Origin of the sequence: Streptomyces sp. NPDC015125, assembly GCF_043080045.1 — a bacterium.
Lineage (GTDB): Bacteria > Actinomycetota > Actinomycetes > Streptomycetales > Streptomycetaceae > Streptomyces.
Window position 1 is genome coordinate 1 of record NZ_JBIBVF010000027.1, and the last position, 114299, is coordinate 114299.

The window sequence follows — 114299 nt, forward strand, 5'->3', positions numbered from 1 at the left end:
GCCACGAGCTTGTACTTGGTGCCGCGCTCCAGTTGGGCGCCGGGCTTCCAGGACGAGCCGTCGGACGATATGGCCCCGGCCACGGCCGTGCCGGAGTCGGCAGCGGTGAGCTTCACATCGGTCAACTTGCCACCGGTGACCTTCACCCCGGTGTCGTTGATGCTGGCGTTGGTGCCGCCGTCCTTGGCCGAGACCTTGATCTTGGCGTCCGAGGCGTCCTTCTTGGCCGCGGCGTCCGCACCGGCCTGGCCGTTCTTGCCGTCGTCATTGCCACCGGCCGAGGCGTCCCCGCCACAGGCGGACAGGGCCAGCGCACCCGCCGCGAACAGGGCGGTGACGGCCAGGGTGCGGCGCATCCGGCGGTGCGGGCGCGGTGCACCGGACGCCGGCTGCTCGGCTGACTGGAGCAGCTGGTGCGGAGTGCGGGACCGAGCGGGTGCGGGGTTGTCCGGCGATGTCACGAGCTGCTCCATACAGGGGTGTTGTGATTCCGTGCTGGTAAACAGCACCAACGGGCGGATTTGGTTGCGGGTGGGGCCCGGTTGTGACGAACGTCACATACGCAAAGGGAGGGGTTGGTCGGCCGGTCCCGATAGCCAGGTTCGCAGTGGCGCGCCGTGTTCGTCCAGGCGGGGTGGAGCGGAGGGTTGGGTCACCGGCGTGGCCGAAAGGCGGAGCGGGCTGGTGACTTGGGGGATACGGCCCTCGCCGACCGAGGTTACCGGATCGAGCCCCAGCCGCCCCGCCAACTCCAGGGCCCCGGAGAGGCTGTTGACCGGACCGCAGGGCACCGAGGCCGGGGTCAGTCGCTCGGTCCAGGCCTGCGGGGTGTCGGCGGCCAGGAGGTTTTCCAGTACTTTGATGAGATCTGATCGGTTTTGCACCCGATCCTGATTGCGGGCGAACCGGACGTCTTCGGTGAGCTCCGGTGCGCCCAGCACCTGTGCCAGCGCCCGGAACTGACGGTCGTTCCCCACCGCCACCGCGAGTGGCTGCCCGTCCCGGCAGGCCAGCGTCTCGTACGGAGCGATGCTCGGATGGCGGTTGCCCATCGGGCCCGGGTCGCGGCCGGTGGCCAGGTAACCGGAGGCCTGGTTCACCAACGAGCCCAGCAGGGAAGAGAGCAGATTCACTTCCACCAGCTGCCCTTGGCCGGTGCGGTCGCGGTGGCGGAGTGCGGCGAGGATGCCGGTGGCGGCGTCCTTTGCGGTCAGGACGTCCACCAAGGCGACACCTGCCTTCAGGGGTGTCCCGCCGGGCTCGCCGGTGATGCTCATCAGTCCTCCGACCGCCTGCACCACGAAGTCGTAGCCGGGCAGTGCGGCGCCGGCGCCGGACCCGAAACCGGTGATGGTGCAGTGCACCAGGCCGGGGTTGGCGGCGCGGGTGGCGGTGTGGTCCAGGCCGTATGCGGCGAGCGAGCCGGGGCGGAAGTTCTCGATCAGTACATCGGCCCGGCGTGCCAGCTCACGGGCCGCGGCCGCATCGTCCGGATCGGAGAGATCCAGGGCCAGGCCGTGCTTGGAGCGGTTCGCGGCATCGAAGTACGCGGCCGTCCGGCTCTGCTGCGCTCCGCCTGTGCTCTCCGTCGAGTCCTCGGAAGCAAAGCCCGGGGCGAACGGCGGGCCCCAGGCGCGGGTGTCGTCGCCGGTGCCCGGCCGCTCCACCTTGATCACCTCGGCGCCGAGGTCGGCGAGCGTCGCGGCGGCCAGCGGGCCGGCCAGCACCCGGCTGAAGTCCGCGACGAGGATGCCCTCCAGGGCGCGGGCGGGCGGCTCGCCGGACGGGGCGCCGACGGCGGGCCCGGTGGCGGCGGCCCCCGCGCCGGTGGCGTGGGTGTCGCCGGCTCCCGTGCGGGTGACGTGCGTGTCGTCGGCTTCCGATTGGGTGGCGTTCGTGGCGTTCGTGTCGGCGCCGGTGGACGGCGGGGGCTGCGGCCGGTGCGGCTGCGGCACGTGCGTACTCCTCACGTCGCGGACGAAGTGCCGTCATCGTCTGCGACGACCTTCGCCGGGGGGAAGCCTCCGGGGTGTCCAACCGGGCGGCGCACACCCTGCCGTGGCGGCCTCCTGGGCGGCCGATGTGCCGCGCTGTGACGGGAATGTAGCCAAATGTCATAGGAGATGCGTCACTTCGGGATTTAAGTCCCAAGATCCCCTGTCGGACGGCCCGGCGCGTGGTGTCTACTGGCTCTGCCCCAGCGCCTCATCCGTCCGGGAGGACCGCATGCTTCCCTCCGCTTCGATTCTGCAGCAGATCGGCCTCGGTGTGTTGCTGGCTGTGGCCATCGTCTGGGTCGTCGGGCTGGCCAGACTCCTGCGCCGGGGGCGGTACGAGTCGGCCATGTGGCGTGATCAGCGGGAAATGCGGGCACGGTACGCGCCGCGCGGGCGGTACGCCCCGCCCGCCCCGGAGGGCCTGCCCGCACAGCCGGGCCTGCTCGGTTCCGTGCCGCGGCAGACCGGGCCGGCCGGTCCGCCGTCGGAGTGCGTGGAGCTGAGCGCCGCCGAGCGTGCGGCCTTCGAGGGGCTCGTGCGGCAGCTGATCAGCCGGAGTTGACCGGGTACCGGCCCCGGGCCCGGTCGACGGTCTCGGTGCACCGGTTCGGTGCACCCGTCTCTGCGCACCCGTCTCGGTGCACCGGTCTCAGTGCACTGGCCCCAGCCGCAGCAGGGCCAGTGCGGTCAGCATCTGCACCGATACCGCCGCCGCCGACTTCCACGTCGACAGATGGTGCTGGCCGCGTATCAGCAGTACGGCAAGGACGTAGCCGAACCCCCAGGTCGTCCAGGTCGCGGCCTGCACGAAGGTGGCATCGGTCGGCAGCCAGGCGGCTATCGCCATCCGCGGCAGATCCGTCACCCAGAAGAGCACGATGAACAGGCTTGCCGTGGGCGCGAAGCGGCCTATGCCGCCGAGCGTCCGGGCGATGGCGTGGGCGACCGAGCCCAGCGCGAGGCTGGCGGCCAGTACGCCCGCCTCGCCCAGCCCGAGGAGCTTGAGTGCCGCGGCGTGGTCGACGGCCCACTGGGTGTGGAACGCATCCACCGACAGCACCCCGATGCCACCGCTGATCAACGACAGCAGCACCGCGGCGCTCCAGGCACTGCGGTCCCGTGCCTCGTCCAGCACCTCCACCGGGCGGTACCAGAGCCCGAATATCAGCCGGTGCCACCACAGACGGCGGCGTGGTGCCGGCTTCCGGGGAGCCGGCTGGACGAGCGTGGGCGGTGGCGGCTGGGGAGGCGGGGAGGGGGGCGGTGCGGACATAAGCCGTTTCTACCACCGGCCCATTCGGGGCGGGGCGGTGGCGTCGGGGGAGGCGCAGCCGGTGCGGATGAGACGCTCTGCCGATGACTGTGCAGACACCGGAGCACGACGAGGCGCACGGCGGCGGGCTCGGCAGCCGGCTCAACTGGCTGCGGGCGGCGGTACTCGGCGCCAATGACGGCATCGTCTCCACCGCCGGACTCGTCGTCGGAGTGGCCGGAGCCACCGGGGCCCGTGGTGCGCTGCTGACGGCGGGGCTGGCCGGACTGCTGGCCGGTTCCCTGTCGATGGCGGCCGGGGAGTACGTATCGGTCTCCACCCAGCGGGATTCGGAGAAGGCGGCGCTCGCCCAGGAGAAGCGGGAGCTGGCGACCGAGCCGCAGGCCGAACTCGTCGAACTGACGGAGATGTTGGAAGGGAAGGGGCTGAACGAGCAGCTGGCCCGGGAGGTCGCCGAGCAGCTCACCGCGCATGACGCGCTGCGTGCCCACGCGGAGGTGGAGCTGGGGATCGATCCCGACGAGCTCACCAATCCCTGGCATGCGGCGGGGGCGAGTTTCCTCGCGTTCACGGTGGGGGCGTTGCTGCCGTTGCTCGCGATCGTGCTGCCGCCGGCGGCACACCGGTTGTGGATCACGGTGGTTGCGGTGCTGGCGGCGCTGGCGCTGTGCGGCTGGAGCAGTGCCCGGCTGGGGGCCGCGCCGGTGGGGCGGGCGGTGTTGCGGAATGTGGGCGGTGGCGCCGTGGCGATGGGGGTGACGTATGCCGCGGGGTCGGTGCTCGGGGCGGTGGGAGTGTGAACCGGTGCGGTGGGGTGGGGTGCGGTGGGGTGCGGTGCGGTGCAGTGGGTGCGGCGGGGTCGGTGCTCGGGGTGGTGGGAGTGGTGACCGGTGTCGCGGGTGGCGGCGGCGGCCGTCCGCGGCTCAGGCCGTCCCGTAGAGGTCCCGGTACGACAGGAAGACCCCGCCGGGGCCGTCCACCGTGTCCGCCTCCCGGGCGGCCCGGACCACGGCACGGGTCAGGACGTCCGCGCCGGCGGACAGGATCTGGTTGAGGGCCCCGGCCTCCGCGTGTATGGCGAATGCCGCCTCGGCGTGCGCTTCTTCGGGGGCGAGCGGCCGCGCCGCGGTGGACAGGGCGAAGACCGTGTCGCCGTCGGACAGGAGATGGACGGGGCGGATGGCGCGGGCCAGCCCGTCGTGGGCGGTGCCGGCGAGCTTATGGGCCTGGGCGCGGGTGAGGGCGACGTCCGTGGCGACCACGGCGAGGGTGGTGTTCAGCGGCGGGCGGACGGATGTGGCCGAGCGGGCCCGGGATATCTCCCTGGCCTCGGCCAGCCGGCGCGCGGCGGCGGCGTGCACGTCGGGGGAGGGCAGGGCCGCCGGGCTTTCGTACAGCCGGCCGTAGAGGGCGCCGGTGCGCGGGTCGGTGACGGAGCCCGCGGCGTTGACGGCGGCCAGCGCGGCGACGGTGGCGCCCGAGGGGAGAACCACGCTCGCGGTGCCGATGCCGCCCTTGAGGTCGCCGGCCACCGCGCCCGTGCCGGCGCCCGTATTGCCCTGGGCGACCGGGGCGCCGGGCCCGGTGTCCGCCGCGGCCGCGGCCGCCGCCCGGCCCAGTGCGGCGTCCGGGCGGGCCCGCCAGTCGCCGCCGCGCCCCAGGTCGAAGAGGGCCGCGGCCGGCACGACCGGTACGACCTGCGCGGGGTCGGGGCCGACACGGAAACCGCGGCCCCGCTCCTCCAGCCAGGCGGCGACACCGGACGCCGCGTCAAGACCGAAGGCGCTGCCGCCGGTCAGCACGACCGCCTCGATGCGCTGGACGAGATTGCGCGGGTCGAGCGCATCGGTCTCCCGGGTGCCGGGGCCGCCGCCGCGTACGTCGACGGCCGCGACGGCGCCGCCCTCGGGGGCCAGGACGACGGTGGTGCCGGTGAGGTACCCGCCCCCGGTCCGCTGGGCGTGGCCGACCCGGAGGCCGAGGACATCGGTCAGCGCGTCCTGCGGCCCCGCGGGGTGCGGCGGGTGCTCAGTAACCCGCGGGTGCTCAGTGATCGGCCGGTCCCATCACGATGACCGGGTGCAGGTCGGGGTCGAGGGTGCGCAGCAGTTCCTGCATCACCTTGGGCTTGAGGCTCACACAGCCCTGGGTGGGGCCGTCGTGGTCCACATGCAGCCAGACGCCGCCGCCCTTGGCGTCGCCCCACGGGCGCTGCTGGTCCAGGGGAGAGGTGCCGGGCTCCCGGTTGTAGTTGATGGCGATGACGTAGTCGAAGGCGCCGGCCAGCGGCTCGCCCTCCACTCCGGTGCCGCCGGCGACAAAGCTGGTGTTGTGGTCGTAGGGGAGTTTGGTGTCCCCGGGGGCGGTCAGCAGACCGCCCGCGTCGGTGAGGGAGAAGACACCGATGGGGGAGCGCAGATCGCCGTAGCGGTGGTCGTCCGTCCAGCCGTGGGCGGCGTTGTGCGCGGACCAGGTGGGGCCCGGCTCCCAGTCGTCGGAGCTCTCCTCGCGGGTGTAGAGGACGACACGGGACTCGAAGGAGTCCATGCCCTTTCCGGTGACGACCAGGACCTGCCGGGAGTCGGCCGGTATCCGCTTCCTGGCGGCGTCGCTGAGGCCCGGAATGGGCCGACCGGCGGGGGGATTCGGTGCGGCGTTCGGGGCGGATTTCGCGGCGGACACGGGGACGCGTGGCGTGTCCGGGCCGGAAGCCGTCGAGGACGTGGTGCTCTTGGCGTCGGTCCCGCTGTTGTGGTCGTCGCCCGACGCGGGCCACGCCCACAGGGCGGTGCCGACCAGCGTGGAGAGGGCGAGGCCGCCCACGGCCTTGCTGCGCCGGGACAGTCTCGTCCGCGCGCGGGACTGAGCGTGGCGGGCCATGGCTGGCGTCTCCTCAGGTACGGACGGCGGTCGGTCCCCGGGGCTTTTCTGCGGCTCTTCCCCAGGGGCGCCCCTGTCATAAAAAGGGCAATCTGCACCCTACCGCTTCAGAATCGACGTGCCCCCGCTGGCCCCGGTGAACAGTGGGGAACAAGGGCGCCAAGTGGTGAGAAGTGGGGTCCATTGGTGGGTAATTGACGGGGTATGGGGCGGGGGTGGCACCGAGGGGTCCGCTGGTGAGGGGGTCCCTCCGGCGAGCAAGGCGAAGATGGCCGAATCTGATGCGGGATCAGGGCGGTTGCGGGGGTTTGGACGGCCGTTCGGCACGCTTATGGGGGAGGGGGAGAGGGGCCTGCGGGAGTGCCGGGAGGCCCGTGCGGGCCCGCTGGGGCAGATCCGTGCCGGGGCGCTCGCCGAGATGGGTGACGTGGCGGCCGCTTCTACTCCACCAGTGCGGTTCCCTGACGGGATGTGAACAACACGCCGGCCGCCACCGTGCCGGATGCCACCAGGCCGGCCGCCAGAACCGCCCGGTGCCCGGCGAAGGTGCACACCAGGACCAGGAGCGAGGACACCGGAAGCACCAGCTGCTGCGCCGCGCCGCGCTTGTGGTGCCGGGAGTGGATCAGCCACACCGTCATCATGAACAGGGCGGCCGGCACCGTGACACAGGCGGCCGCCGCGAATGCCGACAGATGCGCCCTGCCGAATGCCTCCTCCACCGCGATCTCGATGCCCGCGCCCACCGCGGCCGCCGAACCGAACACCAGGTAGTGGCCGTAGCCCCACAGGAACGACTGGCGGTTCGAGTGCAGGTGACGGTGGATGGGGACGGCGAAGTAGATCCAGTACGCGGCGAAGACCAGCAGCAGGCCGCCGCCCGCGATCGGCAGCAGGACGCTGAGCTCGTCGTTCTCGTCCAGCGCCGACTGCACGGCGACGGTGGCCGCCGCGACCGTCTCGCCCAGCACGATGAGGGTGAACAGGCCGTAGCGCTCGGCGATGTGATGGGGATGCCAGGTCGTCTGCCGCTCCCGCTCGGCCAGTGCGGGGACGGCCAGCTCCAGCAGTCCCACGACGACGAACACCCAGGGCACGTCCTCCTTGGGCAGCGCGAGCAGGCCCAGCCAGCCGACCTGGCACACCGTCACCCCGAGGGCGTAGCGCAGTGCCACGCGCCGCTCGGCGCCCCGGCAGGCGAGTGCGGCCCGCAGCCACTGGGTGACCATGGCCAGCCGCATCACCAGATACCCGAACCAGATGACCGTGAAGTCGCTGTGGGCGAAGGCGCGCGGCACGCCGGCGGCCAGGACCAGCACGCCCGCCATCTGGACGAGGGTCACCACGCGATAGAGCGGGTCATCGGTGTCGTACGCCGAGGCGAACCAGCTGAAGTTCATCCAGGCCCACCAGATGGCGAAGAAGAGCATCAGGTAACCGGAGATGCCGTGCCCGGGGTGCCCCTCGGCGAGGGCATGGGCCAGCTGCTGCCCGGCCTGGGCGATCGCCACGACGAAGCACAGGTCGAAGAAGAGCTCCAGCGGCGTGGCGGTGCGGTGCTTCTCGTCGCGGGGGCGCGCCCGCATGAGGACCGGCACGTCAGCTCCTCTCCTCGGCCGATGCGGCCGGCATCAGTACAGCGCGGGCGGGCGATGCCGCCCCTGAGGGGAGCGGGGCGCGGCGTGTCGGGCCGCCCGTGGCGGGAGCGCGGTGCGGCGTGTCGGGGCGCCTACGAGGAGTGGGTGCGGCGTGTCGGGCCGCCCACGAGGAGTGGGGCACGGCGTGTCGGGCCGTGCCGCGGGTGCCGTGGCTACTCGGCGACCGCCTCCACGATCGAAGGGAAGGCCGTAGTGGGCAGCACCCGCGTCAGCCGGAACCCGCCGGCCGACAGCAGGTTGGCGAACTCCTCCGCGGTCCGCTCCTGCCCGTCGACCACCGTCATCATCGCGACGTCCAGGGTCTTGCCGAAGTGCGGGGCGTTGCCCGGCGGCAGTACGGCATCGATGACCAGCAGCCGGCGGCCCGGCGCCATCGCCCGGTGGCAGGCGCGCAGGATGCGCAGGCAGGATTCGTCCGGCCATTCGTGCAGGACGTGTTTGAGGACGTAGACATCGCCGCCCTCCGGCACGGATGCGAAGAAATCGCCCTCCTGGGTGCGCCAGCGGCCCTTCAACTCGTCGCCTTCCAGGAGGTGGTGGGCCAGCGGCGGCGCCTGGTCGAAGAGCACACCGGTCAGCTGCGGGTGGCGGCGCAGCGCGGCGCGCAGCAGCCCGCCGCGGCCACCGCCGACGTCCACGACCGTGCCGGCTGCGGGGAACGGGTACACCTCGGCCACCGCCGCGTCGACCGGGGCGGACATGGAGGACATCCCGTCGTCGAAGAGCCGACGGGTGGACGGGGCCTTCGTCAGATACTCGAAGAGGGGCGCCCCGAAGAGCCGCTCGAAGGACGCGCCCTCGTGCCGTACGGCCTCCGGGAGGGCGGCCGAGGTCCGCAGGAACAGCTCGTCGGTCGCCATCATGACGGCGGGGTGCATCGAGTCGGGGACGTCGGTGCGCAAGGGGACGGCGGCCGGCGTCAGGTGGTAGGCGCCCGCGGTGTCCTCCCGGAAGAAGCCGCGGGTGGCGAGATAGCGCAGTACGCGGCGCAGGTGCGGGGCGTGGGTGCCGGTGGCGTCGGCCAGCTGCTCGGCGGTGCGCGGGCCCTCGGCGAGGTGGTCGGCGAGGCGGTGGTGCGCCGCGGTGCGCAGTGCGGCGGAGAAGAAGTGGCCTATGACCTGTTCCATCAGATGAGCCGCCAGGTCGCGGGGCTCGCCGGTCGGTGGGGTGGGGGAACTGGCCAACGTCGGCCTCCAGTCGTCGGCTTGGGCGTGCTGGTCCCGGCCACAGGCAGGGTGATCCACCGTTGCAGTCACGGGCTTCGGTGTCACGAGCGGGCGCAGCGGCACCCGCGAAGTCCGGCCAGGGCAGGGCGGCGTGCCCTTACGGGACGGCTCCGGGGCGGGTGGGGGTCCGACGCTCGGTGCGGGGCGGCGATCCATGGTCGAATGCGTGTATGAGCGACAGCGACAGCGACACGACAGGCACGACCGGCACGACCGGCCCGACCGATGACGCCGAGCACAGTGACGACTCCGCCGCCGTCCTGGCCCCGCTCGACGGCCGCCTCGCGGACCTCGTGGCCCTCTACGAAGACCTGCACCGCCACCCCGAACTCGGCTTCCAGGAGACCCGTACGGCCGCCGAGGCCGCCCGCCGGCTGACCGGCTGCGGCTATGACGTCACCACCGGCATCGCCAAAACCGGCGTCGTCGGCGTGTTGCGCAACGGCCCGGGGCCCGTGGTCCTGCTGCGCGCCGACATGGACGCGCTGCCCGTCACCGAGGAGTCCGGCCTGGACTACGCCTCCACCGTCCCCGGCCGGATGCACGCCTGTGGGCACGACGTCCATGTGACCTGTCTGCTGGGCGCCGCCGACCTGCTCGCGGCGGCCCGCGACCGCTGGTCCGGCACGCTGGTCGTGCTCTTCCAGCCCGCCGAGGAGGTCGGCAGCGGTGCCCGCGCCATGCTCGACGCCGGCCTCTACAGCAAGGGCCTGGTCCCCACGCCCGATGTGGTGCTGGCCCAGCATGTCGCTCCCTTCGGCGCCGGGCTGATCGCGTACTGCCCCGGACCCTGTATGGCCGCCGCCGACAGCCTGGAGATCACCTTCCACGGCACCGGTGGCCACGGCTCACGGCCCGAGACCACCGTCGACCCGATCCTGATGGCGGCGGCCTTTGTGCAGCGGGTGCAGTCCGTGGTGGCCCGTGAGGTCGCGCCGAAGGACCGGGCGGTGGTCAGCGCCGGTTCCTTCCATGCCGGGGACACCGCCAATGTCATCCCCGACCGGGCCGTCGTACGCCTCAGCGTGCGCACCTTCGACGAGACGGTGCGCACGGCCGTGCTGGCCGCGATCGACCGCATCGCGCGCGCCGAGGCCGCCGCCTCCGGCGCGGACCGCGCGCCCGAGACCGAGATCCTGGACTCCTTCCCGGTCACCGTCAACGACTCCGCGACCCTGCATCAGGTCAATGAGCAGTTCACCGGACTCTTCGGCGAGCAGCGGCTGTTCGCCTACGAACCGGCGACCGGCAGCGAGGACGCCGGACTGCTGGCGACCGCCGCCGGGGCACCGCTCTACTACTGGTGGCTGGGCGGCTGGGACCCGGAGGAGTTCCGGACGGCCCTGGCCGCCGGGCGGCTGGCGCAGGACATCCCCTCCAACCATTCGCCGCACTTCGTCCCGGTGGTCCGGCCGACCCTCACCATGGGCGTCCAGGCGCTGACCGCCGCGGCACTCAACCAGCTGGCGCCGGCGGACACGAACCCGAAGACGGACACGGACACGAACCCGAAGACGGACACGGACGCGAAGACGAAGACGGACACGGACGCGAAGACGAAGACGGACACGGACGCGAAGACGAAGACGGACACGGACACGGCCCCGGTGGAGGCGACGGGGCGCGCCGGTCGGGGCGGGGCGGCGGCAAGCGTTTGACCTTGTCCTTGGGGGAAGCCCCAGCATCGGCCCCACCGGGCGAAGCGCCCGGTACGAGGAGGGCGGACGGGTGGACCGGCGAATGGACTGGCAGGTGGACGTACGGGCGGACGGACGGGCGGACGGACGGGTGGACCGGCGGGTGACCGGAGGCGTGGGCGACGCGCCCTGCGGCGACGGTGAGCTGCTGTCCATCGGGGCGTTCGCCCGGGCCTGCCGGCTCTCGCCGAAGGCCCTGCGGCTCTACGACGAGCTCGGCCTGCTGACCCCGGCCCGTGTCGACCCGCACAGCGGCTACCGCCACTACGCCCCCGCCCAGCTGGAGCGGGCCCGGCTGGTGGCCTGGCTGCGCCGGCTCGGTATGCCGCTGGCCCGCATCCGCGAGGTGTGCGAGCTGGCGCCGGTCGCGGCAGCCGCTGCGGTCGCCGCGTACTGGGCGCAGGCCGAGGCCGACACCGCCGCCCGCCGGGACCTGGCCGCCTTCCTCGTCGATCAGCTGTCCAGGAAGGACACGGCCATGACCGAACCGGCTACCCCTTTGACGATGCGCTTCGCTGCCCTGACCGATCAGGGGCTGGTGCGCCCCTCCCACCAGGACGCCGCCTGTGCGGGACCGCGGCTGCTGGCCGTGGCCGACGGTTACGGTCCCCGTGGCGGCCCCGCCGCGGCGGCCGCGATCGAGGCGCTCCAGGACCTGGAGCACCGGGATCTGACCTCGGCGGATCTGCCGGCCGTCCTGGAGGACGCTGCCCAGCGCGCACACCGCGCCGCCCCGCCGGCACACGAGGCCTCTGGCAGCACCCTCACCGCGCTGCTGCGCTCCGGCTCGCAGCTGGCGGTGCTGCACATCGGGGACTCGCGCGCCTACGTCCTGCGCGACTCCGGCCTCTTCCGCATCACCCACGACCACAGCCTGGTCCAGTCGCTGGTCGACGAGGGCCGGCTCACTCCCGAGGAGGCGTCGTCGCACCCCCAGCGCGCGCTGCTGCTGCGGTCGCTGGAGGGCGGCACCGCGTTCGCCCCTGACCTGCAACTGCTGGAGGCTCGGCCCGGGGAGCGCTATCTGCTGTGCACCGACGGCCTGACATCGGTGGTGCCGGCCGAGACGATCCAGGACGTGCTGACCACGGCCGAAGGTCCCGACCAGGCCGTACGGGAGCTGATCCGACTCGCCCGCGAGGCGGGGGCGCCGGACAACGTGGCATGTGTGGTGGGGGAGTTGGCGGCGGCGTAGGGCGAGCGTGAGCGTGGCGGCCGGTCTTTCCGGGACAGCCGCCGCGCTCTCCCCCCGCGGACGGGCGGGGAGGCGGCTGACCGGCGACAGCGACGCCCCGGCGGACGGGCGGGGAGGCGGCTGACCGGCGACAGCGACGCCCCGGCGGACGGGCGGGGAGGCGGCCGACCAACGACACCGACGCCCCCGCGGCCGTGTGCAAACCGGCCCGGGGCACGAACCGCAGTGCCTTGACCTCAACCGCGCTTGAGTTTCTACGCTCGGCCGCATGATCTTCACTGAGAGGGAGCACGAGTACCTCACCGCCCGGCCGCTGGCCCGCCTGGCCACCACCGGTCCCGACGGCGGTCCGCAGGTCCGGCCGGTGGGCTTCCGGCTCAACGGCGACGGCACCGTCGACATCGGCGGACCGGCCATGGCCCGCAGCCGGAAATACCGCAATGTGCAGGCCCGCCCCGAAGTCTCCGTGCTGGTGGACGACCTGGCCCCGGCCGACGACCCGGTCGCGGGCGGATGGGGGCGCGGTATGCGGATGGGGGCGCGGTATCGAGATCAGGGGACGGGCCGAGGTGCTGACCGTCGATGTGCCGCCCGTGGCCCCCGACCACTTCGGCAGGGACATCATCCGCGTCCACCCCCGGCGGGTCATCAGCCGGAACCTGGAGGCAGGAGGAACCGCCGCCCGCGACATCGGGTGATCGAACTTCCTGGGCAGACGGGCGGCCCCTGGCTCAGCTGGCGAGGGGCCGCGCGCTTGGTCAACTGAGGCTCCTGGAGCGGCCGGTGCGGCCCTCGGCAGGTGGAGCGCCGACGGGGACGGGGCGGCCGGACCCGCTCGCCCCGGAGCTCCGGTCGTGCGCGGGCGAGGAACACAGCGCCCGCGCACTACCTACCTATGCCAGCCCCTTGAGCATCCCCTTGAAGTAGAGCTGCGGCAGCCCGTAGCGCTTGAGGAACCACATGTCGGTGCGTTCCCGGGTGGTGTCGATGAAGGGGATCGAGGGGGTGGGCTGCAGGTCGTAGTCGAACTCGGCGAGCAGCATCTTGTGCCGGGCGGTGACCAGGGGGCAGGAGGTGTAGCCGTCGTAGCGGGCGGTGGCGGGGCGTCCGCGCAGCCCGGCGAGGAGGTTGGCGACGACGACCGGTGCCTGCTTGCGGATCGCGGCACCCGTCTTGGACGTCGGGAGGTTGGCGACGTCACCGAGTACGAATACGTCGGAGAAGTCGGGGTGTTGGAGGGTTTCCCGGTCGGCCTTGACGTACCCGAACGGGGAGTCGGGGTCGGCCAGTGGGCCGTCGGCCAGCCACTCGGGGGCGCGCTGTGGCGGTACGGCGTGCAGCAGGTCGTAGCGGACGGTCTCGTCCTTGCCGGTGGTGTGGTCGGTGATCACCGCCTCGCGTGCCGCGCCGTCGAGCCGGGTCATCTCGGAGCTCAGCCGCACCTCGATGCCGTACCGCCGGGCCGTCTCCGTCAGCGCGCGGGAGAACACCGGCACCTTGAACATCGCAGGCTCCGGGAGCACCAGGATGGTGCGGATCGCGCCCAGCACGCCGCGCTTGCGCCAGTGGTCGGCCGCCAGATAGGCGATCTTCTGCGGGGCGCCGCCGCACTTCACCGGCCCGGACGGCATGGTGAACACGGCCGTCCCACTCCTCATCCGGCGGATCAGATCCCAGGTGAGCGGGGCGAGATCGGGCCGGTAGTTGCTGCTCACCCCGCCGTGGCCGAGGGCCGCGGCCAGGCCGGGCACGCCGTCCCAGTCGAGCTGCAGGCCGGGGGCGAGCACCAGCCGCCCGTAGGAGAGGACCCGGCCGGAGGCGGTGGTGACCGTACGGGCGGCCGGGTCGACGGCGGTGGCGCGCTCCCGCAGCCAGCGCACGCCGGGCGGTATGACCTCCGCCTCGGTGCGCAGCGCGGCGCGCAGCGGGGCCTGGCCGCCGCCGACCAGCGTCCACAGCGGCTGGTACCAGTGCGTTTCGGAGGGCTCCAGCAGCGCGATGTCCCGGACACCGGCGCGGCGCAGCCGGGCGGCGACGGTGATGCCTGCGGTGCCGCCGCCGACGATGAGGACCTGGTGGTGGGACGGGGCGGCGGGTGCGGGGGCCATGTGCTTCCTCCTGAGGGGTGGGTGGCGAAGGTCGATGTTGGGGGTGTTGGGGGAGGCGGGCAGTGATCGGGTGAGGGGCGGGCAAGGGGTCGGGGCCCTGGGGGCCGAGGCGTCAGGGGGACCAGAGGCGGGGCAGGGCGGTGGCCGCCATGGAGACGGCGAGGACGGTGACGAGGCCGGCGAAGGCCGTGGTCAGGGTCTGCGGGCGCAGACGGGTGGTGAGGCGGTTGCCGAGGTGACTGCCGACCGCTGCGCAGGCCGCGAAGCCCGCCAGCAGCGGCCAGTCCAGAGCCCCCGTGCCGGCTCTGGTGCCCAGCGCGGTAAGGGAGTTGAGGAGTATGACGAGGAGGGAGGTGCCGATGGCGACCGGCATTTCCAGGCCCAGGACCAGGGTGAGCGCCGGTACGACGACAAAGCCGCCGCCGACCCCGAAGAAACCGGTGAGCAGCCCGACGGCGGAGGCGGTCACGGCGAACCGGAGGGGGCGGGCGGGTCGAGGGCCGGCGGGATGAGCGCCGGCGGGGTGGGCGCCCGTGGGGTGGGTGCCCGTGGGGCTGGAGGGGGTGGCCCGGCCGGGGGAGGGGGCCGGGTTCGGGGCGGCCTGGGAGGGCGCGGGCTGCGGGGTGGCCTGGAGGGGCGCGGGCGGTTCCGGTACCTCCTGGGCGGGCGCGGGCTCCGGTATGTCCTGGGAGGGCGCGGGCTGCGGGGTGGCCTGGAGGGGCGCGGGCGGCTCCGGTACCTCCTGGGCGGGCGCGGGCTCCGGTATGTCCTGGAAGGGCGCGGGCTGCGGGGTGCCCTGGAGGAACGCGGGCGGCTCCGGGGTGTCACGTAAGGGCACTGGCTCCGTCGGATCTCCTGAGGAGGCCGCCCCCGGGGACTCCCGTAAGGGGCGGATGCCGTTCGCCGCTCGCCACTCGCGCAGCCCCCGTGACACCAGCATCGCCGCCACCACGAGCAGCAGCCCCGCGAACGCCGCCATCAGCACCGCAGGGTCCAGTGCCGCGCTCCACCGCGAGCCGAGGTAGCTGCCGGCCGTACCCAGCGCCCCGAACGCCGTACCGGCCGCCCACCGGACCCGCCCGGCACGGGCATGGCAGACGAGCCCGGTCACCGCGCCGACCGTGACGACGATCAGCGCGCCCGCGGTCGCCTCGTGTGGCGACTGCCCCAGCAGATAGACCAGCGCGGGCACCGCCAGCACCGAACCGCCGCCGCCGAGCGCGCCCAGCAGCAGACCGATCAGCAGTCCGCACGGCAGCGCCGCGGCGGCTATGAGGACGGACACGAGGCACGCGGCGCAAGGGCGACGGCCGGGCTCCGGTCGGACCACTCCGCGACGAAGGAGAACCGGTCGCCGCGGACCACCGTCTCGCGCCATTCCATCGGCCGCTCCCCGGCTCGCCCCAGCCGCTCGATGGTGAACGCCGCCTCCCGGTCGGCCAGCCCCAGCAGCCACGCCTGCCGGACGTCGGGCAGGAACGGCTGGATCCGCTCCCGGCCGCCGGTGACCTTCACCCCGCAGCGCCGGGTCAGCTCTCCGTAGAGCGAGGTGTGCCCGAAGTCGGCGTCCAGCAGCGGCTCGGCGACCTCGGCGGGCAGATATGCGGTGTCGTGGGCGAGCGGTTCGCCGTCCGCGAGCCGCAGCCGTTCCAGTACGACCAGCGGCGCATCCGGAACCAGCCCCAGGTGCCCGGCGATCGTCCCCTCCGCGGTCCGCTCCAGCCGCAGCACCTCGCTGCGCTGCTCCACACCCTGACCCTCCAGCTCGCGGAAGAGGCTGTAGAGGGAGCCCAGCGGCTGCTGTATGCGACGGGTGTCCAGCCGGCTGGTGCGGCCGCGCTCGGCGATCACCAGACCGTCGGCGCGCAGCTTGCGCAGCGCCTCCCGGACGGTGTGCCGGCTGACCTCGTACTCGCCGGTCAGCCGGTGCTCTGGCGGGAACTCCGCACTGAATTCGCCGGCTTCCATCCGACGGCGCAGATCGGCGAAGAGCTGTGCCCACAGGGGCAGCGGCGAGCGCCGGTCCAGGGGACGCGGGCCGTGCGCGCCGTCCGGCGGCTCGGTCGTCATGGTGGGTTCCTCCGCGGGCGTACGGGGTGGTGTGGGCGGTGCAGGTGGTGTGGGCGGTGCGGGTGGTGCGGTTGCCGATGCCGAGCGAGTCGATACAGCCGATCCGATCCGAGCGAGTCCAGACAGCCGATCCCAGCCGGGCGAGTCCAGACCGCCGATCCGACGGACAGGGCGTCGTGCGTCGCACCCGGAAGCTGATCTGGCGTCACACGCGGTCGCGTGAGGCGACGTCGCGCGTGATGCCTGCCACGTCGTTACGCAAGTTCGCCTGGTGCACCGCCATATGGAACGCCGGGGCGGCGGCCTCGGCTTGTCGCCCGCCGCCCGGCTCCCTAATGTACGTACATCCGTGCATCCGCACAACGCACCCTGCCCGGGCGGGCACCAGCCGCCGCGCACGGGCCCCGCGCACCCTGGAGGCCGACCGTGCACTTCGCGCAGTACTACCTCGACTGCCTCTCCCAGGCGTCGTATCTGATCGGCGACGAGAGCACCGGCCGCGCCGTCCTCGTCGACCCGCGCCGCGATATCGACGAGTACCTGCACGACGCGGAAGCCGCCGGCCTGCGCATCGAACTCGTCATCGAGACGCACATTCACGCCGACTTCCTCTCCGGGCACCTCGAACTCGCGCGGGCCACCGACGCCGCCATCGCCTTCGGGGAAGCCGCCGAAACCGGCTTCCCCATACGGCGGTTACGGGACGGCGAGCGCCTCTCGCTCGGGACGGACGACGGCGAGGGGGTCACCCTCACCGTCCTCGCCACCCCCGGCCACACCCTTGAATCCATCTGCCTGGTCATCCGCGAACACCCGGACGACGAGGTGCCGTTCGGCGTGCTCACCGGCGACACCCTCTTCGTCGGCGATGTCGGCCGCCCCGACCTGCTCTCCGCCGCAGGCCACTCCCCGCACGACATGGCCGCCCGTCTGCACCGCTCCCTGCACACCAAACTCCTGACCCTCCCGGACGCGACCCGGGTCTTTCCCGCACACGGCGCGGGTTCCGCCTGCGGCCGCAGCCTCTCCACCGAGACCAGCTCGACGATCGGCGACCAGCGACGCCTCAACTACGCCCTGCAGCCCATGCCGGAGGCCGACTTCGTCCGGCTGGTCACCGCGGGACAGCCCACCACCCCCGGGTACTTCGCGCACGACGCGGCCCTCAACCGCGACGGCCACGCCCTCCTGGAGCCCGGCCCGCCGCCCGCCCTCACCCTCGACGAGGCGCTCGCGGCCCGCGACCGGCAGGGCGCCGCCCTCCTCGACTGCCGCCCGCTGGCCGCCTACACCCGCGCGCACCTGGCCGGTTCGCTCCATACGAGTCTGGACACCCGGTTCGCGGAGTACGCCGGCAGTGTGGTCGCCCCGGGCACCCCCATCGTGCTGCTCGCCGACCCCGGTACGGAGCAGGAGGCCCGCCTCCGGCTCGCCCGTATCGGCTACGACCACGTCCTCGGCCATCTGCCCGATCCGGCCGCCGTACTGGAGAACACGCCCGCCCTCGCCCGCCGCAGCCATCGCGTCGGGTACGACGAGCTGCCCCTGCTGGAGAACGAGTTGCCCGAAGGCCGGCCGACGGACTCCCAGCCGGCCGGCGCGCCGCCGGAGGGCCACCGGCCGGCCGGTGACTCTTCATTCGTTGCCTCTTCGCCCGCTGTCCCTTCGGCCGGCGGTCCTGTGCCGGGTGTCCCTTCGGCTGGCGACTCTTCGGGGGGTGCCCGCCCGGCCGCCACGGCTGCTCAGCCGCCCGGCATCCAGTTGATCGACGTCCGTAATCCGGCCGAGTACGAGGCGGGCGCCCTCCCCGGTGCCCGCAACATCCCGCTGGCCGGCCTTCCTGCCCGCATCACCGAACTGGACCCGGCCCGCCCGGTGGTCCTGTACTGCCGCAGCGGCAATCGGTCGGTGATCGCGGCGGCACTGCTGGAGGCGCACGGGTTTGGAGACGTATGCGATGTGGTGGGGGGATACGACGCGGTGGCCGCGGGCATGGGGTGAGTGCACGGCCGATGGGCCAGGGGAGGGATGACGTGCACCGGAAAGGGGCAGGGAGGCTGGGGTGACGGGCGCGCACGGCCCAAGGGGCCGGTGCGCCCGCGGGTGCAAGGGCCGGTGTGCGGCGGAAGCCGGAGCGCCCGCGAGTGTGGTGGAGGGGCCGGTGAGGCCGGGCCGGGCGCCCGCGAAACGGCGGGGGAGCCCGCCGCGGTGAGCCGGAAAGGTCCGGCGCGAGTACGCCCCGGCTGCGGGAGAGGGCGAGCGCCGGCCCGTACGACGACCCCGGCATCGGCCCGTACGACGCCCCAACACCAGCCCGTACAACGGACGTTCAGTGAACGTTGATCGATGATCGACATCCTGGTCCGCATGTTGCGCCGTATGACCTCAGAGCATGCAGATGACGCCCGGGACGTGCAGGAACCGGAGGCGTCGCGAATCGCCCTCACCTGGAGCGGGGAGCCGGGACGCCAGGAGGAGTTGACGCACGGCATGCTCCTCGACCAGGCCGAGCGGGCCGCGGCCGCGCTCACCCGGCTCGGGGTGCGGGCCGGCGACCGGGTCGCAGTGCATCTGCCGCTGGTGCCGGAGTCGGTGATCGCCACGCTCGCCTGCGGCCGACTGGATGCGATACGCACCACGCTGCCGGTCTCGTTGACGGTGCCCGAACTGGTCGCACGGACTCGTGAGTCCTCGGCCCGGGTGCTGATCACGGCCGATGCGGCGTTCTGGGACGGGGCCGTACGGCCGGTGAAGGCGCTGCTCGACCATGCGCTGGCCCGGGGTGCGGCCGCGGGCGGTGTGCCGGACCGCACCGTGCTGGTGGTGAACCGGTGCTCACGGCCGGTCTCCTGGAAGCCGGGCCGCGACCTGTGGTGGCACGAGGCGCTGGGCGCCGGAGCCGTCACCCGCTGACGGGACAGCCGCCCCGGGGACAGCCGCTCCGGGAAAGGCGGCCCCGGGAAAGGCGGCCCGCGCCGGTTCAGGGAGAGGTGTGGCCCACGCCGGCGGGGTGGTGCAGCTTCACCCACTGAGCCCATAGAACGGGCCATTTGCCTCACGTGTGCCTAGCGTGGTGCCCGTGTGGGGCCCGTGGGCCAGCCCTCAGATGCCCCACATGCCCTACCTGCCCCGGCTGCGGACCCGGAGGCGTCACTCTTCCGACCGGGCCGTCGTACTCTCCCCCGACCGGAAGGCCCCTCCCCCATGGCCCGCCACGAGTACGCTCACCCCCGCCATCCCCTGCCCGGCACCACCCGGAACCGGCTCCTCAGGCGCAGCCACGCCTCGCAGGGCCCGCCGACCCGCCCCCGCGACGGCCACCGCCCGCATCCCCTACCGACCCACGACAAGGGCCGGTAGCACGCGAGGCGTTCACTGCCCCGCCTGACCGCCTGACCGCCTGACCGCCTGACCGCCTGACCGCCTGACCGCCTGACCGCCTGACCGCCTGACCGCCTGACCGCCTGGCGCCTACTGGCGCCGCCCGGCCGCGCCCCTGTACGCAGGCCGGCGCTGCTGCAGTACCGCGCCTGCCGCCGCGCCTCCCGCCCTACCGCGCCTGCCGTCGCGCCGCGCCGCGTCTCCCGCCGTACCTCCCGCCCTACCGCGCCGCGGCTCCCGCCCTACCGCGCCGCGGCTCCCGCCGGGACGCCCCCCGACCGGGGACGCCCCCCGACCGGGGAGCCGCACCGGCCCGTGGCGCCCCGGCTATCCCGCCGACCTGCGCGACGGCCGGCAATGGCACGATGGCGCAATGGCGACAAATTCCGCGGAATCCTCTGCGCACTGCTCCGCGAGCCCCGAGCCTTGGGCGGGTGGGGAGTCGCTGCACGAGGAGCTTCTCGCGGCGAAGGCGACGGTGTACGACCCGTGCGGGTTCGTCTGCTCGCGGCCGGTGCCCGAAGCGGAGAGTGCCGAGTACGCGGCCCATGAGTTCGCCCTCGACGGCTTGGCCGTCAGGTTCCGGGTGGCCAAGACGACCCCGACGAAGGCCGGCCAGTTCGTCACCGTGTGGAAGCGGAGCCCCGGCGGGCCGATTCAGCCGTTCGACTCCGCGGACGCGGTCGATCTCTTCGTCGTCAGCAGCCGTCAGGACCGGCACTTCGGGCAGTTCGTCTTTCCGCGGGATGTGCTCGCTGAACGGGGCATCGTTTCCCGCAACGGCTCGGGCGGAAAGCGTGCGTTCCGCATCTACCCGCCGTGGGTGGAGACGACCAGTCGCCAGGCCCGCAGCGCACAGGCGTGGCAGGTGGACCACTTCCTGCCGATCGGTGCTGACGGTGCCCTTGACCAGGCCCGCGCCCGGACGCTCTACCACCCCGGCCACCGCCCCTGAGCGACAGGGCTCCCGGTAACCGGTGGGCCCTCGGTGCCCGGGCGGCCGCCGGCACCAGGCCGTGATGATCACGGCGGGCCCGTCGGCGCCGTCCTCCGGTGACAGGTGCGCCGGGCCTCGCCCTGCGCGGCGGTGGCCTGCGGCGCGCCGGGCCTCGCCCTGCGCGGCGGTGGCCTGCGGCAGAAGGGGCGCCGTCGGCCCGTGCTGATCGGTGCCCCCTACCGGCGCGCCCGTACCCTGGAGGGGTGAGCACCAGCCCCGAACCCGAGTCGGCCCCCACACACCAGGATGCGCCCCGAGAGGCGCCCTCGGACGCGTCCCCAGAGGCGTCCGAGGCCGCACAGGCCGCTGTGCCCTCGCCTGCTGTGCGCCCGGCCCCTAAGCCTGCCGCGAGGCTGATCTTCGACGACCCGCTGAACCAGCAGTCCTCGGACGACACCGACCGTGGCTGGGGCGAGCGCCAGGACCGCAGTGACAGCGCCGCCGACCTGGCCCGCTTCCTCGACGAAAAGCCGCCCCACCACCTCTGAGCGAGGCGAGGGGGCGGCGTGGGCCGGCCGCCGTTGGCGCCTGCTACTGCTGCGTCTTCTGTGTGCCGATGATCCCCGCGCCGGAGGAGGACAGGGACGGTGCGCCGGTGCGCTGCGCGATCAGCGCATCGCGGATCTCGGTGAGCAGCTCGATCTCGGTCGGGTCCGCGGGGACGCCGTCGACCGGCTTCCTGGCCATCTGGCGCTCCTTCCACTTGTTGATCGGAAGGATCATGAGGAAGTAGACGACCGCGGCGGTGATCAGGAACGTCAGGGCGGCGCTGAGCACCGAGCCCCAAAGGATGTAAATGCCGTCGGCGAACGCGCCCGTCTTTGGATCCTTGGCGCAGGTATCGGTCAGGCAGGACTGGTAGTGATCGAGGTTCTGCGAACCGAGCGCGCCCACGATGGGGTTGATGATGCCCTTGACCACGGCGTTCACGATGTTCGTGAAGGCAGCACCGACGACCACCGCGACCGCGAGTTCGATGACGTTGCCGCGCATCAGGAATTCCTTGAATCCCTGCAGGACGCCCTTGCTCTCGCTCACCTGACAGCCTCTTTCCACGCTCACTACGGATGGTGCACCAACAATCAGCACCGCAACTTACGACAGGGCAGGGCGGAGGTGTCCAGTCCTGCTCCGTGCACCGGCGATCGATCGGAGCCCTGGAGCGGGTCCGGCGGAGGGTGCCGACGCTGCAGGCGCCGTGGACGGATACCGCGGTGGTGGTGCGGTGAGCGCGACCCCGTTGGCGCGCGGCGGATGCCCCGCCATGCGCAGAAGTGTTGCGTGACGGGAGTGCGGATGCCACTTGATCTTGGGGCATGGTCACTGTCCTCCCGCGGCCGTTGCCGACGGACAGCCGGAGGCGGGCGCGGCTCGTACGGCGCCGTACGAGGCTCCGCAGGCCAGTGCTGCGGCGGTCAACGCCAGGCCGGCGGCCAGCATCCGCTGCCGCGCGCTCCGGCTCCATGAGCGCCGGCCGCCGCCCGCCCGTACGGGAGCGAAGTGCGGCACGTCACACGGCGGAGGAGCGGGGAGGGGCGGGGAGGGAAGGGCGGGGCCGGTGCGGGGAGGAAGAGCAGGGGGTGGCGGGGGAGCAGGGCGTAGCGGGGGAGGAGCGGAAGGGGTGTGGGGCATGGTGGGCACCGCCTGCGGTGAGAGCGTCGGATGGACCGGGCTCACCACCGTGCCGGAATCCGCTCCCGCCCGCTCCGGGCTGTGGACGACCCCGCACCTGTGGACAACCCGGCCACCCGCAGGGGGGAAGCCGAGCAGTCCGCCGAGGGCGTCACGGCAGGTGCGAGGGCGTCACGGCCTCAGGTGCGAGGGCGTTACGGCAGGTCGATGCCCAGGTCCCAGCCGGTGTGGACCTCGGTGCACAGGCAGGCGCGGGCAGCGGTGTCCGGGAGGGCGGCGACCGCGTCGAACAGGACCTCCCGCAGTCGGCCCACGTTCTCGGCGAACACCCGGAAGACTTCCTCGTGGGAGACGCCGTCGCCGGTCTCCGTGCCCGCGTCCAGATCGGTGACCAGCGCCAATGAGGTGTAGCAGAGGCTGAGTTCGCGGGCCAGGACGGCTTCGGGGTGGCCGGTCATGCCGACCACCGACCAGCCCTGGGCGGCGTGCCAGCGCGATTCGGCGCGGGTCGAGAAGCGGGGGCCTTCGATCACGACCAGGGTGCCGCCGTCGACCGGCTCCCAGTCCCGGCCGCGGGCCGCCTTGAGGGCGGTCTGCCGCCCGGTGGGGCAGTACGGGTCGGCGAAGGTCAGGTGGACGACGTTGGGGATCTGCCCGTCGGGGAGCGGCTCGCCGTCGAAGTAGGTCTGGGGGCGGGCCTTGGTGCGGTCGACGAGCTGGTCGGCGACCAGGAGCGTGCCGGGGCCGTATTCGGGGCGCAGACCGCCGACCGCGCACGGGGCGAGCACCTGGCGTACACCGACCGAACGCAGGGCCCAGAGGTTGGCGCGGTAGTTGATGCGGTGCGGTGGAAGGTGGTGGCCGCGGCCGTGCCGGGGCAGGAACGCGACCCGACGGCCGGCGATCTCTCCCAGGAACAGCGAGTCGCTGGGGGGTCCGTAGGGGGTGTCCACCGTGACCTCGGTCACGTCGTCCAGGAAGGAGTAGAACCCCGATCCGCCGATTACACCAATCTCCGCGTCAGCCATGCCGGTCACACTATCGGGGCACGGCGGCCGGGGAAGGGCGGGTGGCGGAGAGGAAAGGGAGGCGTAAGACGGGCGAGGCGTACGCCGAGGACGCCGCAAGACGACGGACCCCGCCGTCGGTGACGGCGGGGTCCGAAGAGCTGTGGGTCAGGCTGCGGAGCTGGCGCCCGAGGTGCTGCCGGACGACGACGCGGCGGCCGGGGTCGAGGACTTGCTGTCCGAGCTGCCGGACGAGGAGCTCGACGAGGAGTCCGAGGAGCCCGAGGAGTCCGACGAGGACGTGCTGCCCGACGCGGAGGCGTTCTTCGCGGGGCTGCTGCTGGACGACGAGCCGCGGCTGTCGTTGCGGTAGAAGCCGGAGCCCTTGAAGACGATGCCGACCGCGGAGAACACCTTCTTGAGGCGTCCCTGGCAACCGGGGCACTCGGTGAGCGAGTCGTCGGTGAACTTCTGCACCGCCTCGAGGCCCTCGCCGCACTCGGTGCACTGGTACTGGTACGTCGGCACTTGTCTTCCTCCTGGCACTCTCACTCGATGAGTGCTAACGACGCTCCATATTGCAGTATTCCCGCCCGCCAGTCCACCGTGACCGCCGTACGGTGACCGACTCCACGTTCCGTCAGGCTTCCGTCAGGGGCCGTCAGGCGCGCGCCAGCTCCCGTTCCCGGTCGTCGGAAACGGCTGTGACCTGCGCGTTCACGCCGGGTGCGGGGGCGTCGGCAGCCTCGGACGGCGAGCGGGGCAGCAGATGGGCACGCAGCGCCAGCAGCACCGTCAGGGCCAGCGCCGTACCGGCCAGCGGCACCAGGAATCCGGTGCTCGGCCCGAAGCCGTCCGCGAGCTGCCCCGCGGAGGTGGCCGCGGCCGCCTGGCCCAGCGCGACCGCGCCGGTCAGCCAGGTGAAGGCCTCGGTCCGGGCGGCGGCCGGCACCAGCGACTCGACCAGTGTGTAGCCGGTGATCAGGGCCGGTGCGATGCACAGGCCGACGACCAGGCCGACCGCGCCGAGCAGCGGCACCGCGGTCACCGCCCACAACGGGGTGGTGGCCAGTGCCAGTAGCCCGTAGGCGACCAGCAGCCGGCGTCGCGGGCCGACCTTCCAGGCGATGGCCCCACAGGCGATACCGGCGAGCATGTTGCCGCCCGCGAAGATCCCGTAGAGCACGCCGTTGATGCCGGGCTGCCCGATGTGCTGGGTGAACGCGGTCAGCGAGACCTGCATCCCGCCGAAGACGGCGCCGATGCCGAGGAACGCCACGATCAGGACGCGCACGCCCGGCACCGACAGCGCCGAGACACGCGGCAGGTCGCCGGCCTGCGGGCGGTGTACCGGAGGCTGGCTGCGCCGCTGGGAGGCGAACAGCAGCCCGCCGGCCAGCGTCAGCGCGGCTTCGGCGACCAGACCGGCCGCCGGGTGGATACCGGTGCACAGCGCGGTCGCCAGCACCGGGCCGACGACGAAGGTGAACTCGTCGGTCACCGACTCGAAGGCGGCGGCGGTCGGCATCAGCGGGCTGCCGCCGAGCCGGGAGGCCCAGCGGGCCCGCACCATCGGGCCGACCTGCGGTGTCGAGGCGCCCGTGGGGACGGCCACCGCGAACAGCGCCCACAGGGGGGCGTGGGCGAGAGCGAGGATGATCAGTGCGGCGACGCCGGCGACGTGCACCAGTACGCCGGGGATCAGCACCGCGCGCTGGCCGAAGCGGTCGGCGAGTTTGCCGCTCTGCGGGGCGAACAGGGCCATGGACACACCGGTCGCGGCGGACACCGCGCCTGCGGTGCCGTACGAGCCGGTGGTCGATTCGACGAGCAGCACGATGCCGATCGTCAGCATGGCGAAGGGCTGCCGGGCCAGAAAGCCGGGCAGCAGGAATGTCCATGCACCAGGGGTGCGGAGCAGTGGTCCGTATCCGGAACGGGAATCCTTGACCGCGGATGCCACGGCCGGGCCTTTCTGCCGCCTGGTAGCGCGCCACCCGCGAGGTCGTCACGGGTACGCGCCGAGAGCTGTCCTCTCGCGCAGGACCGAGTGATACCGCGTGGTCCGCACCGGGAGGGTGGCTGCGTGTGGCAGGGGGACCGCGGCCGCCGAGCGGTCGCGCCAGCTCTGCATCAGGCAGAGTTGGTTCGTCGATGTTGCCTTTTCATACTACAGGCCGTCACGTGTGAGGCCCTGGGATCGGCCAGGGCTTCAGGTAAATTTCCTTGGGATCCGTGGAGATCTGCAGCACATTTCCCGCACTCCGGGAGCCCGCCTCCGGGAGCCTGCACCTCGGCGGCCCGCCCCGGGGCCCGCCCCGGGGGCCCGCACCTCGGCCGCCCGCCCCGGAGCCTGCACACCTCAGCCGCCCGCCCCCGGGGCCCGCACCCCGGGAGCCCGGCCGGACGTCAGCGGTGGTGGTGTCCCCGCTGCCCCGTGGGCCCGCCCGTCCCCAGCCAGCCGGCCAGTTTGCCGCCCTGGGAGACCGCCTGCAGCCGCCGCTCGGCCGCGTCGCGTACCGGGTCGGTGGCGACCACCAGCAGCTCGTCGCCGCGCCGCAGCACCGTCGAGGGCGACGGCACGAAGCTGGAGCCGTCCCGGACGACGAGGGTGACCGCGGCACCCGCGGGCATCCGCAGCTCACCGACCTCGACGCCGTGCATACGGGAGGCCGGGCCGATGGAGGTGGACAGCAGATGGCCGCGCAGCCGTTCCAGGGGAGCGGACTCGATGCCCAGGTCGGCGGCCTCCTCGTCCTCGCCCAGCCGCAGCCGCTTGGCGAGCCAGGGCAGCGTCGGCCCCTGGATCAGGGTGTAGACGACGACCAGGACGAAGACGATGTTGAAGACCCGGTCGCTGCCGGGAACGTCGCTCACCATCGGGATCGTGGCCAGCACAATCGGCACCGCGCCGCGCAGTCCGGCCCACGACAGCAGGGTCTTCTCCGGCCAGGGCACCCGGAACGGCAGCAGCGCCACAAAGACGGACATCGGTCTGGCCACGAGCGTGAGGATCATGCCGATCAGCAGCGCGGGCACGAAGTCGTCCAGCAGGTTGTGCGGGGTGACCAGCAGGCCGAGCAGCACGAACATCCCGATCTGGCCGATCCAGCCGAGGCCTTCGGCGAAGCCGCGGGTGGCCGGGGCATGCGGCAGCTTGGCGTTGCCGAGGACCACCGCGGCCAGGTAGACGGCGAGGAAGCCCGAGCCGTGCGCCAGCGCACCGGCCGCGTAGGCGGAGACCGCGATGGCCATGACCGCGATCGGGTACAGGCCGGACGCGGGCAGTGCCACGTGCCGCAGGCCGTAGGCGCCGAGCCAGCCGATGGCCAGTCCGAGCGCGGCGCCGATCGCCAGTTCCAGGGCGATCTCGCCGAGCAGGAGGTACCAGTGTTCGACCGGTCCCGCGGTGGAGAAGGCGACGACGAGGATGACCACGGGGGCGTCGTTGAGGCCGGATTCGGCTTCGAGCACACCGGTCAGGCGGGCCGGCAGCGGCACGCTGCGCAGTACCGAGAAGACGGCCGCGGCGTCCGTGGACGAGACCACGGCGCCGATCAGCAGAGCCTGCCGCCAGTCGAGCCCGGCCAGATAGTGCGCTCCGGCCGCGGTGACCCCCACGCTCACCGCGACGCCGACCGTCGACAGCGACACCGCCCGGGGCAGCGCCGGCTTGATCTCTTTCCACTTGGTGCCCAGACCGCCCTCGGCGAGGATCACGACCAGCGCGGTATAGCCGAGGAGTTGGGTCAGCTCGGCATTGTCGAAGACGACACCGCCCAGGCCGTCCTGGCCTATGGCGATGCCTATCCCCAGGTAGATGAGCAGGCTGGGGAGCCCGCTGCGCGAGGAGAGCCGTACCGCGGCAACCGCGATGAGCAGTACGAGCGAGCAGAACAGCAGGAGTTCGTTGAGGTGGTCGACAGACAGGAGCTGGTCCTTCCTCGCACGGGTTACCGGAGGGGTCTTTCCTTACCGTATCTAGTTACTGAGACTAACAATTTACCATTACTTGAAGATTGGAAGTGCTGGCGGTGACTCCGCGTAGGGGTCGCCGGACCCGTGCGCCTATGGTTGCTCCAGCACTCCCACCCTGCCCCTCGAAGGACAGAGATGCCCGCCAACAAGTCCGGCCCAGTCCCCAGGAAAAAGAAGGGGCGGCGCGGCCGCCTCGTCGCGATCACGGTCGTGCTGCTGCTCGTGGCGGGCATCGGCTTCGGCGCGTTCTGGGGGGTCAGTACCGTCCGCTCCTCGTTCCCGCAGACCACCGGCTCACTCAAACTCCCGGGCCTGACCAACCCGGTGGATGTCGTCCGCGACGGCAACGGCATTCCGCAGATCTACGCCGACACCGACGAAGACCTCTTCCGCGCCCAGGGGTACGTCCAGGCCCAGGACCGCTTCTGGGAGATGGACGTACGGCGCCACATGACCTCCGGCCGGCTCTCGGAGATGTTCGGCAAGAGCGAGGTCAAGACCGACTCGTTCCTGCGCACCCTCGGCTGGCACGACGTGGCGCAGAAGGAGTACGACACCAAGCTGTCGCCCAGCACCAAGAAGTACCTCCAGTCCTACTCCGCGGGTGTCAACGCCTACCTCAAGGACCACGAGGGTTCGGCGGTGTCCCTGGAGTACGCGGCGCTGGACTTCCAGAACGACTACAAGCCCCAGAAGTGGACCCCGGTCGACTCGGTGGCCTGGCTCAAGGCGATGGCCTGGGACCTCCGCGGCAATATGCAGGAGGAGATCGACCGCTCCCTGATGACCAGCCGCTTCACCCCGGCGCAGATCGCCCAGCTCTACCCGGCATACCCGTACAAGCGGAACAAGCCGATCGTCGAGGGCGGTGCGGTCGACCCCGCCACCAAGAAGTTCTCGCCCAAGGCTTCGGCGAACGCCACTCCCGCCACCCCCGGCGGCGCGACCGCGGGCCTGCAGTCGCAGCTGTCCTCGCTCTCCAAGACCCTCGACAAGGTCCCGGCGCTGCTCGGCCCCAACGGCAACGGCATCGGCTCCAACTCCTGGGTGGTCTCCGGTGCGCACACCACCACCGGCAAACCGCTGCTCGCCAACGACCCGCACCTGGCACCGCAGATGCCCTCACTCTGGTACCAGATGGGCCTGCACTGCCGTAATACCGGGCCCAAGTGCAACTACGACGTCTCGGGCTTCACCTTCTCCGGTATGCCCGGCGTCGTCATCGGTCACAACCAGGACGTCTCCTGGGGCATGACCAACCTGGGCGCCGACGTCACCGACCTCTACCTGGAGAAGGTCAACGCCGACGGCTACCTCTACGACAACAAGCAGCAGCCCTTCATAACCCGCAAGGAGACCATCAAGGTCGCCGACGGGGAGAGCCGCGAGATCACCGTCCGGTCCACCAGAAACGGGCCGATCGTCTCCGACCGCGACGGCGAACTGGCCAATGTCGGCAAGGACGCCCCGGTCGGCAATGCCGCACCGGACCGCGGCGACGGCTACGCCGTATCGCTGCGCTGGACCGCGCTGAACCCCGGCAAGTCCATGGACGCCGTCTTCGAACTCGACCGCGCCAAGGACTGGAACGGCTTCCGCAAGGCGGCCGGGAACTTCGAGGTCCCCTCGCAGAACCTGATCTACGCCGACACCAAGGGCAACATCGGCTATCAGGCCCCGGGCCGGATCCCGGTCCGCGGCAAGGGCGACGGCCGCTTCGACGGCACCCTCCCGGCCCCCGGCTGGGACCCGAAGTACCAGTGGAACGGCTACATCCCGCAGAAGGCCCTGCCGTACGAGTACAACCCCCAGCGCGGCTACATCGTCACCGCCAACCAGGCCGTCACGGACGAGAAGTACCCCTACCTCCTCACCAAGGACTGGGGTTACGGTTCCCGCAGCCAGCGGATCAACGACCTGATCGAGTCGAAGACCAAGGACGGCGGCAAGGTCTCCACCGACGATATGCAGGCCTTCCAGCAGGACAACAGCAGCGAGATCGCCCGGCTGCTGACGCCGTACCTCACGAAGATCGACATCAAGGACAAGTACGTCCGCGACGCCCAGCAGCTGCTGGACGGCTGGGACTTCACCCAGGAGCCCGATTCCGCCGCGGCCGCCTACTTCAACGCCGTCTGGCGCAACACCCTCAAGCTCGCCTTCGGCAACAAGATGCCCAAGGAGCTGCGCCCCGACGGCCAGTGCCTGACCGTCCGCCCGGCGGACGAGTCCGGCCCCGCCGACGAGAACGACAAGTACATCCGCGAATGCGGCGAGCGGGCCGGCGACACCGCCCAGCCCGACGGCGGCGACCGCTGGTACGAGGTCGTCCGCGGCATCCTGGACGACCCGAACAACGCCTGGTGGAAGACCGAGGACCGGCCGGGCCGTCCCGGCGACAAGAACCGCGACCAGCTCCTGGCGCACGCCATGGCGGACGCGCGCTACGAACTGACCTCCAAGCTGGGCAAGAACATCGACAACTGGAGCTGGGGACGGCTGCACCAGATGTTCCTGAAGAACCAGACCCTGGGCACCGACGGCCCCGGCATGCTGCAGGGCCTGTTCAACCGCGGCCCCTGGAACGTCGGCGGCGGTGAGGCCGCGGTCGACGCCACCGGCTGGAACGCCGCCGGCGGCTACAAGGTCACCTGGGTCCCGTCGATGCGGATGGTGGTCAACCTCGCCGACCTCGACAAGTCCCGCTGGATCAACCTCACCGGTGCCTCGGGGCACGCGTACGACGCCCACTACTACGACCAGACCGACAAGTGGGCCAAGGGCGACCTGCTGCCCTGGGCGTACAGCCAGGACGCCGTCAAGAAGGCGGGCAAGGACACGCTGACCCTGTCGCCGTAGGGGCCCTGCCCCTGGGGGCGGGCGGCGCTCCCGCCGCCACCTGGTGATCGCTGCGCCGTCGGGCGGGCCGGAGACTTCCGGCCCGCCCGACGCGTTGCGGGCCCCGCACCGGCGGCGGCTTCCGGCCCGCCCGTATACCGCCCGCCTCAGCCCTCCGTACGGGCCGCCGGCGCCGTGAACCGGTGCACCGCCGACGGGGTCACCGCGGCATGCACATGCCGGTCGTGCGGCTCGGCGGGCACCTCGGCCAGCACCTCCGCGTCATAGAGCAGCACCACCAGCGACGCCCGCGCACCGGCTCGCTCCAGCCGGGCCAGCACCCGGTCGTAGGAGCCGCCGCCGCGCCCCAGCCGCAGCCCGCCGTGGTCCACCGCGAGCCCCGGCAGCAGCACCACATCCGCCTGTGTGACGGCCTCCGGGCCCAGCCGGGGCCCATCCGGTTCCAGCAGCCCCCGGCCGGCCCGTACGAGCCGTTCGGTGCCCTCGTAGAGCGCCCAGTCCAGATCGTTGTCCGGCAGCAGGACGGGCAGCAGCACCCGCACCCCGGCCGCCCGCAGCCGGTCCAGCAGGGCGCGGGTGGAGGGTTCGCCGCCTATCGACACATAGGCGGCAACGGTGGGCGGGCCGCCGGGGCCGCCGGGGCTGCCGAGACCGCCGGGGCTCCCGGGGTCGCCGGGGTGCGGGCGGAGGGGCGCGGCCAACTCGTCCAGCTCCAATGTCCGTCGGGCCAGCGCCTCGCCCGTCACGGCGACGACATCCGGCGGCAATGCTCTCCTCACCTCCAGGAGATGCCGCCGCAACCTGCGCTTTCTATCGTCGTCAATGCTCACTGTGTGCCCTTGCTCCCGCTCTCATGCTCTATTCACCGGACCCTCATCATCGTTCCGATAGGGCCGGTTATGGTGTCGCGCATGACCCCATCGCACACACGGATCAGCAAGGCTGTCATCCCCGCAGCCGGCCTCGGCACCCGGTTTCTCCCCGCCACCAAGGCCACACCCAAGGAGATGCTCCCGGTCGTCGACAAGCCCGCCATCCAGTACGTGGTGGAGGAGGCGGCCGCCGCCGGACTCTCCGACGTGCTGATGGTGACGGGCCGCAACAAGCGTCCCCTCGAGGACCACTTCGACCGCAATTACGAGCTCGAAGAGGCCCTGCACCGCAAGGGCGACGAGTCCCGGCTCGCCAAGGTGCAGGAGTCCAGCGACCTGGCGACCATGCACTACGTACGCCAGGGCGACCCCAGGGGCCTGGGCCACGCGGTGCTGTGTGCCGCACCGCACGTGGGCGACCAGCCCTTCGCGGTCCTCCTCGGCGACGACCTGATCGACCCCCGTGACCCGCTGCTGCAGCGCATGGTCGAGATACAGGAGCAGCACGGCGGGTCCGTGATCGCCCTCATGGAGGTCGATCCGGCGCAGATCCACCTCTACGGCTGTGCGGCCGCCGCGCCCACCGGTGACGACGATGTCGTGGTCGTCTCCGACCTGGTCGAGAAGCCCGACCCGGCCGAGGCACCCAGCAACCTCGCCATCATCGGCCGTTACGTCCTCGATCCGGCCGTCTTCGAGGTGCTGCGCAAGACCGCCCCGGGCCGCGGTGGTGAGATCCAGCTCACCGACGCCCTCCAGGCGCTGGCCGCCGACCCCGCCCTGGGCGGTCCGGTGCACGGCGTGGTCTTCAAGGGCCGCCGCTATGACACCGGCGACCGCGGCGACTATCTGCGTGCCATTGTCCGACTGGCATGCGAACGTGAAGACCTGGGCCCGGACTTCCGGTCCTGGCTTCGCAGTTACGTCACCGAGGAGATGTAAGACGTTGAACCACGCCACCGGCCAGACCCGCCACCAGGACCGCGTCTGGTCGGTGGCCGAGCATCTCGACGACGTCCTGGCGAAGATCGCCCCGCTGGACCCGATCGAGCTGCAGCTCCTCGAAGCCCAGGGCTGCGTCCTGGTCGAGGACATCACGGTCCCCGTCGCCCTGCCGCCCTTCGACAACAGCTCCATGGACGGCTACGCGGTCCGTGCCGCCGATGTCGCGGGCGCCACGGAAGAGGCCCCGGTCACCCTCACGGTCCTCGGTGATGTCGCAGCGGGCAGCGGCGAACTGCCGGAGATCGGCCCCGGCCAGGCCGCCCGCATCATGACCGGCGCCCCGCTGCCGCCCGGCGCCGAGGCCGTCGTCCCCGTCGAATGGACCGACGGCGGCACGGGCGAGGGGCCGGCCGCCACGATGCGCGCCCACAGCGCCGCCCCCCAGGACGCCGCCGGCGAGGTCCGCGTCCACCGCCCGGCCGCCGCAGGCGCCCATATCCGCGCCCGCGGCAGTGATGCCACCGAAGGCGAGCCGGCCCTGCGGGCGGGCACGGTCCTCGGCCCCTCCCAGATCGGCCTGCTCGCCGCCGTTGGCCGCGGCACGGTCAAGGTCTGCCCCCGCCCCCGCGTCGTGGTGGTGTCGACCGGCAGCGAACTGGTCCAGCCCGGCGAGGCGTTGGGCCCCGGACAGATCCACGACTCCAACAGCTTCCAGCTCACCGCCGCCGCCCGCGCAGCCGGCGCGATCCCCTACCGCGTCGGCGCCGTCGCCGACGACGCCGAGACCCTCCGCTCCACCCTGGAGGACCAGCTCATCCGGGCCGACCTCCTCGTCACCAGCGGTGGCGTCAGCGTCGGCGCGTACGACGTGGTCAAGGAGACCCTGACCGCCCTGTCCGCGACCGAGCCCGACGGCTCGCCCCTCACGGGGGGCACGGTCGAGTTCCGCACCCTCGCCATGCAGCCGGGCAAGCCCCAGGGCTTCGGCCTCATCGGCCCCGACCGCACCCCGCTCCTCGCGCTGCCCGGCAACCCCGTCAGCTCGTACGTCTCCTTCGAGCTGTTCGCCCGCCCCGCCATCCGGGCCCTGATGGGGCTGCCCGAGGTGCACCGCCCCGTCACCCCCGCCCGGTGCACCGACGCCCTCGCCTCCTCACCCAAGGGGAAGCGCCAGTTCCTGCGCGGTGCGTACGACGCCGACGCCGGCACGGTCACCCCCGTCGGCGGCGCCGGCTCCCACCTGATCAAGGCCATGGCGCACGCCAACGCGCTGATCATCGTCCCCGAGGACACCACCGAGGTCGCCGCGGGCGCGGACGTGGACATCGTCCTGCTCGGATAGCCCGGTGCCGCCGGGGGTACGGTGTCGTCCCACAGGCGGCAGTTTGGTACCGGGAGAACGATGAGCAGCGGCCAGCAACACCTCACCCATCTCGACGCGGCGGGCGCGGCGCGGATGGTCGACGTCTCCGCGAAGGACGTCACCGCCCGCACGGCCGCCGCCCGCGGCCGCGTCCTGGTCTCCTCGCAGGTCATCGAGCTGCTGCGGGGCGAGGGCATGCCCAAGGGCGACGCCCTGGCCACCGCCCGGATCGCCGGCATCATGGGCGCCAAGCGCACCCCCGAGCTGATCCCGCTGTGCCACCCGCTGGCCGTCTCCGGCGTCACGGTGGACCTCTCCCTCACCGACGACGCCGTCGAGATCACCGCCACCGTCAAGACCACCGACCGCACGGGCGTCGAGATGGAGGCCCTGACCGCCGTCTCGGTCGCCGCGCTCACCGTCGTCGACATGGTCAAGGCCGTCGACAAGGCAGCGGTGATCTCCGACATCCGTGTGGAGGAGAAGACCGGCGGCAAGTCCGGCGACTGGAGCCGGTCATGAGCCCCGCCCGTGCCCTGGTCGTCACCGCGTCGAACCGCGCCGCGGCCGGCATCTACCCCGACAAGGGCGGCCCGCTGCTCGCCGAGGGCCTGACCGCCATGGGCTTCGAGGTCGACGGCCCGCAGGTGGTGCCCGACGGCGAACCGGTGGAAGCCGCCCTGCGCGGCGCCGTCGCCTCCGCCCGCTATGCCGTCGTCCTCACCACCGGCGGTACGGGCCTGTCGCCCACCGACCGCACCCCCGAGGCCACCCGCCGGGTCCTGGACTACGAGATCCCCGGCATCCCCGAGGCGATCCGCGCCGCCGGCCGTACGAAGGTCCCGACCGCCGCACTCTCCCGTGGGCTGGCGGGCGTCGCCGGTACGACCCTGATCGTCAACCTCCCCGGCTCGTCCGGCGGGGTCCGCGACGGCCTCGCCGTCCTCACCGGCCTCCTGCCGCACGCCGTCGACCAGATCCGCGGCGGCGACCACCCGAGACCTTCCGGGAGCCCGAGCTGAACGCGCCCTGGCCGGTGGTCCTCACGGACGGCGAGGTGACCCTCCGCCCGATAAAGCTGCGCGACCAACGGGCCTGGCGCGAGGTCAACCGCCGTAACCGCGACTGGCTGCGCCCCTGGGAAGCGACCGTCCCGCCGCCCCCGCCCGGCCTCGTCCCGCCGCACCGCCCCACGTACCGTCAGATGGTCCGCCACCTCCGCGCCGAGGCGCACGCCGGCCGGATGCTGCCGTTCGTCGTCGAGTACCGCGGCCGGCTCGTCGGCCAGTTGACGGTCGCGGGCATCACCTGGGGCTCCATGTGCTCCGGCCATATCGGCTACTGGGTCGACCAGGAAGTCGCCGGCCGCGGTGTCATCCCGACCGCCGTGGCGCTCGCCGCCGACCACTGTTTCCGGTCCGTGGGACTGCACCGCATCGAGATCTGTATTCGCCCGGAGAACGTCCCGAGCCGCCGGGTGGTCGAAAAGCTCGGCTTTCGTGAAGAGGGCGCACGCCCGCGCTACCTCCACATCGACGGCGCCTGGCGCGACCACCTGGTCTTCGCCCTCACCGCGGAAGAAGTGCCCGAAGGCCTGCTCAGCCGCTGGCGCAGGGAGAAGCCCAGCACTCCCGGCACACCCCACAAATAAAATAAATGTTCGAATACATTCCCTGATTGACCGGATCGGTGGAGACGCTGATCTCTACCATCACAAAAAAGTTCGAGATATCAGCCAGATCGTGCGACACACCGGCCCAATTGGCGGATGGCCCCCTGCAAACCCCTCTACCGTGTGAGTTGTGAGAAGCAGCGGCCTCATCTACGCAGTCATCGTCGGGGCCTGGGCCGCCTACTTGGTGCCGATGTGGCTCCGTAGGCAGGACGAGCTCAACGAGGCCCGTCCGACCGAGCGCTTCAGCACCGCCATCCGGCTGCTGTCCGGACGGGCGGCGATGCAGCGCCGTTACGACAAGGCACGCGGGGAGCACCCCGCCGACGATGCGGGCGACGACGTGGACCCGGACGCCCCGGCCGACGAGGCCGCCGCCCGGGCCTTCGGCGACCCCGCCGTGGCTCCCCACACCCGGGTGCAGGCCGGCCCGCCGCGCCCCTCCGACGCCGAGCGGACCAAGCGCGCCAAGGTCCTCGCCCGCCGCCGGCGCACCACGACCGTCCTCTTCCTCACCTTCACCGCAGGCGCCATCGTCGCCGCGGTCGGCGGCCTCCCCTTCCTCTGGGCCCCGGCCCTGCCCGCCCTCCTCCTGACCGCGTACATCATTTACCTGCGCGCCCAGGAGCGGCGGCGCTTCACCTTCACCATGGACCGGCGCAAGGCGGAGGCGGCGGCACAGCGCCTGCGGGAAGGCCGACGGGCCCGCCCTCAGCAGGCGGCCGACCAGCCGCCCGCCGCCGACCACCCGGCCGACGTCCGCGCTGACACCCCGCCCGCCGCCGCCCCGGAACCGCCCCGCCCCGCGCCCCCCGCCCACACCGCGGGCCGCCGCGCCCTGGTCGAGGAGACCGACCACGCCGAGTGGGTCGACCAGCAGCGCGAACGCGAGCGCCCGCGCCCCGCCGCCGGCAGCTGGGACCCGGTCCCGGTCCCCCTCCCCACGTACGTCACCGCGCCGGTCGCCCCCCGCGCCACCAGCCACGTCGACCTGGACGCCGAGGACGCCTGGAGCTCCGCCCGCTCCAGCGCCGCCCCCGACCACCCTCAGGCCGACATCCCCTCCCACGACCGCCCCACCCACCCCGGCCGCCGCACCCGCGGCCGCACCCCCCTCTTCGACCAGTACGAGAACGAGGACCGCCCGCGCGCGGCGAACGAGTGACGGCCCTCCGCTGACCAGCACCGGAAGCGATTTCCGAGCACCGCGACCGAGATGCTAGAGTTTCACTCGTCGCAAGGGCCTGTGGCGCAGCTGGTAGCGCACCTCGTTCGCAACGAGGGGGTCAGGGGTTCGAATCCCCTCAGGTCCACAGACAGAGCAGGAAGAGCTGTTCTTGAGTTAGCTCAGGAGGAGTTCACGAGATCCCGTCCGATCCGTTGATCGGGCGGGATTTCTGCATTGGTCCGGGCGACTCTGCCGTGCGCGAGGCGTTTCTCGGGTGGGAGCGGTGGCTCTCGGCGCGGCCGTTGAGTCCTTCGTTGTTGGCGCGGATGGCCTTGAAGGAAGCCGTCGGGCAACGCCTTGAGCCGGATCAGGCGGTGATCGAGTGCCGGTGCCCAGCAGCGTTCACCGATTAGCGGCCAGCACTGCCGCGAGGCCTTCTTGCAGGTCCTTGACGAAATACTCGGGAACCTCCAGCGACGGGAAATGTCCCCCGATTTCGGGCGACCTCCATCGGACGATCTGTCGGTACCGCTCCTGTGCCCAGGGGCGCGGATACTTCTCGATGTCGCGGGGATACATAGTGATTGCTGACGGGACGTCGACCCGAAGTTCGGGGTCCAGCGAGTTGTGGCTTTCGTAGTAAATGCGGGCCGACGATGCGCCGGTCCGCGTCAGCCAATACAGGGTGACGTCGTCAAGAACCCGGTCTCTGGAAATCGTCTCGAACGGGCTGTCTTCGGTATCTGTCCACTCGGCGAACTTGTCAAGGATCCAGGCAAGAAGCCCGACCGGTGAGTCGACGAGCGAGTAGCCGATGGTCTGCGGTCGGGTCGCCTGCTGCTTCGCGTACGCCGCGTGGTGGCGCCAGAAATCGCGGGTTTCCTCGGTCCATGTGCGCTCGGCCGCTGTCAGCCCGTCCGTCGTCAACCCGGGCGGTGCCTGCGCGGTCGTCGTGTGGATGCCGAGAACGTGCTCCGGGAACCTGCCGCCGAGGACCGTGGTGATCACACCTCCCCAGTCGCCGCCGTGGGCTACGAACTTGCTGTAGCCGAGCCTCCCCATCAGTTCCACCCAGGCGGCCGCGATCTTTTCGATTCCCCACCCGGTGGTGGCCGGCTTGTCGCTGTAACCAAATCCTGGCAGCGACGGGACCACGACGTGGAACGCCGGCGCGTCCGCATCTTTCGGATCTGCCAGCTCGTCCACTACATCGATGAACTCGGCAATGCTGCCTGGCCAGCCGTGCGTCAAGATCAGAGGAGTGGCCTCTGCGCGCGCGGATCGGCGGTGCAGGAAGTGGATTCCCAGACCATCAATGGTCGTGCGGAACTGGCCGATGCGGTGAAGGCGCTCTTCGAACGACCGCCAGTTGTAACCGGTGCGCCAGTAGTTCACGACATCGACGAGGTCGGCGAGAGGAACGCCCTGTTCCCATCGGCGAGGGTCGGGCGCGGCGCGATGGACCGTCTCGGCCTCCGGCAGCCGCGCCGCGGCCAATCGCGCGCGCAGATCGTCGAGGTCGGCGTCAGTTGCGTGGGCTTCGAATGCTTGCACGTCGCTGGTTGGGCGGGGCATGAGACCTCCTGGCCATCGTGGAACCGGCTAAGGTGGTTCTAGCAGTTCCCCGAGCCACGCTGCAACCCTCTAAGGTGGTTCCATGCGTGCTGGATTTCCTGACTTCCGCCTCGGTAACGTGCTGGCGACCAGCTTCACGGGGACTCTGTCGGAGCGTCATGGCGACGCTGTGGAGCGCATTCCCACGCCGCACCGACTCGTCGACTGGCTGGCAGTGAGCGGCCTCGCCGTGGACTCCTGCACCACTGCCCAGCTCGACCTCGCCCGGGAACTGAGGGAGTCGATTCACGCCGCCGCGACAGCGGCCGCGATCCAGGACGCTCTCCCCGCATCTGCTGTCCAAGTCATCAATGACTGCAGCGCTCGGGGTCGGGCCGCGGCCATCCTGACGCCCGAGGGTAAGCGGCGATGGCGGCTCAGCTCGGCTTCCTGCGTGGAAGATGCCCTCAGCGTGATCGCCGCCGACGCGATCAGCATCATCGCAGGCGAACGAGACGGAAAATTGGCCTTGTGTGCATCACCAACCTGCCGAGCCGCCTTCTTCGACACCAGCCAGAGTCGCACCCGCAAATGGTGTGACATGAATACGTGCGGGAATCGTCAGAAGAAAGCGCGCTTCCATGCCAACCAGCGCAAAAATCCCGGATCAGTGGAGTGATCGGTCTCTCGGGCAGGCCTGAGGGAAACGATCACTCAGCAACCGGGAAACGATCTCCCCATCCGCCAGAAGCCCCTGGCCAGGGTCTCTTGTGAACACCCCACAGATCAGACACAGCAGCACGTCAAAGCCCTCACCGGGATGATCCGGTGGGGGCTGTTTCGCGCCGTACTGCAGCGAAGTACGGCAACCGGCACCGCAGTTCGGGCGCGCTCGTGAACGGCCCGTGTCCGGCGGCGGTCGCAGGACGCGCCGTTTCCGGCGGGCAGGGGAGGGCCCTTCGGTTCGGGGTGCGCCAGGCGTAGGACGGTCGGGTACGGGTGCGGCCCGGCTGGTGCGCCCGCGTGGTGCAGTGGTGCGGGCGCAGGGCGGCGGGGTTACTTCTGGCCGGGGATCAGTGCGGACTCCGGGTTGTCGCCGCCCCAGCTGTCGGGGGTGTGCCACCGGACGTGGACGTGGAAGACATCGCGGACGGTGTCGGCCGACCAGTCCTCCGCGGGCGGTTCGGAGAGGACCAGGTAGAGGCTGTCGGCCGGGGTGGGCAGGGTGTGGTTGATCTCCAGGAGACGGGTGGCTCCCGAGCGGAGGTCCTCGTAGGTGGAGCGGCCGGCGCCCAGGACCTCGTAGAGGAACAGGCCGCTGTCCGTGCGGCAGCTGACGTCGACGAGCGCGGAGTCGGCCGGCTGGAGGTCTGCCCAGAGCAGGGCCGACTTCAGTGCGTGGCGCACCGCCTCGTGCTTCTTGCACGTGCGGTCGGCGGCGGCCGAGGTCTCCAGTGCGCGCAGGAATCCCTCCTTCGTGGTCACGGCCGGTGGGGTGGGGACTTCTGCGACGGTGGGCACGGGGGCGGATTCCTTCTGGTCGGGCTGATGCGCGGGGGTGGCGGGGCTGACGGGGGTGGCGAGGGTGGTGGGGACGGGTTCGACGTCCGTTCCGGCGTCGGCGGTGGCGAGGCGCGCCCGGAGCGTTTCCCGGGCTTCGGTCAGGGCCTGGGCCCAGCCGGAGCACGTGAGTTCGTGCTGCAGCCGGTTGATGTCCAGGGTGTCGTCCTTGAGCGCGCGGTGGGCGCCTGCGACGAGGTCGCGCAGCACGCCCAGGCGGTGCCTGTCCGGGGACCCGAGCACGCGCCGTACGTCCACCCAGTCCGCCTGGTCGCGGCGGAGGACGCGGTGTGCCATGCCTTGCAGATCGGACAGTCGGCTGCGGGCGTCCGGGGGAACGCTTCCGTCGCCGCCGGTCACCAGCTCGTCGAGCACGTCGAGGGCCGCCACATAGCGTTCCGCCATCGTGGGCGAGATGGGCCTGCGGCCGCGCTGGTCGGTGGTGAGCACGCTCTGGTTGGTCTCGTTGGCGAAGACCCAGCAGGCCAGTTCCTCGCCCGGACGCGGGGGAGCGGAGCCGTGCCGGACGGTCAGGACCAGCGGGCGGCCGACATCGGGGGCCAGTGCCTTGACCTTGTAGCGGCCGCCCGGCCCGGGGCCGATGACCCGTACGCGGATGTCGGTCCCGATCTGGGGGATGTCGCCTTGCGACGTGCCGGATCCGGACTCGGTGGCGGGTGGTTCGAGGGTGCTGGGTGGTTCGAGGGTGCTGTCGGTGTCCGCGACGGGGGTGTCCGTGAGGAGGGTGCCGTCGGTGTTCGTGAGGATCTCCGGGAGGGCGGAGGTGTGCAGCACCGTCAGGGTCTGGGTGCTGCGGGTGAGGGCGATGTAGAGCCGGCGGGGGCCGGCCGGGCCGCGGTCGGCGATGGTGGCGGGCTCGACGACCAGGACGTGGTCGTACTCCATGCCCTTGGCCTGCGCGGCGGCCAGGACGGAGACCGTCTCGCGGCTTTGTGCGGTGAGGCCGGCACGCTCGTCGAGATGGCGGCTGATCTCGTCGAGCCGGCCCGAGTCGTCGGGGACGATGACGGCCACGGAACGCGGGGTGTTCCCGTCGCTGGTGCCCACCAGGCGGGTGACCTGGGCGGCGGTGTCGTCGAGGAGTTTCCACGGCTCGGTCGCCAGGGTCCGTACGGCGCCGTCGCCCGCCTCGCGCACGGCCTGCGGGTAGGGCAGGGCCGGGGCGACCGCACGGGCGAGGGGCGCCACGAACTCCATGATCTCCGCCGGCACGCGGTAGCTGGTGTTCAGCTCGGCGACGTGCCAGTCCCCGTGGTCGGACAGCAGTGTGCCCAGGCGGTCCCAACTGGTGTGGGTGTGGGGGCCGGTGGCCTGGGCGAGGTCACCGAGGACCGTCATGGAGCCGTTGACCGCGCAACGGCGGCGCAGTGCGCGCGCCTGCATGGGGGTGAGGTCCTGCGCCTCGTCGACGACGATGTGTCCGTAGCGCCTCGGGATCTCCCCGGAGATGAGGAACCGGAGTTCTTCGAGGCAGACATGGTCGTCGAGGGTCCATGGATCGGCATCGGCGGTGGCGGCCCGGGGACGGTGCAGGGCCGCCTGCTCGTCGTCGTCGAGGATGCCCGCGGCGCAGGTGCGGAGGAGGTCGGGCGCATCGTAGAGGCTGCGCAGGGCCTCCCTGGCGCCCGGCGAGGGCCAGATGCGGTCCACGAGCCGCTCGACCCGGCGATTGCGTTCCAGGTCGCGGCGGATCGTGCCGCCTTGTCCGCGGCGCGGGGCGATGGCGGCGAGTTCCTGCAGCAGGCGGTCGACGAACAGGCTGCGGAAGCGATCGCGGCGCTCCCGGTAGGCGCCGTCGCCGCCCCGCGCCTCGTCGAGGAGGGCGAGGACCTCGGTCCGCGGGACGCGCAGGGTCGTGCTGCCGGCGGTGACGACGACCGCGGGCTCGTCGCCCTCGAAGGAGGGGGCGGTGGTGAGGTCGTCGAGGATCTCGGGCCGGCAGTCGTTCTCCACCCGGCGCCGCAGGACGGCCGCCATGCGCTCGTCCGACTTCATCAGCCGCGCCGGCGGGGTGTCGGTGCCGAGGATCTCGCCGTCCCACAGGCGGTTCAGCTGGACGGCGTTGACGTCCCGCGTCCCGAGGGTGGGCAGGACCTGTCCGACGTAATCGAGGAACCGCTGGTGGGGGCCGATGACGAGGATGTCCTGGGCCTTGAAGTGCTCGTTGTTGACGAGCCAGGTCACTCGGTGCAGACCGACTGCGGACTTGCCGGTGCCCGGGCCGCCCTGCACCACGAGGATGTCGGAGGGGGAGCCCGTGACCAGGTCCATCTGGTCACGGCGGATGGTTTCGACGATGTCCCGCATACGGCCACTGCGCGACCGCTGGAGCTCCCGCAGCAGGAAGTCGTCCGGCTGGAGCGTCTTACGGCGCCGGCGGCGGGCGGCGTCGCCGGGTGTACGGGCCGGCGGGCGCTCTTCGCGCGGCGCCGCGACGGGGGTCTCGGGCGTGGTCGCCGGCCCGGAGCCGTCCGCGGCCGGCGCCCCGGAGCCGTCCGTGGCCGCCGCCCGGGAGTCGTCCGCGGCCGGTCGCGGCGCCGGGACGGGCGTGGGTAATACGGGGGGCGCGGGAGCTGCCCGGGCGATCTCGTCGAAGTAGCCCTGGACCACACGCTGCACACAGCGCAACTGCCGTCGCAGGCTCACCTCTCCGGGCGCCTCGGGCCGCGCTTCCAGCCACTTCTTCGCCAGCGGGCTGGTCCACAGCAGGACCACCGGTTCGTTCACCGCGTCGCGCACGCCTCGTCGCCCGATGTACCAGGGGCGGTGCTCGCCGTCCGGCTCCTCCGGTGCGTCGACGCGGGAGAAGACCAGTGACTCGTCGCCGAGCCCGCCGTACTCCTCGGCCCGCGCCTCCGCCTCGATCCGGTTGGCGATGCTGTCCTTGCCGCTCGCCGATGCCGTGGCGGCCGACGCCCCGCTCATCTGGGCCAGCCGCGCGCGGTAGCAGTCGTAGGCGTGGTCCACCGCCTTCTGCTCGACGGCGATGACCTCGTCGCGTGTGGTGGCGCTCATGTGCATCCTCCCTGCGGCGTCCACGGATGCCGCTACGGGCCTGCGCCCGTACCCCGTTCACATAACTATCAGACAAGGGATGGTGACGAATGGTCATCGCGTCAGTTCCTCCGGCCGACCCTGCCGGAGGGCCGGCCGGAGGGTCAGCCGCGGAGGAAGGCCAGGACGGAGGCGGTCTGGCCGAGGAGTGCGTGTCCGGCCTCGGGCAGGAGGTTCACGGTCGCGTGCGGGATGCAACGGTGCATGCGCCGGGCGGTCTCCGCGGAGTCGAACATGGCGTCGCGGGCGCCGGCCGTCACCAGCACCGGCATGGTCAGGCGGCGCAACGTGCTGTCGGGGAACACGGGAAGCCGCTCCGTGCGCGGCTTGAAGTGCCGGAAGGTCAGCATCACGTGGTCGAGGAGGTGCCGGGTCTGCGGCGTGTCCAGGCCCGTTGCGGTGCGCGCCGACCGGAGCGCTCCCCGGCGTCCGAAGGGGCGCAGGAGCAGGAACGTGAACACCAGGCCCATCTTCTGCTTCCCCACGCCGCCGGGGCACAGCAGGCCCAGGCGGGTCACCCGTTGCGGGCGGCGGGCGGCGTAGTCCAGCGCCAGCCAGCCGCCGAGTGACATCCCGACGATCGAGGCGTTCGTGATCCCGAGACCCGTCAGTACATCGTCCAGCCACAGGGCAGGGGCATCGGAGGCGAGGGGCGGGCGGGACGGCGCGCTCCTGCCGGGCTCGCCGATGACGTCGACGGCGTAGGTACGGAAATGCCGGGACCAGGAGGCGATGTCGTCCTGCCACACCGTCGTGTTCGCCCCGCTGCCGTGCAGCAGCAGGAGGGGCGGGGCGTCCTCGGGGCCGGAGGCGATGACGAAGGTCTCGCCCTCGCGGGTCGGTAACCGGATGTGTTCGGCGGCGACCGGCCAGGCGCGCAGTGCCTCCTGGTAGCGCCGCTGGAGCTCGTTCGCACCGGCCTCGGACTGGTAAATCGTGCTCATGACGAGAGCACCCCCTCCACGTAGTCGAGCAGCCGGGCGGTGGCTCCCAGGCCGCCCAGCACAATGATCTTCATCCGGGCCCGCTCCTGGTCGTAGGCCGTTTCGATCCGCAGCGGCTCGTCCCCCGGCCGGCCGTTGGTCGCCGAGCTCACCAGGAGGATGGTCAGGCGGTCGGCCGTCTCGGCACTGACCCCGTCGATCTCCACGATGCTCGACACCTCGGAGTGCCGCTGCCGCCCGTCCGTCTCGCTCGGAGGCGTCGGCACCGGACGGCCGGTGAACGCTTCCAGGTCCTCGTGTGCGATCCGGTACTGCTTGCCGATGCGGACCGCGGGGAGCCGTCCGTCCCGCACGTAGTTGCGGATGGTGCGTACGTGCAGGCCGAGGCGTTCGGCGACTTGCTCCACTGAGTAGAGGCGATCACGATCCTTCATGAAAGTACTCTAAATTCCCCTGAGGGAGAACTCAATAGGGGAGTTTGAGGAAGGTTGGGGAGTGGGGGTGGGGGTGGGGGTGGCGCTTCCTGTGGGGGGGCATGCGGCGCTGCCTACCGGGACCGGGGCCGGGGCCGAGGCCGGGGGCCGGGGGCCGGGTGCCTGTTGCCTGGGGCCTGGTTTCGGGCGTGAGTCGAGTGGCCTGGGGATCAGCGGGTGAAGGACCGTGAGGTGAGGCGGACGCCGTGTCTGGCCAGGTAGGTGAGGGGGTTGATGTCCGAGCCGTAGCGGCGGCTCTTGCGCACCTCCAGGTGGAGGTGGGGGCCGGTGACGCGGCCGGTGGCGCCGCTGTAGCCGAGGCGGGTGCGGGCGCGGACCTTCTGGCCGGGGCGGACGGTGATGCGCGAGAGGTGGCCGAAGAGGATGTAGCGGCCGTCGTGCATCCGGATCGTCACGGCCTTGCCGTAGGCGCCCGACCTGCGGGCGAGGACGACGGTGCCGGAGCCCACGGACCTGACCCTGGTCCCGGAGCGCACGGCGAGGTCGATGCCGGTGTGGTGGCCGGCGCGCCAGTGGCCGCGGGCGCCGTAGGGAGAGCTGATGCGGTAGTGCGCGGTCGTGGGGTGGGTCCACTTGCGGGAGTGGGTGCCGGGGGCGGTGGGCGCGGCGGCGTGGGCCACCTGGGAGGCCGTCAGCGTGAGGACGGAACCCATGGCCGCCGTGGCTATGGCGTGGAGCAGCATTCTGCGGAGCGGGGGGTGTGTGCGGAATGGGGTCATGTGGCGAGCCCACGCCTTGTGGCGGGTGGTCGCATCCCGGGGCGGGCCGCCGGACCGCCGAACGGGTGGAGGTTGGCCCGGTGGGTGAGCCCCGTTGGGCCGGGCGGCCGGATGGGGGCGCGCGGGAGCGGGGGGACGGACGGGGGCGAGGGGTGGGCGGGAGCGAGGAGACGGGCGAGGCCCCTCAGGCCGCCAGGTGTTCCACCGCCTTGAGGACCGCGCCCGCGCCGTCCTCGGCGGCGAGGCGGTGGGCGGCCTCGGTGGCGCGGCTGCGGCGGTCGGAGGCGGCAGTGGCCTGGACGAGGGCATGGGTCAGGCGGGCGACGGCGTGGTCGGCGGACAGCTCGGCGAAGGGGATCGGGGTGGTGGCCACGCCCAGGGAGGCCAGGCGGGCGGCCCAGAAGGGCTGGTCGGCGGTGACCGGGACCGGGACGGTGGGGACGCCTGCGCGCAGTCCCGCGGCGGTGGTTCCGGCGCCGCAGTGGTGGACCACGGCGGCCATCCGGGGGAAGAGGAGGGCGTGCGGGGCGTCGCCGATGGTGAGGAGGTCGGCGTGCTCGGGGCCGTGCGGGGTGGTCAGCCCGGCCCACCCGGACTGGAGGATGCCGCGGACCTTGGCGCGGCGCAGGGCGGCTGCCACGAGGGCGCTCAGACGCTCGCCGTCGCCGCCCGCCATGCTGCCGAAGCCGATGAAGACCGGGGGCGGGCCCGCGGCGAGGAAGTCCTGGACGACGGGCGGGAGTTGGGCGTCCGGTGCGTGCCAGGGCCACCAGTTGCCGACCGCGTCCAGGCCGGTACGCCAGTCCGCGGGGCGGGGCACCAGCACCTCGCTGAAGCCGTGCAGGACCGGCCGGCCGGCGGTTTCGGCGCGGCGGCGGGCCGCGCGGGCGGTGGCGGGCGGCAGGCCGAGGCGGGCCCGGAGGTCGCGGGTCGCGTCCGCATAGAGGCGGTCGATGATGCGGAGCGAAAGACGGCCGGTGGCGCGGTTGCCCCAGCGGCCCAGCGAGCGGCCGCCGCTGACGACCGGGGCGAAGTCGCCGGTGGGCGCGCCCGGTACGAGGGGCAGGTCGAGGTACGGGATGTCCAGCGCCTCGGCGAGGTGGTGGCCGAGTGGCGCGGTGGTGGTGGAGAGCAGGAGGAGGCCGGTGTCCGCGTGGGCGGCCTCGGCGATTCCGCCGCCCAGTTCCTTGATGAAGGCGGCGGCCTGGCGCATGAGGGTGCGTTTGCCGACGGGGCCGGCGGGCTGCGCCTGTCCGGCGGCACCGGGGCGGCCGGCGCGGGGGTCGGCCGGCAAGGGACGGAACTCCAGGCCGGCGGCTCGTACGAGGCCGGCGTAGGCGTCGTGCGTGGCGAGGGCGACCTCGTGGCCGGCTTCGCGGAGCCGGGCGCCCACGCCGGTGTACGGGGCGACGTCGCCGTACGATCCGGCGGCGGTGATCAGGATGTTCGTCATGGGCGTCGGCCTTCGAGGTCAAGGAGAGTGGTCAAGGAGGGTGGTCAGGGAGGAGGGGCAGGGGGACAGGGAAGGTGGGGCTGCGGCCCCGTGTGGGCAGGGTGGGCGGCCCCGTGTCGGCAGGGTGGTGCGGCCTGGTGGGCCTGGTGCGGGCACGGCGGTGCAGCCCCGGGCGGGGCAGGGTGGCGCGGCCCGGGGCAGGCAGGGTGGCGCGGCCCGGGGCGGGCAGGGTGGTGCGGTGTGCAGACGGGAGAGTGACGACCGGTCCCGGGGGTCCCCAGAGGGGAGCCCCAGGGGAGCTTCAGGGGACCCCTAGGGAGCAGGGGACTGGCGTACGGCGTTGGCGTGCACGGCGGTGCGCACATACGCGGCGAGGCCGGGCCGCTGTTCGCTGGGCGGGACGACCAGGGCGAACGCACGGGGGTCGGCGGCGAAGTCGTCGGCGATCCGGCCGTGCATACCGGTGGGACACGGGGTGAACCAGCGGGAGATGTGCCGGCGCTGTTCCTCCGCGAGGTCCATGGCGCGCTCGCCGTCCGCGGGCTCCCCGGCGTCGAAGGCGGCGGTGAGCCGCCGGCGCCAGTCGGCATGCTCGGCCATGAGCGTTGCCCAGTCCTCCTTGGAGTGCGCGGCGGCCCGTGCCATCGAGCGCTGGTGGCCTTCGAGGTGCTGCCACTTCAGACGGGCATCGGTGGCGTAGGTGAGGTCGAAGGTCAGCTCGCCGAAGACCTCGAAGCGCTCCTCGGGGGTCAGTTGCACGCCGGTCTCCTGGACCTTCATGGCGTTCTCGGCGACCTCGACCAGCCGTTGCAGCTTGGCGATCTGGTCGTTGAGGTGGCGGTGCCGGGCGCGGAGCCGGTCGAGGGCGTTGGCCTGCGGGTCTTCCAGGATGGTGGCGATCTCGTCGAGCGGGAAGCCCAGTTCCCGGTAGAAGAGGATCTGCTGCAGCCGGGCGAGGTCGGCATCGCTGTAGAGGCGGTAGCCGGCGGGGCTGCGGTCGCTGGGGGAGAGCAGGCCGGACTTGTCGTAGTGGTGCAGGGTCCGCACCGTGATGCCCGCGAATCCGGAGACCTGCCCGACCGAGTAGCTCATCGCAGCGCCTTTCATCCCGTTTGTCCGGCCGGCCCGTCCTTCCCGGTGGGGTGCCACCGGTGGCGGTCCGTCGTCCTTCAGGGTGGAACCTGACGTGGGGTGAGGGTCAAGCGGGGGCGGGCGAAGGACGGGCGGGGTTGCGGTCAGGGCGCGGTGCCGGCCTGCCCGGTTCGCCGCCCGCCCGGTCCGTCCGGCTCAGCCGTCCGGATACCGGTCCTGCAGCACCGAGTTCATCAGCGCCTGGACGTCCTCCCGGTCCAGCCCCTCCGTGCGGGCCCGGTCCACCCAGGAGCGGAGCTCCTCGCGCAGCAGGGCGTCCGCTGCGGACTCCGGGCGGGCGAGCGTACGGCTGACGAAGGTACCGAGGCCGGGACGGGGTTCGACCAGGCCCTCGCGTTCCAGTTCGCGATACGCCTTGAGGGTCGTGTTGGGGTTGACCTTGGTCGTGGCGGCGACCTGCGCGGCGGTCGGCAGCCGGTCGCCCTCCACCAGGATGCCCAACCGCAGTGCCTGCTGGACCTGTTGGACGATCTGGAGGTAGGTGGCGACGCCGCTGCGGCGGTCGATGCGGAACTCGACGACGCTCACCACCTCTCTGCTACTTCCGTCGGTGCCGACCTGCGGGCCGCGGTTGCCACCCCGCGGGCCGCAGGTGCCGCCCTGTGGGCCGTCGGGACCGTGCTGCGGGCCGTCGGGACCGTGCTGCCCGACCGCTTGATGATCGGGCCGGTCGTGCCGGGTGTCAAAGCGCCGCCCGGGGTGTTCCCCGTACGCGCGGAACCGGCGGGCCGCCGCCCGCACCGTCCGTCGCGCCCCGCGCCGTTCAGAGCGGCCGCCGGTGTGCCCGCCACACGGCGCCCGCGAGGACCACGGCTGCCAGCGCCAGCAGAATCCCCGCGCCCAGCCACTGCATCCCCGCCAGCTGCCCGTAGTCGAAGTACTGGGTCACCCGGTTGACGATCCCCAGCTTGGCCCGGCAGGCCTCGGCGTCGCTGTGGATGCAGGTGCCAATGCCGTAGAGCTTGCCGTCCGCGGTGGATACCCAGTCGTCGATCCGTACGGAGGCGGCCGGCAGCCGGGGGCCGTCGCCGCCGTACGGGTAGCTGACGCTGCGCAGTGTGCCGAGGGCGGGGCGCACCTTTTCGCCCCAGACCACGGCGGTGACGGCGGCGAGGACGGCGGTGGCCGCCATCGCCGCCGTCACCCGCCTGACCAGCATGCCGAGGGCGATGCCGCAGGCGGCCAGGAACAGGGTCTTGGCGACCAGGACCGGTCCGGTGGTGTCGAAGGCGCCGCTCTCCATCCAGTCGCCGTCGGAGACCAGTGCGTGGGCCGGTGACCACAGCCAGGTGAAGGCGGCCGACAGCAGGGCGGTGCACACCACGACGAGGGCCAGCGGCAGGCCGAGCGTGGCGGCGATCCAGCGGCCGCGGCTCGCGGACTGGGTGGTGACCAGCTTGATGGTGCCGCGCTCCTGCTCGCCCGCGATCAGCGGCGCGCCGAGGAAGACCCCGGCGAGCACCGGCAGCAGCTCCAGGAACTGGATGTCGTTCTTGAACATCGAGCCGAAGCTGTTCTGGAAATCCGTGGCCACCCGCCCTCCGGCCGGTGCCGAGGCGCCGTTGGCGTGCAGGAAGTCCATCAGGCCGATGCGCTGGTAGGCGAAGGTGGCACAGCCCGCGACGGTGATCAGCAGGGCGGCGCGCAGCAGTGCGCGGTGCCGGTGCCAGACCAGCCAGGGCAGGCCGTGCAGCAGGCCGCGGCGGACGGCGGCCGCCGGGGCGGGGCCGCCGTCCGCCGCCGTCTTGGCCGGTGCGCCGGCGGTGCGGGTCCGCGTCATGCGGCGGCCGCCCGGGGGCCGTCGACCCGGGCTTCGTCCGCGATCAGGGTGGGGGCCTCGGGCGAGCGCAGGTAGGCCAGCAGGACCTCCTCCAGGCTCGGTGTCAGCGAATCCCAGCTGTCGGAGAGCGGGCCGTGCGGCCGCACCAGGGCGCTGAACTGCCGCCCGGTGACCCGGGATTCGACCACGGTGTGCTGCCGTCGCAGCTCCTCGGGCACCCCGCCGTCGTCACCGGCCACGCCCGTCACCAGCTGGTGCGCGGGCACCAGCTCCTCGGTCTGGCCGGCCATCCGCAGCCGGCCCTCGGCGAGCACCAGGAGGTAGTCACACATGACCTCCATCTCGGCGAGCATGTGGGACGACATCAGGACCGTGGTGCCGTGCTCGGCGGCCTCGGCCATCAGCAGCCCCGACAGCTCGTGCCGGGCGAGCGGGTCGAGGTCGGACATCGGCTCGTCGAGCAGCAGCAGCTCGGGCCGCTTGCCGAAGGCGAGGGCGAAGGCGACGCGGGTGCGCTGGCCGCCGGAGAGGGTGCCGATACGGGCGCTGAGCGGCACCTTCCCGGAGCGTACGATCCGCTCGGCCAGTGCCTGGTCCCAGCACGGGTTCAGCTCACGGCCCAGGCGCAGGGTCTCGGCCACGGTGAAGCGCGGGTAGAGGGGCTTGTCCTGTGCGAGGAAGGCGACCCGCTGCAGGACGGCGGGGTCGGAGACCGGGACGCCGAACAGCTTCAGGGTCCCGGTGGTCGGCTGCAGCAGCCGGGTCGCGGTGCCCAGGAACGTGCTCTTGCCCGCGCCGTTGGGTCCGACGAGTGCGCAGATGTGGCCGGCGGGGAGCCGGAAGGAGCAGTCCCGCAGCGCCCAGCCGCGACGGTACTTCTTCCCCAGTCCTTCGGCCTCGATGGCCCATGGGCTCGGGTCGCTCACCCGGATCCCCCCTTTAGCTAGTTGATTAGTGGAATGAGTATGGGGAGCGGCCGGGAGGCGTGTCAAGAAAGGGTGGCCGGAGCGGTGGGGGAGGCGGCGGCCGCGGCGGGGGCCCAGTGGCGCCGAAGGCCCCCTCAGTCGGCCGCGACCAGCGACTTCGCCATGCAGCGGCTGTCGTCGTAGGTGCGGTACAGCCCGAACTTCTCGACCGGCGCATATCCGCTGGAGGCGTACAGCTCCAGCGCCTCGGGCTGCTTGATGCCGGTCTCCAGCACCATGCGGGAGCACCCCGCGGCCCGGGCATCCGCTTCCAGGGCGGCCAGGATCCGCCGGGCCAGCCCCCGCCCGCGTGCCTCGGCCACCACGAACATCCGCTTGATCTCGGCGTCGCCGGCCGCGTACCCCTCCGCCGCGTCCTCCTGTCGCCGCCAGCCGCCGCTGGCCAGCGGACGGGCACCGTCGTAGGCGATCAGATACGTACCGTGAGGAGGGGTGAACATCCCCGGGTCCAGCGGCGTCATATCGCCGTCGCCATAGCGCTGGACGTACTCCTGCTGCACCAGTGCGTCGAGGGTGACCGCGTCGGGGTGGTCATAGCGGACGGGGCGTATCTCCATTCCAGAAATCGTACGGGTGAGCGGGCGCCCGGCGCGATGAGGTCCGGGGATGGGTATCGTGCCGGGATGCTCACCGTGACCCCCGTCAGCGTGTGGGGCAGCCTCCGCCCGCTTGCGAAACCAAGGAGCATGTTGTGCTCACCGTGACCACCGTGAATGTGAACGGGCTGCGCGCCGCGGCCAAGAAGGGCTTCGTGCCGTGGCTGGCGGAGACCGAGGCCGATGTGCTCTGCCTGCAGGAGGTGCGGGCCGAGACCGCTCAGCTCCCGGAGGAGGTGCGGGACCCCGCGGGGTGGCACACCGTGCACGCCCCCGCGGCGGCCAAGGGCCGGGCCGGGGTCTCGCTCTACACCCGGCGGGAGCCGGAGCGGGTCCGGGTGGGCTTCGGATCGGCGGAATTCGACGACAGCGGGCGGTATGTCGAGGCGGACCTGCCCGGCGTGACCGTCGCCAGCCTCTACCTGCCCTCCGGCGAGGTCGGCACGGAGCGGCAGGACGAGAAGGAACGCTTCCTGGCGGAGTTCCTGCCCTACCTCGTCGACCTGCGCAAGCGGGCCGCGGCGGACGGCCGGGAGGTGGTGGTGTGCGGTGACTGGAACATCGCCCACCAGGAGGCCGACCTGAAGAACTGGAAGGCCAACCAGAAGAAGTCCGGCTTCCTCCCGGAGGAGCGCGCCTGGCTGACCGATGTCCTCGACGCGGCACGCGGCGGCTATGTGGACGTCGTCCGCGGCCTGCACCCGGACACCGAGGGCCCGTACTCGTGGTGGTCCTACCGGGGCCGCGCCTTCGACAACGACGCGGGGTGGCGCATCGACTACGCCATGGCCACCCCCGGTCTGGCGCAGCGCGCGGTGAAGGCGTACGTGGAGCGGGCGGCCGCCTATGACCAGCGGTGGTCCGATCATGCGCCGGTGACGGTCGTGTTCGAGCGGTAGGCGGGCGGTCCGGACCGTTCGCCCCCGATGTCCGGCCCGGACATCACGACGGCCCGCCGGATGCACCGGCCGGCCGTCGTGGAGGGTGAGGCCCGGCCGATTACCCGGCCGGGTTTTCCGCGCCGGGGGGAAGGGTCGGGGAGCTCTGGCCGATCGGGTTGAACGCCAGGTCGCCGCCCCACTTGCCGTCGTTGCTGCTGCGCCCGGCAAGGTTGCCCCGGAACGCCCAGGTGTCGTTGCTGAGGTCGCCCAGGTTCTTGAACACGCCCTTCTCGAAGACCCAGATCCCGTACCGGCCGCCGTCGTAGTCAGCCGACGCGTACGCCTTTACTCCCTCAAGGGCATTGGGGTTGTGCGGCACGTTGAGGTTGTGGACGACCACGTTGTACTTCTGGCCGGCCGCGAAGAACGTCTTCTCCTTGAGGTCGTTGACGAAGCCGGGGCGGTTCTGCGCGGTCTTGATCCACTCCCCGATCTGCTTCATGATGCCGAGAACGTCGAAGTTGACGTTCAGGTTCGCGTTCACGGAACCGCCACCGCCGGCAGCGGCAGCGGGCGCCGCGGGCGCGGGCGCAGGCGCGGGCGTAGCCGCCGAGGCCGTCGCCGGGAAGGCGACGGCCGTGCTGCCCAGAGCTGCGCACAGCGCTGCCGCCGCAAGGCCCTTCTTCACAACGTTCTTGGTGAACATGGTTCTCCTCGATAGGTACGGATGCGCAGTCCTCTCCGGTCCCCGATGTGGTGATCGGGGACCGGAGGGCAGGCACGGGCAGCGGTTAGGGGGGCGCCGCTGCGACCGGCGCAGGAAGGATGCTTCAGGGCCCCGCTCATGAACCGCTCACGTCGTGATCACGGCGTCCGCAGGCACTGCTGACATTCCGTCAATTCACGGGCGGTGTCCACATAGTGAGAGCGGGTGAGGGAACCGGAACCCGGTGTTCCCCCCGGGGGTCTTTGCTGGCAAAAGGGCGATTTGCTGTGCGCGCATCGGTGAAATGAGCTTGAGGGCACAATGGTTCAGTTCCGGCTACTAGGGCCAGTGGAAATCGAAGTGAACAATGGGCGGCTGCTGGGCTTGGGGGCGGGCCGACTGCGCACCGTGGCCGCGATTCTGATCAGCGAGGTCAATCGCGCGATCCCGGTGGGCAGGCTGATCGACCTGGCGTGGGACGCGGATCCGCCGGCCAGGGCGAGAGGTGTGGTCCACAACCACGTGCACCGCCTACGGCAGTTGCTGGCCGGTCAGGCCGAAGTCGCCACCCGCGGCCAGGGGTATGTACTGATCGCCGATCCGTGCGCGGTGGATGCCCACCGGTTCCAGGAGCTGGTGTCCGTTGCCCGTGAGGTCGAGCCGTGGACCGCGGTCGCGAAGCTGCGCCAGGCGCTCGGTCTGTGGCGGGGCGAGGCGCTGGCGGATGTGCCGGGCGACCGGGTACGGCGGACGCTGGGTGTCGGCCTGACCCAGGCGAGGGTGGCGGCGCTGCAGGAGCTCGGATCGAAGCTGCTGCTGCTCGGCCGTTACGGGGAAGTGGTCACGGAGTTGACGGCCTGGCTCGCGGAGCATCCCTCTCACGAGGAGCTGACCGCGCTGCTGATGCGCGCGCTGCAGGCGAGCGGCAGACAGGCCGAAGCCCTCGATCACTACCACCGGACCCGGCGGTATCTGAAGGGGCAGCTGGGCATCGACCCCGGCCCGGCCCTCAGCGAGGCATATCTGGCGGTGCTCGGCGGGAGGCCGGCGGCCGTCTCGCACCTCTCCGGTCCCCCGCCGGCCGGTCCCGGTCCCGACCGGCCGTACGCCTCCGACCGCCCGCCGACCCCACCGCCCGCCATAGCCCAACTCCCGCCCCGCGTGCTGGACTTCTGTGGCCGCGTGCGGGAGATCGTCGCGCTGGAACGGCACCTGGACCGGGTGCCGCGAGCGGGCTGTGTGGTGCTCGCGGGCGGGTGTGGGGCCGGCAAGACCACGCTGGCGGTGCACTGGGCGCACCGGCTCAAACCCGAGTTCCCCGACGGGCAGCTCTTCGTCAACCTCCGGGGGTTCGAGCGTCCCCCGATGCGGCCTGGCACCGTTCTGGGGATGTTCCTGCGGGCGTTGGGGGTGCCGGACGCGAAGATCCCCGACGCCGTGCCGGAGCGCTCGGCGCTCTATCGTTCGCTGCTCGCCGGGCGGCGGATGCTGGTCGTGCTGGACAACGCCGGGACGGCCGAGCAGGTGCGTCCCCTCCTGCCCGCGACGCCGGGCACTCTGGTGGTGGTGACCAGCCGGAGGCGGCTGAGCGGACTGATGATCTGCGACGGGGCGGCGCTGGTCACGGTGGGGCCGTTGCCCGCGGACGACGCCCTGGAAATGCTGGGCACCGCGCTGGGGCGACAGCGCATCGCGGCGGAGGGAGCCGCCGCCCGGGAACTCGTCGAGCGGTGCGACCGGCTGCCGCTGGCGCTGCGGATCGCCGCCGCACGGCTGATGGCGCACGTCGGCTGGTCCCTGGCGGACTGGACGAAGAAGCTGGCCGACGAGCGGCACCGGCTGTGCGAGCTGTCCGCAGCCGATCCCGGCCTGTCCATGGAGGCCGGTCTCTCCCTCAGCTACCGCGCGCTGTCGAGCGGTGCCGCCCGGCTGTTCCGGCTCCTCGGGCTCGTACCGGGACCGGACGTGGAGGTCCATGCCGCCGCCGCGCTGGCCGGACACGATCTGGAGCGCACCCGTCGTCAGCTCGCCGAGCTGTGTGAGGCGCACCTTCTCGAAGAGCAGGCCGGGGGCCACTTCGCGCGGACCGAGCTGGTGCGCATCTACGCCGGGAAGCTCGTCGCGTCCGAGGAGGCACCGGCCGACCGGGACCTCGCCCTGCGGCGCCTGTCCGACCACTCGGCCGGGGCCCGGTGGCGGTCCGGATGAGCCGCGGTGGCCGGGGTCCGGTGGTGGCCGGGATGAGCCGCGGCGCCGGGTCCCGGCTGCGGTCCGGATGAGCCGCGACCGCCCGGCGGAGCGTGCTCATTCCCCGTCCTGGCTCTGCCTGTTCCCTTGTTCCCCGTCCTGCCCCTGTTCCCGCAGCCACGTCGCCAGCTCCGCCCGGACGCGGCGGTCCACGGCCATGGAGAGTTCGGCCTCGACCACGCCCTTGGTGAGCGGGCGGAGCTTTTCGACGGTCTCGGCGATGCGGTCGACCTCGTGGGGGCCGGGGGGCTCGCCCGCCGAGGTGCGGGAGAGGACGTCGGAGAGGACATGGGTGCGGATGAGGGCGGCGAAGATGCCGGCGAGGGCGTCGGCGTGGGCGCGCACCTGGCGGCCGGCTTCGAGCACGGCGGTCAACGGGATGCCCCGGCCCACGAGTTCGGTGGAGGCGTCCAGCAGGCGGCGGCTGATGTGGACGAACTCGTCGCCGTCGACGGCGAGGTAGCCGATGTCCAGGGACGTGGTGAGGTTCTCGGCGGTGATGTCCTCGCTGAAGTGGTCGGCGAGTTCCTCGGGGGTGAGGCGGACGGGCGTCTCCTCCGACCAGGGCGCCACCAGGGGGTTCTCCAGGCCCAGCAGTTCGCCCACGTCGCGGCCGGTGTCGAAGGCCGAGAGGAGTTCGGCGATGCCGCCGAGGGTGTGGCCGCGCTCCAGGAGGGCGCCGATGGTGCGCAGGCGGGCGAGGTGGTGCTCGTTGTACCAGGCGATCCGGCCCTCGCGGCGCGGCGGCGGGATGAGCTTGCGCTCGCGGTAGAAGCGCAGCGTACGGACCGTGATGCCGGCTTCCCCGGCCAGGTCGGCCATGCGCAATTCGCGCGCCGGGGGGTGTGCTGCCGCCTCCGTGCGCGCGTCCTGGGGGTTCTCGTTCGCTGCCACGGGCTCAGCCTATGCCCGGGGGTACGGCGCGGGACCGGGGCGCAACCGGCGGTAACTTCCTGCCGCCCGCCCCCTACCGCTCGGTACGCAGCTGCCCTACTCTCCAACTGTGCCAGTGATTGCTGGCGCGATGGGGTGGGCGGCTGTGGCGTCGGACCTCACGGCACCGAAGATGGCAGTGAAGTACGTCGAACTCGGGAGGCGGCGCAATGGCCGAGCGCGAGCGCAGGCATGTGCGGGTTGCGGTGATCGGATCGGGGTTCGGTGGTCTCGGCGCGGCGGTCCGGCTGCGGCGCCAGGGGATCACCGACTTCGTGGTCCTGGAGCGGGCCGGTGCGGTGGGCGGCACCTGGCGGGACAACAGCTATCCCGGATGCGCCTGCGATGTGCCCTCGCATCTGTACTCCTTCTCCTTCGCGCCCCATCCGGAGTGGCCGCGGAACTTCTCCGGGCAGCCGCACATCCGCGCGTACCTGGAGCGGGTCACCGACACCTTCGGACTGCGTCCCCACCTCCGCCTCAACTCGGAGGTGCACAGCCTGCGTTGGGACACCGAGGCGCTGCGCTGGGAGCTGGAGACGGCCGGTGGACCGCTGACCGCGGACGTGGTGGTCTCGGCGACCGGCCCGCTGTCGGACCCCAAGGTCCCCGACATACCGGGGCTGGACACCTTCCCCGGCAAGGTCTCGCACTCCGCCCGCTGGGACCACGACTACGACCTGCGGGGCAAGCGCGTCGCCATGGTCGGTACGGGGGCCTCGGCGATCCAGATCGTGCCGGCGATCCAGCCGGACGTGGAGCGCCTCACGCTCTTCCAGCGCACTCCGCCCTGGGTGCTGCCGCGCGCCGACCGCAAGATCAGCGCGGCCGAGAAGTGGCTGCACACCAAGGTGCCGGCGACCCGGGCCGCACGCCGCGGGCTGCTCTGGGGCATCAGGGAGCTGCAGGTCAGCGCCTTCACCAAGCGCCCCAACGAGCTGGGGTTGATCGAGTTCCTGGCCAGGAACCATATGAAGAAGGCCGTCAAGGATCCGGTGCTGCGGGCCGCGCTGACCCCGGACTACCGCATCGGCTGCAAGCGGATCCTGCTCTCCAACACGTATTACCCGGCCCTGACGCAGCCCAATGTGGACGTGGTCGCCGCGGGGCTGAAGGAGGTGCGCGGCAGCACCCTGGTGGGGGCCGACGGGAGCGAGGTGGAGGCCGACGCGATCGTCTTCGGCACCGGGTTCCATGTGACGGACATGCCGATCGCCCAGCGGGTGACCGGCGCCCGCGGGACGACGCTGGCCGAGGAGTGGAAGGGCGGCATGGAGGCGCTGCGCGGCGCCAGCGCGGCCGGCTTCCCCAACTTCCTCACCCTCATCGGGCCCAACACCGGCCTCGGGAACAGCTCGATGATCCTGATGATCGAGGCGCAGCTGAACTACCTGGCCGACTTCATGCGCCAGCTGGACGTCCTCGGCGGAAAGATCGCACTCGACGCCCGGCCGTCCGCCGTGAGCGAGTGGAACCACACGATCCAGCAGCGGATGGCGCGCACGGTGTGGAACACCGGCGGGTGCGACAGCTGGTATCTGGACGCGAACGGCCGCAACACCACCGCCTGGCCGGGGACGACCGCGGAGTTCAAGAAGGTCACCCGGCAGGTCGACCTCGCGGAGTACGAGGTGCTGCGGCCACCGGCCGGCCGGCCCGGGGGCCGCACCGCCTCCGGGGACCGGACCGCCGCCGGCCCGCGCACGGAGGTGGCCGCATGAGCCGCCGGCCCGGATACGTCACCACCGGCCCGTACGCGCCGCCGGTGCCCCGTACGACGCTGACCGTCACCTCGGCCGACGGCGCCCGGCTCCACGCCGAGGTGCACGGCCCAAAGGACGCGCCGGCCGTCGTCCTGGCGCACGGCTGGACCTGCTCGACCGCCTTCTGGGCGCCGGTCGTCCGCGACCTGGCCGCCGAGTGCAAGGTCGTCGTCTACGACCAGCGCGGTCACGGCCGCAGCCCCGCCGCCGGTCCGGCCGGCCACAGCACCCATGCGCTCGCCGACGACCTGGTGGCCGTACTGGAAGCCACCCTGCGGCCGGACGAACGCGCCGTGGTGGGCGGCCACTCCATGGGCGGCATGTCGATCATGGCCGCCGCCGGCCGGCCGCAACTTCGCGAGCGGGCCGCCGCCGCACTGCTGTGCAGCACCGGAATGGCCGATCTGCCCGCCGAATCGCGGGTGTTCCCGCTGCGCAGCCCACAGGGCCGGCGCCGTGCCCACCGGCTGATGCTGCACTCCCGGGCGCCGCTCGGCCCCGTATCGCCGCTCGCCAAACGCGCCCTGAAATACGCCACCATGGGCCCAGGCGCCACCGCCGAGCAGATCGAGGCCTGTGCGCGCATCGTGCACGCCTGCCCGCCCGGGGTGCGGGCCCGCTGGGGCAAGGTGCTGGCCGGACTCGAACTGACCGGTGGCGTCAGCAGGCTGGAGCTGCCGACCGCGGTCATCGCGGGCACCGCCGACCGGCTCACCCCGCTCGTACACGCCCGTCGGCTGGCGTCCGTGCTCCCCGACTGCCTCGGTCTGACCGAGCTGCCGGGCCTGGGACATATGACGCCGATCGAGGACCCCGGCGCGGTCGCCGGCCGGCTGCGCGCACTCGTCAAGGACCAGCTGCGGCCGACGGGGACCGGCGCCGGGGCCGGGCACGGTCCCGGGATCGGACACGGTACGGACCCCGGGCACGGTACCGACCCCGGGCACGGTACCGACCCCGACACCGAGGCCGGGGAGGCCGCGGCCGCCGAAGTCCCCCGCCCCACGCGGCAGAAGAAGGAGAAGACGGCATGAGTGCGAGCGGGAGCAGGAGCGGGAACGGGAGCGCGAGCGGGAGCAGGAGCAGGAGCAGGGCCACGAGCCTGGAGGGCCAGGTCGTCGTCGTGACCGGCGCGGCCCGTGGGGTCGGTGCGCTGCTGGCCCGCAAGCTGTCGGCGCGCGGGGCGACGCTGGCGCTGGTCGGTCTGGAGCCGGACGAACTGCGGGGCGTCGCGGCCTCGCTGCACGGTCCGGCGCACCACTGGCACGCCGATGTCACCGACCACGAGGCGATGGTCCGGGTGGCGGGCGAGGTCAAGGACCGCTTCGGGAAGGTCGATGTGGTCGTGGCCAACGCCGGGGTGGCGACCGGCGGCCCGTTCGCCGACTCCGACCCGGTCGCCTGGCGGCGGGTCATCGAGGTGAACCTCATCGGCGGCGCGGTCACCGGCCGCGCCTTCCTCCCCGCCCTCATGGCATCCCGCGGCTACTTCCTGCAGATCGCCTCGCTGGCCGCGATCACCCCGGCGCCGATGATGACCGCCTACTGCGCCTCCAAGTCGGGCGTCGAGGCGTTCGCGCACAGCCTGCGTGCCGAGGTCGGCCACAAGGGCGTACGGGTCGGGGTCGGCTATCTGAGCTGGACCGACACCGATATGGTGCGCGGCGCCGACCAGGACGACGTGATGCGCGAACTGCGCTCCCGGCTGCCGTGGCCGTCGAACAAGACCTATCCGCTGGGCCCCGCCGTCGACCGGATCGTCGCGGGCATCGAGCGCCGTTCCGCGCACGTCTACGGGCAGTGGTGGCTGCGCGGGATGCAGTCGCTCCGCGGATACCTGCCCGCGCTCATCGGGTCGGTGGGCCAGCGGGAGGTACGGCGGTTCGGCGACCGGCTGGACGGTATGCGGGTCGGCCTGGTGGGTGCCGGCGGTGAGGCGGACGAGAAGGCGCGGGCGGACCGGTGAACCGGGACGGCGAGCGGCCCGTGACCTGCCCCTGAACGGCTGGTGAGGGCCTGACGAGGGCCTGACGAGTGCCCGGGGAGTGCCTGGTGAGCGGCTGTGGAGCGGCCTTGCGCATCACGGAGAGTAGTCATCCGTGATCGAAATGCGAGCAATGTCCGGGCGTGTCACGCTGAACGGGGCCCAACCCCCCTACACCCCACTAGGAGTGAACAGCATGGGCATCAAGGACCAGTTCCAGGACAAGGCCAACGAGCTCAAGAACCAGGCGCAGAACGCCAGGAGCGACGCTCGCGAGCAGGGTAACGAGCGCGGCGGTCAGCGCCAGGACCGTGAGCACGGCGGTCAGCGCCAGGACCAGGAGCGTGGCGGCCAGCGTCAGGGTGGCCAGGAGCGTGGCCAGCAGCCGCGTGAGCGTGGCCAGCAGGGCGGCCGCCCCGCCCAGGACGCGATGGACGCCGCCGAGGGTCGCTTCCAGAGCTGACACGGCTCGTCCTGAACCTCACGCGCGGCGGCGTACGCGTCATGCGTGAAGGGGCGCACCCGGTCGACCGGGTGCGCCCCACCGCATTGTCAGCCGGCGATCAGCTGACGACCTTGAGCTCCGTCGGCCAGCCGTACCGCCCGGCCTTGTCGAAGAGGTTCCCGATGTCGGCCGGCTTCAGCTTGATGCAGCCCAGCGAGCGGTAGTCATCGGGGCCGTCCCAGCGGTAGGGGTTGTCCTGGCCGGGCCGGGCGGCCGCCTGGCTGCCCTCGGGCCACATCTCGCTGTGCACGAACAGCTCGGCGCGCGTGGTCCGGCCGTTCTCGCACGCCTTGTCCTGGACGTGTATCACCTTCCCGTTGATCCCCTGGTCCCCGCCGTTGTAGTGCGCGTCGTGGGCCAGTACCCGGTAGGTGCCGTTCGGCAGCCAGCCCTGCGAGCTGGCGCACTCGTTCTTGCCGTTGGGGCCGCCGTCGCCGGAGCCCGCACGGTACTTGGCGAGCACCGTGTCGCGGGCGCCGGGGACGCTCTTCATCAAGGAGAGCGCCGACTTGCCCGGGGTGCGCTGGTTCTTGTTGAAGTAGAGGTACGTACCGCCGGCCGCGGCCGTTGCGGTGGTCTTCCCGGACGCCGCCTGGGCGGCCAGTGCGGGTGCGGCTTCGGCGGCGACCAGGCCGCCGGTCAGGGTCAGCGCGGCGGCCAGTGAAACGATCCGTCGACGGATTCCCATGGGTGTATCTCCGTTGAGTGGGGGGTGCGTTGGCGGGGTGGGTGCAGCTGCTGCAGGTGCCCCGGCCGGGAAGAATACGACCCTCATGTAATGGGAGCGTGACAGAGACGCGATCCGCTGCCGCGGACCGGGATCCGGATGTCCGGGCAGGTCGGAGGGGGTGCCGGCCTGGTCAGGGCAGGCGACGGTGAGCCCGCCGGGGAGAGGGGAGGGGAGGCGGGGCGGGCGTTGTGGGCACGCCGGTCTGACCTACCGTCAGGTGGCGCAGTGGCCCGTGGAGTGCGCGGAGTTGCGCAGTTTCCGGCGGTCTGGCTGTCCCCCCCCGTCTGGCCGTCCCCCCCCGTCTGGCCGTCCCCCCCCGTCAGGCCGTCCCCCCGTCAGGCCGTCCCCCCGCCCCCCCGTCTGGCCGTCCGGCCGTCCCGCCGTGCCCCGGCCCCGCCGGTGGTCCGGGCCTCAAACGGCCGGTCCGGCAGCCGGTTCAGGCCCCGGCCGCCTCCGCCGCGCCCCCGCTCCGAGGCGGCAACGCCGGCCGCCGCCGGTCCGGCGCATCCGACAGGTCCGGAGGAGTCGACGCCGGATGCCGCTCCAGCAGCTCCAGCACCGTGCGCACCGCGACTCCCAGCTGTGGGTGCCGGCCCTCGGCCCAGTGCAGCGGGGAGCGCAGCGCCTCGATGTCGACCTCCACGCCGTGGTTCTCCACGCCCCAGCCGTAGAGCCGGAACCACGCGGCATTCATCGGGACGGTGATCGCGGTGCCGTCGGCGAGCCGGTGCCGGCCGGTCATCCCGACCACCCCGCCCCAGGTCCGCATGCCGACCACCGGGCCGATGCCCAGCAGCTTGAAGGCCGCGGTGATCATGTCGCCGTCGGACGAGGTCATCTCGTCGGCGACCGCCACCACCGGGCCGCGCGGCGCATTGCTGGTGTACGAGACGGGTTCGGCGTCGCGGGTCAGGTCCCAGCCCATGATGGTGCGGGTCAGCTTCTCGATCACCAGCTCGGAGATATTGCCGCCCGCGTTGCCCCGTACGTCCACGATCAGCGCGGGCCGGGAGACCTCCATCCGCAGATCGCGGTTGAATTGCGCCCAGCCGGAGCCGCCCATGTCGGGGATGTGCAGATAGCCGCACCGGCCGTCGCTCAACTCCCGCACCACCGCCCGGCGTTTGGCCACCCAGTCCTGGTAGCGCAGCGGCCGTTCGTCGACCAGCGGGACCACCGCGACCCGGCGGGGCGGGCCCTCGCCCTCCGGCGGGGAGAAGGTGAGCTCCACGGTGGTGCCGCCGGCCGCGGCCAGCAGCGGATACGGGCCGGTCACCGGGTCCACCCCGCGGCCGTCGACATGGGTGAGCGCCGCGCCCTCGCGGATGCCCGTACCGGCCAGCGGAGAGCGGGCCTTGGAGTCCGAGGACTCGCCGGGCAGGATCCGGGTGACCACCCAATGGCCGTCGCGGCACACGAGGTTGGCGCCGAGCAGGCCCATCGCGCGCTGGTAGTGCGGCGGCCCCTCGTTGCGCCGGGCGCCCACGACATAGGCGTGCGACGTCCCCAGTTCGCCCATCACCTCGCGCAGCAGATCGGCGAACTCGTCGGGGGAGGCGACCCGTTCGAGCAGCGGCCGGTACTGCGCGAGCGCCGCCTCCCAGTCGAGGCCGCACATCTGCGGGTCCCAGAAGTAGGTCCGGGTGATCCGGCCCGCCTCGTCGAACGCCTGGTGCCACTCCGCCACCGGATCGACGTCGTGCAGGATGCGCCGCAGGTCCAGGAAGACCGTCGAATCGCTGTCCGGCGGCTCGGTCGCGGGCACCGCGCGCAGGTCGCCCTCGTCGTTGACGACCAGCCGCGTACCGTCGCCGCTGAGCGCGAACCCGTCCAGCGAGCTGGTGAGTTCGGTGCGCCGCGCCTTGGTCAGATCGAAGTGTTCGAGGGTGGGCCGGCCCGAGGTGTCGGCCGGGTTGGCGAAGGTCTCGCCCAGCGCACCGGAGATCGGCCAGCGCAGCCAGACCAGCCCGCCGCCGCTGACCGGCTCCAGGGAGGAGTACTTGGACGCGGCCACCGGGAACGGGGTGACGCGGTTCTCCAGCCCCTCCACCTCCACCAGCACCGGCCCCTCGCCGGACGGCGGCGGAATCTCGTCCGGGTCCAGACCGCCCGCCGCCGGCCGGCCCTCCGGGGACAGCGCGAAGGGGGAGGGGGTCGCCGACGACAGCGGTACGAGATACGGGCGGCAGCCCAGCGGGAACGACAGATCGCCGGTGTGCACGTCGTAGACCGGGTCGAAGCCGCGCCAGGACAGGAACGCCAGATAGCGGCCGTCGCGGGTGAACACCGGCTGCTCGTCCTCGAACCGGCCGTTGGTGACGTCCACGATGTGCCGGTCGGAGAGCCGGGCCATCTTGATCTGCCGCAGCGTCCGGCCGATGCCGGGGTGCGACCAGGTCAGCCAGCGCGAGTCGGGGGAGAACGCCAGATCGCGGACCGGGCCGTTGGGGGAGCGGATCAGCTCGGTGACGCCGGCGGGCCCCGCGGCCTCCTCCTCGGCGGACCGGTCCTCCTCGCTCGCCCCCTCGCCTTCGGCCGCCCCCTCCTCTTCGGTCGCCCCCTCCTCGGGCCGGGATACGTCCACCAGCAGCAGCCTGCCGTCGTGGGAGGCCACCGCCAGCCGCTCCCCGTCCGGTGCGGAACTCATCTCGTGGACCCGGCCCAGCTCACCGGCGGCCAGCCGGCGCGGTTCGCCCGGCGCGCCGGCCCGCGGCAGGTTGGTGATCTCGATCGCGTCCTCGCCCTCGGCGTCGGTGAGGTAGGCGATCCGGCCGGTGGAGCCCAGCATTTCGGGGAGCCGGACCCGTACCCCCGGGGTGTCGTGAATCGTGCGGGCCGGGCCGTCGCGGTGGGTGAGCCAGTACAGGCTGCCGCGTACGCCGACCGCACTGGCCCGCCCGGTGGTGTCCACCGCGAGCCCGGTGACGTGCGAGGCGGCCGGGACCTGGTAGGTCCGCCGCCCGGCCCGCGGACCGCCCAGCCGCACGGCCAGCTTGCGCGGTACGGCGTCCGGTCCCAGGTCGTCGATCAGCCAGAGGTCACCGGCGCACTGGTAGACGATCCGTGAACCGTCGCTGGAGGCGTGCCGGGCGTAGAAGTCGGCGTGGTCGGTGTGCCGGCGCAGATCGGTGCTGTCGGGAAGGCAGGAGTAGACGTTGCCGACGCCCTCGTGGTCGGAGAGGAAGGCGACCCGGCCGCCGACGAACATCACCGAGTCGAGATGCCCGCACAGATCCGGCAGCAGCCGGGTGCCGTGCAGCCACATCCGCCCCATCGCGCCGCCCCGGTAGCGCTTCCAGGAGGCGGGCTCGTGCGGCGGTTTGCCGCTCAGCAGCAGGGTGCGGCGTTCCCCTTCGAAGTCGGCGACCGCGATATCGGAGACCGGGCCCCAGGGCAGTTGGCCGCCGGGGCTGCCGTCGGTGGGCACGCTGTAGGCCCACGAGTAGTACGAGAACGGCTGACCGTGCGAGGAGACCGCGAGGACGTGCGCCTGGCCCTCGTGGTCGGGCGGTGTCCACCCGCAGACCCGGGCATCGGTGCTGCCCCAGAAGGTCAGCCGCCGGGCCGGGCCGCCGTCGACCGCCGCGAGATGGACCTCCGGGTCGAGGCTGCGCCAGGTGGTGAAGGCGATGTGCGCTCCGTCGGGGGAGAAACGGGGGTGGCCGACGCGGGTACGGTCCACGGTCAGCCGCCAGGCGCGGCCGGGCTCCTCGCCCTCCGGGGCGATCGGGGCGATCCACAGATCGTCCTCGGCGGCGCAGCAGAGCAGGTCGTCGTGCAGATGCGGATACCGCAGATACGCGCCGCCGGACGCCCCCGGCGGCCCCGTGGTGGGCGGCTCCCGGCGCAGCCGCCCGCGGGCCTTGGCGGGTTCCGACTCCGGGCGCGGCCCGACGTCCTCGGGTGCATCGCTCACCCACCCATCGTTCCGGGACGGAGGTGCGGCGGCAAGTCGGCCTGGTGGGTGGGCGGCGGGGGAGGGGCGGCGGGGGCCGGGGGCGACCGGCGCCACCGGCCGGGGCTGTGAGGCCGTGAACGCGCTGCGAGCGATTCCCCGCCACTCACCGTTCTCCGCCGATCACGAAGCCGGCCGGAGAACGCACCGCCGGTGCGACCGCCTGCCCGGCTCACAGGGGCATGGTCAGCCGCTGCGCCGCACCCCGTCGACGAACGCCGCGAACGCCGCCGCCGGAAACGCCAGCGCGGGCCCGCCCGGGTCCTTGGAGTCGCGAACGGCTACCCGCGTCCCGGCCCATGCGACTTCCACGCACTCGTTGTTGGCGGCGCTGTAGCTGCTCTTGAACCAGCCCGCGGTCGTGAGCTGGGCGATCACTGACGGCGTGTTCATGGGTGAGCTCCGGTTCGTCTTGCGGCCGGCAGGTCGAGGAGTTCGAGGTGGATCACGGTCATGCTGTTGAGCGGTTTGTGCTCATCGTCGCACCCGAGGAAGGTGAAATGCCCTCCGGATCCGGCCGCATACGCTCCCGCGCCGAACGCGAGTATGCGGTTGGCCACTTGAGGGCGCTGCGCACGAAGGCGAGCGCCCTCACGGTCGGCGGTCCGAGTGTGGCGTGAGCCTGCCCCGCGATGCTCATCAAACACCGACACCCGCCGCGGTGACGCAGGCCACTAGCGAAACGCTTCCGTTTCGATGGGCGTGGCCCTATCTTCGAGGTGTACGAAACCGTTTCGTTCGCTGCCGTCGGTAAGGTGGTCGCGTGCGTGGACGGTCCGACCAGAGGTAGGTGTCATGGGACGCAGCCGGCTGACTCCCGAGCGGGAGGCCGAGCTCTTCAACTCGGTGCTCGATCTGCTGCGTGAGGTCGGCTATGACGCGTTGACCATGGACGCCGTCGCCGCCCGTACGCGCTCCAGCAAGGCCACCCTCTACCGCCAGTGGCAGGGCAAGCCGGAGCTCGTCGCCAGGGCGCTGCGGCACTGCAAGCCGATCAGCACCGCGGACGTCGACACCGGCAGCCTGCGCGGCGACTTCGCCGAGCTGGTGCGCCGGGCCGACGACGAGGGGCAGGTCGAGAAGGACGCGGCCCTGATGCGGGGGCTGGGGATGGCCATCCACGGCAACCCCGAGCTGCACCAGGCCCTGCGGGAAGTCCTCCTCGACCCCGAGGTGACCGGACTGAACGCGATGCTGCAGCGCGCCATCGACCGCGGTGAGATCGCGGCCGACTGTCCCGCGCTCCAGTTCGCGCCGCACATGATCGTCGGCGCCCTCATCGCCCAGCAGCTCATCGAGGACCGCGCCGCTGATGCCGCGTTCCTCTCCGCCTACCTCGACGCCGTGGTCTTCCCCGCCCTCGGCGTCTGATCCCACCCGCCCAACTCCCCTTCACTCCAGCCCTCGTACCCGGCACGCCGCTCTCGTCGCCGGGGTGATGGCGCACGCCCCTGTACGTCCATGTACGCCCTTCATCCGACGGGAGCACCCGGTCTCATGGCCACTTTCCTCTATAAGCTCGGCCGCTTCGCCTTCCGGCGACGCCGCTTCGTCGCCCTGATATGGGTGGCCCTGCTGGCAGTTGCCGGCGTCGGGGCCGCCACCGCCGCCGCACCCGCCGCCGACTCCTTCTCGATCCCCGGCACCGAGGCCCAGCGCGCCTTCGACCTTCTCGACCAGCGCTTCCCCGGCACCAATGCCGACGGCGCCACCGCCCGGGTGGTCTTCAAAGCCCCCGAGGGCGAGTCGATGAAGGACCCGGCGAACAAGGCGGCCGTCGAACGGACCGTCCACGCCCTGCAGTCGGGCTCCTCGCAGGTCGACCGGGTCGCCGACCCGTACGCCGCCAAGGCCCTCAGCAAGGACGGCCGCACCGCCTACGCCCAGGTCTCCTACAAGGTCACCGGTTTTGAACTGACCGACGCCTCCAAGGACGCCCTGGAGGACGCGGCCAAGGACGGCCGGGATGCCGGACTGACCGTCGAGACCGGCGGCAACGCCCTGCAGGCCATCCCCGAGACCGGCGCCACCGAGGTCATCGGCATCGCGATCTCCGCGGTGGTCCTCGTCATCACCTTCGGTGCGCTGATCGCGGCCGGACTGCCGCTGCTGACCGCGCTGATCGGCGTCGGCATCGGCGTCTCCACCATCACCGCGCTGAGCAGCTCGCTCGACCTCTCCAGCACCACCTCGACGCTGGCCACGATGATCGGCCTCGCCGTCGGCATCGACTACGCCCTGTTCATCGTCTCCCGCTACCGCGCCGAGATCACCGAGGGCCGCGAGCGCGAGGAGGCCGCCGGACGCGCGGTGGGCACCGCGGGCTCCGCGGTCGTCTTCGCGGGGCTGACCGTGGTGATCGCGCTGGTCGGCCTCACCGTCGTCAACATCCCGATGCTGACGAAGATGGGCCTCGCAGCGGCCGGCACCGTCGTCATCGCCGTACTGATCGCGCTCACCCTCATCCCGGCGCTGCTGGGCTTCGCGGGGGCGCGGGTGCTGCCCCGCAAGGCCCGTAAGGCGGATAAGGCATCGACGTCTGAGGCGTCTGATACGTCTGAGATGTCTGAGGCGAATAGGTCGGATGACGCGGATCGGGGAAAGGCGGCCGGCGAGGAGCTCGGCCGGTCCGCCGCTGCCACCGAGCGGCCCAACATGGGTACCCGCTGGGCGCGCTTCGTGCTGCGCCGCCCGGTCTCCGTACTTCTCGCGGGCGTGATCGGCCTCGGTGTCGTCGCGATCCCCGCGACCTCGCTGGAGCTGGGTCTGCCGGACGACGGCTCGCAGCCCACCCACACCACCCAGCGCAAGGCGTACGACCTGCTGTCGGACGGCTTCGGCCCGGGTTTCAACGGCCCGCTGATGCTGGTCGTCGACGGGCGGGACGCGCACGCCGGGCAGACCACCAAGTCCGCCGCCATGCGGGTCGCGAAGGAGGTCGGCAAGCTGGACGACGTCGCCGTCGTCACCCCGCCCACCTTCAACAAGGCCGGCGACACCGCGATGTTGAACGTCGTCCCCGAGTCGAAGCCCAGCAGCGTCGGGACCGAGGACCTGGTGCATGACATCCGGTCCACGGCAAGCGGTATCGCCGAGGACACCGGGGCGAAGACCCTGGTCACCGGCACCACCGCGATGAATGTCGATGTCTCGCAGAAGCTGAACGACGCGCTGGTGCCCTATCTGGCGCTGGTCGTCGGCCTGGCCTTCCTCCTGCTGATGGTGGTCTTCCGCTCGGTGCTCGTCCCGCTCAAGGCGGCGCTCGGCTTCCTGCTCTCGGTGGTGGCGGCGCTCGGTGCGGTCGTCGCGGTCTTCCAATGGGGCTGGCTGGCCGACGTGTTCGGAGTCGAGCAGACCGGACCGATCATGAGCATGATGCCGATCTTCATGGTGGGCGTGGTCTTCGGCCTGGCGATGGACTACGAGGTCTTCCTCGTCACGCGGATGCGCGAGGCCTTCGTTCACGGTGAGCGGCCGGGCGAGGCCGTGGTCACCGGCTTCCGGCACGGCGCGCGGGTGGTCACCGCCGCCGCGGTCATCATGATCAGCGTCTTCGCCGGCTTCATCGGCTCCTCCGACTCGATGATCAAGATGATCGGCTTCGGCCTCGCCATCGCCGTCTTCTTCGACGCCTTCGTCGTCCGCATGGCCCTCGTCCCCGCGGTCCTTGCGCTGCTGGGCCGCTCCGCCTGGTGGCTCCCGCGGTGGTTGCAGAAGCTCCTGCCGAACGTGGATGTCGAAGGGGAGGGGCTGCGTACGCAGCTCGGCGGCAGTGGCAGCGGCAGCGGCACCGGCACCGGCACCGCCGACGGGCCGGACCCGAGCGCCGCACGCGAACCGGCGCGCGTCTGACGGAGACCGGAGACCCCCGCTGGTACGGGGCGCCCCCGCTGGTACGCGGCCCTCCCGCGTGTACGGGGCGCCCCCACTTATTCGTACGTACGCACCCCTGGGAGAGGGTGGGCGGAGGGTGTGCAGGTGGGACCCGGCTTTGCGGTCGCCGCGGCCGTTTCGCATCATGGGCGCTCTTGCAAGTTATTTGCAGGAGGCACCACCATGGGTGGACTGCAGAGCCTGAAGCGGAGAAGCCTGAGATGCACGTACCCGATGGATTCATCAATGCGCCGGTGTCGGCCGCGACCGGTGTGGTCGCCGCCGCCGCGGTCGCGGTCAGCCTGCGCGGCGCCCGGCGCGAGCTGGCGGGTGCGGGCGCGGGCGGTGTCGCGGGCGCGGAGCGCACGGCGCCGCTGGCCGGACTGGTCGCGGCGTTCATCTTTGCCGTGCAGATGCTGAACTTCCCGGTCGCGGCGGGCACCAGCGGGCATCTGCTGGGCGGTGCGCTGGCGGCGATACTCGTCGGCCCGTACACCGGTGTGCTGTGTGTCTCCGTGGTGCTGCTGATGCAGGGCGTGCTGTTCGCCGACGGCGGGCTGACCGCGCTGGGCGTGAACATCACCGATATGGCGATCGTGACGACCGTGGTCGCCTACGCCCTGTTCCGCGGGCTGGTGAAGGTGCTGCCGCGGCGGCGCCGCTCGGTCACCGTGGCCTCGTTCGTCGCCGCGCTGCTGTCGGTGCCGGCCGCCGCGGTGGCCTTCACCGCCATCTATGCGCTCGGCGGGACCGCGGACGTGCCGATCGGCAAGGTCTTCACCGCCATGGTGGGCGTCCACGTCCTGATCGGGATCGGCGAGGCGGCGATCACCGCCCTGACGGTCGGCGCGGTGATCGCCGTACGCCCCGACCTGGTCTACGGCGCACGGGGCCTGGCCAAGCCGCTGGAGCTGCGGACCTCGCCGCTCGCCGCCCCGGCCGACGAGTCCGCGCCGGCCGACGAGCCCGCCCCGGCCACCGCTCCCGCCCCGGCCACCGCTCCCGTACCGGCCGCCGCACCCGCCGCCGCGGCCTCCGCGGCCCCGCGCCGCTCCGCCCGCCGGGTCTGGCTGGCCGGGCTCGCCGCCGCCCTGGTGTGCGCGGGCGGCATCAGCTACTACGCCTCCGCCAGCCCGGACGGCCTGGAGAAGGTCGCCCACGACCAGGGCATCGACGCGAAGGCCAAGGACCACGCCGCCAAGGACTCCCCGCTCGCCGACTACAGCGTCAAGGACATCACCAACCCGCGCCTGGCCGGCGGCCTCGCCGGTGTCATCGGGGTCGGCGCGACGCTGGCCGTGGGCACGGGCGTGTTCGTCGTGCTGCGGCGCCGCAGGAACGCCGGCGGCGGCGAGCAGCCGGGCGCGGGCAACGGCGCCGACAACGGGCGCCCGTCGGAGAGCGCCTGAGATGGGCGCCGGACATGCGCACAAGCTGTACCGGCACGGGCATTCACCGGTCCACGCCCTGCCGGCGCACTGCAAGATCGCCGCGGTCTTCTGCTTCGTCCTCGTCGTCGTCTCCACCCCGCGGGAGGCCACCTGGGCGTTCGGGCTCTATGCGCTGCTGATCGCGGCCGCCGCCGGGGCCGCCCGGATTCCGGCGGGATTCCTGCTCAAGCGGCTGCTGATCGAGGTGCCGTTCGTCGCCTTCGCCCTGCTGATGCCGTTCGTCGCCGAGGGGCCGCGCGTCGCCGTCCTCGGGATGAGCCTGAGCGAGTCGGGGCTGTGGGGCGCCTGGAACATCCTCGCCAAGGGGACGCTCGGCGTCGCCGCGTCCGTGCTGCTCGCCTCCACCACCGAACTGCGCGAACTCCTCCTGGGCCTGCAACGGCTGAGGATGCCGCCGCTGCTCGTCCAGATCGCCTCCTTCATGATCCGCTACGGCGATGTGATCACCGACGAGATGCGGCGGATGCGGATCGCCCGGCTCTCCCGCGGCTTCGAGGCGCGCGGCGTACGCCACTGGGGCGTGCTCGCCAAGTCCGCCGGCGCGTTGTTCATCCGCTCCTACGAGCGCGGTGAGCGGGTCCACCTCGCCATGGTCAGCCGCGGCTACACCGGCACCATGCCCCAGGTCGGCGAGGCCACCGCCACCCGCGCACAATGGACCAGCGCGGCCGCCCTCCCCCTCGCCGCGCTCGCCGTCTGCCTCCTGGGATGGACCCTTTGAGCACCACCGCACCCGCCCCCTCCCTCGCCGTGACCCGGCTCGCCTACGCCTACCCCGACGGCCACCAGGCGCTCTTCGGCGTCGACCTGACCGTCGGCCGTGGCGAGCGGGTCGCGCTGCTCGGGCCCAACGGCGCCGGCAAGACCACCCTCGTCCTGCACCTCAACGGCATCCTCGAAGCGGGCGCCGGCACCGTCGAGGTCGCCGGCCTCCCGGTCGCCAAGGAGAACCTCGCGGAGATCCGCCGCCGGGTCGGCATCGTCTTCCAGGACCCCGACGACCAGCTGTTCATGCCCACCGTCCGCGAGGACGTCGCCTTCGGTCCGGCCTCCTCGGGACTGCGCGGCGCCGAACTGGAGGAGCGGGTCACCGAGGCGCTCACCCGGGTCGGCATGGCGGACTTCGCCGACCGCCCGCCGCACCACCTCTCCTTCGGGCAGCGCCGCCGGGTCGCCGTCGCGACCGTGCTGGCGATGCGGCCGGAGATCCTGGTCCTCGACGAGCCGTCCTCCAACCTCGACCCGGCCTCCCGCCGTGAACTCGCCGACATCCTGCGGTCGTTGGACGTCACCGTCCTGATGGTCACGCACGACCTGCCCTACGCCCTGGAGCTGTGCCCGCGGTCCGTCGTGCTCTCCGGCGGGGTGCTCGTGGCCGACGGGACCACCCAGGAGCTGCTGTGCGACGAGGAACTGATGCGCACCCACCGGCTGGAGCTGCCCTTCGGGTTCGATCCGCGGTCGGTCGACGTCCCGCGGTGACCCGCCGCCGAGCCGACGGTGACCCGCTCCGAGCCGACGGTGACCCGCCGTTGACCCGCCGCTGAGCCGACCCCGGTGCGATACGGGCCCCGACGCACCCGTGTGACGAACGCCACGGGGTGCGGTCCTGGTCATCAGCACTGATCCGCGCGTTGCACCATGGATGGGTCACGAATGCGACGGATGAGTGGGAAGCAGGAATCAGTGGTGGACGTCCAGGGCACGGTCGAGGACGGCTTCGAGCCGGTCCGGGACGCCTTCATGGCCAACTTCGACCGGCGCGGCGAGCGGGGCGCGGCGGTCGCCGTGTACCGGCACGGCCGCAAGGTCGTCGACCTGTGGGGCGGCACCAAGGACGGGGACGCGGACGCCGGCGCGGCGGACGCGGCGCCCTGGGAGGCCGGCACGGCCCAGGTGATCCGGTCCGCGACCAAGGGCATCGCCGCACTCGTTCCGCTGCTGCTGCACCAGCGCGGACAGCTCGACCTCGATGCCCCGGTCGGCACGTACTGGCCCGAGTTCAAGGCCGCCGGCAAGGAACGCGTCCTCGTCCGCCATCTGCTCTCGCACCGCGCCGGGCTGCCGGCCCTGGACACTCCGCTCACCCCCGGTCAGGCCATCGACGGCGTCAGCGGCCCTGCCGCACTCGCCGCCCAGGCACCCCTCTGGGAGCCCGGCACCGGCCACGGTTACCACGCACAGACCTACAGCTGGCTGATCGGAGAGCTGGTGCTGCGGGTCACCGGCCGCAGCGTCGGCAGCTGGATCGCCGACGAGATAGCCGGGCCGCTCGGCCTCGATCTGTGGATCGGCCTGCCCGAGGCGGCGCAGTCCCGCGTCGGACGGCTGGCCGCCGTCGGGGCACCGGCCCCGCCCGCCGCGACCGGCCTGCGGGTACGCCCGAAGCCGTCCATCGCCGACGCCTACGCCGATCCGGACTCGCTCACCAGCCGCGCCTTCGCCGCGATCACTCCGGCGCCCGACGAGAACGACCCGGCATACCGCGCCGCCGAACTGCCCGCCTCCGCCGGCATCGCCACCGCCCGTTCGCTGGCCCGCTGTTACGCCGCGCTCATCGGGGCCGTCGACGGCCGGCCCCGGCTCTTCGCCCCCGCGACCCTCACCCTCGCCCGGACCGAGGAGTCCGCGGGCCTCGACCGCACCCTCCTCGTCGGCACCCGGTTCGGACTGGGCTTCATGCTCCACGGACCGGCCTCGCCGCTCCTGGCGCCCGGCTCCTTCGGACACCCCGGCCGCGGGGGCGCGCTCGCCTGCGCCGACCCGGAGACCGGTCTCGCGTTCGGCTACGTGACGAACGGGATGCAGAAGAACGTGACGGCGGATCCTCGGGCGCAGGCGCTGCTGCGGGCGGTTGCCGCCGTTTCCCACGCTGCCGGGTGACCTCGCCGTACCTCTTCCGCGGGCCGTGACCCGTTCTGCGGGCCGAGACCTGCGCACGGGGGAGCGGGGAGGCGGTGGGGCGGTCCCTGCCGGTGGCCGGTGCCGCCGGGCCTCTGTTACGTCGCCATCACCCGGCCATGGAAGGGCCATCATGCGGGGGCGTGAGGGTGTGCCGCATGAACACTTCAGCTTCCTTCTCCCGGCCCGGAGACGGGCCGGTCGAGAGTTCGGACGTCTGGTCGCCCCGGCGACGTAGGGGTGTGGCCCTCACGGCTTCGGCGGGGGTGGTGGCGCTTGCCGGGTCGCTGCTCGTGCCGTCGACTGCGGGGGCGAGTCCGGGGGCGGGTGACGGTGCGGCCCCGGTGCGGACGATCCAGTGGTCCGACTGCCCCAAGGCCGATCCGCCCTACCCCGACCCGAGCAAGCGGACCCAGTGCGGGACCGTGGCGGTCCCGGTCGACTGGGCGAAGCCCGACGGGCCGACGATGAAGATCGCGGTGGCCCGCCAGAAGGCCACCGACCCCAAGAAGCGCCTCGGTGTCCTGCTCTCGAACCCGGGCGGCCCCGGCACCCCCGGCCTGGACGATGCCTACTACGCCGACAGCCCGACCGAGGGCTATGACAAGAACATCCGGAGCCGCTTCGACATCATCGGCTTCGACCCGCGCGGCATCGGCCGTAGCGGAGCGCTCCGGTGCGACGACAAGCTCGCCGGGAAGATCCCCACCCGCCCGAAGAACGCCGCCGAGTTCCAGCGGATGCGCACCCTCAACAAACAGCTCGCCGACAGCTGCCGCACGCGCAGCGGCCCGGTCGCCGACCACATGGACAGCGTCAGCGTCGCCCGCGACATGGACGCGATCCGCGCCGCCCTCGGCGAGAAGAAGATCAGCTTCCTCGGCCACTCCTACGGCACCCTCATCGGCCGGCAGTACGCCCGGCTGTTCCCGCAGAAGCTCCGGGCGCTGGCCCTCGACAGCGCGATGGACCCGTCCCGGCCGGACGCCGGGCGCTACCTCGGGGACGGTTCCGCCGCCGTCGAGGACGCCGTGCAGCAGCTCGCGGACTGGTGCGCGAAGAACCCGTCATGTGCGCTGAAGGGCAAGGACGTGAAGGCCGTCGTCCATGGGCTCTTCGCGCGCGCCGACGCGGGCAGGCTGTTCGAACCGGGACAGCACGGCCCCACGCGGAAGAAGGTCACCGCCGACCAGCTGTCCGGCTTTCTCAGCGGCAACCTGGGGAAGTGGAACCCCGAGCCCGCCGCCGAGCAGCTGGGTGCCCTGAACAGCGGCAGGGGCAAGGTCTACTGGACCGACAGCACTCCGAACCTCAGCTGGCGCACCGTGATGTGCCGCGACTACGACTTCCGCCTCCGTGACTGGGACCACTACCGCGAGCTGCTGCAGAGCGCCCGGTCCGCCGCTCCGCACGCCCGCTACAACGCCCAGGCCCTGGACATGATCCTCGGCTGCCAGGGATGGCCGGCCGCGCCCGAGCCGGAGCCGGCGCGGGCCAAGGGCACCCTCCCGCCGGTCCTGGTGGTGAACGCCCGACACGACCTGGCGACCCCGCTGCCGGGTGCGCGGCGCATGGCGCAGGAATTCCCGAAGGGGCGGCTCGCCGTCCTCGACTCGGTGGACCACTGGCTCTACCGCAAGTGCCAGTCGCCGCTCCCGGCCCGCGCGATCGACAGCTATCTCCGTACGCTCACGACCCCGCCCCGCGGCACGGTCCATCCCCACCGCTGACGGGGCCGCGGCCGGCGTCGTCTGCTGGTGCCGGGTGTGGCGCCCCCACACCCGGCAACAACGGAAGGGGCCGGTGGACGCGGTCCGGTGCAGCATGGGGGAGCCCGATGAAGACAGTGCTCCCCGCGGAGCTCCCCGCGGACCGCTCAGGTGGGCAGCATCCTGAGCCGTCCGCGGGGCGCCGCTCGCTCAGCCGGTGTGGAGCATCAGGCCGATGCCGATGACCATCAGGCCGGCCGCGGCGATCCGGGGGGCGCCGAAGCGCTCCTTGAAGAAGACGGCGCCGATGGCGGCGCCCACGATGATGGACGACTCGCGCAGGGCGGCAATGGGGGCGAGGGGCGCGCGGGTCTGCGCCCACAGCACCAGGCCGTAGGCGAAGACGGAGAGCACACCGCCGGCCAGGCCGCGCAGGGCGATGGGGCGCAGCTCGGTGAGGAGTTGACGGCGGCGGGTGGCGAGCGCGTAGACGGGGATGACGATGCCTTCGAGGATCATCAGCCAGGCGATATAGCCCAGAGGGGTGCCGGAGGCGCGGACGCCCAGGCCGTCGACGGTGGTGTAGGAGGCGATGGCCAGGCCGGTGGCGAGGGCGGCGAGGAGAGCCGGCCAGTGCGGCTTGGTGCCCGAACCGCGGATGCCCCAGAGGGCGACGCCCACCAGCCCGGCGGAGGCCAGGGCGACACCGGCAAGTCCCCAGCCGTTGGGGACCTCGTGGACGAAGACGGCGGCCAGGACCGTGACGACCAGGGGCGCGGTGCCCCGGGCGATCGGGTACATCTGGCCGAAGTCGCCCAGGCGGAACGACTGCATGAGCAGGGCCTGGTAGACGATGTGCACCAGGCTGGAGGCCAGGAGGTAGGGCCAGGCGCCGGCCGCCGGCAGCGGGGTGAAGGCGGCCATGGCCAGGCCGCAGAGCGCCCCGCCGCCGCCGACCAGGGTGAAGGCCACGAGCTGGTCGCGTATGCCGTGGGCGATGGCGTTCCAGCTGGCGTGGGTGACGGCGGCCAGCAGGACCGCCGCGACGACGAGCGGGGTCATGCGGTGCGCTCGCGGACGGCGGCGACCCGGTCCCCGGCGTACTCGATCAGGGCCGCGGGGGCGAGCGGGGAGACGGCCGTGGAGTGCGTGGTTTCCGGGGTGGTGCCGGACCGGGAATCGCTCATGGCCCGCACGCTAGCGAAGGCGGTGCGGGCCATGCGAACGGAATCCGGTCGATGAGATGAGAGGCGCCCGGGCGGGCGCCCCGCCTCGTCAGCCGGCGGTGAGGATGGCGCGGACCAGCGGGCCCGCGTTGGAGCCGCCGTGGCCGCTCGCCGGGACGACGGCCGCCGCGGCGACATCGTCGCGGTAGGCGGAGAACCAGGCGTTGGGCTTCTTCTGGCTGTCGACCTCGGCGGAGCCGGTCTTGGCGCCGATGTCACCGCTGACCCCGGCCATCGCCTCGGCGGCCGTACCGGAGGTCGCGGTCAGCTTCATCAGCGACTTCAGGCCGCTGAGGGTGTCCGGCTTCATGGTGCGGGCGGCCTTGGCGAGCGTCCGGTGGTCCAGGGACGGCGAGACGATGTACGGCTGGTGGAAGGACCCGGCCCGGACCGTCGCGGAGAGCGAGGCGACATTGAGCGGGTTCATCCGTACCCCGCCCTGGCCGATCAGCGAGGCCGCCATCTGCGCGTCGTGCTGCACGGGCACCGCACCGTCGAAGGTGGGGATGCCGGTCTGCCAGTTCAGGCCGATGCCGAAGACGTCCCGGGCCTCGTTGGTCAGGTCGTCGTCGCCGAGGTCCTTGGCGTGCGAGATGAAGGCGTTGTTGCAGGACGCGGCGAAGCTCTGCGCGAAGGTGCCGTCCTTGATCTCGGACTTGTTGAGGTTCTGGAACTTCCAGCCGCCGACGGTCACGTACTTGGGGCACGGGTTCTTCTTGCCGGGCGAGGTCAGGCCCTTGTCCATCAGCATCGCCGAGGTCACGATCTTCATGGTCGAGCCGGGGGCGAGCGACCCCTGGGTGGCCATGTTGAAACCCCTTTCGGGGGAGTTGGCGAGCGCCAGGATCTCGCCGGTGCTGGGCTTGACCGCGGCGGCGGAGGCGGACTTCTTGCCCTTGACCGCCCGCTCGGCCGCCGACTGCAGCGTGGCGTCCAGCGTGGTCTTGAGCGTGCCCGGGGTCCCCTTGGAGAGCACCTTCAGCGTCTTGTCGGGCAACTGGTCCGCGGGCTTGGCGCTCTTGGCGCGCTGGATGAACAGCTCCACCCCGGGCTTGCCGTCGGTCTTGGCGCCGTACTTGTCCCGCAGGCTGTCCAGCACCCCGGCCAGCGCCGGATGCGCCTTTGGGGTCAGCTCGGCGCCGTTGCGGTCCACGGCCTTGATCGGCGGCGCCTCGGCCTCGCCGGTCCGCAGTTGGTCGCCCTTGTCCAGGCCCGGGTGCAGCATCGCCGGCTGCCAGGCGATCTGCGGCTTTCCGGTGGTCTTGTCGCGCTGCACGGTCGTGGCGGTGCGGTACGAGTAGGCCGCCTTGGTGCCCTTGTAGTCGATCTGCGCGGCGACGGAGTACGGCACCTTGTCGCCCGACGGCGTGCCCGGCGTCAGGGCCACCTTCGAGAACCGCGCCTGCTTGGCGAGGGCCTCCAGGGCGGCCTTGCACTTCTCCGGGTCGTCCGTCATCCCGGCGGCCTTGGCCGCGTCGCCGGACTGCCAGGCGGTCAGGAAGCCCTGTGCCGTCGTGTGGACCTCCTTGGCCGACAGGGGGCCGGTCGCCACCTTGGGCCCCTTGTCACCGCCCTTGGCGTCCGCCGACCTGACCTCCTGCGGAGACCCGTCCGAGCCGCCGAACAGCGCGAAGCCGCCCACGACTCCCGCCACCAGGGCCACCGATCCGCCGATCAGCCCGTACTTCACCTCTCGGCGCATGCCACCGAATCCCTCCCAGAGCCTCGTCCTCGAATACGCACACAGGAACGTGCACCGCACTCTATGGGACACGGGGAGGTGGTGAGTCTCGATCAGGGCACGGTCCGGTGACGCGCTGTTGTACAGCTGTTACAGAGTTGTCGAACTCCCGCCGGTCCGCCTCCGGTAGGCCGGGCGGCGCGGTCGGCTACACCCAGGTGTCGAACCACATCCGGTGGTGCCAGGCCGACTTGGGAATGGCCATACCCGTATACAAGGGATAGAAGTAGATGAAATTCCACACGATCAGCAGCACCAGGACACCGGCACCTACCGCACCGATCGTGCGGCGTCGCTCGGTTGACCCCGGCGGTCCGATGAACGCGCCGGTCATCATCGCCAGCGCCAGACACAGGAACGGGACGAACACCACCGCGTAGAAGAGGAAGATGGTCCGCTCCTGGTAGAGGAACCACGGCAGATAGCCGGCCGCGACCCCGCAGGCGATCGCGCCGGCCCGCCAGTCCCGCTTGAACAGCCAGCGGTAGAGGACGTAGAGCAGCGCGAAACAGGCCGCCCACCACAGCAGCGGGGTGCCCAGCGCCAGCACCTCGCGGGCGCAGCCCTCGGCCGCCGTGCAGCCGTCCTGGCCGGCCTTGGGGTCCTGGTAGAAGTACGAGACCGGGCGGCCCAGGACCAGCCAGCTCCACGGGTTGGACTGATAGGTGTGCGGGGTGGTCAGTCCGGTGTGGAAGGCGTAGACCTCGGTCTGGTAGTGCCACAGGCTGCGCAGCCAGTCCGGCAGCCAGGTCCAGTTGCCCGCCCGGCCGTCCGGCGTGGTCGCCCAGTCGCGGTAGTAGCCGCCCTTGGTGGCGATCCAGCCCGACCACGACGCGAGATAGGCGGCGAGGGCGACGACGACGGTGGACCCGAAAGCGGGCAGGACGTCGCGCCGGACCGTCGAGCGGAACGGCCGCCGGGCGCCCGCCGTACGGCGCGCCGCGACATCCCACAGCACCGACATCAGGGCGAAGGCCGCGAGGTAGTAGAGGCCGTTCCACTTCGTCGCGGCGGACAGGCCCAGACACAGTCCGGCCGCGATCCGCCACGGCCGCCACCCCAGCCGCAGCCGGTCGCCGACCCCGCCGTCCGGGTGCGCCACCCCTTCGGAGTCGAGCGGCAGCGCCGCCGCCAGCCGGGCCCGGGTACGGTCCCGGTCCACCAGCAGGCAGCCGAACGCGGCCACCACCCAGAACATCACGATCAGATCGAGCAGCGCGGTCCGGCTCATCACGAAGTGCAGACCGTCCACCGCCAGCAGACCGCCCGCCAGACAGCCCAGCGCCGTCGACCGCATCAGCCGGCGGCCGATCCGGCACAGCAGCAGCACCGAGAGGGTGCCGAGCAGCGCCACCGTGAACCGCCAGCCGAAGGGGTCCATCCCGAACGCCCACTCACCGAGCGCGATCAGCCACTTGCCCATCGGCGGATGGACCACATACGAGTGCTCGGGCGAGAGCAGGATCTGCGGCGCATGCCCGACGAGCGCGTCATTGGCGTTCTTGGCCCAGGTGCCCTCGTAGCCGTACTGCAGCAGCGACCAGGCGTCCTTGGGGTAGTACGTCTCGTCGAATATCACCTTCCGCGGGCTGCCCAGGTTCCAGAACCGCAGCACCCCCGCGAACAGCGTCACCAGCAGCGGACCGGCCCAGCCCGACCACCGTGCCGCCCGGGCCGCGGCGCCCGGGCCCACACCGAACACCGCCCACAGGCGACCGCTCGGCTCGGGGAAGGCGGGCACCAGCCGCGCGCGGACATCGCCCTGTGCGCGGACGGGATACCCGAAGCGGCGCAGCCGCCGCTGCCACACGGGGGGCTCCTTGGCCGGCTCCGGGGCATGCTGCGCGGCGGCGTCGGTCGCGGTGGTGTCACTCGTCACCCGGCCCATCGTAGGGAAGCGGCCTGTGGACCGGCGGGGACGCCACCGGGGGACACCGACGGATCGGGGCACGGCGGCGCCCTGGGAGGATGGGAAGGTGACTGGAACGCTGGTACTTGCAGGGACGCCCATCGGGGAGATCGCGGACGCGCCGCCGCGGCTCGCCACCGAGCTGGCCGCCGCCGATGTGATCGCCGCCGAGGACACCCGGCGGCTGCGCCGGCTGACCCAGGCACTTCAGGTCCAGCCCACCGGGCGGATCGTGTCGTACTTCGAGGGCAACGAGGCGGCCAGGACGCCCGAGCTGGCCGATGCGCTGGCCGGCGGGGCACGGGTGCTGCTGGTCACCGACGCGGGCATGCCCTCCGTCTCCGACCCCGGCTACCGGCTGGTCGCCGCGGCGGTCGAGCGGGACATCAAGGTCACCGCCGTACCGGGCCCCAGCGCGGTACTCACCGCACTCGCCGTCTCCGGACTGCCGGTGGACCGCTTCTGCTTCGAGGGCTTCCTGCCCCGCAAGGGCGGAGAGCGGCGCTCCCGGCTGCGCGAGGTCGAAGGCGAGCGGCGCACCCTCGTCTACTTCGAGGCGCCGCACCGCCTGGACGACACCCTCGCCGCGATGGCCGAGATCTTCGGCGTGGACCGGCGCGCCGCGGTGTGCCGTGAGCTGACCAAGACGTACGAGGAGGTCAAGCGCGGGCCGCTGGGCGACCTCGTGCCCTGGGCGGCCGAGGGGGTACGCGGCGAGATCACCATCGTCGTCGAGGGCGCACCGGAGAGCGGACCGCAGGATCTGGACGCCGGTGAGCTGGTGCGCCGGGTGCGGGTCCGCGAGGAGGCCGGGGAGCGCCGCAAGGAGGCCATTGCCGCGGTCGCCGCGGACGCCGGGCTGCCCAAGCGGGAGGTCTTCGACGCCGTGGTCGCGGCGAAGAACGCGGAGAAGGGCTCCGCCGGGAACGCCGGGAAGGGCTCCGCCGGGAACGCCGGGAAGGGCCCCGCGAAGAATTGATGCGCGGCGCCGGGCGAAAAGCGACTCATCAGAAGGTAAACGGCTGACCGGAAAGGTAAAGCGCAGGTCGGCGCGTTGAGGTGATTGTCCTACCGTCGGCCAAATCTGGGCCAATAGCGTCGGCCATGGGCTGCATTGTGCGCGCCGAAGGCGTCCACTGGACGAGGGACGAACGGTTCCCGAAGACCTTGTCCAGCGGACAAGAGGAGCGCGCACATGAGCGAGATCGCGAAGACCACCGGCGTTTCGACCACCGGCGGAGACCACCCCGCCGCCCGTCCCGACGCCGCCGCGCACGAGGCCTATGCCTTCGCCTGTATGAGGTGCGGCCACGGCTGGGAGCAGGCGTACGAGATAGTCCACCAGGTCGACGGCAAGGGCGAGACGCATGTCGTCTACTACGCGGACGGCGAGCGGGTCCCGTCCCCGTTGACCTGCCCCACCTGCCTGAACTGCGGCAGCAACGTCGTACGGATCATGCGCTCCGGCCAGGTCTCGCTGGTCTCCGACGCGATCGCGAGCATGCATCAGCGTCAGAACGGCAGCGAGCGGAAGCACGGCGGCGAGCGGCGGAAGGAACCGGTCCCCGCTGCCGCCCCGGACCGGAACGGCAGCACCGGCAGCACCGCCGAGGACCCCGGACGCCACCACTGGCACCTCTCCGACCTGCTGCACCCGTTCCAGCACCACCGCAAGTGAGGTCCGCGCCGCGGCCCTCGTAGGATCGCGGCCATGGCACCGCAGGACAAGAACACCCCGCCGCCGCTGCCCGAACCGCTTCGGGTGGCGGTCGCGGATTCGCACACCCACCTGGACATGCAGGACTGCACCGTCGAGGAGGCGCTCGCCAAGGCCGCCTCCGTCGGTGTGACCACCGTCGTCCAGGTGGGCTGCGACCTGGCCGGTTCGCGCTGGGCCGCCGAGACCGCGGCCGCGCACGACAGGGTGCACGCCACCGTCGCGCTGCACCCCAACGAAGCGCCGCGGATCGTCTTGGGCGATCCGGACGGCTGGTCGCGGCAGGGAGCGCGGGAGGCCGGTGGCGACAGCGCCCTGGACACCGCGCTCGCCGGGATCGACGACATGGCCGCGCTGCCCCAGGTCCGCGGCGTCGGCGAAACCGGCCTGGACTACTTCCGTACGGGGCCCGAGGGCATGGCCGCCCAGGAGCGGTCCTTCCGCGCGCACATCGAGATCGCCAAGCGGCACGACAAGGCCCTGGTCATCCACGACCGCGAGGCGCACGACGACGTGCTGCGGATCCTGCGCGAGGAGGGTGCCCCCGAACGGGTCGTCTTCCACTGCTACTCCGGTGACGCCGAGATGGCCGAGATCTGCGCCGCGGCCGGCTACTTCATGTCCTTCGCCGGCAACGTCACCTTCAAGAACGCCCAGCCGCTGCGCGACGCCCTCGCCGTCGCCCCGCCCGAGCTGGTCCTCGTCGAGACCGACGCCCCCTTCCTGACCCCCGCCCCGTACCGAGGACGGGCCAACGCCCCGTACCTCATTCCGGTCACGCTGCGGGCGATGGCAGAGGTCAAGGCCGTGACCGAGGACGCACTGGCCACCGCCGTCGCGGCGAACACGGCCCGTGCCTTCGGGTACTGACACGGGCCTTCGGGCACTGACCGTGCGCCTCCGACGGCACCCCCGCGTGCCGTCGGATGCGGAACGGACACCGCCGCATTCCGCCGCCCGCCGACGGGCTTCCGCCCGGCCGCCGACTGCCTTCCGCCCGCCCGCCGACGGCCCTCCGGCGCCGGCCAGGGACCTCCGCCACTCTCCAAAAATGCCACTTTCCGTAAGGGGCCGACTTTGGAGAGTCACCGACACTCCGCTACATTCCGGCCGTCAACCGCATCCCGTGGCATGTGGAGCGCGCCGTGAGTCATTCGCAGAGCAGCCACCGCGCCGCGCGCGGCCGTCGTAGACGCCGCGCCGAACGCCCCGAGGCGCTGCGCCGGCTGCTGCCGCAGGCCCTGGTCGTCGCCTTCCTCGCCGGTGGCACCACCGCCTTCGTCGCCCACGACAAGGCGGTCCGGCTCACCGTCGACGGCACCCCGCGCACCCTGCACACCTTCGCCGACGACGTCGACGATCTGCTCGCCGCCGAACATCTCGACATCGGCGCACACGACCTCGTCGCGCCCGCCCCCGGCACCGGGCTCAGCAGCGGTGACGAGATCGTCGTCCGGCACGGCCGCCCGGTCGTCCTGACCATCGACGGACAGCGCCGCCAGGTGTGGACCACCGCGGACACCGTCGCCGACGCGCTCCACCAGCTCGGCGTACGGGCCGAGGGCGCCTATCTTTCCGCCTCCCGCTCCCGGCGCATCGAGCAGCACGGCATGGAACTGGCGGTACGCACCGAACGCTCGGTGGTCATCGTCGCCGACGGCCGGGAACACCGGTTGCGCACCAACGCCGCGACCGTCCGCGAGGCGCTGGCCGAGGCCGGCCTCGCGCTGCGCGACCAGGACACCACCTCGGTGCCGCCGGACGGCTTCCCGCGCGAGGGCCAGATCATCTCCGTGCTGCGGATCACCGGTTCCAGGGAGGTCCGCGAGGAGCGCCTGCCCTTCCGTACGATCCTGCGCGCCGACCCGCGGCTGGCCCGCGGCGTCCAGTCGGTCGTCCAGCAGGGGCGGCCCGGGGTGCGGCGGGTCACCTACCGGGTGCGCACCGTCAACGGCGTCCGGCAGAAGCCGAAGCGGCTGCACAGCAAGGTCGTGCACGCGCCCCGACCGCAGATCGTGCACCTCGGCACCATGGTGCTGCCGACCTCCGTGCGCGGCGCCGACCATCTCGCCTGGCATGCGCTGGCGCAGTGCGAGACGGGCGGGCGGCCGCATGCGGTCGATGCGTCGGGCACCTACGGCGGGCTCTACCAGTTCGACGTCTCCACCTGGCGGGCCCTCGGGGGCCGCGGCCGCCCGCAGGACGCCTCCCCCGGGGAACAGACCTTCCGGGCCAAGAAGCTCTACATCAGAAGGGGGGCGAGCCCGTGGCCGGTCTGCGGCCGTAAGCTTCACGGGTGAACGAGCGCAGCGAGGCTTTGGCATGAGCAAGAGCACCACCGACGATTCCGGCCCCCTGCTGGGCGCCGCCGACATCCGCGAGCTGGCCGCCGCGCTGGGCGTCCGGCCCACCAAGCAGCGCGGCCAGAACTTCGTCATCGACGCCAACACCGTCCGGCGGATCGTGCGGACCGCCGAGGTCAGGACCGACGATGTCGTCGTCGAGATCGGCCCGGGCCTGGGCTCGCTGACCCTCGGGCTGCTGGAGGCCGCCGACCGGGTCGTTGCCGTCGAGATCGACGAGGTGCTGGCGGCCGCGCTGCCGTCCACCGTCGCGGCCCGGATGCCCGAGCGCGCCGACCGCTTCGCACTGGTGCACAGCGACGCCATGCAGGTCGCCGAGCTGCCCGGCCCCGCGCCGACCGCGCTGGTCGCCAACCTCCCCTACAATGTCGCCGTGCCGGTGCTGCTGCACATGCTCGCGGCCTTCCCCACCATCGACCGCACGCTGGTCATGGTGCAGTCCGAGGTCGCCGACCGGCTGGCCGCCCGCCCCGGCAACAAGGTCTACGGCGTGCCGTCCGTGAAGGCCAACTGGTACGCCGAGGTCAAGCGGGCCGGCGCCATCGGCCGCAATGTCTTCTGGCCCGCGCCCAACGTCGACTCCGGCCTGGTCTCCCTCGTACGGCGCGACAAGCCGATCGAGACCTCGGCGAGCCGCGACGAGGTCTTCGCCGTCGTCGACGCCGCCTTCGCCCAGCGCCGCAAGACGCTGCGGGCCGCACTGTCGGGGTGGGCCGGCTCGGCCGCCGCGGCCGAGACCGCGCTGGTCGCCGCGGGCGTCTCCCCGCAGGCCCGCGGGGAAGCGCTGACCGTCGAGGAGTTCGCGCGGATCGCCGAGCACAAGGGACCGGGCGGGGCGCCGGGCATCCGGCAGTCACGGGGAGAGCACGCCTCAGGGGGAGAGCAGGCGCCAGGGGGAGAGCAGGCATGACGACCACCACCTCGATCACCGTCCGCGTACCGGCGAAGGTCAACGTCCAGCTGGCGGTGGGCGCCGCCCGCCCGGACGGCTTCCACGACCTGGCGAACGTCTTCCTCGCCGTCGGCCTCTACGACGAGGTCACCGCCACCCCCGCCGACACCCTCCGGATCACCGCCGAGGGCCACGACGTCGACCGGATCCCGCTGGACCGCACCAACCTGGCGGCCCGCGCCGCCGAACTCCTCGCCGCCCGCCACGGCATCGAGCCGAACGTCCACCTCCACATCACCAAGGACATCCCCGTCGCGGGTGGCATGGCAGGCGGCAGCGCGGACGCCGCCGGCGCCCTGCTGGCCTGCGACGCCCTGTGGTCGACGGGTGCCTCGCGCGATGAACTCCTCTCCCTCTGCGCCGAGTTGGGCAGCGATGTGCCGTTCAGCCTGGTGGGTGGCGCGGCACTGGGCCGCGGCCGCGGCGAACTGCTGACCCCGCTCCCCGTCGGCGGCACCTTCCACTGGGTCTTCGCGGTCGCCGACGGCGGCCTGTCCACCCCGGCCGTCTACGGCGAGTTCGACCGGCTGACGGCGGGGACGGACGTACCGGAGCCGGAGGCCGCCCCTGAACTGCTGACCGCCCTGGAGACGGGTGACGCCACCGCCCTCGCCGCGTCCCTCGCCAACGACCTCCAGCCCGCGGCCCTGTCCCTGCGACCGTCGCTGACCGCGACCCTGGAGGCGGGCACCGCGGCCGGCGCCCTGGCCGCGCTGGTCTCCGGCTCGGGGCCGACCACGGCATTCCTGGTGAAGGACGCGGAGGCGGCCGGGCGGGTGGCCCAGGATCTGCTGGCGTCGGGGACCTGCCGCCAGGTACGGGTGGCGGAGGCCCCGGCAGCGGGGGCGACGGTGCTCTGATTCGGGGCCCGGGAGGCTCAAGCGTCCGCGAAGCTCAAGAGCCCTGCAGGGCAGTGTCCTTGACAGCGCTGACGAAGGTCGACCAGGCGGCGGCCGGGAAGATGATGGCCGGGCCGTGTGGGTCCTTGGAGTCGCGGACGGGGACGATGCCGGGGAGGTCGTCGACCACCTCGACACAGTCCCCACCGTCGCCGTTGGTGTAGCTGCTCTTGCGCCAGACGGCAGCGCTCAAGTCAACGTGGCTGTTTGTCATGCCGGCCTCCTCTGCCGCGCCCTCGATGATCGCCTGAGCACACCGGGCCAGGAACCGAACGGTGCGCCTCGTTCCGGCGGGCGATCGTTCGCTGATACGGCACTAGCTGACGAAGTGGTCGAACTCGCCGTTCTTCACACCAAGGATGAAGGCGGCGAGTTTTTCCGGTGTGGTCCTGACGACTATGTCGGGGTCGTCGCTTTCGCGCAGGAGGATCTCACCGGCAACGCTGGCTGTTTCGAGGCACTGCTCCCCGCCGCCTCCGGAGAAGCTTGACTTCTGCCACTTGATTTCGCTGGTCATAGCCTGACTCTCACAGTTCTTTTGCGACGTGGTGAAGGAAACTTCGCGACTCTTCGGCTGTGAGCGCCGCCCGCTCGGCGAGGTCGAGGAGCGTGCGATAGCGGTCGAGGTCGGCGGCTGCATCCAGGAAGCGCCCGCCGATCGGTGTGTCAATGTGGGCGGTATCGAGCTGCGGAACGATGCCGCTTGCGTACATCACCGTCTGCGTCACCTCGATGAACTCCTCGTTCGTGAACGGGATCACCCGGATATCCAAGCCGGGGCGCTCGGACAAGGACAAGACGTATTCGAGCTGCCCGCGCGCGACCCGTCGTCCGCCTACCCGCATGCGCAGCGCCGCCTCATGCACGATCGCCTGGAATTTCGGTGGAGCGTCACGCTCCAAGATGTCCCGCCGCTTCATCCGATGTTCGACGCGAGCCTTCAACTCGTCACCGGGAAGGCGCGGAATGACGCTGGCGAACAGGGCGTGTGCATAGTCCTCGGTCTGGAGGATGCCGGGGAACGTGACGGGTTGCAGGCATCGCAGTTCAGTCGCATGGTGTTCAAGCTCCGCGATGTCGAGGAATCCGGGAGCGAGGATGCCCCGGTAGTCATCCCACCAGTGTTGTCCGCGATGCTCGCGCGCTATGGCGCACAGCGCCTCGACCAGGGCCTCGTCGTCGCAGCGGTAAAAGACGGCAAGCCGGCGGATGCGGTCCTCGCTGACTCCGATGCGACCCGCCTCGATGTGACTGATCTTGGCTTGGTCGGACGAAACCATCCCCGCCGCCCCTCGGGCGGTCTTGCCCGCGCGCTCGCGCAACTTGCGCAGCTCGCCTCCGAGCCGGACTTGGCGGGCCGTTGGGTTGTCCCTCGGCGGCATGTCACCTTCCCCTGTTTTGCGCACAGTCTCGCGTGCAACGGCGCCACGGTCCACCCAACTTGATGAATGCTAGCGGGGCTACCTTGCCCCGGGGCATATATGCCCCTAGCGTCCTAGGGGTGCTGCACAGGGCAACCCAAGAGCACGCGAAGTGCCTTCATCTGCACACCAGTTGGGCCACGCAGGGTGGCCCGTACGTCAGTGCGTCGAACGCGGCGCGCAGGAAGGTGTAGTCGTATGTCCCTTCACCACTCTGCCCACGACGAGGTGCACGCCGGCGCCGAAGAGCTGCGTACCGCGCTGAAAGATCACGGCATCACGCTGCCCTCGCTAGGCGTCGATCTGCCCGGCTTCGCGGCCGTCTACGGCGCCTCGCTGGTCGCCCTCGGTAACTGCAACGCGGCCACCGCACGCGCACTCGCCGAAGTTCTCCGCAAGGCGGCCGCCCGTTGAACGGGGCGCCGGGGCTCGTCCGAACAATCCTCGGAACGCTGCTGAGTTGGTTACTTCCGGGGCGGGGCGGCCATCGGGCGAGGGTCGGTAGCGGTGTGGTCGCCGCCCCGACCTGGTCACCGGCGGCTCCGGCGCGTCGGCGCCTCGTCCATGTCCGCCGGGTGCCGCCTGGTCTGCTGCCGCCGTGCGATGAGGACGATGGCCCCGTCCGGCCGTCTGCCGCCGCCCCTGAGGTGCGGCAGAGTGCGGCGGATCAGAACGCCAGGCGCCGGGAGCTGGAGGAATCCGTGCGGCGGCTCAACGCATGGTCGTCCAGTGGGGGCGGGCGCCGCTGACCGATGTCCTCCGACGCCGAACCCAGACCGTTGCCAGTGAAGCTGGACACTGCCCGCCGGTCGAAAGTTGGCGGGCCCGTGGCCGGTCCCGAAACGGCTTTGATGGGCGCGGATGCACAGACGGCCCACTTGCACAAGAACGGTCCCAAAGCCCTTTCATCTGGGCGAATAGGCCATTCCGTACAGCGCTCCTTGCCGGCACCAGGCATGGCTGAGTTGGCTGACAGCCTTCGTTGCCATCCGGAAGGAGCCTTGTCAGTGACTCGCATACGCACCCGACTAGCGGCCGTGGCCGCCACCCTTGTGCTCAGCGGTGGAGCAGTTGTCGCTGCTGCCCCGGCGGCGAGCGCGACGAGCGCCAAGTCCCCGTGCTGGAGGGCGGTCGTCACCGCCGAGGACTACGCCGGGCAAGCAGCCAACCACGCAAGCGCAGGACACCTCGACGCTGCCCGGGACCTGGCGTACACAGCCATGAACTACACCTCCGGCGGCGGCTGCGAGAGCAACCCCGCCATCACCTACATCGAGGATGCCAGGCGACAGCTGAACAACGGGCTGAACGAACTGGACGGGGGAGACGGGGAAGGGGCCAGCGCCCGCTTCCACAACGCAGTGTACGAATTGGAGCAGGCCAGCTACGTGGCATAACAGTCGGGTGCCCGGCGCATGGCCTGGTGCCCGACTGTGCTCCCCCTCCAGGGGAGCACAGAGCGCAAGAGCCCGGCCGACCGTCTATGGACAGGTCCCGCCCGACTGGCCTGCGCCCCCGGCAGCCTCGGCCAGCACCCCGGCCACCACCCGCCCCGCCCGTACCGCGTGCTCGGCGGTCGTCGGGACGCAGCGGTCCGTCGCCGGGTCGTACGCGGTCATGATCACGCCCGCGTGGTCGGTCTCCGGCTCCTGGAGGGTCACCGTCCGGCCCGCGACCCGCAGCGCCTCGGCCAGGTCGCGGGAGTAGCCGGTGTCCACGACGGTGTCGCGACTGCCGTGGACGAGGTGGACCGGTGCGCCCGGGTCCCGCCCCGCGGCGAGATCGTCCAGCGGCGCGGCCCCGGTGGTCCGCGCCGGCAGGTCGTAACGGCCCGCCACCCCCACCACCGCCCTCGGCCGCCACCCCTCCACGACCTCGGGCCGCAGCGCGACCCCCAGCGCGGCCCCGGCCCCCGCCGACCACCCGGCCAGCACGAACGCCTCCCCGTCGCCGCCCAGCCCATCCGCTTCACTGCGCACGAAGGCCAGCGACTCCAGCAGGTGCGCCCGGCCGCCGTCCGCGGCGTCCGAGCGCCAGTCCGGTACGAGCACCAGCGCACCGAGGGCCGCCGTCGTCCGCGCCAGCGGTTCGAGCACGTCCCGCTCATCGGGACCGATGCCGTGCCAGAGCAGCACGGTGGGCGCCGTCCCGGACAGCCCTGCCGTCCCGGCCCCCTCTGCCGGACGGTAGACGTCCAGCCGCTTGCCGCTCGGGCCGTAGACCAGCCCGCGTACGGTCTCCACCGCCGTGCCTGCCGTACCCGCCATCCCCGTCGTACCCGCCATCCCTGCCGCGCCCGCCATCCCTGCCGCGCCCGCCATCCCTGCCGCGCCCGCCATCCCTGCCGCGCCCGCCATCCCCGCCGTACCCCCCATGCCCATGTCCGGTGCCATGACGGCACGTTACAACGGAGGCCGCGGTGCCTCAGGTGCTCGCGAGGGCCAGCGACACCACCCAGGCCGCGACCAGCAGACCCGGGGCCGCCAGGAGGCAGCGTCGGCCGGCGCTACCCCCGCTGCCCATGCCCACCACAGCCAGGACCGCGGCCACGAAGGCGGCGATGACCGGCAGATTGCCGACGACCTGCTGGGCACCCACGGAGCAGATCGTGCGGGCGTCATCCCCGGAGCAGCCGTCGCTCGCCATCACCAGAAACGGCGCGAACAGCCCGGTCACCCCGGCGAACGCCAGCACCAGCAGGCCGGCGACGATGCGGCCCGCGGAGGAGCCGGTCACCGGCGGTGCAGCGTCGGGCACGGGAGGGGCGGCCGGAGCCTGGTCGTTGATCATGCGGCTGACGCTAGGGCCGCCCGCAGCCCCTGCCATCGGTACGGATACTCATCTCCCGGCGGTCCTCCTCCCCACGCCGACTAGGCTGGGAAGGTCGATCGATCTGAAGTGCAGGAGCGGAATGGCCACGAACCTCGTCAATCTGGAAGCCGTCGGCAAGGTGTACGGAACCCGTGCCCTGCTCGACGGTGTCTCGCTCGGCGTCAACGAGGGGGACCGGATCGGCGTCGTCGGGCGCAATGGGGACGGCAAGACCACCCTGATCCGGATCCTCGCCAAGCTGGAGAGCGCGGACGACGGCCGGGTCACCCACAACGGCGGTCTGCGCCTCGGCGTCCTCACCCAGCACGACTCGCTCGACCCGGCCGCCACCATCCGGCACGAGGTCATCGGGGACCTCGCCGACCACGAGTGGGCCGGTAACGCCAAGATCCGCGACGTGCTGACCGGTCTCTTCGGCGATCTCCACATGCCGGGCTTCACCCACGGCCTGGACACCGTCATCGGTCCCCTCTCCGGCGGTGAGCGCCGCCGCATCGCGCTCGCCAAGCTGCTGATCGCCGAACAGGACCTGATCGTCCTCGACGAGCCCACCAACCACCTCGACGTCGAGGGCATCTCCTGGCTGGCCGGGCACCTCCGCGCCCGCCGCTCCGCCCTCGTGGTCGTCACCCACGACCGGTGGTTCCTCGACCAGGTCTGTACGCGCATGTGGGACGTCCAGCGCGGCGACGTCCACGAGTACGAGGGCGGCTACAGCGACTACGTCTTCGCCCGCGCCGAGCGCGAGCGGATCGCCGCCACCGAAGAGGTCAAGCGGCAGAACCTGATGCGCAAGGAGCTGGCCTGGCTGCGGCGCGGCGCCCCGGCCCGTACCAGCAAGCCCCGCTTCCGCATCGAGGCCGCCAACGAACTGATCGCGGACGTCCCGCCGCCCCGCGACAACGCCGAGCTGATGAAGTTCGCCAGTTCCCGCCTCGGCAAGACCGTCTTCGAACTGGAGGACGTCAGCATCCAGGCGGGTCCGAAGGTGCTGCTCAAGCATCTGACCTGGCAGCTGGGCCCCGGCGACCGGATCGGCCTGGTCGGCGTCAACGGCGCCGGCAAGACCTCACTGCTGCGGGCGCTGGAACAGGCGGCCCGTACCCAGGGCGAGACGCAGCCCGTCGCCGGCCGCGTCCTCGTCGGCAAGACCGTCAAGCTGGCCTATCTCTCCCAGGAGGTCGGCGAACTCCCCCCGACGCTGCGGGTGCTGGAGGCCGTCCAGCAGGTGCGCGAGCGGGTCGATCTGGGCAAGGGCCGGGAGATGACCGCCGGCCAGCTCTGCGAGAAGTTCGGCTTCACCAAGGAGAAGCAGTGGACCCCGGTCGGCGACCTCTCCGGCGGTGAGCGCCGCCGCCTGCAGATCCTGCGCCTCCTGATGGACGAGCCCAACGTCCTCTTCCTCGACGAGCCCACCAACGACCTCGACATCGAGACCCTGACCCAGCTGGAGGACCTCCTCGACGGCTGGCCCGGCTCCCTCATCGTCATCAGCCACGACCGCTACTTCATCGAGCGCACCACCGACCGCGTCCACGCCCTGCTCGGCGACGCCACCCTGCGGATGCTGCCGCGCGGCCTGGACGAGTACCTCGACCGCCGCCGCCAGGTCATCGAGGCCGCGACCCCGGCGCCCGCGCAGCAGACCACGGCCCCCAAGAAGGCCGCCGCCGTCAACCGCGCCGCCCAGAAGGAACTCCAGAAGATCGAGCGCCAGTTGGACAAGCTCGTCGACAAGGAAACCAAGCTCCACGCCCAGATCGCCGAAAACGCCACCGACTTCGAAAAGGTCGCCGGCCTCGACGCCCAACTCCGCGAACTGACCACGGAAAAGGACGAGCTGGAGATGCGGTGGCTGGAACTGGCGGAGGAGGCGTAGGGGACCGGGCGGCGCGATCCTTCATGCACACGCGACCGGGGCCGTCCGCGCGACGGCGCCTCGGTCGGGCGCAGCGTATTGCCCTGTGAGGTTGGGAACGTGCCCGGGGCACCCTGACGAGGGCTCCGCCGGGTTGCCCATATTACGGAGCCCCTGAGGGCGCGCCGCCAAAACCGCTATTCAGGCTGATGCCGCGTGGCCACATTCAATCCCTTCTCTCATCCATGCCAGTGGGCCGCAAGGAAAAATGACACCACTGGCACTCGGATCATTTTGAGGCGCAGGCACGCGAGCGACCTCGCCCGCAGAGGTGGGCGAGGGTGGCACGAGTCATGCCACGCGACTCCCGAAGAACCCTTACCCGCTCGCCAGTACTGAGCTCGTCCGACAGATCCATGCGTGCCCCCTAGGTGGCGTGGCCGTCCCAGCCAGCGTACGGCTGAAACGGGGGCATGGGCAGTGCCTCCTAGTTGAATGTGGTGCATGGCGTCTGGAGTGGGGCGTCCTTAGTAGTAGTCCACGCCTGCTACGAGTACTGATGTGAAGTACATGGGAAGTCCGTCCAATTCACGGGGTGTCTCTTGACCCGTTTCGCGGGTAAAGGCCAGCGTGACTTCCGGAATCACGGGGTTCTCCGGGTCGCTCTCGTCAACCCTGCGTCCTCGATCGGCCTGTTGCCGCAACACCGCACGAGCCGGAGTACGGAAAACATCAGTACCTTCGAGTAGGACCCGCACATCCCGTGAATCCTCTTCAAAGCGCCACAGCTCGACAGCGGTAACGGTGTCTCCACCTTCGAGGTGAGCAACAATATCCATGCTGCGGTAATCCACCCGAATTTTCACAGTGGATGTATGAGCATAGGGCCCTGACACGCTCGGAGTCCCCCAATCAGAGATTGCTGCCAGGGCCTGCTCGTAGCTCATTCCGATCCGTAGTGCAGAAACACCATTCGGCGGATCGAGGATGAAGTCCATGGAGTGCCTCACTTCAATAGGTCGTAGTTGATGGTCCAGCCATTTTGGTTGAGGAAGTTCTGAAACCCTTTATTGTCCGGCAGGCTTTGGATCATATCTTGGATGTGCTGATCGTACTTGCTGTCGAACCGGGACCGGATGTCGTCGATGTCCATCTTGATGGCCTCGTCGATCCTGCCTTGGTCGATGAGGGACCGCTGCTGGGCCTGCCAGGCTTTGGCCTCCCGGCTGCTCCCTGTACTCGACACGTCGCGGTGATCTGGGCGTTCCATCCGGATGGCTGGCCCCATGTGTTCGGTGAGCCGGGGGTCCGTGAGGTGCTTGTACGCCGACTTGGCGGGGATGTGGTTGATTTCGTTCCCGGTACGTGCCGGCTGGAGTGCTCCGTACCAGCCTCCCCTATCTGTACACGGGGAAAGCCCCAGTAGGTCGAAATCAGCAGTCGGATTGTCGACGTAAGTGTGGTGGTTTGGATCGGGGAGAAGGCCGAGGGGATCTGGGCTGAGGTAGCGCGCTGTAGTTGGGTCGTAGTAACGGTGAGCGTTGTAGTGGAGTTGGGTCTCGGCGTCAAAATATTGGCCCGGGAAACGGATGGGGGTATAGGCGGTGGCGTCTCGGTTCCAGGTGGTAGTGCCCCAGAGAGTGGTGCGGGCGTGCCAGGCAATGAAGCCGGAAGTGTCGACGAGTTCGGTGGGGAAGCCGACCAGGTCGGTGGCGATGGCGAAGAAGCGCTGGTCTATTACCTGTTGAGGGGCATTGGCCAGGGCGGTGGTTTTGCGTTCGGTTTGGGCGAGAGGGAAGATTCCCTGCTGATCCCAGGTGATGGCTAGGGCTTCCTGGCGGTGTGGTACATGGGTGCTTTGTTCGGTGAGGGTGGGGCCATCCCAGGTGAAGTCTGTTTGCTCGACGACTGCTTCGCCCTTGGAAGCGAGGCGTTGTTTGGCCATTCGACGGCCGAAGGGGTCGTAGAGGTAGCGCCAAGTAGTGCCGTCGGGGGTGATGACCGAGGTGAGGCGGTCTTCGGCGTTCCAGGTGTAGCGCCAAGTGTCGGGTTTATGAGAAGGGCGGGACTTTTGACGGAGGGTTACTCGGCCGAGTTCGTCGTGTTCGTAGCGGATGCGGCCGGCGCGGGTGATGTTGGTGCCGGTGTAGGTGCGGTCGCCTCGGGCTGAGGGGCTGGCATGGCAGTCGGGCCAGGTGGCGTGGGTTTGGTTGCCGGCTTCGTCGTAGGCGTAGGTTTCGGTCCAGTCAGTGGCGTGGACGGCGGTGACGCGGCCGGCGCGGTCGAGGTCGAAGGTGCGGCGGCCGGTGTGGGAGTCGTCGATCGAGGTGAGGTTGCCGTCGGGGCGGTAGGTGTAGCCGCGGTGGAGGACCCGTTGGGCTTCGGCGGCCGCAGGGTTCTCCGGACGGGTCGCCTCGGTGGGGGACTGGAGTGCGCCCGTGCCTGCTGTGGTGAGGGATTGGCCGGTGAGGCGGCCGGTGGGATCCCAGGTGTGGGCGAGCTGGAGATGGTCGCCGATGGTGCGGGTGAGTTCCTGGCCTGCGGCGTCGTGGTCGAAGGTGAGGACGTGGCCGGCGATGTCCATGGCGGTGCGGTTGCCCGCCGCGTCGTAGGCGTAGGTGGTGGTGTGGCCGGTGGGGGTGGTGCGGGAGGTGCGGCGGCCCAGGGCGTCGTAGGTGAACGTCATGGTGCGGCCGTTGACGGACTCGGCGGTGACGCGGCCGAGGATGTCGCGGGTGTAGGTGACCGTCGCGTCGGGGTTGGCGGCTTGCTGGAGGTTGCCGGAGGCGTCGTGGGCGAACGTGGTGACCAGGCCGGCGGCGTTCTTCTCGGTGATGCGGCCGAGGGTGTCGCGGGTGTAGCTGGTGACCTCGCCGAGGGTGTTGGTGCGGGTCAGCAGTTGGCCCGCCGGATCGTGGGTGTAGGCCAGGACGCGGTCGTCGAAGTCCGTCTCGGATATGAGGCGGCCGGCGCCGTCGTAGGCGTAGTTCCAGGTCAGGCCCTGGGGGTTGGTGACCTGGGTGAGGCGGAGTTCGGTGTCGTGGGTGAACTCGTGGCGGACGCCGTCTGGGTCCGTGCGGGCCGTGAGCAGGTCGAAGTGGCTGTACTCGAAGCGGGTGGTCTGGCCGATGGCGTCGGTGCGGGAGAGGCGGTTGCCCTCGCCGTCATACGTCCACTCTTCTGTGGCCCCGGACGCATCGATGCGGGCGGCGAGCTTTCCCTCCACCGTCCACACCATGTGCGTTGTCTCACCCAGGGGGTCGGTGACGGAAGTGGAGCGCCCGAAGGCGTCGCGACGGTAGCGGGTGGTGGCGCCCAGCGGGTCGGTGACGGTCAGGGGCAGCCCGGCCTCGTTGCAGTAGAGGCGGGTGGTGTTGCCGAGGGCGTCGGTGATCGAGGAGATGTGGCCGCGGGCGTCGTGGGTGTAGGCGGTGGTGGCGCCGGTGGGGTCGGTGGTAAAGGTCCGGTTGCCGTCGGCGTCGTAGGTGTGGGTCCAGGTGGTGCCGTCCGGACCGGTGGTGGTCAGGGGCAGGCCGAGGTCGTTGTAGCTGGTGGCGGCGGTGGAGCCGTCAGGGAGGGCGACGACGGTAGGGCGGCCCTCGTCGTCGTAGGTGAAGCGGGTGGTGCGGCCGAGGGCATCGGTGGTGGCCAGGACACGGTGTTTGGCGTCGCGGACCGTGCGGGTGGTGGCGCCGGTGGGGTCGGTCTCCGCGACGATCTGGTGGCGTTCGTTGACCTCGTAGCGGGTGACGCCGCCCTGGGAGTTGTGGAGCAGATTGGTGCGCAGGCCCGTTACGGGATCCGGCTCGCCCCAGGTGAACTGGGCGCGCAGGTGGCCCGCTATGCCGCCCTGTGACGTGCAGCGGTCATCGTCGTCGTAGACGTAGGTGTAACTGCTGTTGTTGGTGTCCGTCCAGGACGTGATGCGGCCGTGGTCGTCGTAGGTGAAGCGGAGCGGGAGGCCGGACGAGTTGGTGGTGGTGATGAGGTTGCCGGCGGCGTCGTAGCCGTACGTCATCAGCAGCTGGTCGGAGCCGTCGGGGGCCGCGCCTGCCAGGTGGAGGGCGGTGATGCGGCCCTCGTCCGTGGTGAGCAGGAGGCGGTAGCCGGCGCTGTGGGTGATGGCGGTGGGGGTGCCGTCTTCGGTGTAGTCGAAGGTGTGGTGGTTGCCGCGGCGGTCGGATATCTCGTCGAGGACGGCGAGGTCTTCGGTGTAGGTGGTGAAGTAGCGGCGGGTGCCGGTGACCGGGTCGGTGAGGAGGTAGTCGCCGTCCGGGGTGCGCTCCAGGGGGTGGCCGTCGCCCTCGGTGGGGAGGGTGGGCACGCCTACGGCTGGGTGCGGGTAGAGGAGGAAGTTGCCCTCCTCGCCGATGAGGATGACGCCCTCGGCGTCGATCTCCAGCCGCTGGTCGACGGTGCTCATCCACGTCGGACCGAACCAGCGGCCGGTGCGGTAGGACGACTCGAAGGTACGGGTGAAGGTGAGGGGGAGGCTGCCGGGGAGGGTGATGTCGGTCTGCGGCAGGATCATCCGGCCGGTGGCCATGTCGATGGGGTCGTTGCCGAAGGTCTTGCACCAGGCGATACGGGCCCGGTCCATGATGGTGCGCTTGCCGCCGTCCTTGACGGCTGACCGCGCAGCCCCTTTGGCGACGTCCTTGGCCGCCGCCTTTGCCGCCCCCTTGGCCAGCCCGCCGGCGCCCTTGCCTCCGACGAGGTTCAGCAGGAAGGCACCGTACGCGTCAGCCGGGTCGCTGCCCCAGCCCGAGCCGAGCAAGCCCTTGGCGGTGTTGATCGGGTGGAGGGGAGCCTGAGCCAGGCCCAGGAGCGTGGTGCCGGCGTTGGCCAGGAACTTCCAGGGGTGGGTGATGTTGTAGGGGTCCATGGGGTTGACCATGCGGGCGAGCTTCAACGTCTCGGCGCCGGCCTTCAGCGCGCCGCCGGCCAGGTGCATGTGCTCCAGGACGAACGCCTTGCCGCCGTCCTTCAGGGCAGCCCCCGCCAAGTCGGTGAACGCGGGCTTGTCCGGTGCGTGGGCCAAAGCCCCCTTGATGGCATGGCGGGCCTTTTCGGCGGCCTCGTTGCGTTGGCTTCGGGCCTCCTTGAGTATCCCCTGAGCCGCCTCTCGGCCCCCGTCGCCCGGATCGACGAACTCATCGGGCTTCTGCGGCGCCGGCCCCGGATCCGCGCCACTCTTTGCAATGTCGTTCCAGGCCTCGACGTCCCCGAGGTAGAACTTCACCTTGGCCCCGTAGAGCTCGTTGGCCTTCCGCGTCGCCTCCTCTGCCTTCTGGTACTTCTCGATCGCGTCGGCGGCTTTGCCCTGCGCCCAGGAGACCGTCTCCGCATACGACTTCAGCGCCTTCGAGGCGTCACCGCAGGCATCGGCCGCATGCATCCACTCCTTGGGATGCATCTCGAACTTCTCACGGAAGGCGTCGGCGGCCTTGCCGCCCCAGCCTCTGTGCGAGCCCAGCTTGCGCATGCTGTCGGCCACCCGGTCGAAGGCCGCCGAAAAGTCCTTCAGATGCGACGCGCTCTCGTTGATCTTCTCGACGTCGCCGTGGATGAGTTCCTTGGGGTCCTCGGTCTCCCCGAGCTGGCGCTCGTCGACATGGGCGCCCAGCGCTCCGGCGAGCTTGTCGCCGCCCGAGCGGACGGCATCGGCCGCGCCGTCCGCCCCCACCATGTCCAGGGCGTCCCCCGCCTTGTCGGCGCCGAACTCCACGACCTCACCGGCACCGCGTTCCACGGCGTCGGTGAACTCGCTCGCACCCTCGCCGACCTTGTTGGTGAAATCCCCCAGCCAGTTCACTTGTTACTGCCCCCGTGGTCTTCGGACTTCTTGGCCTCGTGGAACTTCGTAGTGACCTCGGCAGGGTCGTCAAAGGGGTGCGTCATCCGGTCGGGGACGGAGTGGAAGTCCTGACCGGTCTTCTGGGCCGCGCCCATCATCTTGTCCCGTGCCTCCTGCGACTCCGCGGAGTTCGGATCGAAGTCCGGGTGCAGACTCTGCTCAAAGGGATTGTCAGCGCCGATCTGGCTCCAGGACCGCTTGTGCAGCTGCTCGGCCGTCAGGCTCGGATCCCCCATCGCCGCGTTCGTCGTCTGCTTCAGCGCGTCCGAGACGTACTGCTCCTGCTCGTAATAGATGCCGGCGGTCAGCCCCAGCTTCTTCGAGAATTCGTTGGCATCCTGCATCAAGCTGCGCACGCCCCAGCCCCAGCGGTCGCAGAACGATTCCATAACCGACGCCAGACCGTCGTCGCCGCATTCCACGCTGTCCAGGGACAATCTGTCGAAACCACGGCCGAGTTGGGCTTCGATGTCGAAACCCAACTCCTTCAGTTCGGCCGTCGCCTCCCTGATGCCCTTGGTGAGTTCCCCGAAAGCCTCCGGGTCGAGCTCATATCCGGCGCCATGTATCAGGCCCATTCCTGCGCCTTCCCCCTGAGTGATGCGGTTTCGGACATGTCGCCTGCCGATGCGTCGACGGCGACGCTGTCGGGCACGATTCCGGGCACCGGAGGGAAGAGCGCCCCCTGCTCGCTCCCCGCGTCCAGCGCCACCCCCGTCGGACCCTCGATCGCAGGAATCAGCACGTCAAGGACCCGAGCACCGGACACCGATACGTACTGCCACTCCGTCCCGGGCTCGCTCCCCCGGGACAGCGCGAAGCGGCTCAGCGCGTCCTCGTCGGTGAAGGCGTACAGCCAGCGGATGCCGTCCAACTCGGCCGACAGGAAGGTGTCGTCGACCGCCGGGAGCAGGACGTGGGTGCGGCGGAACTCTCCTACCAGCGCGCCTGGATCGGGCTGTCCGGCGTGGACTGCCGCTATCTCGTCGGTCAAAGGCATGCGGAACGGATCCCCCTATTCGCCCGGGAAACGTTGGGACTGTAGAACTGGTGAACTGGTGAACTGGTGAACCTACTTTGGCACATGACGCTGACAGTGAGGCGCAGGGCATCATCTGCGGATACCGGCTGGCAGTTTCTCTTTTGTTCAATCACATCGCTCGCCGCGGGTTGCGAGCGCGGCGGCGAGGACCGTTTGTTCCGTCCGTAACCAATTGCCTGTAGTGAACCGGAAGTTCACTTTTCGAGTCACGGACTTCGCCAGTTCCCGCCTCGGCAAGACGGTCTTCGAGCTGGAGGACGTCAGCATCCAGGCGGGTCCGAAGGTGCTGCTCAAGCATCTGACCTGGCAGCTGGGCCCCGGCGACCGGATCGGCCTGGTCGGCGTCAACGGCGCCGGCAAGACCTCACTGCTGCGGGCGCTGGAACAGGCGGCCCGTACCCAGGGCGAGACGCAGCCCGTCGCCGGCCGCGTCCTCGTCGGCAAGACCGTCAAGCTGGCCTATCTCTCCCAGGAGGTCGGCGAACTCCCGCCGACGCTGCGGGTGCTGGAGGCCGTCCAGCAGGTGCGCGAGCGGGTCGATCTGGGCAAGGGCCGGGAGATGACCGCCGGCCAGCTCTGCGAGAAGTTCGGCTTCACCAAGGAGAAGCAGTGGACCCCGGTCGGCGACCTCTCCGGCGGTGAGCGCCGCCGCCTGCAGATCCTGCGCCTCCTGATGGACGAGCCCAACGTCCTCTTCCTCGACGAGCCCACCAACGACCTCGACATCGAGACCCTGACCCAGCTGGAGGACCTCCTCGACGGCTGGCCCGGCTCCCTCATCGTCATCAGCCACGACCGCTACTTCATCGAGCGCACCACCGACCGCGTCCACGCCCTGCTCGGCGACGCCACCCTGCGGATGCTGCCGCGCGGCCTGGACGAGTACCTGGACCGCCGCCGCCAGGTCATCGAGGCCGCGACCCCGGCGCCCGCGCAGCAGACCACGGCCCCCAAGAAGGCCGCCGCCGTCAACCGCGCCGCCCAGAAGGAACTCCAGAAGATCGAGCGCCAGTTGGACAAGCTCGTCGACAAGGAAACCAAGCTCCACGCCCAGATCGCCGACAACGCCACCGACTTCGAAAAGGTCGCCGGCCTCTTCATGTCACGGCCGTAACGCCTTTGCGGTTTCCTGGGCAGTACTTCGATGCGGAAACCGGCCTGCACTACAACTTCCATCGTTATTATGATCCCGAGACCGCCCACTACATCACACCAGACCCGCTTGGCCTTGCCCCGACTCCAAATCCTTCTGCATACGTCCACAACCCTCATGGCTGGACGGACCCGCTAGGACTTACCCCTTGCGAAGTGGGAAACGATGGGCAGCGGCCGCCGAGGTATCCGAGTATCGTCCTGGGCGTCAATCCGCCATCGGATATGTTGGCCGAGCATCTCAGAAATAACGGCCATCCGGACGCTCAGACATTCAATGGTCCACGCTATGCGAACGTGGAGGCTGGGACGCCTGTCTGGATGTCGAATGTGATGGGTGGGGTGAGTGATCCACGTGTGGATTTGCATATCACTCTCGATGGAATGCCGGGAGCTGGGAGCACTCCGGAGTCCATATCGGAAGCTTTCGAAGTGGCAGCGAAACGGGGAAGGCCCTGGGGTACTGGGACCGGGCAGGAGCATCCGCCATCAAAATATGGCACGGCTTGGGAAATGAGTGTCATAGCGAGAAACGTTCGGGCGTTCAACACGGGGCAGGCGGAAGGCGAAGACTACGGGGGCAGGTCGTGGGATTCGATACATTGGTACTCCGGCAATCAACGGGTGCATAATGTACCCGAACCGGAGTCGGTTCGATATCAGGGGGGCTAGTGTATCCACGCGCAGGAGGTATTGAATGAATTTCAGGGAGCCAGATCGCCTTTTTAAGATCTGGGAGTATACAGTTTCGCATCAAACACTGCTGATGCGAAGTGACACGGACGTAAGGATGAATCCTTGCCCGCGTATCGAAATCTACGTCGGCGGCGTGCAGACTATCTTTATGAATTCCCTGATGTACGGGCTCACCTTGCGGCGAGCGGATGAACGCGAGGCTGCTGATATCTCTGCGCGGCACGGTGTCGCTGCCGACGCGACGGTGACGTATGTGCTCAGTTCCAGCAACGGAGACGGCTTCCTCATCTCGGGTCGGCCTTCCTGGCGGGAGGCGGAGCGTGGCATTGAGGAACCGACGCTGTTCGACTTCTCTCAGCCGTGGCCTCCCGGCCCCGACGTTAAGTGGGGCGACGTCGAATGATGCGCTCGGCGCGGATGACGGCCCGGGCTGAGAAGGCTGGAGGTCCGCTGCGGGCGGAGGGAGACGCTGGGTACCTCGGGCTGCCGAGGTACCCAGCGGGTGGTGGGGTGGGCAATACCCCGCCGGAACAGCCCGGTTCCGCTGCCGCTTCGCCCTGGGGGCTGCCCAACGGCAGGGAACAGTTCGCGCATTGACGGCCGACGCCGTCCGGAGACCTGCGCGCCCCCTCATTGAGGCCCGGCCGCCCCCCCAACAGCAGCAACCAGCCCAGATTGGCCGGGATTCCAGCATTCCGGGGGCTTCTTCCCGGTAGGGGGCGCGGTATCGCAGCCGAGCGTGTAGCTTCCCGGGGACGAGCGGCCCGGCAGGGGGTCGCGCCGGGGCCCGCCGGGGTGGAGGGGGTTGCTCGATGGGCGTGCGGCTCATGGTGGTGGACGATCATCGTCTGCTCGCGGAGGCGCTCGCCTCGGCGTTGAAGCTGCGCGGGCACCGCGTCCTGGCGGCGGCCGCGCCGAGCGCGGGGGCCGCGGAGCTGGTGGTGAGCCGGGCTCCCGAGGTCTGCCTGTTGGGGACCGCCGCACCGGCCCGTCCTGGCGCCTTCGACCCGGTCGTACGGATCAAGAAGGAGCGGCCGCAGGTCGCGGTGGTGGTGCTGGGGCCGGTTCCCAGTCCGCGCGGGATCGCCGCCGCTTTTGCCGCCGGTGCCTCCGGTTACGTCCGTAACGACGAGCGGATCGAAGGCGTGGAGCGCGCCATGATGAAGGCGCGGGCGGGGGAGGCGGCGGTGGCGCCGCAGTTGTTGCAGCAGGCTTTCGAGGAGTTGCTGCATCCCGCCGCGCAGCCGGACGACGAGGGGGCGCGGCTGCTGGAGCTGCTCACCCCGCGCGAGGTCGAGGTCTTGATGCGGGTCGCGGACGGCGAGGACACCCGGCTGATTGCGGCGGGGATGGACATCGCGCCGAGTACGGCGCGGACGCATGTGCAGCGGGTGCTGATGAAGCTGGAGGTGGGGTCACGGCTGGAGGCCGCGGCCCTGGCGGCGCGCACCGGGCTGCTGGACCGGGCGGCGGGCGGGCGTGCCGCGCGCACCGCGGAGGGGACGGAGAGGGGGGCGGGGGCAGGTGCGGTGACGGCGGCGGGTCCGGCCGATCCGCCCCCGTCCCCGCCGCAGTAGTCGCGCTTCGGCCTGCGGCGGCCGGTAAGCGCCCGCCCTCCCGGCCGCCGCAGTAACCCGCCTCCGCTCACCCCTCGGCCGCCCCGTCCTCCATCCCGGCCTGCAGTTCCTCGGCCGTCGGCGGCACGGCAGGCCGCAGCTTCAGCCATATGAGGAAGAAGAGGCCGAGCGCGAGCATGCCCAGGCCCGTCCACAGGTTGATGTTGATGTCCTGGGCCTTCTTGAGGTCCGCGTCCGAGGCCGTCAGGCCGGCGATGGTGACGATCACCCCGTAGACGACGAACAGGCCGCCGATGATGCGCCGTACGTCGAAGAGCCGCGCGGCGGTCGCCGATTCGCGCTCCAGCTCCTCGACCTCGTGCTGGTAGTCACTCATGGTGCGTCAACTCCGCTGGTTCAGGCAGGTTCAGGCAGGTAGGCAGGCTCAGAGGGAGAACGGGATGTAGCAGATCGCGGCGAGGACGATCGCGCCCCAGCCCAGCAGGGCCGGCTTGCGGTACCACGCGTCGTCGCCCTCGGCCGGCAGTTCCTCCATGCCGGGGGACCGGGACCCGTAGACCAGGCCCGCCAGCGACTCGACCGGCTTGGGCTTGGTGACCAGGGTGACGAGCACCATCACCAGCGCGCCGACGACGAACGCCACGATCGAGGAGACGAAGTTGGCGCCCTGCTCGGAGGGGATCGCGATGATGCCCTGCTTGTAGAGCCAGAAGTAGTTGACCATCGCGGCGACCGTGCCGGAGAGCAGGCCCCAGAAGCCGGCCGCGGCGCTGGTCCGCTTCCAGAACATGCCGATGATGAAGACGACGAACAGGGGCACGTTGAAGAAGGAGAACAGCGTCTGGAGGTAGTTCATGATGTTGCTGAAGGACGAGGCGATGAAGGCCGTGCCCATGCCGATCAGCACGCCGACCGCGGTGACCACCCGTCCGGTCGTCAGGTAGTAGCGGTCCTCGCGGCCCTTCTTGAGGTAGGCCGCCCAGATGTCGTTGGTGAAGACCGTGTTGAAGGACGAGACGTTGGCGGCCATACCCGCCATGAACGCCGCCAGCAGACCGGTCACCGCGATACCCAGCACGCCGTTGGGCAGCAGGTCCCGCATCAGCACCGGGATCGCGTCGTTGTACTGGAGCCCGTCCTTGGACTTGCCCAGCGTCGGCTCCATGACCAGCGCGATCAGGCCGGGGACGACCACCACCAGCGGGATGAAGATCTTGGGGAAGGCGGCGATCAGCGGGGTGCGCTTGGCGGCGGAGAGGTTCTTCGCGGACAGTGCGCGCTGCACCTCGGCGAAGTTGGTGGTCCAGTAGCCGAAGCTCATCACGAAGCCGAGGCCGAGGACGATGGTGAGCCAGTTCGCGCCGAGCGGGTTGGCCTCGCCGATGCCGGTGCCCTTCCAGGCGGTCAGGAAGGCGTCGCCGTGCGAGGAGTTGAGTGAATCGGTCAGGCCGTCCCAGCCTCCGACGCGCTTGAGGCCGACGATGGTCAGCGGGATCAGCGCGGCCAGGATGACGAAGAACTGCAGCACCTCGTTGTAGATCGCCGAGGACAGGCCGCCGATGGTGATGTACGCCAGGACGAAGACGCCGGCGACGACGATCGCGACCCACTGCGGCCAGCCGAGCAGCGCCTGCAGCACGATCGCCATGGCGTAGAGGTTCACGCCGGCGATCAGTACGGACGAGACGGCGAAGATGACCGAACTGAGCAGGTGCGAGGAGGGCCCGAAGCGGTGCAGCAGGAATTCGGGCACCGAGCGGACCTTGGAGCCGTAGTAGAACGGCATCATCACCAGGCCCAGGAAGACCATCGCCGGGATGGCGCCGATCCAGTACCAGTGCACGGTGTAGGCCCCGTACTGCGCACCGTTGGCGGCCATACCGAGGATCTCGGTGGCGCCGAGGTTGGCGGCGACGAAGGCGAGGCCGGTGACCCAGGCAGGCAGCGACCGCCCGGAGAGGAAGAAGTCCAGGCTCGTCTTCACGCTGCGTTTGGCCGCGAATCCGATGCCGAGGACGACGACGAAGTAGATGGCCAGGATCGTGTAATCGAGCCCGTTGGTGGGGAGCCGTAGCCCCTCGGCCAGGGTGATCATGGGCGACTCATTTCGCGGGTCGGGAGCGCGGCCCCCGGAGGACACATCTTTGTGTGAGCGGAACGCACAAAAAGCTACGCGCGGACCTCGGGAAACTGAATACTTTTGTTTGGTTCAGTTGCGCTTTCGTGATCGGGGTGGCCGGTATGTCGGAGATGTCTGACCGGGCTTCACCGCGTGCCCGCCCACGGTCCCGGCGTTGACGCGACTGTTTAGTTGTGCTTCATTGTGTTTGTTTGTGTTTGGTCGCAGGGTGAGGAGCTCCCGTGAAGAAGACGTCGACCCGGCTGGCGGACGGCCGGGAGCTCATCTACTACGACTCGCGTGACGACGTCGTACGCGATGCGGCCGACCGCCGCCCCCTCGACCCCGTGGCCACCGCCTCCGAGATCCGTCACGACCGGCTCCTCGGCGACCATGTCGCCATCGCCTCGCACCGCCAGGCCCGCACCTACCACCCCCCGGCCGACGAGTGCCCGCTGTGCCCCTCCCGTGACGGGCGGCACTCCGAGATCCCCGCCGCCGACTACGACGTCGCCGTCTTCGAGAACCGCTTCCCGTCCCTCGCGGGCGACAGCGGCCGCTGCGAGGTCGTCTGCTTCACCTCCGACCACGACGCCTCCTTCGCCGACCTCACCGAGGAGCAGGCCGCCCTGGTCCTGGAAGCGTGGACCGACCGCACCGCGGAGCTCTCCCAGCTCCCCGGCGTGGAGCAGGTCTTCTGCTTCGAGAACCGCGGTGCCGAGATCGGCGTCACCCTCGGCCACCCGCACGGCCAGATCTACGCGTACCCCTTCGTCACCCCGCGCACCGAGCGCATGCTCACCTCGCTCGCCGCACACCGCGCGGCCACCGCGGGCGGCAACCTCTTCGACGAGGTGGTCGCGGGCGAGCTGGCCGACGGCCGCCGGATCGTCCTCGAAGGCGAGCACTGGGTGGCGTTCGTCCCGTATGCCGCCCACTGGCCCTACGAGGTGCACCTCTACCCCAAGCGCCGGGTCCCCGACCTGCTCGCCCTCGACGACGCCGCGCGCACAGAGTTCCCACAGATCTATCTGGAAGTCTTGCGGCGGTTCGACCGGATCTTCGTCGGGTGGGGTGCCGGGAAGGAAGGGGACGGGGCGAGCCAGGGGCCCCGGGTGGCGGCCGGTGCCGCCCGCACGCCGTATATCGCCGCCTGGCACCAGGCGCCGCTGCGCGCCGAGCACCGGGGGGAATTCGCACTTCACCTCGAGCTTTTCACCATCCGCCGCACTTCCGGCAAGCTGAAGTTTCTCGCGGGTTCCGAATCCGGCATGAATGTGTTCATCAATGATGTGCCGCCGGAGGCCGCGGCCGAGCGACTGCGAGAGGTAGCGAGCAAGTGAGCAAGAAGTACCTGGTCACAGGCGGTGCGGGATATGTCGGAAGCGTCGTTGCGGCGCATCTGCTGCAGGCCGGTCACGAGGTGACCGTGCTGGACGACCTGTCCACCGGCCACCGCGAGGGCGTCCCCGCCGGCGTCCGTTTCATCGAGGGCCGCATCCAGGACGCCGCCACGTGGCTCGACCCCTCCTACGACGCGGTGCTGCACTTCGCCGCCTTCTCCCAGGTCGGCGAGTCCGTCGTGGACCCCGAGAAGTACTGGCGCAACAACGTCGGCGGCACCATGGACCTGCTCGCCGCGATGCGCGAGGCCGGTGTCCGTACCCTCGTCTTCTCCTCCACCGCCGCCACCTACGGCGAGCCGAAGTCCACCCCGATCACCGAGGCCGCCGAGACCGCGCCCACCAGCCCGTACGGTGCCAGCAAGCTCGCCGTCGACCACATGATCAGTGGTGAGGCCACGGCCCATGGCCTGGCCGCCGTCTCGCTGCGCTACTTCAACGTCGCCGGCGCCTACGGCAGCTGCGGCGAGCGCCACGACCCCGAGTCGCACCTCATCCCGCTCGTCCTCCAGGTCGCCCAGGGCAAGCGCGAGGCGATCTCCGTCTACGGCGAGGACTACCCCACCCCCGACGGCACCTGCGTCCGCGACTACATCCATGTCGCCGACCTCGCCGAGGCCCACCTCCTCGCCCTCGACGCGGCCACCGCGGGCGAGCACCTGATCTGCAACCTCGGCAACGGCAACGGCTTCTCCGTCCGCGAGGTCATCGAGACCGTCCGCAAGGTCACCGGGCACCCCGTCCCCGAGATCGCCGCCCCGCGGCGCGGCGGCGACCCCGCCGTACTGGTGGCCTCCGCGCAGACCGCCATCGACCGCCTCGGCTGGCGCCCCAGCCGCGCCGACCTCGCGGAAATCGTCACCGACGCCTGGCAGTTCGCGCAGCACCTCGACCGGACGAAGGAGTCCTGATGACCGCTCACGGAGCCGCCACCCCGGCCCTCGGGCGCCCGCACGGCGCCCAGCACACCGCGGCGGAGTTCACCGCGGTGTACGGCGCCGCCCCCACGGGCACCTGGGCGGCGCCCGGCCGGGTCAACCTGATCGGTGAACACACCGATTACAACGACGGCTTCGTGATGCCGCTGGCCCTCCCGCACACCACCCTCGCCGCCGCCTCGGCCCGCACCGACGGGGTGCTGCGGCTGCACTCCGGCGGCGCCGACGGCGGCATCGTCGAACTGCGCATCGATGACCTGCGGCAGGCCCCCGGCCCGGCTGTCGGCCCGGCTGCCGAGGTGCTGGAGACGAGTGGGGGCGGAGTGCAGCGCAGTGGCGGCTGGGCCGCCTACCCGGCCGGTGTCGTCTGGGCGATGCGGGAGGCCGGCCTGCCGGTCGGCGGCGCGGACCTGCACTACGACAGCACGGTGCCCACCGGCGCCGGACTCTCCTCCTCCGCCGCCCTGGAGGTCGTCACCGCGCTTGCCCTGAACGATCTCTACGCGCTCGGACAGCAGCCGCAGCGACTGGCCCAGCTCGCCCAGCGGGCCGAGAACGCCTTTGTCGGCGTGCCCTGCGGGATCATGGACCAGACCGCTGCGGCCTGCTGCACCGAGGGCCATGCCCTCTTCCTCGACACCCGCGACCTCACCCGCCGTCAGATCCCCTTCGACCTGGCGGGGGAGGGGCTGCGGCTCGTCGTTGTGGACACCCGGGTGAAGCACGAGCTGGGGGACGGCGCATACGCCGAGCGGCGCGCCGGTTGTGAGCGTGGCGCGCGGGCGCTCGGCGTGCGAGCCCTGCGTGAGGTGCCGTACGCGCATCTGCCCGAGGCCCTGGCCGGGCTGGCCGACGACCCCGTCACCCAGGCCCTGGTCCGGCACATCGTCAGCGAGAACCAGCGGGTCGAAGAGGTCGTCGCGCTGCTCGACACGGGCCGCACCCGCGCCATCGGCCCACTGCTGACGGCCGGCCACGCCTCGCTGCGCGACGACTTCAAGATCTCCTGCCCGGAACTCGATCTCGCCGTCGACACCGCCCGTGCGGCGGGCGCCCTCGGGGCCCGGATGACCGGCGGCGGCTTCGGCGGCTCGGCGATCGTGCTCGTCGAAGAGGCCGACGCCCCCGCCGTCGGCGCGGCGGTCACCCAGGCCTTCGCGGCGGCCGGCCATGCCGCCCCGCGGATCTTCGAGGCCGTCCCGAGCGCGGGAGCACACCGCATCGAGTAGGGCGTGCCGGGCGGCGCGCGGCCACCGGGCGGGCGCCGAACGGCCTGTGTCGGCCACCCGGCGGGCGCCGAACGGCCCGGGTGGAGGGGCAGTTTCGTCAATCACCTTCCCTTGCCGCAACCCGTCCGTACGCTGAGACCCTGCACCGGTGGGGGCCGGTGTCGATCAGGGGGCGAGACCGTTCGGGTACGGCGCCCGGGGTGGGGTAGTCATGTCGGCACGGCGGCGGCCGTGCGGCTGAGGCGATCTTCAATCCGGGCGTCGTGCCCGCTATGGTCCGTTCACCGAGACAGGGGGTCTCTGTGCAACGCATCCGGGTTCTGGTGGTCGACGACCACCGCATCTTCGCCGAATCCCTGGCGGCCGCGCTCGCCGCGGAACAGGACGTGGACGTAGCGGCCGCGGGCAGCGCCCCCGCGGCGCTGCGCAATCTGGACCGGGCGGTCACCGACGGCCGCCGGTTCGACGTGCTGCTCGCCGACGCGGACCTCGCCGCGCCGCTGCTCGCGGTGCCCGCGCAGGGAGCGCCGCGCGATGCGGTGCCGCGGGCCGTGCCGCGGGACGGCATCGCGCTGGTCTCCGGCCTGCGCACCAGCCATCCGTATCTGCGCACCGTCGTCCTCGCCGACCGCGACGACCCGCGCCGCGCGGCCGCCGCGCTGCAGGCCGGCGCCTCCGGCTGGGTCGCCAAGGACTGCTCGCTCTCCCGGCTGCTCGCCGTCATCCGCGGCGTGCTCCGCGACGAGACGCATCTGCCGCCCGCGCTGCTGACCGGTGTGCTGCGGGAGCTGACGGCGGCCCGCAAGCACCGCTCCGAGAGCGAACGGCTGGTGGAGTCGCTGACCCCGCGCGAGCGCGAGGTGCTGCGCTGCATGGTGGCGGGCCTGGGCCGCAAGGCGGTCGCCGAGCGGCTGTTCCTCTCGCCGCACACGGTCCGTACCCATATGCAGAACGTGCTCGGCAAGCTCGGGGTGCACTCCACCCTCGCGGCCGTCGCGCTGGCCCGCAGGGCCGGGGTCGGCCCGGTCGAACTGGAGGCGGCGGCCGCGGCGGCCTCGGTGCCGGTGCCGTGAGGGGATGAGGACCGGAGAGACCGAGGACGGGAGGCGGGCCTTGAGGCCGCCGCGAGCGCGCGGGAGCGTCGCAGGAGCGCGCTATGGGCCGGGCTCGGTCAGTACGGCCACGCCCCGGGGGCCCAGGGTGACCCGGTCGACGGCCCTGGCACCGGCCCCGCCCGCGCCGTCGTCCGCCCCGCCCGCGCCGTCGCCCGCCCCGCCCACCACCGCCAGCGCATCCCGCATCGGCCCCGGCAGCACGGCCTCCACGGCCTCGGCCCCGTGGTTGAGCAGGAAGAGGTACCGCCCGCCCGCGCCCTCGCGGACGGTGGCCTGGACGCCTTCCGGCAGCCCCGGCAGCACGGGCGTGACCCCGGCCGCCGCCCGTACGTCGTCCAGCAGGGCCCGCATCAGCGCCGCGTCGAGCCGGGTGCCCACGTACCAGGCGGTGCCCCGCCCGTAGGCGTGCCGGGTCACCGCGGGCCGCCCGGCGAGGTCCCCGTCCGTGAAGCGGACGAGGGCCTCGGCCCCTTCGAGGTCGAGGGCTTCCGACCACAGATCCGCCCGCCCCGTATACGCTCCCCCAAGCTCTCCACTCCGGTCGAGCAGGGAGGTACCCCCACCAAGCTCTCCACTCCGGTCGAGCAGGGAAGTACCCTCACCGCCGACCGCGACCGACCGGCCCTCGTCCAGCGGCCAGAACTCCTCCACCCGCAGCCCCAGCAGCTCCCGCAGCGGCGCCGGACAGCCGCCGGGGTGCACCCGGTCGTGCGCGTCGACGATCCCGGAGAAGAACGACACCAGCAGGTGCCCGCCGTCGCGGACGAAGGCGGTCAGTCGCTCCGCGTCGTCCGCGGTGAGCAGATACAGATTGGGCGCCACGACCAGCCGGTAGCCGGTCAGGTCGCGCTGCGGCGGGACCACATCGCAGGCCACGCCCGCCTCGAACAGCGGCCGGTAATGATCCAGCGCGATCCGGGAGTGGTCCAGCGCGTTCGACGGCTTGGAGTCCAGCTCCAGCGCCCACCAGCTGTGCCAGTCCGCCAGCAGCGCCACCCCGGCCCGTGACCGGGTCCCCTCGATGCCCGGCAGTGACGCCAACTCCCGCCCCAGGTCCGATACTTCGCGGAAGACACGGGTGTCGGTCCCGCCGTGCGGCAGCATCGCCGAGTGGAACTTCTCGGCGCCGCCCAGCGACTGCCGCCACTGGAAGTACAGCACCGCATCCGCGCCCTGCGCGACGGCCTGCCAGCTCCACAGTCGCATCGCGCCGGGCGGTTTGGGCCCGTTGCGGGGCCGCCAGTTGACCGCGCTCGGCGCCTGCTCCAGCAGCATCCAGGGCTGGCCGCAGCGCGCCGAGCGCATCAGGTCGAAGACATAGCCGGCCCGGATGTGGTCGTCGGACGCGTACGGGTCCTGGTAGAAGTCCAGCGCCATCGCGTCCAGGTGCGCGGACCAGGCGAAGGCGTCGACGGGCTTGTGCTGGGGCATCAGATTGGTGGTGACCGGAATCCGGGGGGTCACGCGCTCCAGCACCGCCTTTTCGGCCAGATAGCAGGCGCGCAGGGCCTCGTCGCCGAAGCGCAGATAGTCCAGCTGCTGGGCGGGGTTGGGGAAGGTCGGCGCGGTGCGGGGCGGCAGCACCTCGTCGAAGTCGCCGTAGGCCTGCGACCAGAAGGCCGTCGACCAGGCGGCGTTGAGCGCGTCGATGTCCCGGTAGCGTGCGCGCAGCCAGCGCCGGAAGTCGCCGGCCGACACCTCGCAGTAGCACTGGCGGGTGTGGCATCCGTATTCGTTGCCGACGTGCCACATGGCCAGCGCCGGGTGTCCGGCGTAGCGGGCGGCGAGCTGTTCGACCAGGCGTACGGCGTGTGTCCGGTAGACGGGGCTGGAGGGGCAGTAGTGCTGCCGGCCGCCGGGCCAGCGGCGTCGGCCGTCGGCGTCCTCGGGCAGGATCCCGGGGTGCGCGTGGGAGAGCCACGGCGGGGGCGAGGCGGTCATGGTGGCCAGACAGACGGCGATCCCGGCGCCCGCCAGCCCGTCCATGACACGGTCGAACCAGCCGAAGTCCCATGCCCCGGAACGGGGTTCGACCTTGGCCCAGGAGAAGATCCCGGCGGTGACCATGGTGACATGGGCCGCCTTCATCAGCTTCAGATCCTCGGCCCACACCTCCTCGGGCCACTGCTCGGGGTTGTAGTCGCCGCCGAAATGGATGCCCATGGATGATCCCCCTACGGATCGAAGCCCGGGCGGGGCGCCACGGCCCCGCCATCGGCGAGGCCGGCTCACGAAGAGTTCTTGTACACGCTCCAGCCCCCGTCGACGACGAGGCTCGCACCCGTGACGAAGGACGCCTCGGGGGAGAGCAGGAAGGCGATGGCGGCGGCGACCTCCTCGGGCCGGCCCAGCCGCCGTGCCGCCGTCTGTGCGGCGCTGGCCCGCCGTTCCTCCTCGCCGATACCGTCCCAGGCCGCCGTCAGGACAGGGCCCGGCAGCACGCTGTTGACCCGTACCTCCGGCCCGTATTCGACGGCCAGTTGGCGCCCCAGTCCGGTCAGCCCGGCCTTGGCCGCGGCGTACGCGGGCCGCCCCGGCAGGCCGATCAGCGCATGCACCGACGAGGTCAGGACCACCGCGCCATGCCGCTCGCGCAGGTCGTCCAGGGCGGCGCGTACGCCGAGGAAGGAGCCGGTCAGATTGACCGCGAGCTGCCGGTCCCAGTCCGTGAGCGGGGTGTGTCCTGCGGACCCCACATACGGCAGGAAGGCGTTGCTGACCAGCCTGTCCACCGGACCGTAGCGCCGCCGTGCCGCCTCGACCGCCCGCCGCCAGTCGTCCTCGTCCGCCACGTCGCAGTGCTCGTACGAGGCATGGCCGCCGGCCGCCCGGATCCGCCGCGCGGTGTGTTCGCCGCGTGCGTCGTCGATGTCCAGCAGCAGTACGCCGGCCCCCTCGGCCGCCAGCCGGTCGGCGGTGGCCGCCCCGATCCCCGCGGCGGCACCGGTCACCAGGACCGTACGGCCCTCGAACCGCTTGCCGTACGGGCCGTTCGCCGGGTGCGATGCGCGCTGCTGGCTCATGGCGCGATCCAAGCCCACGAGACGAGCGGGGGGCAAGGGAGACGGGGGAGGAGAGGGGGGAGGAGAGGGGCGCGTGCGGATTCGTGGGGCGCACGCGAGTCGCTTGCGCGCCGTCAAATAATGCGGGTGTGCGCCGTGCCGCGCGTTTGCGGTTCGGTTGCGGATCCGTCGCGGGCGGCGCCCGATCCGTCGAGGGCGGTGCTCGATCCGCCGCGGGCCGATCCGTTGGGGGCGGCGCCCGATCCGCCGGGAGGGGGCGGCGCCCGGATGCCCGGCCGGGCCTGACGAAAGGGCTGGGCCAGGGCCGGCCCGGCCCTCGCTAACCCGGAATGTTGTCGAACGGTCCGGTCAACCGCCGCAGCAGGCCCGCCAGTTCGCCGCGCTGCTGGCGGGAGAGCTCGGCGAGGATCGCGCGCTCCTGGATGAGCAGCCCGGCCAGTGACTGGTCGGCCTTGTCGCGGCCCTCGGCCGTCAGCCTGACCAGCACTCCACGCCGGTCGCTCGGGTCGGGCAGGCGCTCGACCAGGTTCTTCTTGGCGAGCCGGTCGATGCGGTTGGTCATCGTCCCCGAGGTGACCAGCGTCTGTGTCAGCAGCGCCCCGGGGGAGAGCTGATACGGCGCCCCGGCGCGCCGCAGCGCGGTGAGTACGTCGAATTCCCAGGGCTCCAGGCCCACCTCGGAAAAGGCGATCCGGCGGGCCCGGTCAAGGTGTCTGGCCAGCCTGGAGACACGGCTGAGGACCTCAAGTGGTTCCACGTCGAGGTCCGGGCGCTCGCGGCGCCATGCTGCGACCAGTCGATCGACCTCGTCCTCCATGACGATCAGTGTAGAGGGTCTGTCGACATGAAGTCTCTTGACGTCGAGATATATTTCGCTGGACTATGGGGCATCGTCGGCGGGGGCCCGGTTTCCAGCCGAGACGGCCCGAATCCGACCGTGCCAGCCTTGTATCAGCCCTGCATCGGCAAAGGGGTTTCGCTCATGCATGACGCACCAACCTGGGATCCGCAGCAATACCTCCGCCACTCCGGGCACCGTACCCGCCCCTTCCACGACCTTCTCGCCCGGATACCCGACCTGCCCCGGCAAGACCGCCCCGCCCGCATCGCCGACCTCGGCTGCGGCCCCGGAAACGTCACCACCCTGCTTGCCGCACGCTGGCCCGACGCCCACATCACCGGATACGACAACTCCCCGGAGATGCTCAAGGAAGCCGAGACCCACGCCGGCCCCACCGCGGGCGGCGGCCACCTCGACTTCGCCCCCGCCGACGCCGCCGACTGGGCACCCGAGGAGACCCACGACCTGATCGTGTCCAACGCGGCGCTGCAGTGGGTCCCCAACCACCCGAATTCCTTTGCTCGTTGGATCGATGCCCTCGTCCCCGGCGGCACGTTCGCCTTCCAGGTCCCCGGCAACTTCACCTCGCCCAGCCACGCCCTCCTCGGCGAGCTGTGCGACGCCCCCCAATGGCGCGAACGGCTCACCCTGCACGGCCGCCGCTTCGTCCATATCCTCGAACCGGCCGATTATCTGGAGCGCCTTACCGACCTCGGCTGTGCCACCGACGTATGGGAAACCACCTACGTCCAGCTCCTGAAGGGCGATGACCCGGTCCTCGACTGGGTCAAGGGCACCGCTCTGCGCCCCGTCCTGACCGCCTTGGAGAACGACCCGGCCGCCCGCGAGGCCTTCCTCGCCGAATACCGCGACGCCCTCCGCAAGGCCTACCCCACCGGCCCCCACGGCACGGTCTTCCCCTTCCGACGCATCTTCGTCGTCGCCCGGAAACCGGTGGTCGGCTGATACCGGCGGATGCCCACTGGCCGCCGCGGATCCGCCGTCCTTCTCCCCGCGATGGCCGACCATTTGCCGTCCGCGCCACCGTCACCTGGGGCGACCACCTGCCGGGCCACCGGCCTTTCTACTCGGCCGCCCCGGTGGGCAACCGGCTGGAATTCCTGGAGCCGTTAGGGGCGGTTACGGAATGGGATCCTTGTGGGTGAGCGTTCCGGGAAAAAGCGCCAGGAATTCCTTGTCCTGGGGGACCATCAACGTCCCCCAGGAGCCGTCGCCGAAGCCGAACTGGAACTCCTTCCGCCCGCCGGCGCGGTGACGCGTCCAGGCCAGGGCGGTACGGGGAAAACAGGCGCCCGACTCGACCGCGCGACCGGTTTGTGATCCGCGGATGTTCTGCACGTACACGAATCGCAGATTGCCTTCGGTGAGCGCGACAAAGGTGATCACGCCGGTCTCCGCATGCGGCTGACCGGCCGCCAGCCACTGGCCCGCCAGACTGTCCCAGGTGCCGAAGAACCGCCCGTTCTTCTTCTGCCGCTTCACCCGGGCCGCGGGATCGCCGGTGGCCTTGACCGGCCCTGGTTTCGGGTCGGTGAGCGTCGCGGTGTCAAAAAGAAAGGAGAGGAAGCCGCGCCGCCGGTCTCCCGGCCTGCTGTGCCCGACCAGCACCTTCGGCTGCCGGTCGGGCGGCACATCGGCATCGTCCTCCCGACGGTCGGACAGAGCACGGCCGACCTCGAAGGCCCCCACGAGCCGCTCATTCACGGGCAGCGCTGAGGCGATGCTGGTCATCAGGTCGGGCTGCATGGAGGGGGGCGCTTCCTTTCGGGGGTGGGCACAGAACCCTGGGCGGCCGTTCCGCGGCCCACCACAGCAGAGCTACGGGTACGGCAGAGCTACGGGATGGGGTCGCGCTCGCCGAGGGTGTGCGGGGAGAAGGTGGCGCGTTCGTCCGCGCCGGGCCCCTCAGCGTCCCCCACGAACCATCGGCGAAACGGAGTTGCACCTCGTCGGGATTGGTGTGTGAGCCGGGTCCAGGTTCCGGGGGAAAGAAGCACCCAGTTCGATCGCCTCGTCCAGTGTCCCGTTCCAGCGGCTGCACTCTGCGTACACGAACTGGAAATGGCTGCCGGTGGCTGCGACCGCGACGGTGACGCCCGCCTTGGTCCCCGGTTGAGCGGGCGCATCGCAGCGGTCCGTGGTGCCGGACGTCCAGCGTGACGTGGCGAATCCGCCCCGGTAGATCTGGCCCGCGGGCAGTACCGCGGCGATTTTCTGCTCCAGATCGGCCCGCAAGTGTTCTCAGCTCCTCTTAGCCGAACAGGGAATCGGCAGGGGCGGAGGCACGAGTGCATGGAGAGGTCACCTCGGCCGCGATTCGACGTGCAGATATATCGATGGAGACGGTGAAGGAGTGGCCCACCCGCTCCCCGGCGGTATCGATTTCCCACCCGCGTACGGTGTTACCGGTGTCGGTCGTCTCCGATTCCCAGCCGTTGG

General features: G+C 71.4%; 100 protein-coding genes, 1 tRNA gene and 2 pseudogenes (1 of these 103 running past the window's edge). 49 read left to right on the top strand and 54 right to left on the bottom strand.

What is annotated here, in order from left to right; translation table 11 throughout:
* Positions 1–473 (bottom strand): Ig-like domain-containing protein (locus ACF088_RS36040; RefSeq protein ID WP_392380136.1); only part of this gene is annotated, 473 nt, incomplete at its 3' end.
* An 81-nt stretch (positions 474–554) separates the two neighbouring features.
* Complete coding sequence (locus ACF088_RS36045) at positions 555–1955, bottom strand: CaiB/BaiF CoA transferase family protein (RefSeq protein WP_392380137.1); 1401 nt, start codon at positions 1953–1955, stop codon at positions 555–557.
* A gap of 271 nt (positions 1956–2226) precedes the next feature.
* Here ACF088_RS36045 and ACF088_RS36050 point away from each other — a divergent pair, with 271 nt between their 5' ends.
* The gene (locus ACF088_RS36050; RefSeq protein WP_392380138.1) at positions 2227–2559 is read left to right on the top strand and encodes a hypothetical protein; all 333 of its coding nucleotides are present in this window, start codon (positions 2227–2229) and stop codon (positions 2557–2559) included.
* Positions 2560–2646: 87 nt separating this feature from the next.
* Here the strand turns inward: ACF088_RS36050 and ACF088_RS36055 are convergent, their stop codons facing one another.
* Positions 2647–3270, bottom strand: a complete 624-nt coding sequence (locus ACF088_RS36055) for a hypothetical protein (RefSeq protein WP_392380139.1) — start codon at positions 3268–3270, stop codon at positions 2647–2649.
* A gap of 83 nt (positions 3271–3353) precedes the next feature.
* Between ACF088_RS36055 and ACF088_RS36060 the strand changes: the two genes are divergently transcribed.
* Positions 3354–4070, top strand: coding sequence for a VIT family protein (locus ACF088_RS36060; protein ID WP_392380140.1), 717 nt, complete (start codon positions 3354–3356; stop codon positions 4068–4070).
* 123 nt (positions 4071–4193) lie between these two features.
* Here the strand turns inward: ACF088_RS36060 and ACF088_RS36065 are convergent, their stop codons facing one another.
* The 4 genes from ACF088_RS36065 to ACF088_RS36080 form a co-directional block, all read right to left on the bottom strand.
* A complete protein-coding gene (locus ACF088_RS36065) occupies positions 4194–5324 on the bottom strand; it encodes a P1 family peptidase (protein ID WP_392380258.1) in 1131 nt (376 codons plus the stop codon).
* Complete coding sequence (locus ACF088_RS36070; protein WP_392380141.1) at positions 5317–6150, bottom strand: L,D-transpeptidase family protein; 834 nt, start codon at positions 6148–6150, stop codon at positions 5317–5319. The genes ACF088_RS36065 and ACF088_RS36070 overlap by 8 nt, the downstream gene beginning before the upstream one ends.
* Positions 6151–6590: 440 nt before the next feature.
* Positions 6591–7748 carry a low temperature requirement protein A gene (locus tag ACF088_RS36075; protein ID WP_392380142.1) on the bottom strand — a complete coding sequence of 386 codons (1158 nt, stop codon included), beginning with the start codon at positions 7746–7748 and terminating at the stop codon, positions 6591–6593.
* A gap of 212 nt (positions 7749–7960) precedes the next feature.
* Positions 7961–8992 (bottom strand): methyltransferase, encoded by a 1032-nt coding sequence (locus tag ACF088_RS36080; RefSeq protein ID WP_392380143.1) that lies wholly within the window; start codon positions 8990–8992, stop codon positions 7961–7963.
* Between the two features lie 212 nt (positions 8993–9204).
* On the opposite strand from ACF088_RS36080, the gene ACF088_RS36085 reads away from it, so the two are divergent.
* The 4 genes and pseudogenes from ACF088_RS36085 (at position 9205) to ACF088_RS36100 (ending at position 12624) form a co-directional block, all read left to right on the top strand.
* Entirely contained in the window at positions 9205–10692 is a 1488-nt protein-coding gene (locus ACF088_RS36085; protein WP_392380144.1) for an amidohydrolase, read from the top strand.
* A gap of 70 nt (positions 10693–10762) precedes the next feature.
* On the top strand, positions 10763–11926 hold the full coding sequence (locus ACF088_RS36090) for a MerR family transcriptional regulator (RefSeq protein ID WP_392380145.1): 1164 nt from the start codon (positions 10763–10765) through the stop codon (positions 11924–11926).
* A 268-nt stretch (positions 11927–12194) separates the two neighbouring features.
* Positions 12195–12398: pseudogene (locus tag ACF088_RS36095) on the top strand (pyridoxamine 5'-phosphate oxidase family protein); the annotation flags it as partial.
* 97 nt (positions 12399–12495) lie between these two features.
* The gene (locus tag ACF088_RS36100; protein WP_392380266.1) at positions 12496–12624 is read left to right on the top strand and encodes a hypothetical protein; all 129 of its coding nucleotides are present in this window, start codon (positions 12496–12498) and stop codon (positions 12622–12624) included.
* A gap of 195 nt (positions 12625–12819) precedes the next feature.
* Here ACF088_RS36100 and ACF088_RS36105 read toward each other — a convergent pair whose 3' ends face one another.
* From ACF088_RS36105 to ACF088_RS36115, 3 genes are all read right to left on the bottom strand, one after another.
* Positions 12820–14034 (bottom strand): FAD-dependent oxidoreductase, encoded by a 1215-nt coding sequence (locus ACF088_RS36105; RefSeq protein WP_392380146.1) that lies wholly within the window; start codon positions 14032–14034, stop codon positions 12820–12822.
* Positions 14035–14146: 112 nt separating this feature from the next.
* On the bottom strand, positions 14147–15319 hold the full coding sequence (locus ACF088_RS36110; protein WP_392380147.1) for a TSUP family transporter: 1173 nt from the start codon (positions 15317–15319) through the stop codon (positions 14147–14149).
* Entirely contained in the window at positions 15304–16104 is an 801-nt protein-coding gene (locus ACF088_RS36115) for a GntR family transcriptional regulator (RefSeq protein ID WP_392380148.1), read from the bottom strand. Before ACF088_RS36115 ends, ACF088_RS36110 begins: the two co-directional genes overlap by 16 nt.
* 426 nt (positions 16105–16530) lie before the next feature.
* Here ACF088_RS36115 and ACF088_RS36120 point away from each other — a divergent pair, with 426 nt between their 5' ends.
* The 4 genes from ACF088_RS36120 to ACF088_RS36135 all read left to right on the top strand — a co-directional run bounded on the left by ACF088_RS36120 (position 16531) and on the right by ACF088_RS36135 (position 20970).
* The gene (locus ACF088_RS36120) at positions 16531–18105 is read left to right on the top strand and encodes a rhodanese-like domain-containing protein (RefSeq protein WP_392380149.1); all 1575 of its coding nucleotides are present in this window, start codon (positions 16531–16533) and stop codon (positions 18103–18105) included.
* Positions 18106–18483: 378 nt separating this feature from the next.
* The gene (locus ACF088_RS36125; RefSeq protein ID WP_392380150.1) at positions 18484–19017 is read left to right on the top strand and encodes an AMP-binding protein; all 534 of its coding nucleotides are present in this window, start codon (positions 18484–18486) and stop codon (positions 19015–19017) included.
* An 841-nt stretch (positions 19018–19858) separates the two neighbouring features.
* Positions 19859–20440, top strand: a complete 582-nt coding sequence (locus tag ACF088_RS36130; protein WP_392380151.1) for a MepB family protein — start codon at positions 19859–19861, stop codon at positions 20438–20440.
* Positions 20441–20685: 245 nt separating this feature from the next.
* The gene (locus ACF088_RS36135; RefSeq protein WP_392380152.1) at positions 20686–20970 is read left to right on the top strand and encodes a hypothetical protein; all 285 of its coding nucleotides are present in this window, start codon (positions 20686–20688) and stop codon (positions 20968–20970) included.
* 43 nt (positions 20971–21013) lie between these two features.
* Here ACF088_RS36135 and mscL read toward each other — a convergent pair whose 3' ends face one another.
* The 5 genes from mscL to ACF088_RS36160 form a co-directional block, all read right to left on the bottom strand.
* Positions 21014–21520, bottom strand: a complete 507-nt coding sequence (gene mscL, locus ACF088_RS36140) for a large conductance mechanosensitive channel protein MscL (protein ID WP_392380153.1) — start codon at positions 21518–21520, stop codon at positions 21014–21016.
* 788 nt (positions 21521–22308) lie between these two features.
* Positions 22309–23142: an S-methyl-5'-thioadenosine phosphorylase gene (locus tag ACF088_RS36145; protein WP_392380154.1), complete on the bottom strand. Its 834-nt coding sequence runs from the start codon at positions 23140–23142 to the stop codon at positions 22309–22311.
* Positions 23143–23289: 147 nt separating this feature from the next.
* On the bottom strand, positions 23290–23649 hold the full coding sequence (locus ACF088_RS36150; protein WP_392380155.1) for an FmdB family zinc ribbon protein: 360 nt from the start codon (positions 23647–23649) through the stop codon (positions 23290–23292).
* A gap of 133 nt (positions 23650–23782) precedes the next feature.
* Positions 23783–25084: an MFS transporter gene (locus ACF088_RS36155; protein ID WP_392380156.1), complete on the bottom strand. Its 1302-nt coding sequence runs from the start codon at positions 25082–25084 to the stop codon at positions 23783–23785.
* A gap of 446 nt (positions 25085–25530) precedes the next feature.
* The gene (locus ACF088_RS36160; protein ID WP_392380259.1) at positions 25531–27051 is read right to left on the bottom strand and encodes a potassium/proton antiporter; all 1521 of its coding nucleotides are present in this window, start codon (positions 27049–27051) and stop codon (positions 25531–25533) included.
* Positions 27052–27234: 183 nt separating this feature from the next.
* Here ACF088_RS36160 and ACF088_RS36165 point away from each other — a divergent pair, with 183 nt between their 5' ends.
* The gene (locus ACF088_RS36165) at positions 27235–29958 is read left to right on the top strand and encodes a penicillin acylase family protein (protein ID WP_392380157.1); all 2724 of its coding nucleotides are present in this window, start codon (positions 27235–27237) and stop codon (positions 29956–29958) included.
* 146 nt (positions 29959–30104) lie between these two features.
* Here ACF088_RS36165 and ACF088_RS36170 read toward each other — a convergent pair whose 3' ends face one another.
* Positions 30105–30782 (bottom strand): 5-formyltetrahydrofolate cyclo-ligase, encoded by a 678-nt coding sequence (locus ACF088_RS36170; protein ID WP_392380260.1) that lies wholly within the window; start codon positions 30780–30782, stop codon positions 30105–30107.
* 87 nt (positions 30783–30869) lie between these two features.
* On the opposite strand from ACF088_RS36170, the gene galU reads away from it, so the two are divergent.
* From galU to ACF088_RS36205, 7 genes are all read left to right on the top strand, one after another.
* Positions 30870–31772: a UTP--glucose-1-phosphate uridylyltransferase GalU gene (galU, locus tag ACF088_RS36175; protein ID WP_392380158.1), complete on the top strand. Its 903-nt coding sequence runs from the start codon at positions 30870–30872 to the stop codon at positions 31770–31772.
* A 4-nt stretch (positions 31773–31776) separates the two neighbouring features.
* Complete coding sequence (gene glp, locus ACF088_RS36180; protein WP_392380159.1) at positions 31777–33117, top strand: gephyrin-like molybdotransferase Glp; 1341 nt, start codon at positions 31777–31779, stop codon at positions 33115–33117.
* A 60-nt stretch (positions 33118–33177) separates the two neighbouring features.
* The gene (gene moaC / locus ACF088_RS36185; protein ID WP_129295901.1) at positions 33178–33660 is read left to right on the top strand and encodes a cyclic pyranopterin monophosphate synthase MoaC; all 483 of its coding nucleotides are present in this window, start codon (positions 33178–33180) and stop codon (positions 33658–33660) included.
* A complete protein-coding gene (locus tag ACF088_RS36190) occupies positions 33657–34160 on the top strand; it encodes a molybdenum cofactor biosynthesis protein B (protein ID WP_392380160.1) in 504 nt (167 codons plus the stop codon). Before moaC ends, ACF088_RS36190 begins: the two co-directional genes overlap by 4 nt.
* Before the next feature lie 14 nt (positions 34161–34174).
* Positions 34175–34789 carry a GNAT family N-acetyltransferase gene (locus ACF088_RS36195; protein ID WP_392380161.1) on the top strand — a complete coding sequence of 205 codons (615 nt, stop codon included), beginning with the start codon at positions 34175–34177 and terminating at the stop codon, positions 34787–34789.
* 151 nt (positions 34790–34940) lie between these two features.
* Positions 34941–35975, top strand: a complete 1035-nt coding sequence (locus tag ACF088_RS36200) for a hypothetical protein (protein ID WP_392380162.1) — start codon at positions 34941–34943, stop codon at positions 35973–35975.
* 75 nt (positions 35976–36050) lie between these two features.
* Positions 36051–36123 (top strand) — tRNA-Ala (locus ACF088_RS36205).
* Positions 36124–36380: 257 nt separating this feature from the next.
* Here the strand turns inward: ACF088_RS36205 and ACF088_RS36210 are convergent.
* A complete protein-coding gene (locus ACF088_RS36210; protein WP_392380164.1) occupies positions 36381–37553 on the bottom strand; it encodes an epoxide hydrolase family protein in 1173 nt (390 codons plus the stop codon).
* An 82-nt stretch (positions 37554–37635) separates the two neighbouring features.
* Between ACF088_RS36210 and ACF088_RS36215 the strand changes: the two genes are divergently transcribed.
* Positions 37636–38211: a CGNR zinc finger domain-containing protein gene (locus tag ACF088_RS36215; RefSeq protein WP_392380165.1), complete on the top strand. Its 576-nt coding sequence runs from the start codon at positions 37636–37638 to the stop codon at positions 38209–38211.
* A 377-nt stretch (positions 38212–38588) separates the two neighbouring features.
* On the opposite strand, the gene ACF088_RS36220 is transcribed toward ACF088_RS36215, so the two are convergent.
* The 10 genes from ACF088_RS36220 to ACF088_RS36265 all read right to left on the bottom strand — a co-directional run bounded on the left by ACF088_RS36220 (position 38589) and on the right by ACF088_RS36265 (position 50252).
* Complete coding sequence (locus ACF088_RS36220) at positions 38589–42128, bottom strand: ATP-dependent DNA helicase (RefSeq protein ID WP_392380166.1); 3540 nt, start codon at positions 42126–42128, stop codon at positions 38589–38591.
* 143 nt (positions 42129–42271) lie between these two features.
* Positions 42272–43111, bottom strand: coding sequence for an alpha/beta fold hydrolase (locus tag ACF088_RS36225; RefSeq protein WP_392380168.1), 840 nt, complete (start codon positions 43109–43111; stop codon positions 42272–42274).
* Positions 43108–43545: a helix-turn-helix domain-containing protein gene (locus tag ACF088_RS36230; RefSeq protein ID WP_392380169.1), complete on the bottom strand. Its 438-nt coding sequence runs from the start codon at positions 43543–43545 to the stop codon at positions 43108–43110. The genes ACF088_RS36225 and ACF088_RS36230 overlap by 4 nt, the downstream gene beginning before the upstream one ends.
* Positions 43546–43754: 209 nt before the next feature.
* Positions 43755–44288 carry a M23 family metallopeptidase gene (locus tag ACF088_RS36235; RefSeq protein WP_392380170.1) on the bottom strand — a complete coding sequence of 178 codons (534 nt, stop codon included), beginning with the start codon at positions 44286–44288 and terminating at the stop codon, positions 43755–43757.
* A 220-nt stretch (positions 44289–44508) separates the two neighbouring features.
* Entirely contained in the window at positions 44509–45777 is a 1269-nt protein-coding gene (locus ACF088_RS36240; protein WP_392380171.1) for a glycosyltransferase, read from the bottom strand.
* Positions 45778–46089: 312 nt separating this feature from the next.
* Positions 46090–46869, bottom strand: a complete 780-nt coding sequence (locus tag ACF088_RS36245) for a MerR family transcriptional regulator (RefSeq protein WP_392380172.1) — start codon at positions 46867–46869, stop codon at positions 46090–46092.
* A gap of 195 nt (positions 46870–47064) precedes the next feature.
* Complete coding sequence (locus ACF088_RS36250) at positions 47065–47460, bottom strand: GntR family transcriptional regulator (protein ID WP_392380173.1); 396 nt, start codon at positions 47458–47460, stop codon at positions 47065–47067.
* A 232-nt stretch (positions 47461–47692) separates the two neighbouring features.
* Positions 47693–48709: an ABC transporter permease subunit gene (locus ACF088_RS36255; RefSeq protein ID WP_392380174.1), complete on the bottom strand. Its 1017-nt coding sequence runs from the start codon at positions 48707–48709 to the stop codon at positions 47693–47695.
* Positions 48706–49635 (bottom strand): ABC transporter ATP-binding protein, encoded by a 930-nt coding sequence (locus tag ACF088_RS36260; RefSeq protein WP_392380175.1) that lies wholly within the window; start codon positions 49633–49635, stop codon positions 48706–48708. The genes ACF088_RS36255 and ACF088_RS36260 overlap by 4 nt, the downstream gene beginning before the upstream one ends.
* Before the next feature lie 134 nt (positions 49636–49769).
* Positions 49770–50252: a GNAT family N-acetyltransferase gene (locus tag ACF088_RS36265; RefSeq protein WP_392380176.1), complete on the bottom strand. Its 483-nt coding sequence runs from the start codon at positions 50250–50252 to the stop codon at positions 49770–49772.
* A gap of 134 nt (positions 50253–50386) precedes the next feature.
* On the opposite strand from ACF088_RS36265, the gene ACF088_RS36270 reads away from it, so the two are divergent.
* Complete coding sequence (locus tag ACF088_RS36270) at positions 50387–51190, top strand: exodeoxyribonuclease III (RefSeq protein WP_392380177.1); 804 nt, start codon at positions 50387–50389, stop codon at positions 51188–51190.
* Between the two features lie 100 nt (positions 51191–51290).
* Here ACF088_RS36270 and ACF088_RS36275 read toward each other — a convergent pair whose 3' ends face one another.
* On the bottom strand, positions 51291–51878 hold the full coding sequence (locus ACF088_RS36275; protein ID WP_392380178.1) for a stress protein: 588 nt from the start codon (positions 51876–51878) through the stop codon (positions 51291–51293).
* Positions 51879–52226: 348 nt separating this feature from the next.
* On the opposite strand from ACF088_RS36275, the gene ACF088_RS36280 reads away from it, so the two are divergent.
* Positions 52227–54086: a BTAD domain-containing putative transcriptional regulator gene (locus ACF088_RS36280; RefSeq protein ID WP_392380179.1), complete on the top strand. Its 1860-nt coding sequence runs from the start codon at positions 52227–52229 to the stop codon at positions 54084–54086.
* Positions 54087–54182: 96 nt separating this feature from the next.
* Here the strand turns inward: ACF088_RS36280 and ACF088_RS36285 are convergent, their stop codons facing one another.
* Positions 54183–55019, bottom strand: a complete 837-nt coding sequence (locus ACF088_RS36285) for a MerR family transcriptional regulator (protein WP_392380180.1) — start codon at positions 55017–55019, stop codon at positions 54183–54185.
* Between the two features lie 209 nt (positions 55020–55228).
* Here ACF088_RS36285 and ACF088_RS36290 point away from each other — a divergent pair, with 209 nt between their 5' ends.
* Genes ACF088_RS36290 through ACF088_RS36300 form a run of 3 tightly spaced genes read left to right on the top strand, consistent with a single transcriptional unit; the run spans position 55229 to position 58787 of the window.
* Complete coding sequence (locus tag ACF088_RS36290; RefSeq protein ID WP_392380181.1) at positions 55229–56779, top strand: flavin-containing monooxygenase; 1551 nt, start codon at positions 55229–55231, stop codon at positions 56777–56779.
* Complete coding sequence (locus tag ACF088_RS36295) at positions 56776–57855, top strand: alpha/beta fold hydrolase (protein WP_392380182.1); 1080 nt, start codon at positions 56776–56778, stop codon at positions 57853–57855. Before ACF088_RS36290 ends, ACF088_RS36295 begins: the two co-directional genes overlap by 4 nt.
* Positions 57852–58787, top strand: a complete 936-nt coding sequence (locus tag ACF088_RS36300) for an SDR family oxidoreductase (protein WP_392380183.1) — start codon at positions 57852–57854, stop codon at positions 58785–58787. The genes ACF088_RS36295 and ACF088_RS36300 overlap by 4 nt, the downstream gene beginning before the upstream one ends.
* A 199-nt stretch (positions 58788–58986) precedes the next feature.
* Here the strand turns inward: ACF088_RS36300 and ACF088_RS36305 are convergent, their stop codons facing one another.
* The 4 genes from ACF088_RS36305 to ACF088_RS36320 all read right to left on the bottom strand — a co-directional run bounded on the left by ACF088_RS36305 (position 58987) and on the right by ACF088_RS36320 (position 64388).
* Positions 58987–59271: a hypothetical protein gene (locus tag ACF088_RS36305; RefSeq protein ID WP_392380184.1), complete on the bottom strand. Its 285-nt coding sequence runs from the start codon at positions 59269–59271 to the stop codon at positions 58987–58989.
* Between the two features lie 97 nt (positions 59272–59368).
* Positions 59369–59998, bottom strand: coding sequence for a hypothetical protein (locus ACF088_RS36310; protein WP_392380185.1), 630 nt, complete (start codon positions 59996–59998; stop codon positions 59369–59371).
* A gap of 478 nt (positions 59999–60476) precedes the next feature.
* Positions 60477–63890: a S41 family peptidase gene (locus tag ACF088_RS36315; protein WP_392380261.1), complete on the bottom strand. Its 3414-nt coding sequence runs from the start codon at positions 63888–63890 to the stop codon at positions 60477–60479.
* Between the two features lie 291 nt (positions 63891–64181).
* Entirely contained in the window at positions 64182–64388 is a 207-nt protein-coding gene (locus tag ACF088_RS36320) for a DUF397 domain-containing protein (protein ID WP_392380186.1), read from the bottom strand.
* A 402-nt stretch (positions 64389–64790) separates the two neighbouring features.
* On the opposite strand from ACF088_RS36320, the gene ACF088_RS36325 reads away from it, so the two are divergent.
* The 7 genes from ACF088_RS36325 (at position 64791) to ACF088_RS36355 (ending at position 73950) form a co-directional block, all read left to right on the top strand.
* A complete protein-coding gene (locus ACF088_RS36325; protein ID WP_392380187.1) occupies positions 64791–65366 on the top strand; it encodes a TetR/AcrR family transcriptional regulator in 576 nt (191 codons plus the stop codon).
* A 126-nt stretch (positions 65367–65492) separates the two neighbouring features.
* A complete protein-coding gene (locus ACF088_RS36330; RefSeq protein ID WP_392380188.1) occupies positions 65493–67847 on the top strand; it encodes an MMPL family transporter in 2355 nt (784 codons plus the stop codon).
* Positions 67848–68089: 242 nt separating this feature from the next.
* Entirely contained in the window at positions 68090–69277 is a 1188-nt protein-coding gene (locus ACF088_RS36335) for an energy-coupling factor ABC transporter permease (RefSeq protein ID WP_392380189.1), read from the top strand.
* A gap of 1 nt (position 69278) precedes the next feature.
* Positions 69279–70040 carry a cobalt ECF transporter T component CbiQ gene (cbiQ, locus tag ACF088_RS36340; protein WP_392380190.1) on the top strand — a complete coding sequence of 254 codons (762 nt, stop codon included), beginning with the start codon at positions 69279–69281 and terminating at the stop codon, positions 70038–70040.
* Entirely contained in the window at positions 70028–70801 is a 774-nt protein-coding gene (locus ACF088_RS36345; protein ID WP_392380191.1) for an energy-coupling factor ABC transporter ATP-binding protein, read from the top strand. Before cbiQ ends, ACF088_RS36345 begins: the two co-directional genes overlap by 13 nt.
* Before the next feature lie 204 nt (positions 70802–71005).
* Positions 71006–72202 (top strand): serine hydrolase domain-containing protein, encoded by a 1197-nt coding sequence (locus tag ACF088_RS36350; RefSeq protein ID WP_392380262.1) that lies wholly within the window; start codon positions 71006–71008, stop codon positions 72200–72202.
* Positions 72203–72378: 176 nt separating this feature from the next.
* Positions 72379–73950 (top strand): alpha/beta hydrolase, encoded by a 1572-nt coding sequence (locus ACF088_RS36355; RefSeq protein WP_392380192.1) that lies wholly within the window; start codon positions 72379–72381, stop codon positions 73948–73950.
* A 189-nt stretch (positions 73951–74139) separates the two neighbouring features.
* Here ACF088_RS36355 and ACF088_RS36360 read toward each other — a convergent pair whose 3' ends face one another.
* The 4 genes from ACF088_RS36360 to ACF088_RS36375 form a co-directional block, all read right to left on the bottom strand.
* A complete protein-coding gene (locus ACF088_RS36360; protein WP_392380193.1) occupies positions 74140–74991 on the bottom strand; it encodes an EamA family transporter in 852 nt (283 codons plus the stop codon).
* Positions 74988–75116 (bottom strand): hypothetical protein, encoded by a 129-nt coding sequence (locus tag ACF088_RS36365; RefSeq protein ID WP_392380194.1) that lies wholly within the window; start codon positions 75114–75116, stop codon positions 74988–74990. Before ACF088_RS36365 ends, ACF088_RS36360 begins: the two co-directional genes overlap by 4 nt.
* 88 nt (positions 75117–75204) lie before the next feature.
* Positions 75205–76857, bottom strand: coding sequence for a penicillin-binding transpeptidase domain-containing protein (locus tag ACF088_RS36370; RefSeq protein ID WP_392380195.1), 1653 nt, complete (start codon positions 76855–76857; stop codon positions 75205–75207).
* A gap of 187 nt (positions 76858–77044) precedes the next feature.
* Positions 77045–78784, bottom strand: a complete 1740-nt coding sequence (locus ACF088_RS36375; protein WP_392380196.1) for a dolichyl-phosphate-mannose--protein mannosyltransferase — start codon at positions 78782–78784, stop codon at positions 77045–77047.
* Positions 78785–78872: 88 nt separating this feature from the next.
* Between ACF088_RS36375 and rsmI the strand changes: the two genes are divergently transcribed.
* The 6 genes from rsmI (at position 78873) to ACF088_RS36405 (ending at position 84697) form a co-directional block, all read left to right on the top strand.
* Positions 78873–79784, top strand: coding sequence for a 16S rRNA (cytidine(1402)-2'-O)-methyltransferase (gene rsmI / locus ACF088_RS36380; RefSeq protein WP_392380197.1), 912 nt, complete (start codon positions 78873–78875; stop codon positions 79782–79784).
* A 216-nt stretch (positions 79785–80000) separates the two neighbouring features.
* Complete coding sequence (locus tag ACF088_RS36385) at positions 80001–80483, top strand: hypothetical protein (RefSeq protein ID WP_392380198.1); 483 nt, start codon at positions 80001–80003, stop codon at positions 80481–80483.
* Between the two features lie 33 nt (positions 80484–80516).
* Positions 80517–81392: a TatD family hydrolase gene (locus tag ACF088_RS36390; protein ID WP_392380200.1), complete on the top strand. Its 876-nt coding sequence runs from the start codon at positions 80517–80519 to the stop codon at positions 81390–81392.
* 275 nt (positions 81393–81667) lie between these two features.
* Positions 81668–82822, top strand: coding sequence for a ubiquitin-like domain-containing protein (locus ACF088_RS36395; RefSeq protein WP_392380201.1), 1155 nt, complete (start codon positions 81668–81670; stop codon positions 82820–82822).
* A gap of 22 nt (positions 82823–82844) precedes the next feature.
* On the top strand, positions 82845–83795 hold the full coding sequence (gene rsmA / locus ACF088_RS36400) for a 16S rRNA (adenine(1518)-N(6)/adenine(1519)-N(6))-dimethyltransferase RsmA (protein WP_392380202.1): 951 nt from the start codon (positions 82845–82847) through the stop codon (positions 83793–83795).
* Entirely contained in the window at positions 83792–84697 is a 906-nt protein-coding gene (locus ACF088_RS36405) for a 4-(cytidine 5'-diphospho)-2-C-methyl-D-erythritol kinase (protein WP_392380203.1), read from the top strand. Before rsmA ends, ACF088_RS36405 begins: the two co-directional genes overlap by 4 nt.
* A gap of 34 nt (positions 84698–84731) precedes the next feature.
* Here the strand turns inward: ACF088_RS36405 and ACF088_RS36410 are convergent, their stop codons facing one another.
* The 3 genes from ACF088_RS36410 to ACF088_RS36420 form a co-directional block, all read right to left on the bottom strand.
* A complete protein-coding gene (locus ACF088_RS36410; RefSeq protein ID WP_392380205.1) occupies positions 84732–84950 on the bottom strand; it encodes a DUF397 domain-containing protein in 219 nt (72 codons plus the stop codon).
* A 102-nt stretch (positions 84951–85052) separates the two neighbouring features.
* Positions 85053–85253 carry a DUF397 domain-containing protein gene (locus ACF088_RS36415; protein WP_392380206.1) on the bottom strand — a complete coding sequence of 67 codons (201 nt, stop codon included), beginning with the start codon at positions 85251–85253 and terminating at the stop codon, positions 85053–85055.
* Between the two features lie 10 nt (positions 85254–85263).
* Entirely contained in the window at positions 85264–86118 is an 855-nt protein-coding gene (locus ACF088_RS36420; RefSeq protein ID WP_392380207.1) for a helix-turn-helix domain-containing protein, read from the bottom strand.
* A 237-nt stretch (positions 86119–86355) separates the two neighbouring features.
* Between ACF088_RS36420 and ACF088_RS36425 the strand changes: the two genes are divergently transcribed.
* Both ACF088_RS36425 and ACF088_RS36430 read left to right on the top strand, forming a co-directional pair.
* The gene (locus ACF088_RS36425) at positions 86356–86571 is read left to right on the top strand and encodes a hypothetical protein (protein WP_392380208.1); all 216 of its coding nucleotides are present in this window, start codon (positions 86356–86358) and stop codon (positions 86569–86571) included.
* Positions 86572–87164: 593 nt separating this feature from the next.
* Positions 87165–87554 carry a hypothetical protein gene (locus ACF088_RS36430; protein WP_392380209.1) on the top strand — a complete coding sequence of 130 codons (390 nt, stop codon included), beginning with the start codon at positions 87165–87167 and terminating at the stop codon, positions 87552–87554.
* Positions 87555–87638: 84 nt separating this feature from the next.
* Here ACF088_RS36430 and ACF088_RS36435 read toward each other — a convergent pair whose 3' ends face one another.
* Both ACF088_RS36435 and ACF088_RS36440 read right to left on the bottom strand, forming a co-directional pair.
* Positions 87639–88550: an alpha/beta hydrolase gene (locus ACF088_RS36435; RefSeq protein ID WP_392380211.1), complete on the bottom strand. Its 912-nt coding sequence runs from the start codon at positions 88548–88550 to the stop codon at positions 87639–87641.
* Between the two features lie 31 nt (positions 88551–88581).
* On the bottom strand, positions 88582–88947 hold the full coding sequence (locus ACF088_RS36440) for a hypothetical protein (RefSeq protein ID WP_392380212.1): 366 nt from the start codon (positions 88945–88947) through the stop codon (positions 88582–88584).
* Positions 88948–89068: 121 nt separating this feature from the next.
* Between ACF088_RS36440 and ACF088_RS36445 the strand changes: the two genes are divergently transcribed.
* Positions 89069–90868 (top strand): ABC-F family ATP-binding cassette domain-containing protein, encoded by a 1800-nt coding sequence (locus ACF088_RS36445; RefSeq protein ID WP_392380213.1) that lies wholly within the window; start codon positions 89069–89071, stop codon positions 90866–90868.
* Positions 90869–91374: 506 nt separating this feature from the next.
* On the opposite strand, the gene ACF088_RS36450 is transcribed toward ACF088_RS36445, so the two are convergent.
* The 4 genes from ACF088_RS36450 to ACF088_RS36465 are packed head-to-tail and all read right to left on the bottom strand — an operon-like array spanning position 91375 to position 97704.
* Positions 91375–91845, bottom strand: a complete 471-nt coding sequence (locus ACF088_RS36450; protein WP_392380214.1) for a hypothetical protein — start codon at positions 91843–91845, stop codon at positions 91375–91377.
* An 8-nt stretch (positions 91846–91853) separates the two neighbouring features.
* Positions 91854–96662, bottom strand: coding sequence for a putative T7SS-secreted protein (locus ACF088_RS36455; RefSeq protein ID WP_392380215.1), 4809 nt, complete (start codon positions 96660–96662; stop codon positions 91854–91856).
* Positions 96659–97282 (bottom strand): hypothetical protein, encoded by a 624-nt coding sequence (locus tag ACF088_RS36460; RefSeq protein WP_392380216.1) that lies wholly within the window; start codon positions 97280–97282, stop codon positions 96659–96661. The genes ACF088_RS36455 and ACF088_RS36460 overlap by 4 nt, the downstream gene beginning before the upstream one ends.
* A complete protein-coding gene (locus ACF088_RS36465; protein WP_392380218.1) occupies positions 97273–97704 on the bottom strand; it encodes an SseB family protein in 432 nt (143 codons plus the stop codon). Before ACF088_RS36465 ends, ACF088_RS36460 begins: the two co-directional genes overlap by 10 nt.
* 256 nt (positions 97705–97960) lie before the next feature.
* Between ACF088_RS36465 and ACF088_RS36470 the strand changes: the two are divergent.
* The 4 genes and pseudogenes from ACF088_RS36470 to ACF088_RS36485 form a co-directional block, all read left to right on the top strand.
* A pseudogene (locus ACF088_RS36470) lies at positions 97961–98842 on the top strand (ATP-binding cassette domain-containing protein); the annotation flags it as partial.
* Between the two features lie 23 nt (positions 98843–98865).
* A complete protein-coding gene (locus ACF088_RS36475) occupies positions 98866–99570 on the top strand; it encodes an RHS repeat-associated core domain-containing protein (RefSeq protein ID WP_392380219.1) in 705 nt (234 codons plus the stop codon).
* Between the two features lie 25 nt (positions 99571–99595).
* A complete protein-coding gene (locus tag ACF088_RS36480; protein WP_392380220.1) occupies positions 99596–99997 on the top strand; it encodes a hypothetical protein in 402 nt (133 codons plus the stop codon).
* Positions 99998–100406: 409 nt separating this feature from the next.
* Positions 100407–101171 carry a response regulator transcription factor gene (locus ACF088_RS36485; protein WP_392380221.1) on the top strand — a complete coding sequence of 255 codons (765 nt, stop codon included), beginning with the start codon at positions 100407–100409 and terminating at the stop codon, positions 101169–101171.
* Positions 101172–101238: 67 nt separating this feature from the next.
* Here ACF088_RS36485 and ACF088_RS36490 read toward each other — a convergent pair whose 3' ends face one another.
* Both ACF088_RS36490 and ACF088_RS36495 read right to left on the bottom strand, forming a co-directional pair.
* Positions 101239–101547, bottom strand: coding sequence for a hypothetical protein (locus ACF088_RS36490; RefSeq protein WP_392380222.1), 309 nt, complete (start codon positions 101545–101547; stop codon positions 101239–101241).
* A gap of 48 nt (positions 101548–101595) precedes the next feature.
* A complete protein-coding gene (locus tag ACF088_RS36495) occupies positions 101596–103266 on the bottom strand; it encodes a sodium:solute symporter family protein (RefSeq protein ID WP_392380224.1) in 1671 nt (556 codons plus the stop codon).
* A gap of 266 nt (positions 103267–103532) precedes the next feature.
* Between ACF088_RS36495 and galT the strand changes: the two genes are divergently transcribed.
* From galT to ACF088_RS36515, 4 genes are all read left to right on the top strand, one after another.
* Positions 103533–104633, top strand: a complete 1101-nt coding sequence (galT, locus tag ACF088_RS36500; RefSeq protein ID WP_392380225.1) for a galactose-1-phosphate uridylyltransferase — start codon at positions 103533–103535, stop codon at positions 104631–104633.
* Positions 104630–105604 carry a UDP-glucose 4-epimerase GalE gene (galE, locus tag ACF088_RS36505; protein ID WP_392380226.1) on the top strand — a complete coding sequence of 325 codons (975 nt, stop codon included), beginning with the start codon at positions 104630–104632 and terminating at the stop codon, positions 105602–105604. The genes galT and galE overlap by 4 nt, the downstream gene beginning before the upstream one ends.
* Positions 105604–106860: a galactokinase gene (galK, locus tag ACF088_RS36510; RefSeq protein WP_392380227.1), complete on the top strand. Its 1257-nt coding sequence runs from the start codon at positions 105604–105606 to the stop codon at positions 106858–106860. The genes galE and galK overlap by 1 nt, the downstream gene beginning before the upstream one ends.
* A gap of 302 nt (positions 106861–107162) precedes the next feature.
* Entirely contained in the window at positions 107163–107933 is a 771-nt protein-coding gene (locus ACF088_RS36515) for a response regulator transcription factor (RefSeq protein WP_336054058.1), read from the top strand.
* A gap of 81 nt (positions 107934–108014) precedes the next feature.
* Here ACF088_RS36515 and ACF088_RS36520 read toward each other — a convergent pair whose 3' ends face one another.
* The 3 genes from ACF088_RS36520 to ACF088_RS36530 all read right to left on the bottom strand — a co-directional run bounded on the left by ACF088_RS36520 (position 108015) and on the right by ACF088_RS36530 (position 111815).
* Positions 108015–110138 (bottom strand): beta-galactosidase, encoded by a 2124-nt coding sequence (locus ACF088_RS36520; protein WP_392380228.1) that lies wholly within the window; start codon positions 110136–110138, stop codon positions 108015–108017.
* 65 nt (positions 110139–110203) lie between these two features.
* Positions 110204–110998, bottom strand: a complete 795-nt coding sequence (locus tag ACF088_RS36525) for an SDR family NAD(P)-dependent oxidoreductase (protein WP_392380229.1) — start codon at positions 110996–110998, stop codon at positions 110204–110206.
* A gap of 319 nt (positions 110999–111317) precedes the next feature.
* Positions 111318–111815 carry a MarR family winged helix-turn-helix transcriptional regulator gene (locus ACF088_RS36530; protein ID WP_088798071.1) on the bottom strand — a complete coding sequence of 166 codons (498 nt, stop codon included), beginning with the start codon at positions 111813–111815 and terminating at the stop codon, positions 111318–111320.
* A 165-nt stretch (positions 111816–111980) separates the two neighbouring features.
* Between ACF088_RS36530 and ACF088_RS36535 the strand changes: the two genes are divergently transcribed.
* The gene (locus ACF088_RS36535; RefSeq protein ID WP_392380230.1) at positions 111981–112805 is read left to right on the top strand and encodes a trans-aconitate 2-methyltransferase; all 825 of its coding nucleotides are present in this window, start codon (positions 111981–111983) and stop codon (positions 112803–112805) included.
* A 174-nt stretch (positions 112806–112979) separates the two neighbouring features.
* Here the strand turns inward: ACF088_RS36535 and ACF088_RS36540 are convergent, their stop codons facing one another.
* The 3 genes from ACF088_RS36540 to ACF088_RS36550 all read right to left on the bottom strand — a co-directional run.
* Positions 112980–113606 (bottom strand): hypothetical protein, encoded by a 627-nt coding sequence (locus ACF088_RS36540; protein ID WP_392380231.1) that lies wholly within the window; start codon positions 113604–113606, stop codon positions 112980–112982.
* Between the two features lie 159 nt (positions 113607–113765).
* Positions 113766–114095, bottom strand: coding sequence for a hypothetical protein (locus ACF088_RS36545; RefSeq protein ID WP_392380232.1), 330 nt, complete (start codon positions 114093–114095; stop codon positions 113766–113768).
* 16 nt (positions 114096–114111) lie between these two features.
* Positions 114112–114299: the final stretch of a hypothetical protein gene (locus ACF088_RS36550; RefSeq protein ID WP_392380234.1), read on the bottom strand. Its footprint extends 952 nt past the window's final position; 188 of the gene's 1140 nt are visible here — the last part of the coding sequence; its start codon lies beyond the right edge, outside the window — the gene reads right to left on this strand; it ends in the stop codon at positions 114112–114114.

Bases quoted from the DNA above. Each gene is read 5' to 3' on its own strand.
- ACF088_RS36050 (WP_392380138.1), top strand. From the start codon at position 2,227: ATGCTTCCCTCCGCTTCGATTCTGCAGCAGATCGGCCTCGGTGTGTTG.
- ACF088_RS36055 (WP_392380139.1), bottom strand. From the start codon at position 3,270: ATGTCCGCACCGCCCCCCTCCCCGCCTCCCCAGCCGCCACCGCCCACG.
- ACF088_RS36060 (WP_392380140.1), top strand. From the start codon at position 3,354: ATGACTGTGCAGACACCGGAGCACGACGAGGCGCACGGCGGCGGGCTC.
- ACF088_RS36070 (WP_392380141.1), bottom strand. From the start codon at position 6,150: ATGGCCCGCCACGCTCAGTCCCGCGCGCGGACGAGACTGTCCCGGCGC.
- ACF088_RS36085 (WP_392380144.1), top strand. From the start codon at position 9,205: ATGAGCGACAGCGACAGCGACACGACAGGCACGACCGGCACGACCGGC.
- ACF088_RS36105 (WP_392380146.1), bottom strand. From the start codon at position 14,034: ATGGCCCCCGCACCCGCCGCCCCGTCCCACCACCAGGTCCTCATCGTC.
- ACF088_RS36115 (WP_392380148.1), bottom strand. From the start codon at position 16,104: ATGACGACCGAGCCGCCGGACGGCGCGCACGGCCCGCGTCCCCTGGAC.
- ACF088_RS36125 (WP_392380150.1), top strand. From the start codon at position 18,484: ATGACCTCAGAGCATGCAGATGACGCCCGGGACGTGCAGGAACCGGAG.
- ACF088_RS36130 (WP_392380151.1), top strand. From the start codon at position 19,859: ATGGCGACAAATTCCGCGGAATCCTCTGCGCACTGCTCCGCGAGCCCC.
- ACF088_RS36145 (WP_392380154.1), bottom strand. From the start codon at position 23,142: ATGGCTGACGCGGAGATTGGTGTAATCGGCGGATCGGGGTTCTACTCC.
- ACF088_RS36165 (WP_392380157.1), top strand. From the start codon at position 27,235: ATGCCCGCCAACAAGTCCGGCCCAGTCCCCAGGAAAAAGAAGGGGCGG.
- galU (WP_392380158.1), top strand. From the start codon at position 30,870: ATGACCCCATCGCACACACGGATCAGCAAGGCTGTCATCCCCGCAGCC.
- moaC (WP_129295901.1), top strand. From the start codon at position 33,178: ATGAGCAGCGGCCAGCAACACCTCACCCATCTCGACGCGGCGGGCGCG.
- ACF088_RS36190 (WP_392380160.1), top strand. From the start codon at position 33,657: ATGAGCCCCGCCCGTGCCCTGGTCGTCACCGCGTCGAACCGCGCCGCG.
- ACF088_RS36210 (WP_392380164.1), bottom strand. From the start codon at position 37,553: ATGCCCCGCCCAACCAGCGACGTGCAAGCATTCGAAGCCCACGCAACT.
- ACF088_RS36215 (WP_392380165.1), top strand. From the start codon at position 37,636: ATGCGTGCTGGATTTCCTGACTTCCGCCTCGGTAACGTGCTGGCGACC.
- ACF088_RS36220 (WP_392380166.1), bottom strand. From the start codon at position 42,128: ATGAGCGCCACCACACGCGACGAGGTCATCGCCGTCGAGCAGAAGGCG.
- ACF088_RS36225 (WP_392380168.1), bottom strand. From the start codon at position 43,111: ATGAGCACGATTTACCAGTCCGAGGCCGGTGCGAACGAGCTCCAGCGG.
- ACF088_RS36230 (WP_392380169.1), bottom strand. From the start codon at position 43,545: ATGAAGGATCGTGATCGCCTCTACTCAGTGGAGCAAGTCGCCGAACGC.
- ACF088_RS36235 (WP_392380170.1), bottom strand. From the start codon at position 44,288: ATGCTGCTCCACGCCATAGCCACGGCGGCCATGGGTTCCGTCCTCACG.
- ACF088_RS36240 (WP_392380171.1), bottom strand. From the start codon at position 45,777: ATGACGAACATCCTGATCACCGCCGCCGGATCGTACGGCGACGTCGCC.
- ACF088_RS36245 (WP_392380172.1), bottom strand. From the start codon at position 46,869: ATGAGCTACTCGGTCGGGCAGGTCTCCGGATTCGCGGGCATCACGGTG.
- ACF088_RS36255 (WP_392380174.1), bottom strand. From the start codon at position 48,709: ATGACGCGGACCCGCACCGCCGGCGCACCGGCCAAGACGGCGGCGGAC.
- ACF088_RS36265 (WP_392380176.1), bottom strand. From the start codon at position 50,252: ATGGAGATACGCCCCGTCCGCTATGACCACCCCGACGCGGTCACCCTC.
- ACF088_RS36275 (WP_392380178.1), bottom strand. From the start codon at position 51,878: ATGTTCACCAAGAACGTTGTGAAGAAGGGCCTTGCGGCGGCAGCGCTG.
- ACF088_RS36290 (WP_392380181.1), top strand. From the start codon at position 55,229: ATGGCCGAGCGCGAGCGCAGGCATGTGCGGGTTGCGGTGATCGGATCG.
- ACF088_RS36295 (WP_392380182.1), top strand. From the start codon at position 56,776: ATGAGCCGCCGGCCCGGATACGTCACCACCGGCCCGTACGCGCCGCCG.
- ACF088_RS36300 (WP_392380183.1), top strand. From the start codon at position 57,852: ATGAGTGCGAGCGGGAGCAGGAGCGGGAACGGGAGCGCGAGCGGGAGC.
- ACF088_RS36310 (WP_392380185.1), bottom strand. From the start codon at position 59,998: ATGGGAATCCGTCGACGGATCGTTTCACTGGCCGCCGCGCTGACCCTG.
- ACF088_RS36320 (WP_392380186.1), bottom strand. From the start codon at position 64,388: ATGAACACGCCGTCAGTGATCGCCCAGCTCACGACCGCGGGCTGGTTC.
- ACF088_RS36325 (WP_392380187.1), top strand. From the start codon at position 64,791: ATGGGACGCAGCCGGCTGACTCCCGAGCGGGAGGCCGAGCTCTTCAAC.
- ACF088_RS36330 (WP_392380188.1), top strand. From the start codon at position 65,493: ATGGCCACTTTCCTCTATAAGCTCGGCCGCTTCGCCTTCCGGCGACGC.
- ACF088_RS36335 (WP_392380189.1), top strand. From the start codon at position 68,090: ATGCACGTACCCGATGGATTCATCAATGCGCCGGTGTCGGCCGCGACC.
- cbiQ (WP_392380190.1), top strand. From the start codon at position 69,279: ATGGGCGCCGGACATGCGCACAAGCTGTACCGGCACGGGCATTCACCG.
- ACF088_RS36345 (WP_392380191.1), top strand. From the start codon at position 70,028: ATGGACCCTTTGAGCACCACCGCACCCGCCCCCTCCCTCGCCGTGACC.
- ACF088_RS36355 (WP_392380192.1), top strand. From the start codon at position 72,379: ATGAACACTTCAGCTTCCTTCTCCCGGCCCGGAGACGGGCCGGTCGAG.
- ACF088_RS36360 (WP_392380193.1), bottom strand. From the start codon at position 74,991: ATGACCCCGCTCGTCGTCGCGGCGGTCCTGCTGGCCGCCGTCACCCAC.
- ACF088_RS36365 (WP_392380194.1), bottom strand. From the start codon at position 75,116: ATGAGCGATTCCCGGTCCGGCACCACCCCGGAAACCACGCACTCCACG.
- ACF088_RS36370 (WP_392380195.1), bottom strand. From the start codon at position 76,857: ATGCGCCGAGAGGTGAAGTACGGGCTGATCGGCGGATCGGTGGCCCTG.
- ACF088_RS36375 (WP_392380196.1), bottom strand. From the start codon at position 78,784: ATGGGCCGGGTGACGAGTGACACCACCGCGACCGACGCCGCCGCGCAG.
- ACF088_RS36385 (WP_392380198.1), top strand. From the start codon at position 80,001: ATGAGCGAGATCGCGAAGACCACCGGCGTTTCGACCACCGGCGGAGAC.
- ACF088_RS36390 (WP_392380200.1), top strand. From the start codon at position 80,517: ATGGCACCGCAGGACAAGAACACCCCGCCGCCGCTGCCCGAACCGCTT.
- rsmA (WP_392380202.1), top strand. From the start codon at position 82,845: ATGAGCAAGAGCACCACCGACGATTCCGGCCCCCTGCTGGGCGCCGCC.
- ACF088_RS36405 (WP_392380203.1), top strand. From the start codon at position 83,792: ATGACGACCACCACCTCGATCACCGTCCGCGTACCGGCGAAGGTCAAC.
- ACF088_RS36410 (WP_392380205.1), bottom strand. From the start codon at position 84,950: ATGACAAACAGCCACGTTGACTTGAGCGCTGCCGTCTGGCGCAAGAGC.
- ACF088_RS36415 (WP_392380206.1), bottom strand. From the start codon at position 85,253: ATGACCAGCGAAATCAAGTGGCAGAAGTCAAGCTTCTCCGGAGGCGGC.
- ACF088_RS36420 (WP_392380207.1), bottom strand. From the start codon at position 86,118: ATGCCGCCGAGGGACAACCCAACGGCCCGCCAAGTCCGGCTCGGAGGC.
- ACF088_RS36425 (WP_392380208.1), top strand. From the start codon at position 86,356: ATGTCCCTTCACCACTCTGCCCACGACGAGGTGCACGCCGGCGCCGAA.
- ACF088_RS36435 (WP_392380211.1), bottom strand. From the start codon at position 88,550: ATGGCACCGGACATGGGCATGGGGGGTACGGCGGGGATGGCGGGCGCG.
- ACF088_RS36440 (WP_392380212.1), bottom strand. From the start codon at position 88,947: ATGATCAACGACCAGGCTCCGGCCGCCCCTCCCGTGCCCGACGCTGCA.
- ACF088_RS36445 (WP_392380213.1), top strand. From the start codon at position 89,069: ATGGCCACGAACCTCGTCAATCTGGAAGCCGTCGGCAAGGTGTACGGA.
- ACF088_RS36450 (WP_392380214.1), bottom strand. From the start codon at position 91,845: ATGGACTTCATCCTCGATCCGCCGAATGGTGTTTCTGCACTACGGATC.
- ACF088_RS36460 (WP_392380216.1), bottom strand. From the start codon at position 97,282: ATGGGCCTGATACATGGCGCCGGATATGAGCTCGACCCGGAGGCTTTC.
- ACF088_RS36465 (WP_392380218.1), bottom strand. From the start codon at position 97,704: ATGCCTTTGACCGACGAGATAGCGGCAGTCCACGCCGGACAGCCCGAT.
- ACF088_RS36480 (WP_392380220.1), top strand. From the start codon at position 99,596: ATGAATTTCAGGGAGCCAGATCGCCTTTTTAAGATCTGGGAGTATACA.
- ACF088_RS36485 (WP_392380221.1), top strand. From the start codon at position 100,407: ATGGGCGTGCGGCTCATGGTGGTGGACGATCATCGTCTGCTCGCGGAG.
- ACF088_RS36490 (WP_392380222.1), bottom strand. From the start codon at position 101,547: ATGAGTGACTACCAGCACGAGGTCGAGGAGCTGGAGCGCGAATCGGCG.
- ACF088_RS36495 (WP_392380224.1), bottom strand. From the start codon at position 103,266: ATGATCACCCTGGCCGAGGGGCTACGGCTCCCCACCAACGGGCTCGAT.
- galK (WP_392380227.1), top strand. From the start codon at position 105,604: ATGACCGCTCACGGAGCCGCCACCCCGGCCCTCGGGCGCCCGCACGGC.
- ACF088_RS36520 (WP_392380228.1), bottom strand. From the start codon at position 110,138: ATGGGCATCCATTTCGGCGGCGACTACAACCCCGAGCAGTGGCCCGAG.
- ACF088_RS36525 (WP_392380229.1), bottom strand. From the start codon at position 110,998: ATGAGCCAGCAGCGCGCATCGCACCCGGCGAACGGCCCGTACGGCAAG.
- ACF088_RS36530 (WP_088798071.1), bottom strand. From the start codon at position 111,815: ATGGAGGACGAGGTCGATCGACTGGTCGCAGCATGGCGCCGCGAGCGC.
- ACF088_RS36535 (WP_392380230.1), top strand. From the start codon at position 111,981: ATGCATGACGCACCAACCTGGGATCCGCAGCAATACCTCCGCCACTCC.
- ACF088_RS36540 (WP_392380231.1), bottom strand. From the start codon at position 113,606: ATGCAGCCCGACCTGATGACCAGCATCGCCTCAGCGCTGCCCGTGAAT.